Annotated in this window: 89 protein-coding genes, 1 tRNA gene and 2 pseudogenes (2 of these 92 running past the window's edge); 33 read left to right on the top strand and 59 right to left on the bottom strand. The window is 43.5% G+C overall.

The window, feature by feature from the left end; all coding sequences use genetic code 11:
• A protein-coding gene (locus C2M32_RS08560; protein ID WP_105168022.1) for an alanine/glycine:cation symporter family protein crosses the window boundary here: on the top strand, nucleotides 1–1,325 show its 3' portion. 94 nt of this gene lie to the left of the window's left edge; 1,325 of the gene's 1,419 nt are visible here — the last part of the coding sequence; its start codon lies beyond the left edge, outside the window; its stop codon occupies nucleotides 1,323–1,325.
• 126 nt (nucleotides 1,326–1,451) lie between these two features.
• Nucleotides 1,452–1,528, top strand: a tRNA-Pro gene (locus C2M32_RS08555).
• A gap of 441 nt (nucleotides 1,529–1,969) precedes the next feature.
• Here C2M32_RS08555 and C2M32_RS20490 read toward each other — a convergent pair.
• From C2M32_RS20490 to hrpB, 4 genes are all read right to left on the bottom strand, one after another.
• Nucleotides 1,970–2,128 (bottom strand): hypothetical protein, encoded by a 159-nt coding sequence (locus tag C2M32_RS20490; protein WP_158678175.1) that lies wholly within the window; start codon nucleotides 2,126–2,128, stop codon nucleotides 1,970–1,972.
• Nucleotides 2,129–2,432: 304 nt separating this feature from the next.
• Nucleotides 2,433–5,204: a PKD domain-containing protein gene (locus C2M32_RS08550; RefSeq protein ID WP_199886136.1), complete on the bottom strand. Its 2,772-nt coding sequence runs from the start codon at nucleotides 5,202–5,204 to the stop codon at nucleotides 2,433–2,435.
• Nucleotides 5,205–5,538: 334 nt separating this feature from the next.
• Entirely contained in the window at nucleotides 5,539–6,696 is a 1,158-nt protein-coding gene (locus C2M32_RS08540) for a hypothetical protein (protein ID WP_158678173.1), read from the bottom strand.
• A gap of 189 nt (nucleotides 6,697–6,885) precedes the next feature.
• The gene (gene hrpB / locus C2M32_RS08535) at nucleotides 6,886–9,312 is read right to left on the bottom strand and encodes an ATP-dependent helicase HrpB (protein ID WP_105168019.1); all 2,427 of its coding nucleotides are present in this window, start codon (nucleotides 9,310–9,312) and stop codon (nucleotides 6,886–6,888) included.
• A gap of 345 nt (nucleotides 9,313–9,657) precedes the next feature.
• On the opposite strand from hrpB, the gene C2M32_RS08530 reads away from it, so the two are divergent.
• A complete protein-coding gene (locus C2M32_RS08530; protein ID WP_105168018.1) occupies nucleotides 9,658–11,001 on the top strand; it encodes an ABC transporter permease in 1,344 nt (447 codons plus the stop codon).
• A gap of 8 nt (nucleotides 11,002–11,009) precedes the next feature.
• Nucleotides 11,010–12,224 carry an ABC transporter permease gene (locus C2M32_RS08525; protein WP_105168017.1) on the top strand — a complete coding sequence of 405 codons (1,215 nt, stop codon included), beginning with the start codon at nucleotides 11,010–11,012 and terminating at the stop codon, nucleotides 12,222–12,224.
• Between the two features lie 110 nt (nucleotides 12,225–12,334).
• On the opposite strand, the gene C2M32_RS08520 is transcribed toward C2M32_RS08525, so the two are convergent.
• From C2M32_RS08520 to C2M32_RS08505, 4 genes are all read right to left on the bottom strand, one after another.
• Nucleotides 12,335–13,348 (bottom strand): fibrinogen-like YCDxxxxGGGW domain-containing protein, encoded by a 1,014-nt coding sequence (locus C2M32_RS08520; protein WP_158678172.1) that lies wholly within the window; start codon nucleotides 13,346–13,348, stop codon nucleotides 12,335–12,337.
• Between the two features lie 280 nt (nucleotides 13,349–13,628).
• Nucleotides 13,629–16,259, bottom strand: coding sequence for a methionine synthase (metH, locus tag C2M32_RS08515; RefSeq protein ID WP_105168015.1), 2,631 nt, complete (start codon nucleotides 16,257–16,259; stop codon nucleotides 13,629–13,631).
• A gap of 9 nt (nucleotides 16,260–16,268) precedes the next feature.
• Nucleotides 16,269–17,324 carry a homocysteine S-methyltransferase family protein gene (locus tag C2M32_RS08510; protein WP_105168014.1) on the bottom strand — a complete coding sequence of 352 codons (1,056 nt, stop codon included), beginning with the start codon at nucleotides 17,322–17,324 and terminating at the stop codon, nucleotides 16,269–16,271.
• Nucleotides 17,314–18,261 (bottom strand): homoserine O-succinyltransferase, encoded by a 948-nt coding sequence (locus C2M32_RS08505; protein WP_105168013.1) that lies wholly within the window; start codon nucleotides 18,259–18,261, stop codon nucleotides 17,314–17,316. The genes C2M32_RS08510 and C2M32_RS08505 overlap by 11 nt, the downstream gene beginning before the upstream one ends.
• A 178-nt stretch (nucleotides 18,262–18,439) precedes the next feature.
• Here C2M32_RS08505 and C2M32_RS08500 point away from each other — a divergent pair, with 178 nt between their 5' ends.
• Entirely contained in the window at nucleotides 18,440–18,760 is a 321-nt protein-coding gene (locus C2M32_RS08500) for a cupin domain-containing protein (protein WP_105168040.1), read from the top strand.
• A gap of 9 nt (nucleotides 18,761–18,769) precedes the next feature.
• On the opposite strand, the gene C2M32_RS08495 is transcribed toward C2M32_RS08500, so the two are convergent.
• The gene (locus C2M32_RS08495; RefSeq protein ID WP_105168012.1) at nucleotides 18,770–19,162 is read right to left on the bottom strand and encodes a hypothetical protein; all 393 of its coding nucleotides are present in this window, start codon (nucleotides 19,160–19,162) and stop codon (nucleotides 18,770–18,772) included.
• A gap of 162 nt (nucleotides 19,163–19,324) precedes the next feature.
• Between C2M32_RS08495 and C2M32_RS08490 the strand changes: the two genes are divergently transcribed.
• Entirely contained in the window at nucleotides 19,325–20,176 is an 852-nt protein-coding gene (locus C2M32_RS08490) for a hypothetical protein (protein WP_105168011.1), read from the top strand.
• A gap of 59 nt (nucleotides 20,177–20,235) precedes the next feature.
• Here the strand turns inward: C2M32_RS08490 and rluB are convergent, their stop codons facing one another.
• The 5 genes from rluB to rnm are packed head-to-tail and all read right to left on the bottom strand — an operon-like array spanning nucleotide 20,236 to nucleotide 24,013.
• Nucleotides 20,236–21,096 (bottom strand): 23S rRNA pseudouridine(2605) synthase RluB, encoded by an 861-nt coding sequence (gene rluB, locus C2M32_RS08485; protein WP_105168010.1) that lies wholly within the window; start codon nucleotides 21,094–21,096, stop codon nucleotides 20,236–20,238.
• Nucleotides 21,096–21,683, bottom strand: a complete 588-nt coding sequence (scpB, locus tag C2M32_RS08480; protein WP_105168009.1) for an SMC-Scp complex subunit ScpB — start codon at nucleotides 21,681–21,683, stop codon at nucleotides 21,096–21,098. Before scpB ends, rluB begins: the two co-directional genes overlap by 1 nt.
• A 50-nt stretch (nucleotides 21,684–21,733) precedes the next feature.
• Entirely contained in the window at nucleotides 21,734–22,543 is an 810-nt protein-coding gene (locus C2M32_RS08475) for a segregation and condensation protein A (protein WP_442792702.1), read from the bottom strand.
• Complete coding sequence (locus tag C2M32_RS08470) at nucleotides 22,543–23,163, bottom strand: L-threonylcarbamoyladenylate synthase (protein WP_105168007.1); 621 nt, start codon at nucleotides 23,161–23,163, stop codon at nucleotides 22,543–22,545. Before C2M32_RS08470 ends, C2M32_RS08475 begins: the two co-directional genes overlap by 1 nt.
• Before the next feature lies 1 nt (nucleotide 23,164).
• Nucleotides 23,165–24,013 carry an RNase RNM gene (gene rnm, locus C2M32_RS08465; RefSeq protein ID WP_105168006.1) on the bottom strand — a complete coding sequence of 283 codons (849 nt, stop codon included), beginning with the start codon at nucleotides 24,011–24,013 and terminating at the stop codon, nucleotides 23,165–23,167.
• A 429-nt stretch (nucleotides 24,014–24,442) separates the two neighbouring features.
• Between rnm and C2M32_RS08460 the strand changes: the two genes are divergently transcribed.
• The 6 genes and pseudogenes from C2M32_RS08460 to trpA all read left to right on the top strand — a co-directional run bounded on the left by C2M32_RS08460 (nucleotide 24,443) and on the right by trpA (nucleotide 30,976).
• Nucleotides 24,443–26,023 (top strand): anthranilate synthase component 1, encoded by a 1,581-nt coding sequence (locus tag C2M32_RS08460; protein WP_105168005.1) that lies wholly within the window; start codon nucleotides 24,443–24,445, stop codon nucleotides 26,021–26,023.
• A complete protein-coding gene (locus C2M32_RS08455) occupies nucleotides 26,013–26,603 on the top strand; it encodes an aminodeoxychorismate/anthranilate synthase component II (protein WP_105168004.1) in 591 nt (196 codons plus the stop codon). Before C2M32_RS08460 ends, C2M32_RS08455 begins: the two co-directional genes overlap by 11 nt.
• A gap of 8 nt (nucleotides 26,604–26,611) precedes the next feature.
• The gene (gene trpD, locus C2M32_RS08450; RefSeq protein ID WP_105168003.1) at nucleotides 26,612–27,619 is read left to right on the top strand and encodes an anthranilate phosphoribosyltransferase; all 1,008 of its coding nucleotides are present in this window, start codon (nucleotides 26,612–26,614) and stop codon (nucleotides 27,617–27,619) included.
• A pseudogene (gene trpCF, locus C2M32_RS08445) lies at nucleotides 27,612–28,978 on the top strand (bifunctional indole-3-glycerol-phosphate synthase TrpC/phosphoribosylanthranilate isomerase TrpF). Before trpD ends, trpCF begins: the two are co-directional and overlap by 8 nt.
• A gap of 7 nt (nucleotides 28,979–28,985) precedes the next feature.
• Nucleotides 28,986–30,170 (top strand): tryptophan synthase subunit beta, encoded by a 1,185-nt coding sequence (gene trpB / locus C2M32_RS08440; protein WP_105168039.1) that lies wholly within the window; start codon nucleotides 28,986–28,988, stop codon nucleotides 30,168–30,170.
• Complete coding sequence (gene trpA, locus C2M32_RS08435; protein ID WP_105168001.1) at nucleotides 30,170–30,976, top strand: tryptophan synthase subunit alpha; 807 nt, start codon at nucleotides 30,170–30,172, stop codon at nucleotides 30,974–30,976. Before trpB ends, trpA begins: the two co-directional genes overlap by 1 nt.
• Before the next feature lie 7 nt (nucleotides 30,977–30,983).
• Here the strand turns inward: trpA and C2M32_RS08430 are convergent, their stop codons facing one another.
• Nucleotides 30,984–31,256, bottom strand: coding sequence for an HU family DNA-binding protein (locus C2M32_RS08430; RefSeq protein ID WP_105168000.1), 273 nt, complete (start codon nucleotides 31,254–31,256; stop codon nucleotides 30,984–30,986).
• A gap of 156 nt (nucleotides 31,257–31,412) precedes the next feature.
• Here C2M32_RS08430 and C2M32_RS08425 point away from each other — a divergent pair, with 156 nt between their 5' ends.
• On the top strand, nucleotides 31,413–31,997 hold the full coding sequence (locus C2M32_RS08425; RefSeq protein ID WP_105167999.1) for an inner membrane-spanning protein YciB: 585 nt from the start codon (nucleotides 31,413–31,415) through the stop codon (nucleotides 31,995–31,997).
• A 96-nt stretch (nucleotides 31,998–32,093) separates the two neighbouring features.
• A complete protein-coding gene (locus tag C2M32_RS08420; protein ID WP_105168038.1) occupies nucleotides 32,094–32,735 on the top strand; it encodes a CPBP family intramembrane glutamic endopeptidase in 642 nt (213 codons plus the stop codon).
• An 81-nt stretch (nucleotides 32,736–32,816) separates the two neighbouring features.
• Here the strand turns inward: C2M32_RS08420 and C2M32_RS08415 are convergent, their stop codons facing one another.
• Nucleotides 32,817–34,241, bottom strand: coding sequence for a sodium-dependent transporter (locus C2M32_RS08415; protein ID WP_105167998.1), 1,425 nt, complete (start codon nucleotides 34,239–34,241; stop codon nucleotides 32,817–32,819).
• A 172-nt stretch (nucleotides 34,242–34,413) separates the two neighbouring features.
• Here C2M32_RS08415 and C2M32_RS08410 point away from each other — a divergent pair, with 172 nt between their 5' ends.
• The 5 genes from C2M32_RS08410 (at nucleotide 34,414) to C2M32_RS08390 (ending at nucleotide 37,445) form a co-directional block, all read left to right on the top strand.
• A complete protein-coding gene (locus C2M32_RS08410) occupies nucleotides 34,414–34,713 on the top strand; it encodes a YciI family protein (RefSeq protein WP_105167997.1) in 300 nt (99 codons plus the stop codon).
• Nucleotides 34,714–34,791: 78 nt separating this feature from the next.
• Complete coding sequence (locus C2M32_RS21100; protein WP_105167996.1) at nucleotides 34,792–35,037, top strand: PepSY domain-containing protein; 246 nt, start codon at nucleotides 34,792–34,794, stop codon at nucleotides 35,035–35,037.
• Between the two features lie 2 nt (nucleotides 35,038–35,039).
• On the top strand, nucleotides 35,040–35,714 hold the full coding sequence (locus tag C2M32_RS08400; protein WP_105167995.1) for a response regulator transcription factor: 675 nt from the start codon (nucleotides 35,040–35,042) through the stop codon (nucleotides 35,712–35,714).
• Nucleotides 35,708–37,048, top strand: coding sequence for an ATP-binding protein (locus C2M32_RS08395; protein WP_105167994.1), 1,341 nt, complete (start codon nucleotides 35,708–35,710; stop codon nucleotides 37,046–37,048). Before C2M32_RS08400 ends, C2M32_RS08395 begins: the two co-directional genes overlap by 7 nt.
• Nucleotides 37,035–37,445, top strand: coding sequence for a hypothetical protein (locus C2M32_RS08390; RefSeq protein WP_105167993.1), 411 nt, complete (start codon nucleotides 37,035–37,037; stop codon nucleotides 37,443–37,445). The genes C2M32_RS08395 and C2M32_RS08390 overlap by 14 nt, the downstream gene beginning before the upstream one ends.
• A gap of 5 nt (nucleotides 37,446–37,450) precedes the next feature.
• Here C2M32_RS08390 and C2M32_RS08385 read toward each other — a convergent pair whose 3' ends face one another.
• A complete protein-coding gene (locus C2M32_RS08385; protein ID WP_105167992.1) occupies nucleotides 37,451–38,473 on the bottom strand; it encodes an AI-2E family transporter in 1,023 nt (340 codons plus the stop codon).
• A gap of 131 nt (nucleotides 38,474–38,604) precedes the next feature.
• Between C2M32_RS08385 and C2M32_RS08380 the strand changes: the two genes are divergently transcribed.
• Nucleotides 38,605–39,510 (top strand): TIGR01777 family oxidoreductase, encoded by a 906-nt coding sequence (locus C2M32_RS08380; protein ID WP_105167991.1) that lies wholly within the window; start codon nucleotides 38,605–38,607, stop codon nucleotides 39,508–39,510.
• 79 nt (nucleotides 39,511–39,589) lie between these two features.
• Here C2M32_RS08380 and C2M32_RS08375 read toward each other — a convergent pair whose 3' ends face one another.
• Complete coding sequence (locus C2M32_RS08375; RefSeq protein ID WP_105167990.1) at nucleotides 39,590–40,654, bottom strand: hypothetical protein; 1,065 nt, start codon at nucleotides 40,652–40,654, stop codon at nucleotides 39,590–39,592.
• 133 nt (nucleotides 40,655–40,787) lie between these two features.
• Between C2M32_RS08375 and C2M32_RS20485 the strand changes: the two genes are divergently transcribed.
• Entirely contained in the window at nucleotides 40,788–40,937 is a 150-nt protein-coding gene (locus C2M32_RS20485) for a hypothetical protein (RefSeq protein WP_158678171.1), read from the top strand.
• Between the two features lie 26 nt (nucleotides 40,938–40,963).
• Here the strand turns inward: C2M32_RS20485 and C2M32_RS08370 are convergent, their stop codons facing one another.
• Nucleotides 40,964–42,022, bottom strand: a complete 1,059-nt coding sequence (locus C2M32_RS08370) for a hypothetical protein (RefSeq protein WP_105167989.1) — start codon at nucleotides 42,020–42,022, stop codon at nucleotides 40,964–40,966.
• Nucleotides 42,023–42,214: 192 nt separating this feature from the next.
• Nucleotides 42,215–42,643 carry a MarR family winged helix-turn-helix transcriptional regulator gene (locus tag C2M32_RS08365; RefSeq protein WP_105167988.1) on the bottom strand — a complete coding sequence of 143 codons (429 nt, stop codon included), beginning with the start codon at nucleotides 42,641–42,643 and terminating at the stop codon, nucleotides 42,215–42,217.
• Between the two features lie 110 nt (nucleotides 42,644–42,753).
• Between C2M32_RS08365 and C2M32_RS08360 the strand changes: the two genes are divergently transcribed.
• Both C2M32_RS08360 and C2M32_RS08355 read left to right on the top strand, forming a co-directional pair.
• Complete coding sequence (locus C2M32_RS08360) at nucleotides 42,754–43,182, top strand: organic hydroperoxide resistance protein (RefSeq protein WP_105167987.1); 429 nt, start codon at nucleotides 42,754–42,756, stop codon at nucleotides 43,180–43,182.
• A gap of 274 nt (nucleotides 43,183–43,456) precedes the next feature.
• Nucleotides 43,457–45,823 (top strand): TonB-dependent receptor, encoded by a 2,367-nt coding sequence (locus C2M32_RS08355; protein ID WP_105167986.1) that lies wholly within the window; start codon nucleotides 43,457–43,459, stop codon nucleotides 45,821–45,823.
• Between the two features lie 66 nt (nucleotides 45,824–45,889).
• Here the strand turns inward: C2M32_RS08355 and C2M32_RS08350 are convergent, their stop codons facing one another.
• The 6 genes from C2M32_RS08350 to C2M32_RS08325 form a co-directional block, all read right to left on the bottom strand.
• Nucleotides 45,890–48,571 (bottom strand): DUF349 domain-containing protein, encoded by a 2,682-nt coding sequence (locus C2M32_RS08350; protein ID WP_105167985.1) that lies wholly within the window; start codon nucleotides 48,569–48,571, stop codon nucleotides 45,890–45,892.
• Nucleotides 48,561–48,842, bottom strand: a complete 282-nt coding sequence (locus C2M32_RS08345) for a YeaC family protein (RefSeq protein WP_105167984.1) — start codon at nucleotides 48,840–48,842, stop codon at nucleotides 48,561–48,563. The genes C2M32_RS08350 and C2M32_RS08345 overlap by 11 nt, the downstream gene beginning before the upstream one ends.
• Nucleotides 48,843–48,844: 2 nt before the next feature.
• The gene (locus tag C2M32_RS08340; RefSeq protein ID WP_105168037.1) at nucleotides 48,845–49,171 is read right to left on the bottom strand and encodes a hypothetical protein; all 327 of its coding nucleotides are present in this window, start codon (nucleotides 49,169–49,171) and stop codon (nucleotides 48,845–48,847) included.
• Between the two features lie 78 nt (nucleotides 49,172–49,249).
• Nucleotides 49,250–50,980 carry an alanine/glycine:cation symporter family protein gene (locus C2M32_RS08335; protein ID WP_105167983.1) on the bottom strand — a complete coding sequence of 577 codons (1,731 nt, stop codon included), beginning with the start codon at nucleotides 50,978–50,980 and terminating at the stop codon, nucleotides 49,250–49,252.
• Between the two features lie 64 nt (nucleotides 50,981–51,044).
• The gene (locus C2M32_RS08330) at nucleotides 51,045–52,172 is read right to left on the bottom strand and encodes a M14 family metallopeptidase (RefSeq protein ID WP_105167982.1); all 1,128 of its coding nucleotides are present in this window, start codon (nucleotides 52,170–52,172) and stop codon (nucleotides 51,045–51,047) included.
• 160 nt (nucleotides 52,173–52,332) lie between these two features.
• Entirely contained in the window at nucleotides 52,333–53,778 is a 1,446-nt protein-coding gene (locus C2M32_RS08325) for a glyceraldehyde-3-phosphate dehydrogenase (protein ID WP_105167981.1), read from the bottom strand.
• A gap of 145 nt (nucleotides 53,779–53,923) precedes the next feature.
• Between C2M32_RS08325 and C2M32_RS08320 the strand changes: the two genes are divergently transcribed.
• Nucleotides 53,924–54,724 (top strand): DUF2989 domain-containing protein, encoded by an 801-nt coding sequence (locus C2M32_RS08320; protein WP_105167980.1) that lies wholly within the window; start codon nucleotides 53,924–53,926, stop codon nucleotides 54,722–54,724.
• A gap of 62 nt (nucleotides 54,725–54,786) precedes the next feature.
• Here C2M32_RS08320 and C2M32_RS08315 read toward each other — a convergent pair whose 3' ends face one another.
• The 5 genes from C2M32_RS08315 to C2M32_RS08300 all read right to left on the bottom strand — a co-directional run bounded on the left by C2M32_RS08315 (nucleotide 54,787) and on the right by C2M32_RS08300 (nucleotide 61,104).
• The gene (locus tag C2M32_RS08315; protein ID WP_105167979.1) at nucleotides 54,787–55,371 is read right to left on the bottom strand and encodes an MlaC/ttg2D family ABC transporter substrate-binding protein; all 585 of its coding nucleotides are present in this window, start codon (nucleotides 55,369–55,371) and stop codon (nucleotides 54,787–54,789) included.
• 277 nt (nucleotides 55,372–55,648) lie between these two features.
• Nucleotides 55,649–56,659, bottom strand: a complete 1,011-nt coding sequence (locus tag C2M32_RS08310) for a zinc-binding dehydrogenase (protein WP_105167978.1) — start codon at nucleotides 56,657–56,659, stop codon at nucleotides 55,649–55,651.
• A 90-nt stretch (nucleotides 56,660–56,749) separates the two neighbouring features.
• Nucleotides 56,750–59,917: an efflux RND transporter permease subunit gene (locus C2M32_RS08305; protein ID WP_105167977.1), complete on the bottom strand. Its 3,168-nt coding sequence runs from the start codon at nucleotides 59,915–59,917 to the stop codon at nucleotides 56,750–56,752.
• Nucleotides 59,918–59,920: 3 nt separating this feature from the next.
• On the bottom strand, nucleotides 59,921–60,388 hold the full coding sequence (locus C2M32_RS21000; RefSeq protein WP_267894522.1) for an efflux RND transporter periplasmic adaptor subunit: 468 nt from the start codon (nucleotides 60,386–60,388) through the stop codon (nucleotides 59,921–59,923).
• On the bottom strand, nucleotides 60,271–61,104 hold the full coding sequence (locus C2M32_RS08300) for an efflux RND transporter periplasmic adaptor subunit (protein ID WP_267894521.1): 834 nt from the start codon (nucleotides 61,102–61,104) through the stop codon (nucleotides 60,271–60,273). Before C2M32_RS08300 ends, C2M32_RS21000 begins: the two co-directional genes overlap by 118 nt.
• 120 nt (nucleotides 61,105–61,224) lie before the next feature.
• Here C2M32_RS08300 and C2M32_RS08295 point away from each other — a divergent pair, with 120 nt between their 5' ends.
• Nucleotides 61,225–62,196, top strand: a complete 972-nt coding sequence (locus C2M32_RS08295) for a LysR family transcriptional regulator (RefSeq protein ID WP_105167976.1) — start codon at nucleotides 61,225–61,227, stop codon at nucleotides 62,194–62,196.
• Nucleotides 62,197–62,212: 16 nt separating this feature from the next.
• On the opposite strand, the gene C2M32_RS08290 is transcribed toward C2M32_RS08295, so the two are convergent.
• From C2M32_RS08290 to glk, 4 genes are all read right to left on the bottom strand, one after another.
• Nucleotides 62,213–63,817 (bottom strand): putative bifunctional diguanylate cyclase/phosphodiesterase, encoded by a 1,605-nt coding sequence (locus C2M32_RS08290; protein WP_234401257.1) that lies wholly within the window; start codon nucleotides 63,815–63,817, stop codon nucleotides 62,213–62,215.
• A gap of 244 nt (nucleotides 63,818–64,061) precedes the next feature.
• Nucleotides 64,062–64,301, bottom strand: a complete 240-nt coding sequence (locus C2M32_RS08285; RefSeq protein WP_105167975.1) for a YdcH family protein — start codon at nucleotides 64,299–64,301, stop codon at nucleotides 64,062–64,064.
• Nucleotides 64,302–64,473: 172 nt separating this feature from the next.
• Nucleotides 64,474–65,487: a LacI family DNA-binding transcriptional regulator gene (locus C2M32_RS08280; protein ID WP_105167974.1), complete on the bottom strand. Its 1,014-nt coding sequence runs from the start codon at nucleotides 65,485–65,487 to the stop codon at nucleotides 64,474–64,476.
• 21 nt (nucleotides 65,488–65,508) lie between these two features.
• A complete protein-coding gene (gene glk / locus C2M32_RS08275; protein ID WP_105167973.1) occupies nucleotides 65,509–66,507 on the bottom strand; it encodes a glucokinase in 999 nt (332 codons plus the stop codon).
• Nucleotides 66,508–66,804: 297 nt separating this feature from the next.
• Between glk and C2M32_RS08270 the strand changes: the two genes are divergently transcribed.
• The gene (locus tag C2M32_RS08270) at nucleotides 66,805–67,824 is read left to right on the top strand and encodes a LacI family DNA-binding transcriptional regulator (protein ID WP_105167972.1); all 1,020 of its coding nucleotides are present in this window, start codon (nucleotides 66,805–66,807) and stop codon (nucleotides 67,822–67,824) included.
• 94 nt (nucleotides 67,825–67,918) lie between these two features.
• On the opposite strand, the gene C2M32_RS08265 is transcribed toward C2M32_RS08270, so the two are convergent.
• The 7 genes from C2M32_RS08265 to C2M32_RS08235 form a co-directional block, all read right to left on the bottom strand.
• Nucleotides 67,919–69,316 carry a pre-peptidase C-terminal domain-containing protein gene (locus C2M32_RS08265; protein WP_105167971.1) on the bottom strand — a complete coding sequence of 466 codons (1,398 nt, stop codon included), beginning with the start codon at nucleotides 69,314–69,316 and terminating at the stop codon, nucleotides 67,919–67,921.
• Between the two features lie 492 nt (nucleotides 69,317–69,808).
• Complete coding sequence (vioE, locus tag C2M32_RS08260) at nucleotides 69,809–70,414, bottom strand: violacein biosynthesis enzyme VioE (RefSeq protein ID WP_105167970.1); 606 nt, start codon at nucleotides 70,412–70,414, stop codon at nucleotides 69,809–69,811.
• Nucleotides 70,415–70,425: 11 nt separating this feature from the next.
• Nucleotides 70,426–71,550 (bottom strand): tryptophan hydroxylase, encoded by a 1,125-nt coding sequence (locus C2M32_RS08255; RefSeq protein ID WP_105167969.1) that lies wholly within the window; start codon nucleotides 71,548–71,550, stop codon nucleotides 70,426–70,428.
• The gene (locus C2M32_RS08250) at nucleotides 71,550–72,839 is read right to left on the bottom strand and encodes an FAD-dependent oxidoreductase (protein WP_105167968.1); all 1,290 of its coding nucleotides are present in this window, start codon (nucleotides 72,837–72,839) and stop codon (nucleotides 71,550–71,552) included. The genes C2M32_RS08255 and C2M32_RS08250 overlap by 1 nt, the downstream gene beginning before the upstream one ends.
• 4 nt (nucleotides 72,840–72,843) lie before the next feature.
• Complete coding sequence (vioB, locus tag C2M32_RS08245) at nucleotides 72,844–75,879, bottom strand: iminophenyl-pyruvate dimer synthase VioB (RefSeq protein WP_105167967.1); 3,036 nt, start codon at nucleotides 75,877–75,879, stop codon at nucleotides 72,844–72,846.
• Between the two features lie 53 nt (nucleotides 75,880–75,932).
• Nucleotides 75,933–77,225 carry a flavin monoamine oxidase family protein gene (locus tag C2M32_RS08240; RefSeq protein ID WP_105167966.1) on the bottom strand — a complete coding sequence of 431 codons (1,293 nt, stop codon included), beginning with the start codon at nucleotides 77,223–77,225 and terminating at the stop codon, nucleotides 75,933–75,935.
• Nucleotides 77,226–77,747: 522 nt separating this feature from the next.
• Nucleotides 77,748–79,163 carry an MATE family efflux transporter gene (locus tag C2M32_RS08235; protein ID WP_105167965.1) on the bottom strand — a complete coding sequence of 472 codons (1,416 nt, stop codon included), beginning with the start codon at nucleotides 79,161–79,163 and terminating at the stop codon, nucleotides 77,748–77,750.
• A gap of 223 nt (nucleotides 79,164–79,386) precedes the next feature.
• Between C2M32_RS08235 and C2M32_RS08230 the strand changes: the two genes are divergently transcribed.
• The gene (locus C2M32_RS08230; RefSeq protein ID WP_105167964.1) at nucleotides 79,387–79,836 is read left to right on the top strand and encodes a YtoQ family protein; all 450 of its coding nucleotides are present in this window, start codon (nucleotides 79,387–79,389) and stop codon (nucleotides 79,834–79,836) included.
• 77 nt (nucleotides 79,837–79,913) lie between these two features.
• Here C2M32_RS08230 and C2M32_RS08225 read toward each other — a convergent pair whose 3' ends face one another.
• From C2M32_RS08225 to C2M32_RS08200, 6 genes are all read right to left on the bottom strand, one after another.
• Entirely contained in the window at nucleotides 79,914–82,337 is a 2,424-nt protein-coding gene (locus C2M32_RS08225) for a glycoside hydrolase family 15 protein (protein ID WP_105167963.1), read from the bottom strand.
• Nucleotides 82,338–82,346: 9 nt separating this feature from the next.
• Complete coding sequence (locus C2M32_RS08220; protein ID WP_105167962.1) at nucleotides 82,347–83,840, bottom strand: MFS transporter; 1,494 nt, start codon at nucleotides 83,838–83,840, stop codon at nucleotides 82,347–82,349.
• A 2-nt stretch (nucleotides 83,841–83,842) separates the two neighbouring features.
• On the bottom strand, nucleotides 83,843–85,732 hold the full coding sequence (locus C2M32_RS08215) for an alpha-amylase family glycosyl hydrolase (RefSeq protein ID WP_105167961.1): 1,890 nt from the start codon (nucleotides 85,730–85,732) through the stop codon (nucleotides 83,843–83,845).
• A 109-nt stretch (nucleotides 85,733–85,841) separates the two neighbouring features.
• Entirely contained in the window at nucleotides 85,842–87,647 is a 1,806-nt protein-coding gene (locus C2M32_RS08210) for a glycoside hydrolase family 13 protein (RefSeq protein ID WP_442792701.1), read from the bottom strand.
• A gap of 54 nt (nucleotides 87,648–87,701) precedes the next feature.
• Nucleotides 87,702–89,195 carry a tryptophan halogenase family protein gene (locus C2M32_RS08205; protein WP_105167959.1) on the bottom strand — a complete coding sequence of 498 codons (1,494 nt, stop codon included), beginning with the start codon at nucleotides 89,193–89,195 and terminating at the stop codon, nucleotides 87,702–87,704.
• Nucleotides 89,196–89,274: 79 nt separating this feature from the next.
• Nucleotides 89,275–92,097 (bottom strand): TonB-dependent receptor, encoded by a 2,823-nt coding sequence (locus C2M32_RS08200; RefSeq protein ID WP_105167958.1) that lies wholly within the window; start codon nucleotides 92,095–92,097, stop codon nucleotides 89,275–89,277.
• Between the two features lie 655 nt (nucleotides 92,098–92,752).
• Between C2M32_RS08200 and C2M32_RS08195 the strand changes: the two are divergent.
• Nucleotides 92,753–94,371: pseudogene (locus tag C2M32_RS08195) on the top strand (alpha-glucosidase family protein).
• An 18-nt stretch (nucleotides 94,372–94,389) separates the two neighbouring features.
• Here C2M32_RS08195 and C2M32_RS08190 read toward each other — a convergent pair.
• The 7 genes from C2M32_RS08190 to C2M32_RS08160 all read right to left on the bottom strand — a co-directional run bounded on the left by C2M32_RS08190 (nucleotide 94,390) and on the right by C2M32_RS08160 (nucleotide 103,028).
• Complete coding sequence (locus tag C2M32_RS08190; RefSeq protein ID WP_105167957.1) at nucleotides 94,390–96,003, bottom strand: EAL domain-containing protein; 1,614 nt, start codon at nucleotides 96,001–96,003, stop codon at nucleotides 94,390–94,392.
• A gap of 130 nt (nucleotides 96,004–96,133) precedes the next feature.
• A complete protein-coding gene (gene ihfA / locus C2M32_RS08185; RefSeq protein ID WP_010362644.1) occupies nucleotides 96,134–96,433 on the bottom strand; it encodes an integration host factor subunit alpha in 300 nt (99 codons plus the stop codon).
• Between the two features lie 2 nt (nucleotides 96,434–96,435).
• A complete protein-coding gene (pheT, locus tag C2M32_RS08180; RefSeq protein ID WP_105167956.1) occupies nucleotides 96,436–98,823 on the bottom strand; it encodes a phenylalanine--tRNA ligase subunit beta in 2,388 nt (795 codons plus the stop codon).
• A 16-nt stretch (nucleotides 98,824–98,839) separates the two neighbouring features.
• Entirely contained in the window at nucleotides 98,840–99,820 is a 981-nt protein-coding gene (gene pheS / locus C2M32_RS08175; RefSeq protein ID WP_105167955.1) for a phenylalanine--tRNA ligase subunit alpha, read from the bottom strand.
• Between the two features lie 181 nt (nucleotides 99,821–100,001).
• Nucleotides 100,002–100,712 carry a DnaA inactivator Hda gene (hda, locus tag C2M32_RS08170; RefSeq protein WP_105167954.1) on the bottom strand — a complete coding sequence of 237 codons (711 nt, stop codon included), beginning with the start codon at nucleotides 100,710–100,712 and terminating at the stop codon, nucleotides 100,002–100,004.
• Nucleotides 100,709–101,764: a DUF2066 domain-containing protein gene (locus C2M32_RS08165; RefSeq protein ID WP_105167953.1), complete on the bottom strand. Its 1,056-nt coding sequence runs from the start codon at nucleotides 101,762–101,764 to the stop codon at nucleotides 100,709–100,711. The genes hda and C2M32_RS08165 overlap by 4 nt, the downstream gene beginning before the upstream one ends.
• A 79-nt stretch (nucleotides 101,765–101,843) precedes the next feature.
• The gene (locus tag C2M32_RS08160; protein ID WP_105167952.1) at nucleotides 101,844–103,028 is read right to left on the bottom strand and encodes a GGDEF domain-containing protein; all 1,185 of its coding nucleotides are present in this window, start codon (nucleotides 103,026–103,028) and stop codon (nucleotides 101,844–101,846) included.
• 178 nt (nucleotides 103,029–103,206) lie between these two features.
• Between C2M32_RS08160 and C2M32_RS08155 the strand changes: the two genes are divergently transcribed.
• The 4 genes from C2M32_RS08155 (at nucleotide 103,207) to gloA (ending at nucleotide 107,862) form a co-directional block, all read left to right on the top strand.
• The gene (locus C2M32_RS08155) at nucleotides 103,207–104,709 is read left to right on the top strand and encodes an ethylbenzene dehydrogenase-related protein (protein WP_234401256.1); all 1,503 of its coding nucleotides are present in this window, start codon (nucleotides 103,207–103,209) and stop codon (nucleotides 104,707–104,709) included.
• Complete coding sequence (locus C2M32_RS08150) at nucleotides 104,706–105,374, top strand: Lcl C-terminal domain-containing protein (RefSeq protein WP_105167951.1); 669 nt, start codon at nucleotides 104,706–104,708, stop codon at nucleotides 105,372–105,374. The genes C2M32_RS08155 and C2M32_RS08150 overlap by 4 nt, the downstream gene beginning before the upstream one ends.
• 15 nt (nucleotides 105,375–105,389) lie before the next feature.
• Nucleotides 105,390–107,351 carry a pre-peptidase C-terminal domain-containing protein gene (locus C2M32_RS08145; protein ID WP_105167950.1) on the top strand — a complete coding sequence of 654 codons (1,962 nt, stop codon included), beginning with the start codon at nucleotides 105,390–105,392 and terminating at the stop codon, nucleotides 107,349–107,351.
• Nucleotides 107,352–107,421: 70 nt separating this feature from the next.
• Entirely contained in the window at nucleotides 107,422–107,862 is a 441-nt protein-coding gene (gene gloA / locus C2M32_RS08140; RefSeq protein WP_105167949.1) for a lactoylglutathione lyase, read from the top strand.
• 34 nt (nucleotides 107,863–107,896) lie between these two features.
• On the opposite strand, the gene C2M32_RS08135 is transcribed toward gloA, so the two are convergent.
• The 4 genes from C2M32_RS08135 to cysB form a co-directional block, all read right to left on the bottom strand.
• A complete protein-coding gene (locus C2M32_RS08135; protein WP_105167948.1) occupies nucleotides 107,897–108,637 on the bottom strand; it encodes a substrate-binding periplasmic protein in 741 nt (246 codons plus the stop codon).
• Between the two features lie 213 nt (nucleotides 108,638–108,850).
• Entirely contained in the window at nucleotides 108,851–111,649 is a 2,799-nt protein-coding gene (locus tag C2M32_RS08130) for a collagenase (RefSeq protein ID WP_199886134.1), read from the bottom strand.
• Nucleotides 111,650–111,892: 243 nt separating this feature from the next.
• Nucleotides 111,893–113,359, bottom strand: a complete 1,467-nt coding sequence (locus C2M32_RS08125; protein ID WP_105167946.1) for an amidohydrolase family protein — start codon at nucleotides 113,357–113,359, stop codon at nucleotides 111,893–111,895.
• A 126-nt stretch (nucleotides 113,360–113,485) separates the two neighbouring features.
• Complete coding sequence (gene cysB / locus C2M32_RS08120) at nucleotides 113,486–114,463, bottom strand: HTH-type transcriptional regulator CysB (RefSeq protein WP_105167945.1); 978 nt, start codon at nucleotides 114,461–114,463, stop codon at nucleotides 113,486–113,488.
• Nucleotides 114,464–114,751: 288 nt separating this feature from the next.
• Here cysB and C2M32_RS08115 point away from each other — a divergent pair, with 288 nt between their 5' ends.
• Nucleotides 114,752–115,343: the 5' portion of a hypothetical protein gene (locus C2M32_RS08115; protein WP_105167944.1), read on the top strand. 170 nt of this gene lie beyond the right edge of the window; 592 of the gene's 762 nt are visible here — the first part of the coding sequence; the start codon lies at nucleotides 114,752–114,754; its stop codon lies off the right edge, out of view.

Below are 115,343 nucleotides of genomic sequence, written 5' to 3'. Positions count from 1 at the left end.
TGGGCTTTATTCAATTTCGACAATTCCCTTATATGGTTAAAGTGATGGCAAATAGCCGCAGTGGCGCCGATGATGGGATCTCTTCTTTCCAGGCATTTTGTACATCACTGGCCGCCCGTGTCGGTACGGGCAACATGGCAGGTGTTGCGGTTGCACTTTATTTAGGTGGCGCAGGTGCAATTTTCTGGATGTGGCTTATCGCTTTAATTGGCATGGCCACTAGCTTCGCCGAAAGTACCCTCGCTCAACTTTACAAAACTAAAGATGAAGATGGTAACTATCGAGGTGGTCCTGCTTATTATATGGAATATGGTTTGGGTAAACGCTGGATGGGCGTTTTGTTCTCGCTATGTTTGATCTTAGCTTTCGGTTTAGTGTTTAACGCCGTACAGGCCAACTCAATTACCGCCGCGTTTGAAGTTGCCTTTGATGTACCAAAATATGTTATGGCTGGTGTTTTAGTTGTTGGCTCCGCCTTTATTATTTTTGGGGGCTTGAAGACTATCTCTCGCTTTGCGGAACTAGTAGTACCATTTATGGCGCTCGCTTATCTGCTTGTTGCTATCTATATAAGTGCCATTAACTACGATTTGCTTCCAGATGTATTTATGCAAATCATCTATAGCGCATTTGGTATAGAGCAAGCAGGTGCAGGTGCCATTGGCTACGCAGTGATGCAGGCCATGATCCAAGGTATTAAGAGAGGCCTGTTTTCAAATGAAGCGGGAATGGGTAGTGCTGCCAATGCCGCAGCAACCGCCACACCTAACCCTAACCACCCTGCTTCACAAGGCTATGTGCAAATGCTCGGTGTATTCGTAGATACCGTGGTGATCTGTTCTGCTACAGCCGCTCTTATTCTCTTATCAAATCAGCTGGTGCCAGAATCCGGCGTAACAGGCATAGCACTAACCCAAGCTGCATTGGTTGAGCATGTGGGTGAATGGGGCGCGACCTTTATTGCCATCGCCATCCTGTTCTTTGCGTTTACCTCTATCGTGGCAAACTACTCATATGCCGAAACCAACTTGATGTTCTTAGAACACAATCATAAGCACGGCATGTTGGTTTTCCGTTTATGTGTGCTGGGAATGGTGATGTTTGGTTCAGTCGGTGAGCTAGGTGTTATCTGGACCATGGCCGATGTGTCTATGGGCTTGATGGCAATCGTGAACGTGGTTGCACTGTTTATGCTCTCAGGCTCGGTTATCTGGCTATATAAAGATTACAACCAACAACTTAAATCTGGCAAAACCCCTGTGTTTGATGCAAACCAACATCCTGAGATTAAAAAGACCCTGCCAGAAGGCATTTGGTTTAAGTAATCTAGGCAATACAAAGTGTGACTGCTTGTTTAGCAGGCAGTTACACTCTAACAAGCTCATTTAATGTCCAAACAAACCAACTACTTATTGCCTTTCAAAAAAATATCCGTATAGTTACACCCAAGTCGGCATATAGCGCAGCTTGGTAGCGCACTGTCATGGGGTGTCAGGGGTCGCAGGTTCAAATCCTGCTATGCCGACCAGCTTTTCCTTACCCTATTCAATAAGTTATATCAATTACTCGTCCTGTTTTTCGTCCTTAATTTCTGCAATAATTTACGTTGTATCGTACTATATTTATCTAAAGTTATTTTCCCTTTTCATGCACCTAAAGGTGCTGTGATAGAGTCATCGGATCGCATTACAGATTTGATTACGAAACAACAAAGAGAAGTTGATGCTTCAATTCGGTACTTCCAAGGTTCAAGTCCAGTATTGATTACAATTGAATGTAGGCATAGGAAGATCACTTTTAGCCAGAAAGAAAGTGGTTATCTCAGAGACGGAAACAAATCACTGTCACCGAGCTATGTGGGTGGTGATGCAATATCCACAGCCAATAACAACAAGCCAAGGGAGCTGCTTCAATCTACAAGGTGAATGTACACCTTGGCATCACCTATTTGTCTTGCTAGAGATTTACTCTAGCAAACATATGCTGTTGGGCAATATGCAGCGCCTGTGTGGCAAGCACCATAATCTTTGCTGTAAGCGAAAGTACCGCCAGCGATTTCTTTGGTTTGTTTTGCATTTAAGTTTTTGTCTGTGCTTAGCGCTTTTAATTTTACTTTTTTAAGTTTCATGTTGTTTCCTGTTGTTAATTATTGAAATAAGTATTTGCATAGTGATAAACGCGTGATTATTCAACAACGTTCATCAATTAAACACTGTGTTTAAATTAGCAACAGAACTCAAGACCATTTGCTTGAATATTTTTCTACTCTTTTTAGCCTGTTGTTTTTTAAGTTATTTATTATATTGAAATTTTGTCATGCGTATCTAAAATGACAGCGCTAGACATATTTAACGAGAAATATTTGTCATTGCGCCATTGTGAGGAAGAAGTAATACAGCTTCACCATCATTAAGATGAAGCTGTACCTAGATTTACCAACACTGATAAGGTAAGGAGATATTTATACCTGAGTTTAACGCTTTTAGTTCATCGATTTGCTCACAGTTTACACGGTTATTGCCGATCAAATTAAGCGTACTTAGTTGTTTTAAAGAATATAGCGCACTGATATCTGATACATCACTATTTTCTAAATTCAACTCTTGTAGACGTGTATTCGAGGCCAATGCAGCAAAATTCACCAATCGCGTATTTGAGAAATTAATAAGGTTTACTTTGCTTGGAATCTTTAACTGCTCAACATTAACCGACATTCCTTCATCCGTATCGACGACCATAAAATTAATCAAGTTTTCATGTAATTGTGAGTTAGTTACGGCAGTGCTTAATGGCTGCTTTATGAAAACGGTCTCTAACGTGGTAAGGCTCGCCAAAACATCATCACTTAATATATTCATGTGGACATTAGACATACTAAGAATCGTTAACCCTGTCAGCTGTTCTAACCCTGCTAAGGATTGAATATCACCCTCGCAATCAATAATACCAACTCTTGTTCGCTCACTGCGGATGCTTTTTATCACACATGCTTTTAGCACGGGATCTGGAATTAAATTGGGCTCTACCGCATCTTGCCAACAACTTTCATACTCCATACTAACCCTTATAGGAGACAACTTATCCACATCGTCACAACTCGCCTTAACAGAGCTCAAGCTTAATCTGTCGAGGCTACTCATATCAATCAGACTGTCTAGGTCAAGATAGTACTTAAACTGTCGCAGATAGAGGTTTTCTAACAAAGTCAAGTTTGCTATTGGACTCATATCATAAGCGTTAGAGAACTCCACTTTCAGATCGGTGAGTGATGTCAGCTTACCGACCTGTTCAAAATCTTCTATCGCTTGCAAATTATTTAGGTGTAACGCCTGTAATTGCGGTAACTGTTCCAAATAATCCAAATTTGTTAAAGATTCCAGTCCAGACAATGAAACACTCTTTAAGTTGCTATTTACACTTAAATTTTCAAGTGTGGTTAACATCTTATAATCAGATAGATTTAACGATTCAAGCTTAGGCAACGAAGCAATATCAGGAAACCCTGCGCTAGCGCTCGCTCTAATGTTAAGCTCTTTTAGATTAGGTAATACAAGCTGTTCACCATGGTATTGACCACCTAACAAGGTTAGTTTTTCTAGCTGCGTATGGCCTGCTAATTGCGCAATTAAGTTACTTGGAGAACGCATAGAAACGGTTAAGTTTTTCAAATTTGATAGATTTGCTATCATTTTTGCAACTTCTTCACTCTCATCTATACCCCGCACATTCAAATTTTCCACACTCCTTGGGAGCGTATCCAGCCATACATGATTATGGAAACGGCTCCACCCTGTTAGATTTAAGTTCACAAGGCTTGTCAATGCAGACAACTCTGGTAACTCGACGGAGTTTGACTCTGTTTTAATAGCTAACGTCTCAAGCCCTGTAAGGCTGCTCAGTTTTTCAACATTAAGTAGGCCTAACTCACTGAGTGACAACTCTTTTAGCGATGGTGAAATTAGCCAATTAAAATCAAAGTCTTCATAATCATGCTCTGAAATAGTGAGCGCAGTCAATGTATCGAGCTGTGAAATAAACGATAAATCATCAATATTTGTTTCATTCAAAGTTAACCTTTCGAGCTGTGGCAGCTTACCTATCTCTTCGCCAACATATACACCAAAATCTTGTAGTTCTAATCGCTTCAACTTGCTCATATTCTCTAAAAAAGCGGTCGTACGCATTACCGAATACCTTGCTCTTTTGAGTATTAATGACTCAAGGTTTACCATTTGCAACAAAGTGCCCTTCATGCTGTAAATGCCAACGTTTTCAAGGTACAAGTCTTTCATATTGGCTACATCAATAGGAGATAGATCAATCCGTGAGCTGTAGGACGATGTGGAGTTATCCGTGATACTTAAAGACTCAAGCTCAGTCAGGCCAGTAAAGTCTAGTTTGGAAACAATGCTCTTGTGTGGCGTGGTTAGAACAAATTCCTTGAGCCCAGTCAACTGTTCTAATACATTATTAAAACTGCTCATTTCTACAGGAAAAGCTTCATCGAGGTGCAGCACCTCGAGTTGTGATAGTTCATTTAGACCGGTTACACTTTCAAGCGCTGCATTTTTAATAACTAAACGTTTTAAATTAGAGAGCGCAGAAATACCTTCCAGAGTTTTGATTCGATAGCCCTCGCATTCAAGTGTTTGTGTTTGTATATCTCCCGATTGCGCTGCAAAGCACCTTGCAAGTTCAGTATCAGCGAAGTTTATCTCTGAGCCATTCTCTTGGGCAGCAACACTAATACGAACACTTGACGACGTTATAGCACCGTTATTGTCCGTTACTTGCAGTTCAAAAGTCAGTATTGTTTCTTCACTTACAATAGGCGCTGTAAAACGCAAGGTCGTGCTACTTAAGTCTTGCACTGTAACAGTGACACCTGATGTCTGAGACCATGAGTAACTCACTATGCTCCCATCATCACTCACTTGTGGTTCAATTACTACATCAGCACCTGATACCACAGATACATCAGCCATCTCACCAATCACTGGGCTTTCATTATCGGGTTCGGGCTCGGGCGAAGGCTCAGGCTCAGGCTCGGGCGAAGGTTCAGGCTCGGGCGAAGGTTCAGGCTCGGGCGAAGGTTCAGGCTCGGGCGAAGGTTCAGGCTCGGGCGAAGGTTCAGGCTCAGGTGCAGGCTCTGGTGGCTGAGTCACTTCAGAGCCACCATTTGATGAGTTTTGTTCAGAATTCACGGGAGGGGTATCGCTTCCTCCTCCCCCACAGCCTAGTATTATCATGCTTAGTAGAACGGGTATGACAACCTTAGCCCCGAAAGTATTCAACATTGTATTTTCTTCCTAAATTTACACAGGTCCTAATTTAGGTATAATAACAAAGCAAGAGTAGAAGTTGCACTTTATTTCACAATTGTCACTAAACAATGCACTTATGGTGCTGTATGGCATATTTAAATTTTTTCATCATTTTTCAGGTGTTTTAATACCTTAATTCGCACTCTTAACTAATTAGTTATCGGAGCCACTTCACTATTATCCAGCTTATTTCATGGATAGAACATACCAAACCCTATGTGTCCTTTTTATGCCTTTCTTCATATTCTTGTTTAAAGAATTCAATCAAACCATCGAACAGTAAGTCTTTAATCGTCTCGTCATACTCTATTTCATAAGACACTATTTGCGGCAACCCAGACAAAAAGAACTCATCGATTCCGCCATACATCGCTGCATGCTGAGCATCTTCGAAATCAGGGTAGGTATCAATAGCGCTATCCACCAAGGTTCTCGTCGCATCATCCATATGTTCTGCAACAAACTCAACTGGATTATTGGTGAGTTTGTCACGAGCATTGCTCCAAACTTCCGACTCAGAGTCGTCACCACTCGATGTGGCATCAAGCGCTTTATACCCAGACTGTGAATCTATTTGCAAACCGATTGGTTGGTCTTTTCGATGCTGCTTTTCATCATTGGATAGGTCACCCACCGATTTTGCTGGTTCTTGATTGGGCTTTAATCCATACGCTGAAGTATTCCCAACGGCAGCACCTTGTCCATCAGTTGCCTCTCTGATTTTAGGACTACCCAGATCTGAGGTGATATTTGCTGTATAAGCGGTAGCCCCCACCTTACTCGTGTCGGTCACATCATTCCACGGGCTGACCGTGGCATGAAATGTCGCTTTGGCGTTGCTCGCATTAGCGCTGGTATAATTGGTAGACCCTGATACAGAAACAGAGTACTTCACAGCGGTGTTATGTTTCCAAAGCGCATTTTTTACATAGTTCTCAGAGGTTGATAGGTGTTTACCATTGGCACCTTTTGAGATGGGATATAGGTTGTTATCAAGCGCCGTGCCGCCCAAGTTATCATTCAGTAGATGCCCCTTCACCGACATAGGCCCTTTCGCCTGCGGATAAACACTTTTGATCCACGCCATCAAGCCATCTTGCGAAGCATTAACACTGGCGCTTTGCCCCCTAACTGGGTCGGCGGGGTCAAGCCATGCATTCATGGTGTGACCAACGGTCACGGTCTGTGCGTTATTTGCAGGCCCATAAGTACAAGATTGACCGATATTCTCAATCACAGTTTTGCGTTGCATTGGCTGCTGATTTGCAGCCGCTTGTAATAATGTATTACCCGCAGAAGAGGTGGCTCGGTTATCTTCTAGATATCGGCCCTTGCTCGCTGATTTTGACTGCGCACCGGCTCGTTGTAACATAGCTTGCGGCCGTGCTTGCTTATTTGTGAGTATCAAGTCCTTGAACCTCTATAAAATGGCGACCATCTCTACTTGAAGAGAAAAACCCTTAACTTCTGGCGCACCGTAATATGAATACGTAATTAAACTATCACGAGATAAAAACAGCGCAAAGTTTAAACTACCACCCCTTAAATTTATTCACTACCGCTACATTCTACTTTTTACTTTGTTCGTTGCGTGTGCTGTTGCTGGATCATCGGGCCAAAAGTGCTTGGGATAGCGCCCTTTCATCTCTTTTTGTACATCTTTATAGCTGGTTTGCCAAAAATGAGCCAGATCCTGAGTCAGCTGTAGTGGTCTGTGGGCTGGAGACAACAGCTCCATCAATAGCGGTAACTTACCATTGCACAAAACAGGAGTGGCTAATAGGCCATATACCTCTTGCATCCTAACCGATAACTTAGCGGGTCCCTGTAATGGGTATTCAATTTTAATATTTGAGCCGCTGGGCACTTGAATGCGCTTAGGTAAAATTTCATCAAGCCGTTGTTGTTGACTCCAATCCAGTAGACCTTTCACGGCGGTCATCAAATCAAGCTTCTTTAACTCAGCCAGCTTTTTCACGTTGCCTAAATATGGTGCCAGCCAATCGTCGATACGCAGTAACAATGCTGCTTCGTCTAACTGTTCAAACTCCTGAGGATAAAAGCGCTGTGCCAACGTCATGCGATTAAGTAACGGTTGTACTTGCTGATATTCATTAAACAACGCCAAACCGTGCTTAGCGACTAGATTCAACCAAGCTTGAGTTCTGGCCTCAACATCGAGCGCTTTAGAGCTTGGCTTAGACTCGATTACCAATGCCCCTAGCTGCACTCGCTGTTCGTGCAAAAAGCGTTCTGACTTTTCATCAAACTCACATATGTCTTTTTCTACAAACAGGTGTGGAAGTGACGCTTGTAGTAGTGATAGGTTAAGCTCCGTGGCGCTAAAGATGCGCTGTCCTTTGTGTCCACCGAGCGACGCAATGGCGATATAGTCGCAATCCAACCAATGGGTTTCATGCGCATTCACGCCTGCCCCATTGGCTAACACAAAACCTTGTCCTCGACGTTTCGCCAACCTATCTGGAAACGCCAGTGCCACAAGTAAGCTCAAATATTCACAGTGAAGCGTTGCGCGCTCGCTGACTTTTAAACGTTTTAGCCAAGGTTTTAACGCTTGAGTAAATGACTTTTGTGGCCTTTCAAACTGACTTTGCAGCGCAACTCTCAGCTCGGGCGAAACTGCAACTCGACTCTCCAGCAAGGCGACTAAATAACAGGCCAAATGACTGATACCGAGCTTACTTGGCTCTAGTTTCATTGCTTTTAAAAGCATATGAGCAAGACGCGGCTCTGTACCAAATTGGTGCATCTTACGGCCAAGCTCCGTCACCTTACCCAGCTCATCAACCGCTTCAAGCATGTTAAGTAACTGGCTTGCCTGTTGTAATGCACCCGATGATGGCACATCTAACAAAGGTAATTGCTCAACCTCTGAGCCCCAAATCTTAGCTTCAAGAACAAGACCTGCAATATCTGAGCTTAAAATTTCTGGCACATCGTGTTTGTCTCTACGCTCAAACTGCTCCTGTGAGCCAAGTCGATAAACCACACCCGGCTCTATCCTGCCAGCACGCCCTGCCCTTTGCACCGCTGATGAACGTGAGATTGAAACCGTCACTAATTCAGTTACACCGGTTTTTAAATTAAATTGTGCCGCTCGGCGTTTGCCACTATCGACCACAATACGAATTCCTTCAATGGTCAGCGAGGTCTCGGCCACATTGGTCGTGAGCACTACTTTGCGCTGTCCTTGTTTTGGAGGTGCAATTGCGGCTTGCTGTGTGGCTTTATCTTGTTCACCAAACAAGGTAACAACATGGGTATCAGAAGCCACTTTTCCTGCAAGGTTTTGGTATAAAAAGTTAATTTCTTTTTTCCCCGGTAAAAACACCAAGGCACTACCAGATTGCTGTTGCAAAGCATTTAAGACCAAAGCTGGCATGGCTTCTAGCCATTTTGATTCATCACGTAAGGGATGATAAACCTCGTTTACTGGATAACTGCGGCCATCGGATGCCACCACAGGACAATCCAAAAAGGCTTGATAACGCTCACTGTCTAAAGTAGCTGACATTACCAGAATTTTAAGATCGTCTCGAAATGCAGCCTGCGTTTCTAAAGCAAACGCCAGTGCGGTATCCGCTGCCAATGAACGCTCGTGAAACTCATCAAAAATGAGCAAATCTATCCCAGTCAATTCAGGATCTGATTGTAGCATTTTTGTTAAAACGCCTTCTGTAACGATTTCCAGCCTTGTATGCTCAGATACCGCAACTTCGTTACGAATTTTCAGGCCAATACTGTGACCTAGCGCTTCGTTTTGTTGGTGTGCCAAAAACTGTGCAATACTACGCGCCGCTAGACGTCTAGGCTCTAACATCACGATCCGCTTAAAGTGGTTATTTTTCACTAAATTAAGCGGCAACCAAGTCGATTTACCTGCCCCAGGAGGCGCCTGAAGTAACACGGTATTATGTTGCTGAAACTGAGCAACTAACTGATCAAAAACGGCTTCAATAGGTAACACAACAACACTCGATCCAAACTTTTTATTAATGTTAACATGTAACGCAAGGCAGACGTAACCAAGACTCTTTCAAGCTGAACAATAATCGCTCACCTAACTTGCTATCTTTAAAGAAAAATATTATTTTTTCATAAAAATTTCTGTATAAATAAATAAATTCCACATTTAGATTAACTTTTGGTTATTTTTTTGTAAAAATAAGACATCGGATAGATACCAATATCCAAAAAAAAGGAACTTTGACTACTTTTAAGGAAAAAGTGATGAGTATCAAGCCTTCAAACTACTTACACAGTACAACGTACCAATGCTCATGCCATGTTTTTCTGAGTGTTAAGGAGCATCATGGTTAATTACTATCTCAAACTAGCATGGATTAGCATACGCAAAACTCCTATGCTAAGCGCTCTCATGGTGCTTATTATCGCGATAGGAATAGCCATCACAATGATCACATTCACTGTGAGCTACATGATGTCAAAACATCCGATCCCAGAAAAAGCCGATACACTGCAACTGGTTTATTTAAGTAGCTGGTTCTCTGAGCAACCCTATAGTGAACATCTCGGAAAAGAAGAAGCCCCTCACCGCATCACTTATCGCGATGCAGTAAACTTAACCGCAGCCAATGAGCGTAGTGATTTGATTAAAGCACAAACCCTTATCGCTGATCATAAAGCGCTGATCCGCACGCCATCACAAGCAAAGTCGGAAGGCAAAATGCAATATATGTATGCAACGACTAACGATTTTTTCGACATGTTCAATGTACCATTTTTATTTGGCGCTCCATGGTTAGACAGTGTTGACGGAAATGGCGAATTTAATGTGGTGATCAGCAAAAAGCTCAACGATAAGCTCTTCTATGGCGAAAACTCCGTAGGCAAGCAAATACTGATGGACCAGCACACGCTAACAATTTCGGGCGTGTTAGACGATTGGAACCCAACACCTAAATACTTTTTCTATTCTTCTTCAGCATTTGAGAAACCCCTTGATGTGTACATCCCAATACAAACAAAAATCAATCATGAGTTGTATTTAAGCAGTAGTTTTTCAATGTATTGTGGCGTTACTCCTGAAAACCCTAGCTTCAAAACTATTTTAGACTCTGAATGTGTGTGGATCTTTTTATGGGTAGAACTGAACAACGCCAGTGACAGGCAAGCATATACTAACTTTTTACACGACTATGATGCTCAGCAAAAACAACTTGGCAGGTTCCCCAGAGATTTACCCAGTTATACCCGAACTGTTGAAGAATACCTGGTAAGCGAAGAGGTTGTGCCTGATAACAGCAAGATTGCCGTTTGGTTAGCATCAGCCTTTCTCATTGTGTGTTTGCTCAACTGCATGAGCTTGATGATAAATAAGTTTTACAATAAAAAAGGTGAAATCGGATTACGTAGAGCAGTCGGTGCCAGTAAGCAAGATATCGCCATACAATTTGGCTATGAAACAGTGTTAATTGGTCTGCTTGGAGGCTTATTAGGCTTGTTAATGGCACAACTTGGATTAAAAGCTGCGCAAAGTGTTTTTCACTTTATCAACGACAGCGTCATGCAAATGAATGCCACACTTGTCATCGTCACTATCATCTTGGCTGTGTTATCTAGTTGCTTGTTTGGGCTTTGGCCTATTTATCGAGCAATACAAGTACAACCTTCCAGCCAACTAAAGAGTTTGTAGGAGTGATCATGAATGACATTATGCCTATTTTGAAGTCTCTTTATCAGCGTAAAACTGCCACATTATTGCTGATTTTACAGATCTCCATCACCCTTACGATTCTCGTCAACACCATTTTTATGTTGATACAAAAGTGGGACAATATAAACACCAACACGGGTTTAGAAGAAAAACATACCTTTTCATTTACCACCAATATTCAAGGTGACAGAAGCGAAATTGCTAACTTGATAAAGCAAGATCTTTCAAGGATCAATCAACTAGACGCGGTTCAAATCGCATCTAATGTTTCTGACATTCCTTATACATCTTGGGGTTCAACCACGCAAATCGGTTTGCCTCCCACTCCAGAGGATGTGTTGCTAAGAGCCGGTTATTATGAAGGTGATTATAACTCGTTAGAGGCGATGGGGCTAAAGCTTGTTGCTGGTGAGTGGTTTAAGCCTAGTGATATTTTTTACTATGAAAGCGCAAAATCAGACGACCATAGTATGCCAAAGCTCGTAATTTCTAAAGCTCTTGCGCAAAAGCTATACCCCGATGACTGGCGACAAGCGTTAGGCAGCACACTGTATTCAGGAATGGATGCCTGTAACGTCGTAGGTATTGTTGATAAATTGCCAAGTGCTTGGAATTGGTGGAAGAACAATTGGTACACGGTATTAAGTAGTGGTAATTATATCGACTCAGAACCTATTTATATGGTCAGAGCACGTCCCGGTATGCGCGAACAAGCCATGGAGCAGGTAACCGAACTATTGCTACAAACTCCTGGCAGATGGCTGGATAATATGGCCACGTTTGAGCAAACACGTAACAAAAGCCATCAAGGCGATTTCGCTATGGTGGTCACGCTAATTGTGTTAGTAGCTATCTTAAGCACTGTCACCGCTTTTGGTATTTTTGGGCAAATGCGCTACACCATCATTACCCGTAAGAAACAGATTGGTACTCGACGAGCACTCGGTGCTAGTCGGTTACAAATACTGCGTTACTTTATGCTAGAGAGCTTTATTATCACCAGTATGGGTATCATCATCGGAGTACTACTTTCACTTATTTGCAATACCTATTTGATGGTTTTGTTCGAACTACCGCCCATACCTAGTGATTATTTGCTTACGGGCGCACTCGCTATGTGGGGCATTGGACAACTGGCCACGCTACAACCTGTTTATCAAGCGAGTTTAGTCTCCCCCGCCATTGTGACTCGCATGGGCTAATCATCAGTTTTAGCCAGCTTGCTGTTATTCATAAAAAAAGCGTGCATAGCACGCTTTTCAAAAATAAAACTTAGTCTTTGTGCTACTCTATATTACGCATGAAGCTGTCTCTAGCGCATCCAAAGTAGTGCCCATCTCGTGGCATTCGGAAGTAAGCCCAGGCAAAGTGATGAACCCACCTTACTCGACTGGTAAGTGCCAAGTGCAGCCCAGCAATAACTACCATTAACGTCGGCTTGCCATCCAACAAAGGTATTTGGATTAGCTGAGTTAAGGTATTCTGGCTTAGTACACCCCTCGACCGAAGTATTTACGTCATTAAGGACAGTACGACAAGTAGGAATATCGGTACGCTGTGGCATTGCTTCAACCTTATCAGCGTATGCCCATGAACTTCTGATGTGTTCAAGTTCCAGCGTAGGCATATTGGTTCCATACACTGACTTTCCGTCCGCACATTGAGCTTGTGAACAAGCAACTTGCTCTCTGGCGTCTGCGAAGTAACTTAAACTCCCCCTAAACATCCACAGTTGTGCTGGGTCTATAGGAGTTGTAGCCGGTTCTGTACCATAATCAGAAATGCGAGCTATGCCACCAGCTCGGCTCTTCGGGTAGCTCCCCACTAAGGTCCAGCCACCACCATCGGTGGTCATATCGCAATAGACCTGTAGCGTTTCGTTGTTGTCGGTCATTATGTTATATAAGCCGTCACCTGAGCTTTGACCTGCCTGTAAAATCTCTCGGCATGTATAAAAAGAGGACTGCTGATTCGCGCCTATTTGCCAGTCACCTTTTTCTCCTTGGCTGGAATACCATGTTCCCTGAAAGCCAGTGCCGCTAGCGCTACCCGTAAAGTATTTAACGGTATTGAGAGTGGACTCTGTAATTTGAAAGTGGATGAGTTGCTGAGCATGATTGACGTTACCTGATAGCACCTCTGTTTGATTGTAAGCGACAAAGTGGCTGTTTTGTCCCTTAAAATCATATTCAATACTCTGCTCGTTTGTGACTTGTCCGTCTGAGGTAGTGTCAAAAATAAGCGTGTGTGGTGCATTCAATTCTACCTGTGCGAAAGTGGTAAAGCTGGCAGCCAATAGTGCTGCATAAATTCCATTTAGTTTCATAATTTTTATCTTCATTGTTGTAAATTGTCTAGGTGTATACCTTTTGAGAAATTGCGTAATACGCTAGACGAATATAACCGAAAGCCCTCCTATTAGAAAGATTTGAAAAAGTGTCGCTTTAGTCACAACACCCTATGTGATTTGGTTTACTGTATTTGCTTTTTAGCTTCCCAACCATCGTGACGCGCTGCGCGATAATGATTACCTATTTACTAGCGAACTAAAGAAGCGCTTGAGAGCAAGCGCTTTTTTAAAGGTTTAATTACAACTTTTAGAACGGCTACGCCTCGTAGCCAAGGTTTGGTGACAACCAACGCTCAGCCTCAGCCAGCGTCATTCCTGTGCGTCTTGCATAGTCTTCTACTTGGTCTTTTTGAATACTTGCCACTGCGTAGTACTTCGAATCCGGATGAGAGAAATACCAACCAGAAACCGCAGCGCCCGGCCACATAGCATACGAGCTTGTTAATTTCATACCGATACGCTGCTCAGTATTGAGTAGTTGCCAGATTTTCTTTTTCTCTGTGTGTTCCGGACAAGCAGGATAACCAGGTGCAGGACGAATACCCTGATAGTTCTCACGGATCAGCTCATCGTTACTCAAAGACTCATCAGGTGCATATCCCCAATAGTGTTTGCGCACTTGCTCATGCAGGTATTCAGCGAACGCCTCTGCTAATCTGTCAGCGACCGCTTTTACCATGATTTTGTTGTAATCGTCATGTTTAGCATCAAACGCTTCTGCCAGTTCGTCTTCTTCCAAACCACCAGTCACCGCAAACGCGCCAAAGTAATCGGCAGTCCCTTTAGGCGCAATATAATCCGCTAAGCAATAATTTGGAAAGTCTGTCTTTTCTGTCTGTTGACGCAAATGACAAGACAAAGCTAACACTTCGGTGCGCGTTTCATCGGTGTAAATTTCGATGTCATCTCCCACTCTGTTTGCGGGAAACAACCCAATGACACCCTGTGGTTTTAACGCACCTGAACGCTCAAACTCATCCAACATCGCATTAGCATCTGTGAATAAGCTTTGCGCCTGCTCACCCACTATTTCGTCATGCAAAATTCTCGGGTATTTGCCTGCAAGTGACCAAGTCATAAAAAATGGCGTCCAGTCAATGTATTGTCTGAGCGTTTTGATACTCACATCGGTGAATTCCGTAACGCCTAACTTTTTAGGCACCGGTGGGGTGTAATTATCCCAATCAATCTTAATTGCGTTGTCACGAGCACGTTGTAAAGTGACTGGCTTCGAACGAGGCTTTTTACGTGCCTGCTGCTCCCTAACTTTGACATACTCTTCTTTTGTTTTCGCCAAAAAGTCTGTTTTTTGTGACTTGCTCAACAGATTCGAGACCACTCCCACCGCACGACTAGCGTTATTAACGTACACCACCCCTTTGTCATATTGAGGCTCTATCTTTACCGCTGTATGCGCTTTGGATGTGGTTGCTCCGCCGATAAGCAGTGGTAACTCAAAGCCGCGCCGTTTCATTTCCTTGGCCACGTGTACCATTTCATCTAGTGAGGGTGTGATCAAACCAGACAAACCTATCACATCGGCTTTTTCATCAATGGCCGTTTGCAAGATCTTTTCCGCCGGCACCATGACCCCAAGGTCAACCACTTCGTAGTTATTACATTGTAGTACCACGCCAACAATGTTTTTACCGATGTCATGTACGTCGCCTTTCACCGTTGCCATGATGATCTTGCCGTTGGTTTCACCTTCTTGTTTCTCTTGTTCAATGAAAGGGTCAAGATAAGCAACAGCCCGCTTCATAACTCGAGCCGATTTAACAACCTGAGGCAAGAACATTTTACCCGCACCAAACAAGTCACCGACCACATTCATGCCGTCCATCAACGGTCCTTCAATGACTTCGATGGGTTTGGCCATGCCTGCTCGACACTCTTCGGTGTCTTCTTCAATAAACTCGGTGATCCCCTTAACCAGCGCATGCTCTAAACGCTTTGCAACAGGCCAAGCGCGCCATTCCAAATCTTCAACTTTCGCAGCCTGCGCCATACCTGAGTATTTTGGCGCAAGTTCAACTAACCGTTCGCCCGCTTGAGGGTCTTTGTTTAGAATAACATCTTCCACCGCATCTCTGAGTTCTTTAGGGATATCATCATACACCGCGAGCTGACCGGCGTTGACGATACCCATATCCATACCCGCTTGTATTGCGTGATAAAGGAAAACCGAGTGAATTGCTTCACGCACTGGATTGTTACCACGGAATGAGAACGATACGTTTGACACACCACCAGACACCTTACAGTGTGGCAGTTCAGCTTTAATGCGTCGCGTACCTTCTATGAACTCTACCGCGTAGTTATCATGCTCTTCTATCCCCGTTGCCACGGCAAAAATATTGGGATCAAAGATAATGTCTTCGGGCGGAAAACCAATTTGATCAACCAAGATGCGATAAGACCGTTCGCAAATTTCAAACTTACGTTTTGCTGTTTCCGCTTGACCTACTTCATCAAATGCCATCACCACTGCCGCAGCACCAAAGCGCTTGATAATTTTTGCTTGGCTAATAAACGGCTCTTCTCCTTCTTTTAAGGAGATTGAGTTTACAATGGCCTTACCTTGAATACATTTTAGGCCTGCTTCAATGACTTCCCATTTCGATGAATCCACCATGATGGGCACACGAGAAATATCTGGTTCAGACGCTATCAGGTTAAGAAACTTCACCATGGCCGCTTTTGAGTCCAACATCGCTTCGTCCATGTTGATATCAATCACTTGCGCCCCGTTCTCCACTTGCTCACGGGCAACATCCAAGGCTTTCTCGTATTCTTCCTCTAAGATCAGGCGCTTAAAACGCGCAGAGCCAGTCACATTGGTGCGTTCACCAACGTTAGTAAAAGTGGCTGTAGATTGTTGCGTCATAAGTACTTCCTAATTCAAATTACAAGCTTCTAAACCAGCTAAGCGCATACGCACTTCAAGCTCAGGTAAAGGTCGTGGTGCAACCTGTGCGAGACCATCGGCAAATGCTTTAATATGCTCAGGAGTCGTCCCACAGCAACCGCCAACAATATTGATCAAGCCTTCTTTACCCCAATCAATAATTTCTTTCGCCATTTCAGGAGCTTCTAAATCATATTCACCGAACTCATTGGGTAAACCCGCATTGGGATGCACTGACGTAAATGTTTCGCACACCCTTGATAATTCAACAACATACTGGCGCAATAGATCCGGTCCCAACGCACAGTTTAGGCCGATTGATAGCGGTTTGATATGACGAATTGAATTGTAAAACGCTTCTGTGGTTTGCCCTGACAAAGTACGCCCTGAGGCATCCGTAATGGTGCCAGAGATCATGACAGGCAGAGTAACCCCGCAGCGCTCAAACGCTTCTTCAACCGCAAATGACGCTGCTTTTGCATTGAGCGTATCAAAGATTGTTTCGATGAGAATTAAATCAACTCCCCCTTCAATCAGCGCAAGCGTTGACTCAATATAGGCTTCAACTAACTGATCAAAAGTAATGTTGCGATAACCAGGGTCATTTACATCTGGTGAAATAGAACATGTTTTTGACGTAGGGCCGAGAACACCTGCAACATAACGCGGCTTATCCGGATTTTGCGCCGTAAATTCATCACATAATCGACGAGCCAGCTGCGCCGACACTAGGTTGATTTCTTTACTGACACTGGCCATGTCATAGTCTTCCATGGAAATAGTGGTGGCGTTAAAGGTATTGGTTTCAATAATATCTGCACCTGCTTCTAAAAACTGACGATGTATTTGTTCAATCACCTCAGGCTTAGTAATGCTGAGTAAGTCGTTATTGCCTTTAACAAGCACATGCCAATCTTTGAATCGCTCACCTCGATAGTCTTGTTCTTGTAACTTAAAGTCTTGGATCATAGTGCCCATCGCACCATCCAAAATTAAAATACGTTGTTTTAATGCCTCGGTTAAGGCTGCGCGTTTATTCGGCATAGTTGTTAGTCCTTACATCTTGGCTAACGAGGTTAATATCATAAGGTGTTGTTTGGTAAACGTAGTAATTCAGCCAATTGGAGAATAACAAAAAGGCGTGACTTTGCCATGTTTTCGACGGTTTTTGTGACGCATCATCGTTAGGGAAATAGTTCTCAGGTTTTGGAGCATCAGCATTTTTCTCCAGATCTCTTTGATATTCCTTAAGCAAAGTATCCGCATCATATTCAGGATGGCCGGTAATATACACCTGACTACCCGATACGTTCTTGATTAAATACGCCCCCACAGTTGGAGAACCCGCGAGCATCACTAAATCGTTCTTCTGTGCAATTTGTTCTGGGCTGATGTGTCCATAACGAGAATGTGGAACCAAAAATTCGTCGTCAAATCCACGGGTCAACGCACCATGATCAAAATAGCAGCGATGCTTAAACACACCACTTAATTTTTCAGCTCTGATCTCACGTTTTAATCCATGGTGATGGAACAGCCCAGCGTGTGCTGCCCAACACGAAAACAAAGTAGACGTAACGTGGTGCTCTGCCCAGTCAAAAAACTGCTGCAGCTCTTGCCAATAAATCACGTCATCATATTCTAAGTGGGCCAGTGGCGCACCGGTGATGATTAAAGCATCATAGTTTTGATCCTTCACATCTGAAAAATATCTATAAAACATATCTAAATGTTGCTCTGAACTATCAGATGTTCGATGAGTATCTAAACGTAGTAAGTCTACATTTACCTGCAATGGAGTATTGGCCAGCAAGCGGATGAATTGCACCTCTGTTTCCACCTTGTTTGGCATTAAGTTTAATATCGCCAAACGCATAGGACGGATCTCTTGGGTTTGTGCACGACTTTTTGGCATCACGAACACATTCTCTTGACGCAAACGTACAATAGCGGGCAATTCGTCTTTTACTGTAATTGGCATACTTAACTCCCAAGTGTAGATTTAGCTGACATTATGAATGGAATTAGAAAAATATCAACCTCTAGATGTATAGACGTCCAAATATTTTTTACAATGATCTCACGCCTAATCACCACTTTAAAAGCACCCCACATGCAGGTATGGTATCGAGCTGTAATATAAGCTTGAGAACAACATGATGTTGCAAAATTTACTGGCTAACTTGCCACAAGATACTAACCAAGAACATTTTGAAGATTTACTGTCAGCCAAGCATCTGCGTATAGAGAGAATTGTCTCTTACGGGCAAACATCACCCGACTCATTTTGGTATGATCAAGATGAGCATGAATGGGTTATGGTTTTGGCAGGTTGTGGCACGGTCGAGTTTATAGATGGCGAAAAGCATGTTTTAAAATGCGGCGACTTTTTAAATATACCTGCTCACACGAAGCACCGCGTAAGCCACACAGCCCCCTCTGAGGCGACTGTCTGGCTCGCTGTTTTTTATCACAACTAAGAGGTACGCTTACACTTGCGCTTCTAGAAATTCCATGGCGGTTTGCTCACGATGATCAATTTTACCGTCTGCAGCACACACTTTTTGCACAATTTTAAGTGCCAACTCTCGCATCGGTTGGTCGATGATAAATTTCATTCTGTGTTGTATAAATGCTTCTACGTCGTCGCTCTTTACCGCGTGTACACACTTTCCAACCATATCTGAAATGTAGTTATCAAGGCTTACGGCGGAGTTCCAATTTAACGTTGCAGCCCACTGTCGTACCACATGTAGTTCAGAATCAGATACGCTCCCGTCAACAGCCACGAACAACAGTGCTAAGTCCAGTAAAGATTCCTTTTGTAATTGCTCGACGCAAATGCCACTGTCAAAGTGATTGAGTAATTGTTCAAATTTCATAAGTCCTTGCTCCTTGAAGTCAATAACCGAGGTACATAATCACTTCATGACCATCGCGCTCTCTTTACCATATTAGACAAAAATCAAAATGTCACATTAAAAACTCTCATCATCCCCCGCTGAACTACACTAAAGATGGGTGTTATTGATTTTGGAGGTGCCATGCGGGGTTTATGCGCCTTACTTTTTATATTGCAAATCAACGTTGTGCGAGCGGTAACGATCCCAATCACCATCGAGGAAGATATTTATAATTATGCGCAAATTATTTTGGCTGATGAGTCCATTGAGACTATCAATGATTTTAGCCACCCTCTGTGTCAAAGGGATATCGTTGAGTTTGTGCTGTTACAAAGAGCACTAAAATTGGGCGGATTAGAACTCAATTTTAAGTTCGAGCTCGGTAATTATGATGCCCGAAATGTTAAACTATTGGTTGATGGACTACTGCTGGTCAGTTTCGATACCCTCTGGTATCAGCAAGCCCAGCAACATATTGAGCGGTTATATATTTCCGATGCAATCATTCGCAAAGGGGAGTATTTTGCTGGTCTATATGCTTCCCCCAAAAACGTCACCAACATAAAGAACAAAATTGCGGCAAACTTATCTCAAGTGTCTGTGATCTCGAGCCGTTCATGGCATACCGACTGGATCACGTTGTCCGCTTTGCGCCCAAAACAATTACATGAGGAGTCCGATTGGATAGTCATGGCCAAAATGGTGAGCCGAGGATGGGTTGATACCATGTTGGTATCTTTCAACAATACTATGCCCTTTGAGTACCGTGGCATAGATTATCGAATTATTGCGATTGACGGTATCAAGGTGCCACTCCAAGACAGTCGGCATTTTGTGGTATCACGCCTGCACCCGCTCGGAGAAGCTACCTTTAAAGCGCTTCAAGCTGGTATTAAGCAATTACGCGCTTCAGGCTTTATTGAGCAATCTTATAAACAATGTGGTTTCTTTAGCCCCCATATCGACGCCTGGCGAGCATTAACGCCACAATAAAAAAACCTCACTAAAATGGTGAGGCTTTTTATTATATAATATCTATTAAATTCAGATTTTTAGCGTTTTTTGGGCTTTTGCACACGCTGATTATGTTTTTTAACGGCTTTACGGATCTGGTTGATCTTGGCACGCTTATCTTTACGCTTTTCCGGCATGACTGAAAGCTTAGTCTCAGTTTCATTGCGAAGCTTCACTGACTTGCGCAGATAGTTTACATCTTCAAGTTTAAGCTCTTCCCAGCCACCTTGCGGCAACCGTTTGTTCAGCTCCAACTTCCCGTAACGAATACGAATAAGACGTGACACTTCAACGTCTTGAGATTGCCACAAACGACGTACTTCACGGTTACGACCTTCGGTCAAGGTGACGTTAAACCATTTGTTAATGCCTTCCCCACCCATAGGCTTAATTTTCAAAAATTTGGCAGGACCATCTTCCAGTTCAACACCCTTGGTTAGGTTCCGTAATGTTTCATTGGTTACTTCACCAAACACACGAGCTGAATATTCTCTCTCTACTTCATATTTTGGGTGCATCAGACGGTTAGCCAGTTCACCGTCGTTGGTGAACAATAACAGTCCTGAGGTATTGATATCCAAACGACCAATAGCAATCCAACGATCGCCATCCAAACGTGGCAAACGGTCAAATACTGTGCGACGACCTTCAGGGTCTTTTCGTGTACACAACTCACCCTCTGGTTTGTGATACATGATCACGCGACATATTCTGTCTTCTTTTTGCTCGATTTTTACTATGTGTCCGTCTACACGGATCACCGCGTTTTCTTCAACACGATCGCCTAATTTTGCGACCTTACCGTCAACACTTACACGGTTGGAGTCAATGTATTTTTCCATTTCGCGGCGTGAACCCACACCAGCACGGGCCAATACTTTTTGTAACTTTTCACTCATTAAGATGGTTCTCTCACAGAAGGATCGTTCAACATCTGATCAATTTTAACACTGTGCTGCTCAGGTAATTTGGGCAACATATTAAGACCAGACAAAGAAAAATAATCTAAAAATTGCTTTGTGGTGGCGTACAGTGCGGGTTTACCCGGCACTTCTTTATAACCCACCACCTTTATCCATTCACGCTCTTGTAAGCTCTTGATAATATTTGAACTTACAGTCACGCCTCGCACTTGCTCTATCTCACCTCGGGTAATAGGTTGTCGATATGCAATCAATGCCAGCGTTTCCAACGTAGCTCTGGAATATTTTGGGGCTTTTTCTTGCCATAAGTTGCTTAGCCACGGACTTAAGCTTGAACATGCTTGAAACCTAAATCCAGTTGCAACTTCAACAAGGCGAATACCACGCGTTTGATAGTGTTCAGAAATACTGTCTAATGCTTGATCTATTCTAGCATTAGACACTGATATATCTTGTAATACAGTTTCTTTTAGGCGCTTCTTTGACAACGGTTTGTCCGCAACAAAAATTGCTGCTTCTATCAGCTCAATTAGTTGCTCATCGCTAATTCGACGCGTTGCCATACACTTGCAGCCTTACCAACACATAAACGTCTATTATGACAGAGGTTGCGCTACTCTTGTAGCTGCAAACTCAAATAAATTTGGCTATCCGGCTCAACTTGTAAACACGTTATGAGTTGCTCTTTAATCAATTCGAGCATTGCAATAAAGGTAACAACCACACCACTGCGTCCTTCATCTATCGTAAAAAAGGCGTTAAATACACAGGGGCCATTATGCTCAGACAAGTGCTGTAAAATATGACTCATTCGCTCTCTAGTCGATAGCGCTTCTGCACTAATGTGATGATGTTCAAAAGTTTTTGCTCTAGCCATAACGTCTCCCAAGGCAAGCAATAGCTCTTTGAGCGCAATGTCAGGAAACAGCGTTTCGGGTTCGGCGGACTCATCAACCAAGGCATGTGCAGTAAAAATATCACGCCCAACACGCGGGATCACATCGAGGTTCTCGGCTGCTTGCTTGAACTGTTCGTATTCTTGCAAGCGCCTAACCAATTCAGCCCTTGGGTCTTCCTCTTCTTCTAACTCTTCATGGACAGGCAACAACATACGGGATTTAATCTGTGCCAACAGCGCAGCCATCACCAGATATTCGCCTGCCAATTCAAGTTGAAGATCTTTCATCAGTTCCACATACGCAACGTACTGCTCTGTGATGCTGAGAATAGGCAGTTGAAGAATATCTAGTTTGTGACGTTTTATGAGGTACAACAACAAGTCCAGCGGCCCCTCGAAGGTTTCTAAAATGACCTCCAGCGCGTCTGGTGGAATATAAAGATCTTCAGGCTTATCAACCACCGCCTCGCCGTTTAAAAACGCCAGCGGTAGTTTTTGTTGTTGAGGAACATCATTCACTACAATTACTCAAATGGTGAGGTATCACCACATCCTACACGTAAAATTTCTACTTCATCTTCAGATAAATCGATTACGGTGGTTGCTTGCTCAATTAAAAAACCGCCATGGATAATCAAATCTACTTGTTTTTCCAGTCGCATTCTAATTTCATCTGGGTCTGACTCAGTAAACTGCTCATCGGGTAAAATTAATGAGCATGACATCAATGGCTCTCCCAACTCGGCCAATAATGCAGTGGTAATCGGATGATCTGTCACACGAATACCTATGGTCTTCTTTTTGTCGTTCAGTAGTCGCTTCGGAACTTCTTTAGTACCTTTAAAAATAAATGTGTATGGCCCAGGTGTATTATTTTTAATCAAGCGAAACATTTGATTATCAACGCGAGCGTAGGTCGCCAGTTCTGATAGATCTCTACACATCAAGGTGAAATTATGGTGCTTTTCTATGCCTCGAATACGTTCAATGCGCTCTTTGGCTTGTTTGTTACCAATATTACAACCAATCGCGTAACCTGAGTCCGTTGGATAGACCACGACGCCACCCTGCATTATGATTTCAGCAGCCTGTTTAATGAGCCTAGCTTGTGGATTCTCGGGATGAATATGAAAAAATTGGCTCATGCTAACACTCCTCGTTTGCTTGCCAAAACTGCCAAACCCCTTGGCAATCTTTTGGTAAGTATAGGTTTTTTCCTAAATCTAACCAAGGCATTGGATAATGGAAGTCGGAACCTTGGCTGGCGAGCAAGTTAAATTCACTACTCAACTGCCCCAAAAACTGTCGTTCTGAGGGAGCCTGTTGGGGCTGTGCCACTTCCATCGCTTGTCCCCCACTGAGACTAAATTCGCTCAACAACTTGCGTAGCCACTTGTTTGACATTTGATAACGCGCCGGATGAGCCAATACGCTCACTCCGCCCGCGGCTTTGATTGCAGCGACAGCAGTTGCCATGTCACACCACTCACTAGGTACGTAGCCGGTTTTGTTGCGCGCTAAAAACTTTTTAAAAACGCCTTGAATATTTTTCGCGACACCACGTTCAACCAACGCGGCAGCAAAATGTGCACGAGTGATTTCAGCCTCGCCGGCTAGCTCTTTAGCGCGGTCAAAAATGCCCTCATAACCTCTTTTTTCTAGTCGCCGGCCTATTTCTTCTGCCCTCGCCTGACGTTTAGCTTGTTGTGTTGCAAGCAGCTTAATCAAATCAGGGTGGTTAATATCAACCGCAAGCCCAACAATATGGATCTCAAAGCTCTCCCATTTTGTGGAAATTTCCACCCCAGCTACTAGCTCCAATGAAAGCGAGTTTTGCGTTATATATTGCTGCGCAGGCAAGATTGCTGCAGTAGTGTCATGGTCAGTAATAGCCAGTACATCAACGCCTTTTTCTGTTGCGCGCTCAAGCAATTCGGCCACGCTTAAACGACCATCAGAAAAAGTGGTGTGGCTATGTAAATCGTATTTTATCAATTTAACTCTTTATCAAATTTGTTACTTTCGAGGCGACAGTATACCACTGTTGTTTGTGTCGTTTCTGTGAAATTTATTGTTTTTGCTGGTACAGGGGTTGACAGAATATGAAGCAGTACGGTTTACTGTACCCACTAAAGACAAATAAGCAATGAAATCTAAAACCATGATTACAACAACAAACAAAAACATTTGGTGGTGGCACTCGTAAAAGCGGGTGATTCGTTGTGTCTTAACGAAAATATCAACCCGCTTAATGTAAGCGGGTTTTTTTATATCTAATTTTCGGAGAAAACTATGTTCAACAATGCAAAAACAACTATTTGGTGGTGGTGCCTGGCTTAGCGGGACGGCATTGTTGCAACTTTTTTAACGACCCCGCTAAGCCTAAACAGCTAGTGGGGTTTTTTATTTAAAGGGGAATGAGGTTTGATATTTAGTCACATAACGACCACACCAGGTGAAGTGACCAGTATACGGCAAAGGCGGGACTATATAAGTAGCCCCCTGTCTTTGTACGCGGCACTGGGAAAGAAAAATTCACTGTTGTTGGAATCGGCAGAAATAGATTCAAAAGATAATGTAAAAAGCATTATTCTTGCGGATGCGGCGCTGCGTATTGAATGTATGGGCAAGCAAGTTGTTGTTAGAGCACTGTCTAATAACGGTCAGCAACTACTGAGCTTCTTACAAGCGCAAGTCGCTAACTGTGAGACGACCTTACATGACGATACGCTGACATTAACATATCAAAGTCTAGACGAGGAACTAGACGAATTTAGTAAGTTAAAAGCGGACAACGCATTCAGCGCCTTGCGTACCTGTATTAACAGTATCAAGCGAAATTCTGAAACGCCCCTGTCGGTGTTTTTGGGTGGGGTGTTTGCTTATGATATGGTTGCTAATTTTGAACAGCTTCAAGATGTGCCAAATGGAGAAAATACCTGCCCCGATTATGTGTTCTATCTGGCAGAAACTTTGGTGCTTATTGATCATCAAGCGCAAACCACTGAGCTAATTGGTAATGTGTTTAATGGCCCAGATGTTCACGCAAACTGCTTCGAAGTCGGTAAACAACTTGAACAACTAAACGCGCGCTGTGATGCGTTAACTCCGTACTTTGCCGCGCCAAATGAAGGCCAAGCGGATGTTCACGTTAATATTGATGACGAAACATTTTGTGAACAGGTGTCTCGACTCAAACATAACATTGTTGATGGTGATATTTTTCAGGTGGTTCCTTCACGCACCTTTTCACTCCCATGTGCGCAACCACTGGCGGCATATCAGCAACTCAAGCAGCAGAATCCAAGTCCTTACATGTTTTACATGCATGACCAAGATTTTGTGTTGTTTGGTGCATCTCCAGAATCTGCGCTGAAGTATTGTATTGATAGTAATCAGGTGGAGGTATATCCAATTGCGGGCACGCGAGCACGCGGTAAGTTTGCCGATGGCCGTATTAATCCTGATCTCGACAGCCGCATTGAACTAGACCTTAGAAACGATAAAAAAGAACGTGCAGAGCACTTAATGCTGGTCGATTTGGCTCGCAATGACATTGCTCGGATCAGTGTCGCAGGCACACGCCATGCTAAAGAGTTATTAAAGGTTGACCGTTATTCGCAGGTGATGCACCTAGTATCTCGCGTAGTAGGTCAACTGAAGCCTGACTTGGATGCATTACACGCCTATCAAGCATGTATGAATATGGGCACTTTAGTAGGAGCACCGAAGGTGAAGGCCGCACAACTTATTCGCGATGTTGAGCAAAAGCGCCGTGGTAGTTATGGCGGTGCGGTTGGCTATTTAACAGGTGATGGCGCGATGGACTCATGTATCGTGATCCGCTCAGCCTTTGTCAAAAATGGGGTTGCCTATGTTCAGGCCGGTGCGGGAGTTGTGTATGACTCAATTCCACAAGCGGAAGCCAATGAAACACGTGCCAAAGCTCAAGCTGTGATCAAAGCGGTGCAATCAACTTATCAGGGAGCGACCAATGCACACTAACGCGAAAGTCTACTTTTTAGATAATTTTGATTCGTTTAGTTACAACTTAGTCGATGAGCTCACACTCCTTGGTATGGACCTTGTGGTATATCGTAATCATCTCAGTGCACAGCGTATATTTGACAAAATGCTGCAAGAGCAACAACCCGTTATTCTAGTGCTCTCTCCAGGTCCTGGTAATCCAGCGCAAGCTGGTTGTTTATTGGAGCTTATCGCACTGTGCAAAGGCAAATTCCCTATGTTGGGTATTTGTTTAGGCCAACAGGCTTTGACCCAGAGCTATGGCGGTGAAGTGGGACATGCAGGAGAGACCGTACATGGTAAGGCCTCTATAATTGATGCGCTACCCCACCCCGTCTTTGCGGGACTTGGTACGCAATTTCCAGTAGCACGTTACCATTCACTGATGGCGACCTATGTGCCCGACTGCTTAGAAGTTATCGCAAAGTATCAAGATATTCCCATGGCGATATATCACAGTGAAGATAAGGTTTTGGGTTATCAGTTTCACCCTGAATCAATTTTAACCCCGGATGGTGCCCGCTTGTTACAGCAAAGCATCGCATACTTAACACGGTAGGATTTACTATGGATAGCATCAACAAGTTAATTGCACAGCAGTCACTGGATTTTGTACAAAGTAGTGCACTGTTTGATAGCATCATGCACGGCCAACTCAGTGAGATTGAACTAACCGCTGTATTGATCGCGTTAAAAATTAAAGGCGAAAGCGCACAAGAAATCGCTGGGGCGGCAAATGCAATGCGAAGTAATGCGAAACCCTTTAATAGCAACGGATTACGTTGTGTAGATAGCTGTGGCACAGGAGGCGATGGCGCCAATACCATCAACGTTAGCACCACAGCAGCGATTGTTGCCGCCGCATGTGGGCTCAATGTGGTAAAACATGGTAACCGTAGCGTTTCTAGTAAATCTGGCTCAGCTGATTTACTGAAAACATTAGGGATTAATCTAGATATGAGCAGCGACGTTGCCAGTGATTGCCTTGTCAAAACTGGTTTCACTTTTTTGTTCGCCCCCAATTACCATCAAGGGACTAAACATGCGATGCCCGTGCGAACAGCGCTAAAAACTCGCACGATTTTCAACATCCTTGGTCCTTTGGCAAATCCTGCGGCCCCCCAAACGCAACTGCTTGGCGTCTACGACCCAGCTCTTTGTACACCAATGGCTGAGACCCTAAAAACATTGGGGACTGAACGCGCAATGGTAGTACACGGCGCAGGCACAGATGAAATCGCTTTGCATGGCGAAACTCAGGTCACCGAGCTTAATCAAGGTGAGTTGACACACTACACCCTCAGTGCACAAGACTTCGGCCTTGAAAACTATTCGCTTGCAGACATAGCGGGTGATACGCCAGAGTATAACGCCAAAGCCAGTTTGAATATTTTAAAAGGCAAAGGCAAAGATGCCCACAACGCTGCAATTGCGGCTAATGTGGCTGCACTTTTGGTGATGGAACAAAAAGCCGCGAGCTTTAAAGAAGCCACTGCACATGTACTTGAAGTACTGGCATCTGGCAGCGCATACGAAAAGCTCACACATATTGTTGAGGTAAGTAATCATGGCTAACGTACTGGAAAAAATTGTGCCGATAAGCGTGTGGAACTCCAACAAAGAAAAGCCACATTGCCATTGGATACTTTTATAAACAAGGTGGAGCCAACACAGCGGGACTTTTACGCAGCACTGGCAAAATCAGGCACGCAATTTATTCTAGAGTGCAAGAAAGCTTCGCCATCAAAAGGGCTGATCCGGTCACATTTTGACCTTGATGAAATAACTTCTGTATACAAACGTTACGCCAGCTGTATCAGCGTGCTTACTGATGAAAAGTACTTCCAAGGCAGTTTTGATTATTTGAGTTATGTGCGTCAAAGAGTCGATCAACCACTGATCTGCAAAGATTTCTTTATCGATGAATATCAGGTTTATCTCGCGCGTCTGCATGGTGGCGATGCCATTTTACTCATGTTATCTGTACTGGATGACGCCCAGTATACGGCCTTAGCAAAAATAGCCGAATCACTTAACATGGCGGTGTTAACTGAGGTGAGTAACGAACAGGAAGTAGCGCGAGCACTAGCGCTTGAAGCGAAAATTATCGGTATCAACAACCGTAACCTGAGGGACTTGAGCACTGATTTGGCGACTACTGAGCACCTACGAAAGCTTATTCCACAAGACAAAGTTGTCATCTCTGAATCCGGCATTTACACCCATCAAGATGTTAAACGGTTAGCGCCGCTGTGTGATGGCTTTTTGGTTGGCAGCTCCTTAATGGCAGAGCAAAATTTAGAAGCTGCATGTCGCAAATTGATCCTCGGAGAGAACAAAGTGTGCGGTTTGACTCGTTGTCAGGATGCACAAGCAGCCTATCAAGCAGGGGCTCTTTACGGTGGACTTATCTTTTATCCAAAATCTCCAAGATACGTAGATTTAGATTGCGCCAAAGCAGTGATCGATAGCGCGCCACTTCATTACGTGGGCGTGTTCGTAAACGCCGACATTGAACAGGTCGTGGAATATGTACAGATTCTAAAACTCAGTGCAGTACAATTACACGGCCAAGAAGACGAGAATTATATAGCCACATTGCGCAGCCAATTGCCTATCACCTGCCAAATATGGAAAGCACAAGGTGTTCAGGATGTGCTACCCAGCCCAATACAAGGTGTCGATAAACACTTGTATGACACGAAAACCCAAGAGGGTTTCGGTGGTACAGGCTTACAATTTGACTGGCAATTGTTAAGTTCTCAAGTTGCCAACAACTTTATGCTTGCCGGAGGCATAAACCCCGATAATGTGCTTGCCGCAACCAAGTTGGGCGCGCAAGGGGTCGATTTAAACTCTGGGGTGGAACAAAGCCCAGGTAAAAAATGTCAGCAAAAACTAAACAACGCTTTTTCAAACATTAGGAATTATTGAGGTGGAAATGAACAACGCAGCTTATTTTGGTGACTTTGGAGGCATGTTTGTCCCAGAGTTACTCGTCCCAGCGCTCAAACAGCTTGAGCAAGAATTTAACAAAGCCCAGCAGGATCCTGAGTTTTTGAGAGAATTTCAGCAGTTGCTCAATGAATATGCAGGGCGTCCTACACCATTAACCTTGACGCGTAATTTAGTGAATAACCCCAAAGTTAAGCTTTATCTAAAGCGTGAAGACCTACTACACGGTGGTGCCCATAAAACCAATCAGGTACTGGGTCAGGCTCTGCTTACAAAACGCATGGGTAAAAATGAAGTTATCGCGGAGACCGGCGCTGGCCAACATGGTGTAGCCACGGCTCTGGCTTGTGCCTTACTGGGACTAAAATGTCGAGTTTACATGGGTGCAAAAGATGTGGAGCGTCAACAACCTAACGTGTTTAGAATGCGTTTAATGGGCGCCGAAGTGATCCCAGTTACAGCGGGCTCTGGTACACTCAAAGATGCGGTAAACGAAGCGATGCGCGATTGGTCTGCCAACTATAAAACTGCGCACTACTTGCTCGGTACCGCCGCTGGGCCTCACCCATTCCCGACCGTTGTTCGTGAGTTCCAAAAAATGATTGGTGAAGAGGCGAAGCAACAAATACTCGAAGCAGAAGGACGCTTACCGGATGTGGTAATGGCCTGTGTGGGTGGTGGTTCAAACGCGATTGGTATGTTTAGTGACTTTATTGAAGAACATGATGTTAAGCTGATCGGTATCGAACCTGCAGGCAAGGGGCTTGATACAGCAGAGCACGGTGCGGCTTTGTGTAAAGGCACCAAAGGGATCTTACATGGCGCGTATACCTATATTATGCAAAATAGTGATGGTCAAATTGAAGAGTCACACTCAGTATCTGCTGGACTAGATTATCCTGCCGTTGGTCCTCAACATGCTTATTTACACGAGACGGGCCGTGCGGAGTATGTCGCCATCACTGACACCGAGGCATTAGAAGCGTTTCAATCATTGGCAAAACATGAAGGGATTATTCCTGCGCTCGAATCAAGTCACGCTTTGGCATATGCGTTGAAATATGCTGAACAACAGACGCAAGAGACAATCATCGTGGTTAATTTAAGTGGTCGTGGCGACAAAGATTTAGCCCACGTACATCAAGTTTTAAGTGAGCGAGGAGAACTGTAATGAGTCGCTATGCACAAATGTTTAGTACCCTAGCGGAGAACAATCAAGGGGCTTTCGTGCCATTCGTCACGATTGGCGACCCTAACAAAGCGCTCAGCGTTGAAATCATTAAACGTCTTATTGATGGTGGTGCTGATGCGCTAGAGTTGGGGATCCCTTTCTCTGATCCTATTGCTGACGGTCCCGTTATCCAATCGGCCAATATTCGTGCTTTGGCAGATAATACCAATACTGAAGATTGCTTTGAGATCATAAAGCAAGTCCGTCAATACAACAGCGATATTCCGATTGGACTGCTACTGTACTCAAATCTCATCTTTGCTAAAGGTATTGAAGCATTTTACCGTCAAGCCAAAGAAGCCGGTGTGGATTCAATTTTAGTAGCCGATGTTCCGCTGATTGAGTCAAAACCGTTTCGAAGAGCCGCACAAAACGTGGGAATAGAACCCATTTTTATTGCTACCCCAAATGCCGATGATGATACGCTCAGAGAGTGTGCAAGCTATGGACGAGGCTATACTTATCTGCTTTCTCGCTCGGGTGTAACAGGCACTGAAACCAGCGCTCAAATGCCTGCTGATTCAATGATCACAAAACTTATTGAATATCATGCAGCACCCACCCTACTGGGCTTTGGTATTTCAACACCAGAGCATGTAAAAGCCGCACTTGACTCTGGCGCAGCTGGCGCTATTTCTGGCTCCGCTGTGGTTAAGATAATTGAGAAAAATATTGATGAGCCCAACCAACTGCTCGAAGAAATACAATCCTTTGTCTCACAGATGAAAGCTGCAACTATACGCTAAAGGTTGCCTAAGCTAAGGCGTCTTTCAGCGCCTTAGCTGCTTTAAACTGAACTTTATTCGCCCCCTCAATGGTGATAGCCTCACCCGTTTGAGGATTGCGACCCGCCTTTGCTGGATGATAACTCAAGGCAAACGTGCCAAGTCCAGAAATTGGCATTTGATCACCTTCTGACAGACGTTTTTGAATAATAGTTAAAAGGCTGTTTAGTGCAGCTTGACTATCCTTTTTGCTCAACTCGCTATTTGCAGACATCGCTGTGATCAATTCAGATTTATTCATTACTACTCACTTTCTGGATTGTCTAATTATGCAACAATATCGCTGCATATTCATAAAAAGCGCAGAGGCTAAGGAGTTAGCTGACAAATGTCAATCTTGAACTTCCCTTCGGAACTTGGTAAAACCAAGACACTGTAAATAAAAAGGTAACCTTAAATGGCTACATTGCTTGAATATCTTCCTCTAATTTTATTTTTTGCCGTTTATAAATTTGTCGATATCTATTGGGCTACGGGAGTGTTAATCGTCACTTCTGTTATTCAGTTAGCTTATCATTACTTTCAAAGTGGCCATATTGCGACCCGACACTGGGTATTTTTTGCCATTGCCTTGGTGCTAGGTGGCATGACAATTCTATTTCAAGACGAACAATTCATCATGTGGAAGGCCACAGTGATTTATGCAATTTTAGCTTTGTCATTATTGGTGTCTCGGTATGTATTCAAAAAGAATCTGGTAGAAAAGGCATTGATAGGTTTACTTAAATCGGTTAGCGAAAAGGAATCTGGAAACAATACAGACACTCCCATTATGATCCCGCAATCTATTTATGAACAACTCAATCTGATGTGGATGCTGTTACTGGCATTTATTTCGGCACTCAATTTGTATGTGGCTTACAACTTTTCGCTTGATACTTGGGTTAACTTTAAAGTATTCGGACTGATGGGTATTACTTTCGTCGCTATATTACTGACGATGATGCGTATTTATAAATACTTGCCTGAAGACAACAGTTAACGCTGACGATAACAACCACATTTTCTAATTAATGTAACTTTTGAGGACATTTTTGCTGCTATAGTTTTTGTAAAACGTAGCAAAGCGAGAATGTCCTTGAACGCAAGTCAATACCGCTGGTGTGAACTGTTCTTAATCTTCTTTTGTTTGCCAACTTTGGCATACGTATTTCGTGATTATCTGGCCAACTGGTTGTTTCCGGCGCTTATCATCTTGATGATAATATGCAGCTTTTTACTTTTGAATGACCCACATTTCAAACGCTTTAGGCTCACCAGTTTAGGGCAATTCTCGACCATCAAACGGCGTCTATTTACCACTTTTCTCAGTGGCGCACTGTTTTCAGCGATGCTCTATGGTTTGTTTAATCAAGACAATTGGTTTGCTTTCCCCCTTAATTCCACCACTCAATGGTTGTACTTGCTGGTTGCTTACCCTTTATTGTCGGTGCTCCCACAGGAGCTCATATTCAGGAGCTACTTCTTCCATCGCTACAAACGCATTCTGCCAAAAAAAAGCTCACGCATCATACTCAGTGCAGCTGTGTTTGCACTGGCCCATAGCGTCTACGATAACTGGATTGCTATCGCTTTATCATTCGCAGGAGGTTTACTGTTTTCATACACTTATGCCCATAGTCGCTCCCTGATGGTATGCGTTCTTGAGCACAGTTTATGGGGGTTATGGATATTTACTCTTGGATTGGGTCAGTATTTAGACTCTGGGATCACCTTTTAACAGTCACAGCATTCATTACTTTGATAAATGTATAGATACAAAAAAGCCGGGGCATCCCCGGCTGTTTTAAAACCAATACGTTTAGAATCCAAACAAACTAACTGCAAAAAACTTCGTCGCGACAGTATTTGCAAAAATCACCAACAATATTACCGGTATGAAAGTGGACAATGAGAAGTTAACGTACTTTTCCACAAAACTACCTGTGTAGCCTTCACAGCCCTGCGCAAGCTCAGCAGATAGGTTGGCCTTCTTCCAGCGATAAATCACAAATAGGCAGACCATGAGGCCATTGAGTGGCAAAATCGTATCATAGAATACATCGTAGACTAGATCGAACATACTCTTATCAGCGCCACCATAGCTTACAAACTTGGTCAGCTCATCTACCATTCCAAATGACATAGTACAAAGCACGGTTAACAGGCCTGTTGATACTGCCAAAATAAGCAAGGCCATCTTACGACTAACGCACTTTTCTTCCATCAATGCGGATGTTGGTACTTCAACAATGGAGACCAAAGAGGTTATTGCCGCAAAAAATACCAATAAGAAGAATATAAAAGCAACGATAGACGCTCCCACATAACCAATATCCGTTTGCAGTGCTAATAAGATCTTTGGTAGAAACTCAAATATCATAGATACGGATGACTCTGATAACTCATCCGTATTGGTTGCAGGGTTAAAACTGAAAATGGCAGGTAACACCATCAGGCCTGCTATAAACGCAACCAATGAATCCGTAATCGCCACCATCTTCGCTCCTCCAACAATATCATCTTTCTTGGAGATGTAGGATGCATAAGTCATCAAAATACCCATACCTAAAGACAGCGAAAAGAAAGCTTGAGATAACGCGCCGTTAAGCACGCTGGCGTTCATTTTTGAGAAATCAGGCACGATGTAATAGCGTACACCCGCCATGGCATTATCAAGCGTCAACACATAGGCAACTAGTCCCACCAACAAGACAAACAGGGTTGGCATCAAAAACTTAGCGGCTTTTTCAATCCCTTCTCTTACACCACCGACGAGAATCAAATTAACAATGACACCTACCAATAGCATGTACCAAAACACACTGGATTGATTAATAAATTGTCCAAAATGGCTAGGGTTCGCCAGTGCATCAAGGTTACCCATCGCCGTTTGCGCCAAATAGCCAAAAATCCATACCGTGATCACCATGTAGAACACCGCAATCATAAAGGGCGTTAATACAGATAATGCCCCAGCAATAGACCAGCGCTTGTCGCCACCAGAGAGTGCTTTATATGCACCATACGGGTCTTTTTGTGCCTTACGGCCCATGGCCATTTCAGCCATCATCACTGGTAAACAAATAAATGCAACAAACAAGGCATAAACTAATAGAAAGGCGCCACCGCCATTTTTTGTCGCTGACACAGGAAAACCGACTAGGTTACCAATACCAACCGCTGATCCTGCGGCCGCTAAGATAAAACCCAGTCGAGAGCTAAAATGCTCACGATTTGAACTCATGCGGAAAACCTTATTATTATTTTTTAGAATATCCGAGCGACTCTACCAGCCTTGACGTGCGGTTTTCAAGTGTAAAAGGACAAAGGAGCAGACAAATACCCCTAGGCATTTACATTACAGAGCAAAGCAGACTAATATAAGCGTTTATTTAATTCACCTTAGATTCGCTGTTATGCTGTATATGATTTACTCGACAGACGTTGAAAACTCTCTGGAAAAACGTCTCGCTACTCGACCGGCACACCTTGCTCGCCTAACCGAGCTTAAAGAACAAAACCGCTTGTTTGCAGCAGGCCCATTACCTGCGATTGACAGTGAGGAACCTGGTCAAGCTGGTTTTACTGGTTCATTGGTGATTGCTGAATTTGCCTCTTTAGCGGATGCGCAAGCGTGGGCCAACGCAGATCCATACATCGCTGCGGGCGTATATGCACATAGTGTTGTAAAGCCATACAAAAAAGTACTGCCCTAGTTCAGTTTTGGTTAATTACGCCTAGCGTAGACTGGGCGTCAATTGTTAAGCAACCCAAACCCCGTGGAGCTTAGTAGAATGCGATTGTCAGTTTGTTCCCTGCTTTTTATCTGCCTTACATGCACGCAAGTATTTGGTCAAACTCCAAAGAGTGAGCCAATTAGTAAGAAACAAGCCGTCGAGCTTGCCTTAGCGGAATTTCGAGGCAGAACACTAAAGATTACTGAACAAAGTGACGATTACATAGTCAGAATCTTACAAAATGATGGCCGTGTAGTAGATATCCGTGTTGATAAAAAAACTGGGACAGTCAAGAAGGATTAAAAATGCGAATTTTAGTAATCGAAGATGATATACAGTTGGCTGAAAACCTCCGTTCGGCGCTTGAAAAAGAAAAATATAGTATAGATTTATGTCACGACGGCGAGTCGGGTCTATTCCACTTAACTGAATACCCGCTAGATATGGCAGTGATCGATCTAGGCTTACCAAAAATAGACGGTATAGAAATTATCAGACGTGCCAGAGCTGCGGGTATTAAAATTCCAATTTTAATTTTAACCGCTCGTGACCGCTGGCAAGATAAAGTTGAAGGCCTTGATGCCGGTGCTGATGACTATTTAACTAAACCTTTTCATGTTGAAGAGCTAATCGCACGCTGTAATGCGTTGATCCGCAGAAGTGCTGGACAAGCTAATCCAGAAATTTGTATCGGACCCATTAAAATTCACACCCGTTCACAACAAGTATGGGTAAATGAACAAGAGCTTTCTTTAACGGCTTACGAATATAAAGTACTTGAGTACATGATGGTTAACCCGCAAAAAGTGATCTCTAAATCAGAGTTAACCGAACACATTTACGATCAAGACTTCGATCTAGATTCTAACGTCATCGAAGTGTTTGTGTTGCGATTGCGCAAAAAACTTGACCCAGACGGCGTACTCAACCCAGTTGAAACTCTTCGCGGTAGAGGATACAGGTTTAAAACTCAGTGGTAAAACCAGCACAAATCTCCCTAAAAATAAGACAAGGTTTTATCCTTGTCTTTGTGCTTGTAATCGCCCTACCAGCACTCTTTTTCTCCATTGGTCGTGCGTACCATGCTTCTTTGGTCGATGCGACAGAAAAAACACTCGAAGCCCATCTGTACTCTCTTATTTCGGAAGTTGAGTTCTTAGAAGATGGCATTGAAATGCCACGTACCATTCTTGCACCAGAATTGAATAGAATAAACTCAGATACCTTTGCTCTGATTTACCAAGGACAAAGCCTAGTCTGGTATTCTGAGTCCGCAGTTAATCTCTCCATCTCGCCAATATTTGATGACTCTGAAGCTGGCGCGGCTGAATTTAAGCTCGTTGAATATGGTGAACAAAAATATTGGCAACTGAGCTTAACGGTCATTCTGGGTAATGCTGATTACTCTCAGCATGCCAGATTCATTTTGCTAAAAGATAACAAAGCGTTGCTCGAACTGATGTCGGGGTTTAGAACTACCCTTATCAATTGGATGCTCGTCATGGGCGTGATTATCGCAGCTCTGATGGCCGTTGGTTTCATCTGGAACGCAAGACCACTACAAAGATTAGACAAAGAAATAAAAGCTATTGAAGCAGGTCAAATTGAAAAAATCACAGGGATCTATCCAAAAGAATTATTAATCATCAAGTCAGACTTAAATCTACTGCTAGATTCTCAACGCCGACAAAAAGAACGTTACAGAGCCTCACTCAGTGATTTGGCGCATGCACTAAAAACGCCTCTGGCTGTATTGAAGTCCAGTAAATTAGCGGATGATGAGGATGCTCAGGAACAATTAGACCGCATTAATGCCATGATAGAACATCAGCTCAAACGCGCGGCAACTGGTGCATCTGACACATGGAAAAAACAAACGCTGATAAAACCAGTACTCGACTCAATTTTAAATGCGATGAAAAAGGTCTATCATGATAAAGACATCACTTTTAATTCGCAGTGCGGTGAAAAAATCGCCTTTTTGGGTGACAAAACAGATTTAATGGAGATATTGGGCAATATTATCGACAACGCATGTAAAGCATGTAAGACACGTGTAGAGATTTGTGTGCGCTTTGATAAAAACCAAACCCTTGCACTAGAAATAGAAGATGATGGTCCCGGTATACCAGAGCACCAACGCTCTGAGTTACTAAAAAGGGGTAGCCGTTTAGATACGTACGAAGCTGGCCACGGAGTCGGGATGGCGATTGTATCTGACTTAGTTAATTCTTACCACGGTACGATGGAGATAGGAAGCTCTAAGTTTTCAGGTGCGAGGTTTTTAATTGAATTCAATTATGAGAAAAATTAGCTCGGCGATATTGTGTCTATCTCCACTAATTGTCAATGCAAACCCAACAGACGTCTCCTTAACTGACTGCTCGACGCTTGAGAGCTACCACCCTATTGACTCTAAAGTATACATTCAGTGCCTAGACAGCAACTTAGATATGTTGCGTAGATACCAACAAAGTTGGATCAATAAACTACTGCACGACATAGAAATCATACAAGAGCAAACGGGCAACACACAATTGATGCCCATCATCAAAAGAGCGGTAGTTTATCAAGAGCAATATATGGAAGACACCTGTAAATGGCGTTATCTATATACCCTACCAAATTCTATTAAGGCATCCATTGTGCACAAAAAATGTAGCATCCGAATGCTACGTCGACACATTGAAGATTTACAGGTACCTTACTAAGGTGCTCACTGCTCCGTGCTACCAAGCAGTGTTGATAGCCAGTGTCCGTCTTCGCTGTTTTCTAACGCGATTTTTACCACCATGGTAAGTGGGACTGAAAGTAGCATACCAACGGTACCGAGTAACCAGCCCCAGAAAATCAAAGATAGAAACACGACGAGCGCTGACAGCCCCAATCCCCGTCCCATATACTTAGGTTCGACAATATTACCCATTACAGTATTTATCGTGACATACCCTACTGCAACCACACCTGCAATAAGTGGTCCTTGTGTTATCAAAGCCAGTAAAACAGCCGGTATTGCCGCAATAATAGAGCCAATATTGGGAATATAATTGAGTAAAAAAGCAACTACCCCCCACAAAATGAAATAGTCTATATTCAATAACCACAACATCAGTGACGCACATATACCTGTTGCTAACGACACGAGAGTTTTTATTGCCAAATAAGAATTAATAGACTCCAAAAAGCGATCTATTTGCTTTAACTTCATTTCGGGGTCATCTAGTGCAAGGTGGACCTTGTTGGCAATCATTGGTGCTTCAAACAACATAAATACCACGGTTAGAATAATCAAAAACACATTCGCCATTACCCCACCTAACCCCGTCAGCATTGACGAGGCCATATCGATCATTTTTCCGGGATCGAATAAAGCGATAATTTGCTGTTTGTCTATCAAAATATTGTGTTTAGCCGCGGTATCAACCAACCAGATAAATTTGCTTTGTAGTTGCTCTCGATAACTTGGCAACTGCTGAGAAAAGTCATTTACTGATTGTCCGACCAACCCCGCTATGCTGGTCCCGATAGCTAACACCAAAGCAATCACAAGAATAATAGCGAGCCCTTTGGGAATATGAAAACGCGCAAAAAACTTCAATAATGGGTTACAAATAATGGCGATAAAAGCAGCGAGTATAAAAGGCACTACAATATCGCTGGCTAATTTAATACCCGCAAGCACGATAACCAATGACGCTAAAACAACGAGACTCTTATTTATTCCTGATAATGAAGACACTTGGCTTCCTTAGTATTTTTTTCAAAGTGTAATGGAAACGAGCATAAAATAAAACGTTCTGATCTTTATTCAGTATTTACCGTAAATTACCTACACTAATGATATAGATAAAGATTTAGAGCATCGCGTTTATGAATATATTGATCACTGGCGCAACCGGTTTAATCGGCGATCAGCTGTGTCGGTTTTTATACAATAAGCATCAAGTCAGCGTGCTAACCCGAAATATAGTCAAAGCTCAGCAGCAATTTAGAAGCCGTGTGACCTGTGTAGATACCTTAGGACATATCGATTTTGACAATATTGACGCCGTAATTAATCTTGCGGGTGAGCCAATCGCAGATAAACGTTGGAGCGCAAAACAAAAGCGCGCCATTTGTGAAAGCAGATTAGATATCACAGAACAATTAGTTAATAAAATAGCTGCAGCTGACACCCCTCCTCATACTTTAATTTCTGGTAGTGCGGTTGGGTTTTATGGGCGACAAGCTAACGATGCAATCATTGATGAATCCTGCCAAAACCCACATCCAGAATTTAGTCATCAACTTTGTAAGCAATGGGAGGAGCTTGCTTTGAAAGCCCAAAGCGAGCAAACCAGAGTCTGTATTTTGCGCACTGGCATTGTACTAAGCCAACATGGCGGAGCACTAAAGAAAATGCTGCCTGCTTTCAAGTTTGGATTAGGCGGACCACTTGCCAGCGGAGAGCAAATGATGTCTTGGATCCACATTGATGACATGGTACACATCATCTTGTATTTGCTTAAACACCGCGAGCTCAGTGGTATCTTTAATGTCACCGCGCCTTCACCTGTTAGCAATCTGGAATTTACCAAAGCACTGGGGCAGGTTTTACACCGGCCTACCCTATTTAAAATGCCCGAAAAAGCTTTGCGACTGATGTTTGGTGAAATGGCTGAGCTACTCATCTACGGGCAGGCCGTAGTACCTAAACGAGTGCTGAAATCCGGTTATCACTTTAGATTTAGTGATATCAACGACGCATTCACAAGTTTATTGGTCAGAGATAGATAGTACCGTCTAGAAGGCTGCTTGCTATATCGAATAAAAACGACGAGCATTTGCTAGCCCGTCGTTTTTATGGTCGGGGATACTATGGAAGTACGTTATTGATGAGCTGCGACACACCTAGCGTCTCTGAATCTTTCACGTAGCGATAATGCTTTTTAAAGACCCAAAAACCGGTGCTCTTATCATAGGTTTGAAAACCAATATTGTTACCAGCTACACCAATGTTGTTTTGTGCAATGGTCACCTTGCCATGGTGTCCAGCCTCTCGAATAGTGCCATGAGTGTATCCATCCGCCATGATCAACGGATAATGGTAGGGCATAAAGCCACTCACTGCGTCATCTTGCGCTGTCAACTGGCCATCCATCGCGATTTGTTGTGAGCAGCTACCAAATTTAGCCGCTTTGCTGGCACCACATGCAGAGTGAGAAGCTACCACGCCATCATCACTACCTTTTAGAAATGGACTCGTCACACCATAGTAATCACTTGAGTTGGCAACAAAACGCAAACGCGGCGCACGGCTTGACGGCTGAGGAGCAATTTTACGCGCATTATTTACTTTTAAATCGTGCAAAATACCCAGCGCATTCACTGTTGTGCTACCTAACCACAATTTAATTGCTTGCTCTACAAGTGGATCCCAAAAATGTCCACCCATTAAAGCACTCACCGCAGTATCAGCTAACTCACTTCCTCCACCCGCACCTGCAATATCAAATGTAGCGACGATATTCAGTGGCTGTAAACCTGCATTTTCAAGCCAATTTGCCTGATTATCAATAATGTAGCGCGCCACTAAATCACCTGTTGAGTGCGTCAACAAGACACATCCCGGTTCACAAAGGTTTGATTGCGAAAACTGCTTTAGTTTGGGCCACAACCAATCAGTAGCAATTTTTCCTTCTAACCGCTCATACGATGGCCAATCTATGCGCTCATCCGCTTTATTGCCCCAGAACGATGTCCAATATGACTGGCCATCACTGACTACATTCGTACCATTGGGGTTTAGGAGTTGACCCGGTTGAAAACCGTGGATCAAGATAGTTTTATATTCGTTACTGTGTGCTGCAAAACTGCTCAGTACACACAACATAAAAGCGGCGAAAGCCTTTATGCTCAACTTGCTGCATTTGTTGTTCATGTAAACTCCTGAGTATTTATTTTATTTTTTATGGTTTATGAACTCAGACATCAGACCTCGTATCACTGAGTCATTCCAGTATGTTTAACAAAAACTCAAATTTCAACATTAAATTTACAAAAGTGATATTTAAATGAACGATAAAGACGGTATTGATAAATTAATAGCAAAGAAATCAACTGAGTATGTAGATTATGAGACAGTGAATTTTGCAGAAAAAATGCCTAAAACCACCTTAAATGGCGGTTTTAGGAGGATTAATACGCTTTTTATCGGTTTTTAATCGGCAATTAGATAAGCCTGTGACTGCTACAATTGTCCTTCACTCGCAAGGTGACGTAAAAACTCTAGACTTTGTTGTTCTTGAGAAGACGCTTGATAAGGAAGCTGTTGTAAGCTATCGAATGCAAAATCTTTGATTTCAAAAGTTTTAATGTCACTACTGCCGTAACTAGCGGGCTCCGAAGGACTGGGTGACATACGCTCCACGACAAAACCAGACAGCTGCATATTTGACATATTTGCTCTAAGTACTGACCAATGTGCCTTTAGCGTCATGCTTTGTGTGCCTTTTGATAACTTCTCTTTACTCACTAGATGCGCCAATGGCTGTCCATCAGCTGTGAATAAGTTAGCTCTTACCCGATATGTGCCAGGATTGCTGACATCTAAAGTAAGCACAATGAACATATTGTCATTTTGTGGGTAAACATCAGATACATCGACGATTTTGGCGCTAGGCTGCATATATTGAAACTGCGCCACTACGGGCACTTTTTTATCTGCTAATTTGGCGTTAGCAACCAATTGCAGAGCGCGAGGAAATTGCTTTTCTCCTTTGAAACGACCTGTAAAAGGGCCATTTTGTAGGGTTGTCGAGGCATACTCCTGCTGCGTATCGATATCAAGCAATTTAAGCTCTACCTCTTTCAAATCCGGGCCTGTTACCTCAACCACAATGTCTTCTGGATACACGTAACGATACTTAGACAACTTAACACTTAGGGGCTTATCACTGCCTTCGACTAAGCTAGTCACAGGGTAAAAATAATTCGGATTGAGCCTATCTTCATCATACTCGGTTAACGGCTGAGAATATGGGGGGTATTTAAGCGCCTGCTCGTATTGAATCGCTACCTGCTGTGCCGCTTCGCTCAGCTGACGGGCAGTTTGTGTTACTTCTGGCTTAACTGATACCTGCGCCTTTGGTTGTGTTGCAGCACTAGGAAATTGCCCAACCATGGGCATGTTCACCGCTTTTTGGGGCTTAACTAAAGGTTTGGTTTCTGTGCCTGATTGTTCATCAGACAAAAACCATACCAGCAGTACACTAAGCAGTCCTGCAACGATTAGATAAGTCTTCTTCATACACAACGCACTCCATTATTAAGGCCATTAAGAAGAAAGATGACGCTTCTTCACCTCTGACCTCTTACCATTAATTGATATTCAGTATGTAAAACTTATGCGTTGTATTCAAATAAAAATTAGAACACCACCTGTGTGTATACGTATGCCATGAATCTCAGGTAATTCTATCCAAAACCCTCTTAAGGTGTTTTACAAGTCAACCAACACCTTATCCAAGAGCTGAGTCAGCTGTTGCAGATCCTCTGTGCTGACATTTGGAAAGCCACAACGAATTTGCTCTGGAATTTGCAGGGCTTGAGATTTAAGTTGCCGCCCTTGCTGGGTTAATGTCACCCACTTTTTACGTTTATCATGCTCATCTCTGACGATGTCCAACAAAGACTTGCCAAGCATCTTCTTCAAGATCAATGTCATTGCCCCACCATCGATGGCTGTTTTCTCTAGGAGACTCGCGATGGTGAGCTTGTCGTGTTCCCACATGGCCATCATCACCACATATTGTGGATAAGTTAAATCAATGGCCTCAAGCAAGGGCCGATAACTTCTTACGATACCATTGGCCGCCATATAAAGGCGATGGCATAGCTGGTTTTCTAGTTTAAGTTGGCTGTCATTCATGGCATTTACCTCTTGAGATATTTTATTTTGTACACAAAGTATTTGCAAATTTGATTTTTACACATATACTTTGCATGCAAACTAATTTTGAAATACACAAGGAGCACACTATGAATACATTACAATCTGTTGCATACAGCGCACATGCCACAGCTACTGGTGGCCGTGAAGGTACAGCAAAATCTAACGACTCACGCCTAGACGTGAAACTTTCAACACCCAAAGGATTAGGCGGTGATGACGGCCCAGGTACCAACCCTGAGCAATTATTCGCGGCAGGTTACGCGGCGTGTTTTATTGGTGCGCTTAAATTTGTTGCAGGGCAAAGCAAAAAATCACTGCCAGCGGATACAAAAATTGACTCGCAAGTGGATATTGGTGCGATAGAGGGTGGTTTTGGTATTGCCGTGAAGCTCGCTGTCACTATCCCCTCAATGCCAAAAGAAGAAGCTCAGCAGCTGGTTGAAAAAGCACATCAGGTATGTCCATATTCGAATGCAACTCGAGGCAACATTGCTGTAGAGCTAACGGTTAACTAACTGACAGGTTATAAACCGAATTTATGCTCTACCTTCAGCGGGTGCTTGTATTTTTCAGGCACCCCAGCTTGCAAGAAAATAAAACCATAAAATATCAACGACTTATATAAGAACTCTGGTCACTAAGCTCCTTTTAACGATCGTAACTCTATAATTAATATGCATTTTCCCACCATATGTAACTAAAAATATAACAAAAGATTATTGTTTGATTAAGGAAACTACCGTAATCTGATCCCCGCAATAATTACCATATTGTTCACAAGGAAAATGTATGAATAATAATAAGTTACTTAAAAGAAGCTTGATCAGTACAGCGATTTTCAGCTCTCTGTTCATGTTACCCACTGTTGCCGCTGCGGATGCAGGCGCGGATGAAAATCAACAATCACTCGAAGTCATCACGGTGACATCTCGTAAAAAGGTTGAGTCAATACTCGAAATTCCAATGAGTGTCTCAGCTGTGTCAGCCGCAGAAATGAGCAACCGCAACTATTTAGATGCCAGCGATATCTACCGCACATTGGCGGGGGCTGCAGCACCGCGAGGCGAGTTGATTCTTCGAGGCCTAAGCGGTGGTAATGACACCACACCAGACACAACCGCTATTTTTACTGATGATATTCCGTACGAATTTACCAACTTAGCAGATATAGAACGAGTTGAAATTTTACGTGGCCCGCAAGGGACGCTCTATGGCTCTAATGCCATTGGTGGTACGGTTCGTGTGATCACCAACAAGCCTCGCCTTGATGAATTCGAACTATTTGGCACCATGCAAGGCTCTGCTGAAAAAGACGTTGATGGCTACGACAGCAGCATGTCCTTGGGTATCAACATTCCTTTAGTTGATAACACCCTAGCCATGCGTGTAAACGGCAATATCACCAACAATATGGGTCCTATGGTCAATAAGGCCACAGGTGTACAAAGAGAAAGTAAAACCAGCTTCTTGCGTACTCAACTACTATGGCAACCTATGGAAGGCACCACCATCAATTTTGCCTATGTAAGAGACGAACGTAATCCTCAAGGCACCACGCTCGGTGATACCTCAAAGCCTGGTGGATATTTTAGCTTAGATTATAAAGATGACCCCGATGCCAAGTACGGCTATACAGTCTCTCATACATGGAACGAGTGTAATCCTGATTGGGGACGTGTGCGTTGTGTACAAGGCAGCGAGTTTATCACTGGTGCAATTGATAAATACTCTGTTTATAACACCTTTGATTATTGGGAAGAAGAGCAAACAGACCTGTTCTCTATCGCCATCAATGTCGATAACATCGCGGATGTTGCCTCGCTGAGTTACACCGGTTCTTATCGTGATTATGAGACCCATTCCCTAGATGATTGGTCACGTCTTGATGCCTCAGATATGTTTAAAACATGGATCATTAATCATGACGAATATGAGCGCACAACCCATGAAGTTAGATTGCAAAACCTCGACGCTAATAGCCCACTGAGCTGGACGGTTGGCTTCTTCTACGATAAAACTGAAGAACCCAATACCCCTGACTACCAATGGCAATACCTAGAGCTTGGCGATAAAGTTGCAGCTGCAGCCCAGTACTGGTGGGATGTAGATGCTCGCCAAATGGGTATCGATAAATTTGGCGACCCGGCAAAAATCTGGAACCTAAGACGTTACAGCGCATGGGAAGAAGAACAAGCCCTGTTTGCTGATGTGAGCTACACCTTCCAAACCCAAGACTTGGGTGAGTTTGAAATTAACGCCGGTGTGCGTCGTTTCGACCTTGAAGACTACAGCCACACTGAAACAGAAGGTGTATGGTCAGAAAACGTAACACTGACTGCAGGCCAAGAAGATGGTAACCGTTACAAGTTAAGTGCATCTTGGCGCCCTGAAAAGCATTACTCAGTTTATGCCCTCTACTCAGAAGGTTATCGCCCTGGTGGTAACAATGGCCCATTGGCACAAGCTTGTGTTAATGACCCTAAAGCCGGTAACCGTAAAGATAGATACACTTCTGATGCGATTGATAACTATGAGTTAGGTGTCAAAGCTTCTTTATTTGATGGCCGCTTCAGCTTCAGCTCTGCGGTATATCATATTGATTGGACAGATATCAAAACCGACATCTATATGGACACATGTGGCTTTAGTTACACAGCCAATGCAGGTGCTGCTCAGTCACGTGGTCTTGAATTTGAATCTACAGCAAGTTTGACTGATGACCTGTCACTTATCGTCAACGCGTCTTACACTAAGTCAGAGCTCACTGAAGACAATGCTTCAATCGGTGGAAGTAAAGGTGATGAAATGGCACTGGTTCCTAAGTACAACGCCTATATCGCTCTAGATCAAGAGTTCGAATTTAGGGGTCGTCCAGCGTTTATTCGCGCAGATGTAAGTGCTTATGGCAAGTACAAAACTCACTTCAATACAAAAGATGGCGACAATGTACCTGCATACCAAGTGTTCAACTTGTCTGCTCGATATGAAGTAAATGACAACGTCAAACTCAGTTTACACCTCAATAATGTTTTCAATAAAGAAGCAATTAAGTATCAAAGTGATCGCAGTCGAACTGACAGTACGACAGCACAAAAATACATTGAGTTCTTGCAAGGCAGAACATTGGCAGTGCGTTTAGATTATATTTTCTTCTAAGCAAAGCACGGTTATAGACATAAAAAAATCCGATGCTAGCATCGGATTTTTTATATTCGTTTGTATTTATTTTTTCAATACACTAAGTAGCCTATCACTATCAAGCTCAGCTTGCGCCACACTCAGGTAGTGCGCTAAACAAGCGTCAAAACTGATTTCTTCGCCTTGCAGCTTGGCATCTAGCATTGCAACTTGTTCGACCATACGCTGTGCTTTCATTTCTTGTGGAGAGTCAATGTCCACCAAAATTTCCAAGCGAAGCATAAGCTGCGCAGGAGTTAACTGCGTAGTGCCTTTGGTTTGCAGCCAAGTGGCAGGTAGCGGTTCACCAGCCTCGATTGCGCTGATAAGGTCAACATATTTTTGCTTGTCTTGTTTGGCTTGCAATTGCTGTTGTAGCTGGGCGATTTTGTCTAACAACGCCGCTTTTAATTTTCGCAAACTCGGTACTAAGTCCAGAGCTGCGACTTCTGCCGCCAACTGAGTTAGTTGCTCAACGGACTCAGACTCATGTAATTTAGAAGCATAAGCATCCAACTGTGCTTGCTGCTCAACTTCATACTCTGATTGCTGTTGCTTTTGTAACTCAAATTGCTCGCTGCGTTTGGCGAAAACCGCATCATTATGCTCTCTAAACGTTTGCCAAAGCGTGTGTTCCTGCTTAGAGCCTGCGAAGCCAATATTTTGCCATTGCTTTTGCAACGCTTTTAACTGGTCACACGCCGCTGCCAGATCTTCAGATTCTAATTGCTGCTGTGCCTGTTCGACCAGTTTTTGCTTAAGCGCCGCGTTTGCTTGATGATAAGACTTCAAACGTTCATTCACTGAGCTGTAGACAGTGCGATATTCGCCGTTAAGTGCTTTATATACCGAACCATCTACGCTACCTGCGGTACGCCATTGTTTCGCTAAACGATTGAATTGGCTTTCAAATTGGCGCCAGTCAAAATCTTCAGCGTCAGTGGATTGTTCCTCAAGTGCTTTCATTTGCTCAATGATCTGCACACGCGCTTGCTTGGCCTCTTCTCGCTGTTGCTCTTGCTGTGCAAAGAACTCACGACATGGCGCAAACAACTGTTCAATCTTTTCATCAAACTGCTGCGCTTGTGCTTTCTCTTCTTCTGTATCTACACGACCCAGTTCATTCCAACGAATGCGCAACAATTTAACTTCTTCTGCTCGCTTTTTCGGGTCAACTTCTGCTTGCGTCAGCATCTCGTCAAGTTGGGTCAGTAATTCAGCGCGCTTGGGTGTTGCTGCATACTTTTGCCAATCGCGGACCTCTTGCAAAGCCTCATTTAAGCTAGTGTATAGCTTTTCGATACTCTGTTGATTATGGGCAGTCAACTGCTGATAATGCTCTAAAAAGCCATTAAATACCCCAAAGGCCACATTAAAACGCCCTTGTTCAATCAAACGCTGTACGTCTTTACCTTTGCGTTTGGCTTGTTTTAACTGATTTTGTTGCTCATCAAGCAACGGCGCAATGCCTTGCTTGAACTGCTTGCTTAAAGCCTGTAGTTGCGCTGACGCTTGGCTTTGCAAGCCCTCAGGAAGTTGGCGTAAAATGGTTTTACACTCACCATACGCTGCTTTTTGTGCAGCAAGAGTTTCATCCAACTTTTGTTTGTCATCAGTAGGCTTAATGGCCTCCAACGTCGACAAGGCGGCTTGTATTTGCTTGCTTGCGGTAATTAGTTCAGGGATCTGAGTCAATTGCTGAGCAAAGTTTTCCACTCGCTTGCGCTGGACAACTAATTGCTGACAATCGGCAAACTGGCTCTGAGCAAGCATATTGCTAATTTGCTTCAATTGCTCGTTTAATGCTTGGCCTTGCTGCTCATCTAACTCATTAATCGCTTTAGCAAGCTGTTGCTCGAACGTATCAATCGCAGCGGTGCTTGTGCTGATCTCATTGGCTTTGGTTTGTTCTGCTAACAGCTCTGCTTGCTGTGCTTCAAATTCCGCTTTTTGCTTTTCAATATGCAGCTCAAGCTTCTTACTGATGCTAGTAAACTTCTGATCAACTGATTTGATAGCCTCTTCATCTAGCCATTTGAGCTCAATCTCTTGCCACTCATTTAGCAGTGCTTTTGCTTGCTCATCAATTTGCTGATAATCAAACTTGTCGCGTAACGCGTTCAACTTGGCCAACACCATTCTGGTTTGCTGCTCAACCTGTTGCGGCATTTCTTTAGCAAGTCTTTGCTGCTCGATACGTTGCTCTATGGCTTCTTTAGCTTCGCCCTGCGCACTCTTTAAAACGGTTTTATCTAATTGATACTGCTCTGTCAAAGGTAGTAACGCTACTTGTAGAGCTTCACTTCCCTCTTTGAAGGCACGTTCGATAAGCTTCGCGTTTGCTAAGCGTTTCAGTAGCTTGACGCGAAATTGTATTTCTTCTTCTGAAAAAGCCAATTTTTCTAACAGCTTGGTTGGCGCATACTTGTCGATATACTCGCTGCGAATGTCATCACTAAGCTCGCCACTTCGGTTCAGCACTGCGCTAGAAATCTGCTGCTCAGCCAACTCTTTTAAGTTCTGGTCCTGCTTGTACGCTTGCCACCACAACACCAGATCATTAACCTTGTGCAGTGCTTTTTTGCGGATCTCTGTTGAGCTGTCTTGCAAGGCTAAGGTTTGTAAAACCTCTGCGTCTTTCCCTGTATCTAATTTATCAACTGCCGCCAAACGTACCGCAGCTTTTGGGTGCTTCCATTTAGGCGTAAAAAGGTGTTTAAAGATCATGTTCACTGAACCTAGCTATTTCATTTTGGGTTTTAAATTCTTGTTGTAACTCACGTTTTGATTTTTGAACCATTTCGCCACGCTCATTAATAGTAAATTGTTCGTTACTTTTAGCTACTTTAGCCTGATATAGCATTACTAACTGCACTGTTTGAGCTCTTTGCGCTTCACTCAACGGCGTGCCATCTGGCCACTTACCAGTTGATGCACCATATTGGAGACGTTCGTACACCTCGGGCGTTAAGCTTTTTACTATACTGTCAATATTCATCGCTACTTTTTCTTTTTCAAACAAATCAACACAACTCGGTTAACCAAGTACCACACGCAGCCAATCGCAATAGCCCCTTGCGCGGCCATCATTTGTAATGAATCAGGCTCAGGTTGACGCCAGTACATGTACAAGAAGCCACCAAGGAATAAAATCAGTGCCAAAAACGAATGATTCATAAACTTCTGTTGTTTATTAATACGTTTTTTTATCGCAAGTCGTTCAATCTGCTCATCGGTCAGCTCGCCCAATTGTATTTGGCAATGCGGGCATACCTTACTTTTATTTGAAATGGATTTGCTGCAACCAGGACATTGTACAATCGCCATAAATAACTCTCCAAATGCTACAAAAAAAGCGCCCATCGTGGGCGCCATTTTACTTGTTTTCTAATCGAATGTCTTTGCTCAATTCGACTCGTTTACACGCATGTTGCTTTTATCGTCACTTTTTTGGTCACTAGATGCTGCTTCTTTGTGTTCACGATTAAATTTCTGCCAATAATCATCAACCGAGTCTTTCATTTCTTTGCGCAGCAAGAAAATACCAAACAAGTTTGGCAAGGTCATAACCACGATAGCCACCGCTGCTAATTTCCATACCAAGGTAGTATCAGCAAATGACGCCCAGAAAAAGCCTGCCACATAAAATACACGATACGGCATCACCGAGCGACTACCTAGTAAATAAATCATGGCTCTGTCACCGTAATATGACCAAGCAATCGCCGTTGAAAATGCAAACATCAGTAAGCCGATTGATACGATATACTGGCCATTGTCGCCAAAGAAACCACGGGTGAACGCTTTGGTTGTCAGTTCAGCCGAGTGCACCAACGATTTACCACGAATGCTGATACTGTCATCAACCAATTTACCATCGTTCACTTCTACTGTACCGGTGTAAACATGGCGCTCTGTTATACCAAAACGAATGCTTTCACCAATTGAGCGCGAGTGAATAATAGTAAAGTCATCACTTGTCGCCTTGCCCTGCACCACTTCAATATTACCAGTATACGGCTGTACTGAATGGTTTTTACCACCATTAAGATATTGATACAGTTCCTGACGTTGCTGTTCATTATCTTCACTGTACTGACCTTGTAATATGGTCATCGACGAACGCTCGAACTGGGTATCAAATTTTTCAGACCACACGCCTGAAGACAAAATCACTAAACCCGTTAGCGTACAAATGATAATGGTATCAATGAACGGCTCTAAAATAGATACCATCCCTTCTGAAACCGGTTCATCAGCCTTGGCTGATGCGTGTGCGATGGGTGCTGAACCTTGGCCCGCTTCATTTGAGAATAAACCTCGGTTTACACCTCGGTTAAAGGCGTAAGCAAATGAAGCACCTAAGAAGCCTCCCGCTGCTGCTGAGCCAGAGAATGCATTTGTGAACACCGCAGCAAATGACGGAGCAATGTTTTCAATGTTATATAAAATAACCGCTAATGCGCCGACGATATAAATAGCCGCCATAATAGGCACTATACGTGACGTGATAGCTGCGATACGTTTGATCCCACCCAGTATAACCAGTGCTAACAATACTGACAGTACGCCACCTGTATGCCAAGGTTCAATACCAAATGTTGCTTCCATACCTTGCGCGATGTTGTTGATCTGCGGCAAGCTTCCTGTACCAAACGAACTGATCACGGTTGCGATGGCAAATAATATCGCTAACCATTTCATGTTTAAGCGACGGTCCATGTAGTACATTGGACCACCAGCCATGGTGCCATCATCGGTTTTAACACGATATTTATGAGATAAAGTTACCTCTACAAACTTGGTTGTCATACCGAAGAATGCAGTCATCCACATCCAAAACAACGCGGCTGGGCCACCAATAGAGATAGCCAACGCCACACCACCTATGTTACCCGTACCCACAGTACCCGACAAAGCCGTTGCAAGTGCCTGAAAGTGAGTGGTATCCCCTTCATGCCCTTTTTTATCAAACTTACCTGTCACCACTTTACAGGCATGTTTAAAGTAACGAACTTGTGGGAACTTGAGGTAAATTGTAAAGAATAAACCTACCCCTAAAAGTACATATGGGAACCAAACTGATCCCCCTAAAATGCTATCTAGAAAATCTAGAAACTGTCCAAATGCATCCACGACTCATCCTCTTGTTGTTATACGTAAAAAGCAACCGAACAACGGTTGCTTTTTGAATTGATTATTATCTTAATTTATCTACCACACTTACAATCGCTGCAAGTGTGTCTTGTCCAAACTGGTAAGAACGTCTGTCTGACCAACCATAATGTGGGTCCGGCAAGTTTGCGTTGTCCTTAAATGGCATTTCGATGGTGTAAGCTAACACTTTAAATGCCTCACCCACAGCGCAAGAAGCAACCGTTAGATTAGCCTCACCCGGTGCGTCTTTATCATAGCCGAATTCATCTTGAAACTCAGGCGTGATTGTTAACAAGGCAGCTTTGAAGGTATCTTCAAGCTCTTTGATACGTCCATCATAACTTGGGATCCCTTCACCACCTGCGACAAAGTTATACGGTAGCGCTTCATCACCGTGAATATCTAGATACATATCAACGCCTGTTTCGTGCATCTTATTTAGCACATGAAAAACCTCAGGTGATTTTTCTAAGCTAGGCGTCTGCCACTCACGGTTTAGGTTAACACCCGCAGCATTGGTACGCAGATGACCTCGAACACTGCCATCTGGGTTCATGTTAGGCACGATATGGAACACAGCTTTTGACAACAATGCAGCTGCATGTGGGTCTTCATCATCTAATAGCTTGTGCAACAACCCTTCAACAAACCATTCAGCCATTGTCTCACCAGGATGTTGACGCGCAGTGATCCAGATTTGCTTTTTACCCGGCTCAGGTTCACCCACCGTCAGTAGACTGATGTCGCGACCATCTAGCGTCTCACCGAGTGTTTCAATGGTGCAAATGTCATGACTTTGCGCCCAATATAATAAATCCAAATGGCGCTCATAACTATATGGTGTGAAGTAAGCAAAGTAGGTATGTGCAAATTCAGGTTCGAAATCAATGATTAAACGACCATCTTCATAATGACTTGGTACTCTAAACCATGTTTGGCGATCGTAGGATGCTACTGCGTGATAATCATCCCACCCTTCTGGGTAAGCTGACTTTTCAAGACCATTGATATGCAGTTTATGACCTAAAAATGGTGTGCTTTCTAAACGAAAATGGAACCATTGAAAAAAATCTGATTCATTGTCTTTATTAATTTCCAACTGAATATCAAGAGGCTCGCTAGCTGCTAGCACCTTGATATTACCACTGTCAAAATTACTGGTGATCTTCATCATGTACCTTATTTTTTACCCCGCTCATTTTGAACGGGAGAACTTCACTGTTAATTCTTGTTAGCTGACTGTAACGTAATGAGCCCAAGAGTATCACAGCCTGCTACGTTCAAAAACTAAAAAAGCCAGCAAATGCTGGCTTTTTAGGACTATCAATGTATTAGCGAGGCAAACTTGGGAATGATACTTCCGCCATATCACGCATAACACGTACTACCTGACAGCTATAACCAAATTCGTTATCGTACCAAACGTAAAGAACTACGCGGTCACCATCAACGATTGTGGCTTGTGAATCTACCACACCAGCATAACGACTACCAACTAAGTCAGTAGATACGATTTCTGTTGAAGCAGTGTAATCGATTTGATCACGTAACTCAGAGTAAAGCGAAGTGTCGCGTAAAAACTCGTTTAGCTCTTCACGATCAGTTGCAGTTTCAAGGTTTAAGTTAATGATTGCCATCGAAACATTTGGTGTCGGTACACGAATAGCATTACCAGTTAGCTTACCCGCAAGTTCCGGAAGTGCCTTAGCAACAGCTTTGGCAGCACCTGTTGAGGTAATAACCATGTTCAATGCGGCACTACGACCACGACGCTCCGCTTTGTGGTAGTTATCAATCAAGTTTTGGTCATTCGTGTAAGAGTGAACAGTTTCAACGTGGCCATTCTTAATGCCAAACTTATCATTGATTGCTTTAAGAACTGGGGTGATAGCGTTAGTCGTACAGCTTGCTGCTGATACTATCTTATCTTCGCTCTTAATGTCCTGATTGTTTACGCCATAAACGACGTTTTTGATGTCGCCTTTAGCAGGAGCAGTTAATAGTACTTTAGCAGCACCCGTCGATTTAAGGTGAAGACCAAGTCCGTCTTCATCTTTCCAGATACCTGTATTATCAACGATTAGTGCGTTTTCAATACCGTACTTAGTGTAATCCACTTCATCTGGAGAATTTGAGTAGATCACCTGAATGTAGTTACCGTTAGCTTTAATCGCGCTTTTCTCATGGTCTACAGTAATTGAACCATTGAAAGGACCGTGGATAGAATCACGACGCAATAGGCTTGCACGTTTTTCTAAATCACCGTCACGGCCGCCACGTACAACGATGGCGCGCAAGCGTAAATCAGCGTGAGAGCCGCCACGTTCAATAAGTAGGCGCGCTAATAAACGACCAATACGGCCAAAACCATAAAGAACAACATCGCGAGGCTTTTGGTTATCGCCTTTGTTGATTAGCTCAGCAAGCTCGGCGTTAAGATATTCTTCGATTGAACGGCCTTCGCCAGCATTTTTATAGATGTAACCGTATGCTAGTTTACCTAAATCAATGCGTGCCGGTGCTAAATCCATTTTGCTGATAGCTTCTAGGAACGGGAAACTTTCGCGCAAGCGCAGTTTACGTTCTTCAAAACGCGCAACAGTTTTATGTGCTTTGATCACGTCGATGGTGCTTGTGTTTACCAATGGACGGCCGTAAACCGCAATTTCAATACCAGAGTTACGATATAAACGACCAATGATTGGTTGCATATTTTCTGCGTAATCTTGGCGCTCTTGCCAGCTATTTTGATATTCTTGCTCGTGAGATAAGGTCATTTTTTCTGCCTAATAAACAATTTTTTTGAACGGATAGCCCTATCGGGCACCCGTATTCTAATTTAAACTGCCATGATTCTCCACTGTTACTCATCAATTCATTGGGCTAGAATACTCTTAATAAATGACGAAAAGAGGAAATCTCATGGCATTAAGACAATCTATTGTCTTGTCTGTATTGCTATTAGCAGGCTGTGATAACCCAATTACGCTAAGTCGGGTTTGCGACGAAACGCCAGGATTTTGTAGTGACTTAAACACAGATAGTCATTGTAGAGAAGAACGTGCAGAAGTAATTGTTGCCCGTTACCATGAATATAAAAAGCCTACCGACGAAAATAAATACCAGTTACTAAAATTATTCGAAGACTATGATCGATGCGTGTCTATCGCCGCCAAAATTGAACACATTAAACTCAAAGAAAAAACCACATCACGGGTTAATGGCCATTTGACAAGTCTAAAAGAGATTAACCGTATTTTTAAAGAAACGCTCGACACAACTCACCCAGGATTGCTCTATTATCATTGGTCACGCAATGCCAACAGAGCGGCGTTGAATAAATTACTCAATATGCAAGAGCAAAACGTCGTTAAAAACGACCCTGAAATACAGCTATTCCTAGCGACGTTTTACGCCAAAATTGACGACGATAAAACCGTAGACCTGTTATATCGTGTATTGGAATTAAACAAAAAAGGTCAACAACCAGCACCTGAAGTGTACGAAACGCTCACCAGCATTTTCTATAAACAGGAAAAATATAAGCACGCGTATACCTTTGCCAAGGTCGCCAAGCTATCTGGTTTTGACAGTGTCGACATTATTCCAATTGAGCATCACATCACTAGCCTTGGCAAATCGCTCGATCCGTTGAATGATTTGGCTCAAAAAACCTACAACAGCATACAAGAAGGCACGTTTGTATCGCCACGAGAGTTTTAAAAAAAAGAGCAGCGATTGCTGCTCTTAAACTTTTAACTTTAAAAGTCGGAAAGTTAAAACTGTTAAACCTTGTTTTTAAGCTCTTTGGTTACTTGAGCCAAACCCACCTCAGAAATACGTGAAATAATCTCTTTTTGCTTGGCACTGAGCAATGAAATTCCCTCTGCAACCATATCGTAGACTTTCCAACTACCGTCTTTGGACTGCCTGAATTTGAAGTGCATGTCGATATCTGGTCCTGATGTTTCTTTAATCACCACTTTTACGGTCGCAAATTCAGTATCGCCACCAAGCGGCAACTCTTCGAAACGCACTTCTTGACCTTTGTATTGCAACAAAGCATTGGCGTATGTGGTGACTAAATAGCTGTCAACAGCGTCGATGAACTCAACAGCATCAGCACGTTGCAAGCCCTTTATGTGTTTACCCAGCAATTTAAAAGACACAAACTTCACATCTATATGTGGCATTAAGCGACTACGCACGATGTTTTTCATCACATCGGGTTGTGCTTTACCATCTTTATTGACCGCTTTAATGTCGGTAAATAACTCGTCACCTACTTTGGTAATTAATTGATATGGCGTGTCTGATGCAAAGCTAACGGCTGAAAATAGCATTGCCAATACAATGATTAATCTGTTCATGAGTAAACGTCCTAAGTGTTTATATAGCGATATGTTACGCAAACATTTCATGCATAAAAAGATGCAAATAAGCACATATTTGATGCCGATATTGCACCAATAGCTGTCCATTTATTGCTGTAGTTCACACGCACAAATGTTTCGCAGGCATTATAACCAATGCTTGAGGGAACAAATGTTAGGATTTGTAAGGAGTATTGAAAAAGTGTGGCGAAAGCCTAAGCAGACAAATGATTTATATGCTCAAGCCATTACAAGAAGTGTGTTTAAAACTAAATTACGCGACTTTGATGCTCATAAAGGTGCCCAAAGCGTGCTGCTTTTGCCGCAACGCTTGCGTTATGGCACCACTTTCAAAGGCAACAAGCTCATGTTTAGATAAACGCAGGCTTTCTTGCTGAAGATTTTCCATCAAAATATTGCCTAAAAATGACATCCGCTGCTGCGCACAAATACTCTTTGCCAGCCAAGCCCCAGGCAAAGACACAACACCAATATTTGGCGCTTTTTTAAATAACAACGCATCGTCAAGCTGAGATAAACCAGAAATACAACTGATGCGACCGCAAAATTGCAACAGTGACAATAGCTCATTGGTGTGTTTGCCTGTGCTATCGATCACACCTTGTACACCGTCATAGCCATATTGACGCTGGATCAAATCCGCTAGATTTTCATCTTGCTCACCAAACACTGCATCGGCACCAAGCTCTTTTAACTGCTCTTGATATCCATCTGGGCAGCTAGCAAACACCATTAGCCCTTGTTGTTTAGCAAATTGAATCGCCAACTGACCGGTGCAGGTATGACCTGACTCTATAAACACTGAATCACCTTCATCCAGTTGCAATTTCAATAAAGCGATTAACGCAGTCATGCCAGGCGTTGGCAAACATGCTGCAACGATAGGATCCACATTTTCAGGAACCACAGCCAAAGCATAGTTAGCCACAGCAACATATTCACTCATCACCCCTTGGGTACTGATGTCATTGTGCCACATCACACGCGTTCCAACGCCTGGATGCATTCCTTTGGGTGCATCGACCACAGTGCCAACCGCGTCAAAGCCAAATACCCGTGGATACTGCCAACAGGGTGTCCCCTGTAGAGCGAACTTCTCATCTAGGCTACCTAACCCTACGTACTCAACCTTCACTAATACTTGCTGCTCTGTGCGAACAGGCGTGCTCAACTGAGCCTGTTGTAGGCGAAAGTGCACACCGGGCTCCGCTAGTTGGATTGCGTTCATAGTTTCAGGAATTGTTGTCACGCGATTCTCATTCATTTCTTTGCTGAAGGCTTATTAGCTGTATGTAATGTTCTAATAACCGTTTTAATTATTAGAACATTCATTGTGGTATAGCTCAACTATAAGTTAATCATGTGTCAAAATCTTTGCGGGCTCTGATACATTTTTCGCTTTTTTGCTGCTGACCAACATATAAAATACCGGTGTAAATAGCAATCCAAACAGCGTTACGCCCAACATACCAAAAAACACCGCCACGCCCATTGCATGACGCATTTCAGCACCTGCACCAGAAGCCAGCACCAATGGAATAACCCCAGCGGTGAACGCTATCGAAGTCATTAAAATTGGCCTTAAACGCAATCTACATGCAGTGATGATTGCCTGTAACGCGGTTTGTCCCGAATCATTTTGTTCTTTCGCAAATTCCACCATTAGGATGGCATTCTTACAGGCCAGTGCTACCAACACTATCAAAGCAATTTGTGTGAATATGTTGTTGTCACCCCCTATCCACCAAACCCCAAGTAATGCAGAGAAAATTGTCATCGGCACTATCAGAATAATTGCCAGAGGTAATCTTAAGCTTTCGTACTGTGCCGCCAGCACCATAAATACCAGCAGTACTACCAACGGGAAAATATATACCATGGTGTTACCCGCCAATATTTGCTGATAAGTCACATCGGTCCACTCAAACGCCATGCCATTTGGCAGATGCTTTGCGAGTATCGCTTCCATTGCCTGCTGCGCTTGATCTGAACTATAGCCCGGCGCTGGACTGCCGTTTAGTTCCGCACTTGGATAGCCATTATAGTGCATCACCCTGTCTGGACCAGTGGTCGGTGTGGCTGTTAATACTGAACCCAGCGGCACCATATCTCCTCGCACATTACGCACTTTAAGCGCCAATATCTGCTCTGGGTCTAAACGGCTTTGCGCTTGTGCTTGGGCTGTAACTTGATAGGTGCGACCAAACAAGTTGAAGTCATTCACGTACAACGATCCCATATACACTTGTAATGCGTTGAATACTTCAGACAGTGGGATCCCCTGTAACAAGGCCTGCTCTCTGTCGATATCTATATCCATTTGCGGAACCTGAATTCTAAAGCTAGAGAACATGCCCGTCAGTGCAGGGTCTTTTCGCGCTTCGTTGGTCACGGTCTGTAGTGTATTAAACAGTGCTTCAAACCCCTTATTGCCACGGTCTTCGATTTGCAACTTAAACCCACCAGTGGTACCCAAACCTTGTATTGGCGGAGGCGGAAAGACAGCCACAAAGGCCTCGTCAATAGCCGTAAAGCGCTTATTCAGTTCCATCGCAATCGCCATCGCAGATAAACTCGGGTCATTGCGATTTTCAAAGCTTTCCAGCGGTGTAAATACGATTGCAGAATTGGGACTATTGGTAAAGCCATTGACCGATAATCCTGGGAAAGAAACGGTATTTGCGATACCCGGCACTTGCAACGCAATTTGCTCCATTTTTCGCGTTACAGCTTCCGTTCTATCAAGACTTGCCGCATCTGGTAATTGTGCAATGGCGACTAAGTACTGCTTATCCTGAGCTGGGATAAATCCACCTGGCACAGCATCAAACAGCTTAACCGTTGAACCCAAAAGCGCGATGTACAACACCATCACCACAGCGGACAGTCTGATTAGCTTTTTAACCAGCTTTTCATATCCTTCACTGCTCTTATCGAAAAAACGATTGAATGGCGTAAATACCCAACGACCCAGCACCTTGTCCAACACGCGTGTTAATCCATCAGGCTTGCTACCATGGGGTTTTAGCAACAGGGCTGAGAGCGCGGGGGATAATGTCAGTGAGTTAATCGCCGAAATAATGGTTGAAATAGTGATCGTAAGCGCAAACTGCTTATAAAATTGTCCTGACAGCCCCGTGATAAATGCTGTTGGGATGAACACCGCACACAGTACAAGTGCAATCGCGATGATCGGCCCCGTTACTTCGGTCATTGCCAGCTTAGTAGCTTCCACTGGCGTTAATCCATTCGCGATATTTCGTTCAACGTTCTCAACAACAACAATGGCATCATCAACCACAATACCAATCGCTAACACTAAGCCAAACAACGATAAGGTATTGATAGACACTCCCAGCCATTGCATCACTGCGAAAGTACCGACCAAGGATACAGGTACGGCTATCAATGGGATAATTGAAGCACGCCACGTTTGTAAGAAAAGAATGACCACTAGAACCACTAGCACAATGGCTTCAAGCAAAGTGGTGATAACCGCGTCAATTGACCCACGTACGAATACAGTTGGATCGTACACGATGTCATATTCAACGCCTTCAGGAAACGACTCGCTCAAGCGCACCATGGTCTGGCGAACTTGATCCGATAACTCAATTGCATTTGAACCTGGGCGCTGGAAGATAGGCATTGCAAGCGCTGGCTGGCCATCTAATAGAGCTCTTAGTGAATAATGATCCTGCCCGAGCTCTATCCTTGCCACATCTTTAAGCCTTGTTAGCGCACCCTGCTCACCTACTTTGATCACCACCTGTTCAAACTCTTCTATGCTGCCAAGGCGGCCACGTACATTTAGCAGAACCTGAAACTCAGACTCATTGGCCGCAGGCTGAGCTCCTAAACTACCCGCTGCCACTTGTTGGTTTTGCTCCCGTAATGCCGTAACAACATCCATAGCCGTCAATTGGTTCGCAGCCAGCGCATCTGGGTTAAGCCACACTCTCATTGCATACTTGCCACCACCAAAAAGCTGTACATCCCCCACACCGGGTAGACGTGCAATCTCATCTTTGACGTATAAATCTGCGTAATTCGATAAGTAGGTTGTATCGTGGCTGTTGGTCGGCGAATACAGGTGTACCACCATGGTCAAATCTGGCGAGGCTTTCTCCGCAACAACCCCTAACCGTTGAACCTCTTGGGGTAAACGAGGCAAAGCACTATTCACACGGTTTTGTACTTGCACTTGTGCTCTGTCCAAGTCTGTACCCAACGCAAATGTAACCGTCAACGTCATGCGTCCATCGCTGGTCGCCTGAGAAAACATGTAAAGCATATTTTCTGTGCCATTGATCTCTTGCTCAAGAGGTGTTGCTACCGTCTCGGCGATAACGGTCGGGTTAGCACCCGGATAGTTTGCGGACACCACTACAGTCGGAGGTACAACTTCCGGATACTCACTCACTGGCAATTGAAACAAGCTCAAAGCACCAGCAATAAAAATGACCAAAGACAGCATGGCGGCAAAAATGGGTCGCTTGATAAAAAAGTGAGAAAAAGACATGCCTTATTCTCCTCGCTCAGCCACGAGTAGTGACGGTTGGCTAAGTGCATCCATAACTAACAATGATTTGTCGGGTTCAACCTCAACCATTTGCGGAGCGATCGGCATTCCTGGTCCAACTCTGGCGGGACCATTAACCGCAATTTTATCCCCCGGTTTTAAGCCTGTAACAATTGCACGCATTACACCGTAACGTTCACCGAGCGTAACGGGACGGTACTGCAACACATTGTTTTCATCCGTTACCAACACAAAGCGATTTTTCAGATCCGTACCGATGGCTTTCTCTGGCACCAACACCTGTTGTTGAACATCATCAGCGGCAATACGCACGCGAACAAACGCGCCAGGTTTTAATTGTTCCGTTGCCTCAAAGACCGCTCGTACACGCAGTGTCCCTGTCTCACGGTTAATATGATTATCAACAAAATCAACGACTCCACCATGCTCGAACCCTTGCTCACCAAGCATTTGCATCCTACCTGAGTCTGCTTGTTGCCACGTAATTGATTAAACTGTTTGTGCCAAGTGCGCTCGTTAATATCAAAATACGCATAAACAAAATCATTTGACACCAAATGCGTTAACACACTCGTGCCCGCCTGTACCGTGTTGCCTGTAGTCATCTCTGCACGAGATACGATACCATTGATAGGCGCTTTTACTTCGCTGTAAGTTAAGTCTAACTTCGCTGCGTCGAGCTTAGCCTGTGTTGCCATAACATTAGCCCGATGCTGATCTAGTAAAGAGCGGCGTTGCTCCACTTCCTCTTGTGAAATTGATTTGGTTTTCAATAGTCGTGCTGCTCTTTTTACATCACGCTCTGCTTGAGATAATTGTGCTTTTGCACTGGCTAGCAAAGCATCTAACTCAGCGACTTTAACCATGAAAGGACGTTTATCTAACGTGAATAGCACGTCACCTTCACTGACTTGCTGCCCCTCTTTGAAGTTAACCGCAGCGATGTTCCCTGATACACGCGGCCTTAACTGTACAAATTCAACAGCTTCTAAGCGGCTAGTATAAGTAAACCAAGGTTGTACTGGGTATGCTTTTACAGCAGTAACATCAATTGGTTGTTTAAATGCCTGAACGCTTTGCGCAGGGGCTTCAGCATGTGATTCACTACATCCTGTTAAATAGGCTAAGCAGCCTAGAATCGCTATCGTCACGAGTGATTTTTTCATGGTTTTATCTCCTAATACTGATTGCACACAGTGTATAGATCAGAAAAGAGCCAAAAAAGCATCGTTTTTTAAATTATTTAATGCCAAAATGGCACCAATAGTAATTTAGAGGCCCTGATTATGGACACAAGTACACGCTTATTAATGTTTTTAGATGTTGTGGAAAGAGGCTCGTTTGCTAAAGCTGCACAAAATAGAAACATTGACCGTTCAGTTATTTCTAAACAAATCAGTAAGCTAGAAGATGATCTCAGTGTAAGACTGTTAAACCGTACCACCCGCTCGTTTTCTCTAACGGCTGCAGGCGCAGAAATGGTCAAAAAGGCACAGCAACTTAGAAAGCTGCTCAGCGAAACTCAGTTACTTGCGGAGAATTACCATACCGAACCTAAGGGACTGTTAAAAATTACCAGTTCAACAATTATAGGTCGGCGCTACGTGCAACCGGTAGTGAACGAATTTCAAAAGCGCTTTCCTCAGGTTGAGGTGGAATTGCGCCTTGAAGATAGACTCGTAGACGTGGTCGGTGAAGGTTATGATCTGGCTTTTCGCGTTGGAGAACCCAAAGACTCCACACTCATTGCCCGTAAAATTGCCCGAAATCGGCTTATAATTTTAGCCACCTCACAGTTTATTGAAACTTATGGTGAGCCACAATCCATGCAAGAACTCGCCAATTTGCCCGCAGCAAGTTATGCCAGTGATGGTCTCAAGGTAACTGGAGTCAACTATTTAGACGACAATAATGAACCACAAGAAATTCCGATCAAAAGTGTCTTTCGCAGTAATGATGGTGAGTTGCTTATGATGAAAGTGCTATCTGATACGGCGTTTTGCACCGTGCCCGCTTTTTTGGTCGATCAGGAAATTATCAACGGCCAACTCGTACCTTTACTTACCCATGTCAAACTGACAGATTACTCAGCTTTGTATGCCGTTTATCCACATCGTGACTTACCTGTCAGAACACGGTTGTTCTTTGATGCTATGCGTGAGTATATCGGCAAAGACGTCCCTATTTGGGAAAACAACATACCTGATTTTGACAAACTATATGGCTTCAAAGCCCCTGTAAAAGCACCGCTTTTTTAGCGGTGCCGGTACTTAATTAGTATTTTTTTAATACGCTTTTCACCAAGCCATTTGATTTGATCCACTTTGTACACTCTTCTAATGGTAACGCCTCGCAAATGTTAAAGCCCTGCAAATAATCACAATCAAGGCTAGTGAGATAGCTTGCCACTTTGTCATGATTAACACCTTCTGCCACCACACTGCATTTCAGGCGTTTAGCCATAAACATAATTGTTTCAACAATGACCTGCGACTTGTCATCTTTCATACATGTTTCAATGAACGAACGATCGATTTTTATTTGTGATACGGGTAAATCTTTTAATAGCTTAAATGAGGAGAAACCAGTACCAAAATCGTCTATGCTGACCGCGAAACCCATATCAATCAGCACTTCTATCAAAGCCTGTGTTTGTGCCAAATCAGCAACCATCATACTTTCTGTTAGCTCAAAGGTGATGTGTTTGGCTGCAACTTGGTTATCACTAAGCAAACTTGCTAACAAATTGATCAACTCTTTATTCAAAAAATCATGGCTAGATAAATTAATGTGTACAACCAAATGTTTATCGCACGCCAGTAATGTCGGAAGGTCTGAAATTACTCTTTGAATTACAAATAGACTGAGTTGGCGTATCAGATTACTACTCTCTGCAACCAGCACAAAGTGCTCTGGCATCATCATTGTGCCATTTGCTTGCGGCCAGCGCGCTAGCGCCTCTACACCATGTACTTCGGTGCTTTTGGCGTTGACCATAGGTTGATAAAATACTTTCAATGTATGATGCGCAAACGCCTCTTTAAGGCCAACAGAAATATGAAACTCTTGATCACATCCCTTGTGTAACACTTCATCAAATATCACCAAAGACTGGCGTGAACGCTTGGCACTGTACATGGCAATATCAGCCTCGCGTAACAAAGAGGTGCAGTCACTTTGCTGATCACCTCGATATACACTCACACCCGCGCTGTAGTGTACGTCAACCGCTACATCTTCAACCTGTAATGGCTGCTCCAACGCCTTTATTAGCGCATTGTTCTGCGCATAAATCGTTCTTTCTGCAATACCATCGATAAGTATTACAAACTCATCGCCCCCCATGCGAAAAAGTGCGCTATCTGGTGACAAAGCCTCAACCAACCTCTGTGACAAAGCAATCAGCACTTTATCTCCAAATAAATGCCCTACCGAGTCATTAATCTGCTTAAAGTTATTTAAATCAACCAACATGACAGCAAAAGCATGGCCTTGTGAAATCTTTAGATCAATGGAATTGACGCAGTGTTCTCGGTTATTTAACTTCGTTAGGAAGTCTGTTTGCGCGTGAAAACGCTCATCTTCAACGAGCTTTGCTAATGTTTGCAGGCTTTGATGAGCCATATGATTGATTATTAATACAAATATGGAACCAAAAAACAAGATACTCGCTAAACCCACATTGAGTAGTTCAACATGCTCTTGCTCTAATAAGTAAGCGCTAAACGCGCTATAGCCCAGTATAAAAAATACAATTAGCCCAAAGAGCACACGCCAACCAAATTGGCGAGAAATCTGACATATTTTGTATGCCCAGTGCAGAGATAGGCACAGCCCAACAACTCCAGCGATAACAAGAATGAGCGCTAACGATCCCACATATGTACACCATCATATAAGCAATGATTAGAAGTATAGTGGAAAATATTACACTCGGATTGCTAACTACCAAGAGGCGCATCAACGATGCTGAATTTTGAGCCGTTTATCCTGTTTACACCGCACTTTGTAGCTCAAGAACGGAATAGAATTCTTGGCCTGATGAAGCGAAAGCTTCTAGGCCCACCCTGCCAACAACTGGTTGGATTACTTAATGCTGGCAGGTTGAGTAAGCGTCTGTTATTTATGCGCATTTTAGGATGCGGTACAACTGATCTTTTAAATATAAACGCTGTTTTTTTAAAGACTCCAAATACTCATCCGAGGTATTTTCTAGCCCTTCTTCGATGCGAATAACCTCATGATCTACATTGTGATAATCATCAAATAGCCGAGCGAAGTGGCGATCTTTCATTTTTAGCTCATGAATTTTGTCTTTAAACTCTGGTAACTCTTTAGCTAGACTATGGCGCTCAATATTCATTGTTCAATTCCTATTTGTTGTTATGTAACTTACCATTGGCTGGTAGCTTTACAGTACGCCTGAGCAACCCATTGAACCTTGATCTAACACAAGGTTACGTGGCTATTATCATAAAAAAAGCCCTGCATTATGCAGGGCTTTTGGGCAAGTATAATAATTGAAATCGGATACTTTACTTATGTTGCGCTGTTGACTCTCGAGTAATGAGTTTTGCTTCAAGCGTTGCCTGATACACCGGCGTTTGCTCATCACCTATTTGCAAAATCAATTGCTCTACCGCTTGACGTGTCATCTCTTCTACCGGTTGTGCAATGGTGGTCAATCCAGGCCAAATATGACGGGCAATTGGCGCGTTATCAAAACCTGCTATAGAGATATCTTGGGGTACTTTTAGTTGCCTTTGTGTCGCCAATTTTAATACCGCTGCTGCCATGTAATCGTTTGAAGCAAATACAGCGCTTGGCCTAGGCTCTAGATCCAATATCGCCTTCGCACTATCAGCCCCCGAGTGATAACTAAAGTTACCCTCTGCAACTAGTTTTGGATTAAAGGCGATATTGTGCTCCGCTAGGGCGCGCTGATAGCCTGAAAAACGCTGTTCGGTTGCACTGTGATCAGGGTGACCTTTGATAAAAGCAATATTGCTATGGCCCAGTTTGATCAAATGCTCAGTAATTTCATACGCCCCCTGCTCGTCGTTACTGCGTACCGAGATTGATTCAGCATCATCAATAGCCGACGCCACACGGGCAAAATGTATTTTCTTTTTCTTTAAAAAGTCGATCAATTCTTGTGAGTCTGAAAAAGGCGGTGTTAGAACCATACCATCGAGTCTTGACGTGGTTAGCAAGTGCTCGATATTTGCGATAAGTTCCTCACCACGTAGCTCGCATGGATGAATTAGCAAGTTGTAGTGATGTTTATGGCAAGCTTCCAACGCGCCACTTTGTACCCGTGTAATGTAACTTTTACTTGGGTTATCGTACAGGCAACCAATAATAAAGCTGCGATTTCTAGCCAAACCGCGAGCAATCGGATTTGGCGTATAGTCCAGCTCTTTAAATACTTTTAATACTTTCTCACGCGTTGCGGGACTAACGTTTGGTTCATTGTTAAGTACTCTGGAAACCGTCTTTTTGGATACGCCAGCGTAGGTTGCAACACTATTAATGGTTACTTTCTTCATGCAATTATTCCAGGCCCCTTGCTATGCGCGACGCTCATGCAAACATGCCGCGGCACCAATAAGAGGAATATTGTCTTGTACTACTAAAGTCACCGGGATTTGTCCAACGTACTGCGACATTAACCCTTTCTCAGTGAACCGTTCAATAAATCGACTCGATAATAAGCGATCTGTCATGCGAGGTAAAATACCACCACCAATGTACACTCCACCGAGCGCACCAAATGTCAGGGCTAGATCACCCGCTACACTCCCCATCCAGTCACAAAAGTGCGTCAAAGTTGCATCACACACATCACATTCCGGCGCCAGTTGGCTAATTTGCGAGGCGTTCAAATCCATTGGAGTATGCCCTTTTACTTCGGCCATGGCTCGATATAGGCGCGCGATGCCAGGACCTGAGAACACGCTTTCGATTGAAACATGTTGTAAGTTGGAACGCAGAGCATGTAATAATTGTCTGTCTAGGGCTGTCACTGGTGCCAAGTTGATATGTCCAGCTTCGCAACTCATCACCGCACTGCCATTAATGTCACGTGCCAAGCATGCCGCACCAAACCCCGTACCTGGCCCCATCACGGCAATGTTTGCATCTGGTTCAGGCTGGCCAGATTTAATGATTAGGTTTTGCTTTGTATCCAAATACGGCGCTGCATAGGCAAAAGCAGCAAAGTCATTGATTACTGCTAGCTCATCAAACTGCATTTGAGTTTTGAGTTCTGCAATGCCGAAATGCCAGCCAAGATTCGTTAAGTAAACCTGTTGCGATTTAATTGGACCGGCGACCGCAAGACACGCTCTTTTAGGTCTATCTATCGGTAATTGGCTAAGAAAGCGGTGTAAAGCAGCTTCAAAAGACTGAAACTCTGCACTTGGATAAGTGATTTGATGTTGTATTTCGAATTGACGAGTTTGTTGGCAATAATGCGTGACGATAGCAAATCTTGCGTTCGTTCCACCAATATCGGCAACGACAATCGGATCAAAATCTTGATGTTGGTAACTTGTTGTCTGGGTCATGTTGTTTTCTCTTTTGTCATTGCGCGATACGCGCTTATTTTTATGCACCAAGCCCAGGTTGCTAGTGCAAGTATTTCTATTGGTCATTCAGTTAATTTTGCACGCTAACTGACGTAAAAAAGTGCTGCCCACACTTGTTGGGCAGCCAATACGTTTTGACAACAAAATGATAAAACACCCACATTATGACACCGGTGTCAGATAGTGGCAATAAAAAATTTAGGATTATGGCGAAATTGGTTGAAATATTTGTTCAGATCCTGACAATAACTGAGTTAACTACTGTTGAGTATAAAAATGAAGCATAAAGGTAAAGCAACATCTTTTGATATTGCCCACTACGCTGGTGTGTCGCAGTCTACGGTTTCGCGTGCGCTGAGAAATAGCCCCTTAGTCAATGAAGAAACTCGACGCAAAGTGCACGAAGTTGCCGCAAAACTGAACTACAAAGTAGACAAAAATGCCAGCAACTTACGTACCCAGCAAAGTAGTACTTTAGCGCTGTTGCTGTTTGAAGACCCAACCACTGACGAGTCACAAATCAACCCTTTCTTTTTAAGTATGCTAGGCAGTATTACACGTGCCTGCTCGAAAGAAGGGTATGACTTATTGGTATCTTTTCAATCAAGCAGTCAAGATTGGCGCGCCGATTATGAAGATAGTCATCGCGCCGATGGTATTATTTTATTAGGCTATGGCGATTACTTGGACTACCAATCACGTTTACAACAACTGTTGGAGCAAGACACTAAATTTGTCTGTTGGGGCGCTAAGGTTGATGGTAGGCCCGACTTGACAGTCAGCTGTGATAACTATGGTGGTGGCCAACTGGCCGCACAGCACTTAATTGACCAAAAACGTACTGATTGCGCTTTTATTGGTGATGCATCTCATCATAGCCCTGAGTTTTTCGCTCGCTATCAAGGCTTTAAAGACACGTTTCAAGCCAAAGGTATTCAATTAAATGAACGTAAAATCGCCAATGCTATCTCCACAGAAGATTCTGGCTATCACGCAACAAAATCTTTGATTGCAAATAATGTTCACTTTAATGCACTGTTTGCAGCCAGTGATTTAATAGCCATTGGGGCTATCCGTGCGCTGCAAGAAGCGGGTATTGCGGTTCCCAATGATGTGCGTGTGGTAGGGTTTGATAATATTCCCGCGGCAAGTTATGTGTCTCCAGCACTTACGACCGTGCAACAAAACACCACATTAGCAGGGCAAATGCTGGTCTCGAATCTACTCAGTCTGATCCGTGGTGAAACCGTAGAGTCTACGTTATTACCACCTAATCTAATCGTCCGAAATACCTAAAAATTTTAAGTCAGCTGTATAAAAGCGCACAATGCTATACTTTCGTAATAGATTGAATTGTGCGCTTTAACGTCAAAAGTTATACGTATTGAGCCTAGTAAGGGTTAGTTGGCTGGTAAAAGTTACTCAAGTTACCGTCAATTGACAGCATCAGCTCGGCACCCGTATGCGCATGACTATAGACATTATAGCTATCGCCACTTTGCAACTTCACTCTTAAAATATCCTGATATTCAACGGCCTGCCCACATGCCAACGCCACTCGCTGGGTTTGCGCAGTCTCTTTTAGAATGTACACCGCAGCACTGCCATCTACGACCCCATTACCATCAGCGGTAATAAAAATTGAAGTCGCTTCATCAGCCGCAATATTGAAATGACCATTACTATGTCTTGCAAGTGATACCGCCGCGCGACCCATTCTGTCTCGCTCAGCAAAGTGTGTGTCGGTCAAAGCATTATTTAGCATTGGAATGGAAACAAAATGACTACTAAAGTTTAGTGTCTCATGACAATAATCAGTGACGACTTCACTTGAAACCGCACCTAGCACTGCGTCTGGATCATAGATACTGTCAGCCATCAATGCCATGCCTGCCGAGGTACCACCAACAACGCCGCCTTTATCAAAAACGTGCTGAACTGCGGTTTGTACTGCCGTCCCCTGCCATTGATTGAGATAATCGGATTGATCCCCTCCTGCAAACCAGACAAATTCAGCACTGCGAATAGCCCATTCAACGTAAGGGTCATTTGCTTTGCTAACTGAGTCTACAATCAGGGTTTCGACCGAATCAGCTCCCATAAGTGTGAGCAGATAATCGTTATAAGCATTGGTGCCTGATGTACGTAAGACCACCACATCTGCACCACTGCCAACATGGGGGGTTACCCGTTGACTAAACGCACTATCGACATCTGTTCCACCACCCATTAACAAGGCTGCACCATTACCTGAATTGAGTGCATTACACGCATCCGCGCTGTTACCTGCTAGATAAGCTTTAAGCGCACCGGGTTTGGATGGTCGTTCCCCATAACTGCAACTACCACTCGGTGGTGGAGGCGGTGTATTGCTTTGGTCAAAACGCACATTGAGATCATACCAGCCTGAGCCGCTATAACGCGTTAACTTAACGTAATAAGTCCCCGTGGTTGTTGCAATATAACTTCCTGACTCAGGAACCTGACTGGTTTCTTTGCTAGCGACGGCTGGACCCGTTTGCTGGTATAGAAACCAGTCAAAATCATCACCACTGCTGTGATCGAGTGAAATGTCAATGGCACCCGCTTGCGTCACTTCAAAAGAAAACCAGTCTGTATCGTTTCTCGACAGCTCCCCACTGACCAATGTATTGCTACAGAGCCCGCTATTGGCACTGCTTTCTGTATTGTTTGATTCAATTTCATTGGTTAGACATGCATAGCTGTTAATGCTCGCAAGCAAACAGGCTGCTAGTGATGCAGATAGAATGTTCGTGTTGTTTTTCATAAGAATTTACCTGAATTTTAATAGTTATAGTTATTCCTGCCGCAACGAAAATGTGGGCATAGTTAGGCTTTAAAATTCAGGTGGGGTTATTCGTCGAACCACTCGCTTAAGTGATAGTCAACCGAACATTCATGCAGATCACTAGGGCGTACTACGATTACTGTAAACATATACGTCTCCTAAATGATTGTTGAGTAAATTAAGATTAAGCAGATGTTAATACCTGCTCAAAAAATATGGCATGCAAAAATAAACATTTCAATATTTATTATCAAATATCTTAATATATTTACAAAAAACATCTTACTGGAAGGTAGAGGAATGATAGGGTAACGCGTTGATGTATTTACTTACTTTAAAAAAAACCACAAGTTAAAATTGCAAAAAATACAACTTAAAAATTTCATCCTGTGTCAGTACAATATTAGTTTTCATGACCAACCATGTCAGTTTACATGGTTGGCATGCCTCATTCTCAGTGCCAACAACCGTCTATTCGAGCGATTTTAGTTTGACCACATCAAACGTGCTAGCTGGTATGGTTAGCGTGTTAAAATTCGGAAAGTCCCGAACCGATGCATGAACACTTGGGTCCCCCGTAACCATTCTCAATAACTGATTGGTGCCTGCTACAAAGTAGTACGTTGCTGGGCCTTTGCCATGCGGTCGCTCGAAAGTCCACGCTTCTGCGGATTGACCCAATACATCGTGTATTCCCGCAAATTGGGCATCACACTGTAGCAACACATCCTGAGTTAAAATGAGTTCATGACATGCATCCACTTCATCATCAAGTACCGACTCAACAAACTCACTGGGCATGTTGGTGTGTGCTCTGGTGTATGCGACTTTCGCCTTGAAAGATTCTCGGCTGCTAGGATACATGACTTCCGACATCCATAAGCGATGACCCTTTTGCGCTTCACTCCAAGGGTTAAATAGACCATCAATGCGACACACGTTGTTCTCATAGTCAAACCAGCAATAACCAGAAGTGATATCATCCTCACTCAACATAGGTTGCCAGTAAGATATGTAACTGCTGCTCCAGTTGTCGGGTAGTTTTGGTGGTACTTTATCCAATTTATTCAGTTCCATAATGACACCTACTAGCGCTGAAGCGCATATTTAAGCGCCTCTTGTAATGCTTCAGGAAGTGCGGGTAATGACGCTCGCCTTTGAGCAAACGCTTGGGCAATTTCAGGGGTCGTCAGATGCATGTTGTCTTCTGCACTTTCAAACCAAAGCCGGCTAATTTCAGCATGCTGACTAAACAACTTCATAACAGGCATCACACGCTCATTAAAGTCTTCCAATGCCATATCAATGTTGTGGCTGTGCTGATGTACTGACTTAACTAACAATTGTGCGCCGACTACCGCCATGGTGGTACCATGACCGATAGAAAAGTGGCCAGACTGTAAGGCATCGCCTAACAAAACAATATTACCATCGTAGGCTTTTTCATGGCTTAAGGTCATAAACTGACGCCATTTCAAACCGGGCTGTGCTATGACTGGCTGTGCATCAAGCTCTCTACTAAACACTCCAGCGATGAATGCTTCGCCCTGCTCAGGTGACATTTCATCTAAACCGGATTTTTGATATGTCTGTTCACTACATTCAACAACAAAAGTACTCATATTGCTCGAATACTTGTAAGAATGGGCAACAAACACACCACTGGAATGAGCTTTAAAAATGAGGTTCATTTCATCAAATAGCTGAGGTGTGCCATACCACATGTAACGGTTTTTACCGAAATCAATCTCAGGTTTGAGCGCTTCGCGATAGAAATGTGTGGTGTGACTAATGCCGTTAGATACCACCACAAGATCATATTGGTCGCAGGCCAACTGCGCTTCATCTAACACTGGTTGCTCGTACTCAATGGGAATATCGAGGCTTTCACAAAGCGCTCTAAGCGCTTTGATCATAGATTTTCGCTCTGCACCACACAAGGTGACGCCTGTGCTTTTCATTGCACTGTCGTTGTGGTGTGTCAGTTTAAACGTCTCTAAATACTGCGCATCTAGCGCTTCATGATCCAACAAATAAGATAATGGATTGGCTGGATGATGAGGCGCTCTACCTGGTAAAACCACCCCCCATCCTACACTCTCTTCTTGGTTATTCTTTTCGATGATACGAATATTCCACTGCGGATTCAGTTTTTTGATTTGGCTCGCAAACATCAATCCGGCAGGGCCTGCACCGATCACTAAAATGTTCATTAATTCATTCTCCCTATTTTGTACCAAACATTTTGTTTTTGTTGAACGTTTCTAAGCTCGCTGTATGCCATAGAGGTAAAGTACAGCTTTTCGGCCATATCTGGCGGGTAGAGCCCGGGAAACTTTTTATTCATGTATCGAGCGAAGCGCGCGCGCATGAAAAAGACTGGGTTAGAGCAAGAAAGCACTTCATAGTTAGCGCGAGCCATATCTTGCATCGCATCCGCTTCTTTCTTACGCAGCAGGGTAAACTTTGGCAATATCTCATCTTGGTCGCCATCGTATTGTGCAAATAACTGATCTAAAACATATGCATCTTCGAGTGCCATATTCATGCCTTGGCCTAGAAATGGCGCGGTTGCATGCGCTGAATCACCGATCAGTACAGCCTTATTCTTATAATGGAAAGTAGACGAGCGAACATTAATTAAATCGTTGCTCGGTTTTTCCATAAATTGTTCAAACAAAGACTGACGAATCTCATCTGGAACCATTCGATAGTATTGTTCAAAGAAAGCACGCATCGCAGTTTGATCTTTACTATGTAAACTCACCTGACCTGTGTATGGCAAACACACAGCAAAGCTAATGCTTCCATCTGGAATAGTTGCCGCCCTGCCTGCAAACTCGCCCCCTGAGTCCATTCCAAAGAAGTACAGTAAATCAGTACGTAAACCAACCTTCGACGCATCTGGGATCACCAAGGTTTTATAGCCGTGTTTGAAAAATGATTGATGAAACTCAAAGCGACGACAATGCGTTTGCATCGCATCACGTACACATGAACGTGCGCCATCAGCGGCAATAATCAAGTCTCCTTTATGAGTGGTAAATTGACCCGAGTCGTCTTGAGTTAAAATGCTGGCATTGTCTAAATCCACCTCAATACAACGCTGATGATAGTGGTAATGTACATCAGCTAGATGTGCGTACTTATTTAATAACACCTGAAATGCACTACGGCTCAGTGATAACGGCTTTAACTCACCCAGTGGTGGCAATTCCCTGACCTTGGCTTGACCGTTAACAAAAAATGCCATCCCCGACACTTGTACGCCACAAGCTTGCAACTCTTCAAGTGGGATCCCCGCAGCTACAACCGCCTCAATACCGCGCACGGTCATACTCACGCCAATAGCCCTAGAGCTGACTTGGTCAATGTAGTCTGCTTGACTGTCTATCGGGTTACCTCTTTTTTCAATAATATGCACTTCATAGCCGCGTCTGGCGAGATAGATGGCGGTCAAACCACCTGCCAAACCGCCGCCCACGATGATTATTTTTTTCATTGTATTAGCCTTCCCTTGAAAGATTTCCTGCTGCGAGATCTGCCATTTGTTGTTGGAAAAACTCCAGCAGTTCTATTTGCGTGTCAGGTGTTTGAATAAGATCTAAATTTCTTGCCATATCAGCCAAAGTTGCACAGCGCTGCGACAATTGGGCACATCCTTGCGCATAGTCCTCAGCCACCGATGATTCAACGGCTCTAGGGACAGGTGGTCCAGCATTGCGTCCCTCAATCCCCGAAGGTAAGGTCATCAAATGCACTGATAGTGGACGTAGAATGCCCGTCATTAGGTCAATCGCAGCATTCATTAAACGAGAGCGCCGTAAACTCCCCCGTGGTGTTTGCGCAAAATGGTGCATCATGATTTGAAACATCAACTCATGACATTCTTGGTAAAATCTCATAAGTGATTGCGCTTGTGGGTTAGTAACAAGGTTGCAGCCAACTCTGGCTTCAAAAACTGGATTTTTGAGCACGGGATATGCGCTCTCAAAAGGTATATCTTGCTGATTAAGTGCCTTGGAGATCTGACGAAGCCGATTAAAATGACTGAGTTCAAATTGCTCGGTTTGCTCACACACCCCCTCTCCCTGTTCGGTCACAAATTGAATCGCGAACAGTGCTGTTTCACGATTGTAGACCTCAAACTGATAGCCCGGATAATTGCGATTGACCACTTCATTTAAAAACAAATGATGCTCGCCACCAGAGCTTACACTTCCCTCGGGGTATAGGTCAGGCAGTTCTTCAAAGGCCTGCTTTATGTCAGCATAGAAATCTGCAATTGAGCGGCCGATAGTAGGAATAAAGGTAGGCCACTCAAAACGCACAAACTTGGCTATCATCTGCGCACTAAAAGGCTCAAATGAGAAGTCGGTATCCAAGCCAAATTTACGGTGTGCCTGCTCCGCTAGCACTGGCGTACCTGCATAAAATGGCTCACCCAGAGACATCAACAAGTTATTAACCACCAGATAGTGGATCATTTCTTCATGGGCTATTTCCAGAAGAACGCCGCGCCAACCACTGTTATGCCTTCTATCCGCGCTGCCATTTACCAACGCTAATTGCTCGCTAGTCCAGCGTCCAGCTTTAACGAATTGCTCCCCTGCCGCGTAAGTTGGCAGCGAATAGGCGCTGTATAGATATTGCAACATGATAGACAATTCGAGATCGACTGCATCCCTTAGCGCTTGAATAAGCTGTGCTTTACTTTTGATTTTGCCTGCTACGGCTAATTCAGTGTTACATGGCGGCAAAGACTTAGGTATGGCTGAGTTTTCAACATTGCCGAGATATTTTAAAAACAAATAGGATTGTGCCAAAGACATCTCGCGAGTACTTGGCATGTAATAGCTCTTGTGCTTGTTATTCGGATCGCACATTTGCCACATTAGACGAGCATATGTTTCACATTTACATTTATCCGCCATGCTAAATACTTTGTCAGCCATAAATGGGTATATAAACTCGTAGTAAGCCATGACATTTTCATACAAGAAATCATAGTCAACCTGTTCATCGGGAACATCCAACAATGCCCAATCGTCACTGAGTACCCGCACTTGTAACGGACTATGTTGTTCACCTAAAAAGATCTGTCCACTCCCTGCGGACAAGGCTTCAATGAGAAACTGACCACGACCATTCTCAGCGGTTTCAACATACGGAGCACATGATATGAGTTGTGTCGTACAATTGTGACTCGCCAACTTATTGATAGCGCGAGGCGTGCCTCTGAAATAACTGTAAACCTCTACAAGCTGGTTACTTTTCTGATTCGATTTAGGATTTGGAGACTCCATATAAGTAATATGTTGCTCCCCTTGCACGTACCAATCTATTTCATGCCAGCTATGCTTGTCACTCACGAGCTTTAGGGACTGGTTAGCCAAGTCTGAAGCATTCAACTCGATAGGAATGTCGATGATGCCAGCGGTCTTGAGACTCTGGTTATAAAGTGCCTCTGGAATCATCGCTAGGGTTTGACCCTCTTTGCTCTGGAGTTGCAAATCCCCAAGTGACACTTTGTCTGCCAACTTCGGGGGCAAACCCGAGTCGACTGGCAAAGCTTCTAAGTATCCCTGATGGCCAACACTGATTGCCATATTCAAGCTTAACCCATGTTGCGATACCTGAAGCGCAATATTTGAGAAATGTTCGTGGTTTTCAGGTTGCAATATCCTACCTGCGGGACAGGTGGCCATTTCGTGCTCACGCCACAATCCAATACTGCCATGCAGGTCGCAAAACACCGCCATATTTGGCTGGCTTGGTGGCGATAGATTACTCACACAATATTGAACAATCAGTCCTTTAACATCTGGCTCCGCCAGTGCCAATTTGAGGTGCTCTAAAAACTCAGATTCTAAATTCAACTGATTGATAATAAAATCTTTTGAGTCTTTACTTACCGTGAATTGAAACAGCCGAGCCGCTGCAAGGTCTGCTGCAAACCCATGCGGTTGAGGCTGTTCAATGTAACCTGGATTTAGCCAGCGCACCCCGTGAGTACAATCAATATCAGCGGAAAATACATGCGCCGTATTAGCTTCGCTATTTGGTGCGCTAATGGTGAGTTGCCCCGCATAAATCAGCGCTGAGTCTGGCCGAGTGGGGTCATTATCAACCCAACGAGCGCGATTAAATGAAGTCCGCAAGTATTCATTATAATGCCCCCATAGATTCAAAGTACCGCCTAAAAGGGGATCCTGTTGTAGGCATTCTCCAGGGCGAATTTGCAATGCGGTAATTTCTGTATCATGCCATGAAAAATGATTGTTCCCCGACATGTTGTAACCACATGCCAGACTAAACTGCCCATTTTCATCCGCCATTCCTTGGGCATTAAGTTTAGGTCCCAGTGACTGTAAATATTCATGATAGGCCTTTGGGGACATTTTAATATCTACAGCTTGGCCTTTATGTAATACTGTGTTGGTGGCTATCTCCAAGGTGTTGTGAACATTGCGATTAGCCGTTGGCACATTAACTCTAGCAACACCTTTAAAATGTATCCGTGGTAAATCTAAAACACTCATTTATATTCCACTTCTTGTTATTACTTTGATATTAAATTGAGATTTTCTTACCATCATGTGAACGCCACCGCTGCTTCATGTGTGCGAAGCTGTGAACTTTGCTTACTGATGATGGCCTCTGCGGTATGTCTGCCAGCCAAAACTCCCCCCTCCATCCAGCCGCAGTGATGTGTGTAAGCATCTGAAAGAGAAATAACGCTATCATCGCCTAATGTCAGATAGAAAGGATGTTCAGGGCAGCACTCCTTTGAAAACTCAACGCCATGAGTCCAGAATTTATAGGTATGGGAATGCGCAACGGGAATAGACTCAGCTGACTGATGCAACGCATCTGCAATGAAGTTTCTAACGGCTTGTAGATAATGCTGCTCGCCTTGGCTGACCATATCTTGCCAGTAAAGTGCATTTTCACCATCCGTGTAAAAGAACACATACTTGCTGTCTTTAAAGTACAACTTACGAATTGGGTTACGGGTAATTACGACATGATCAGTCAACCCTAACTCTTGCCACCACGGATCTAAATAAAAGAAAAACCCTTTAAACAAAGGGCTTGATCCATAACTATAATTGGTCCATCGTGTAGGAAACTCATTATCTAACAACTGCATTCTTGAAGGAGGCAGCGTCACTATTTTATAGCCCTTAGAGAGGGTTTGACGTTGCCCTTGCTGATCTTCAAGGATCAGATTATGACAATCAAGGCTATGTTCTATCGCTACCAATTCTTGATTAAAATGAAAGTTCACACCAAGTAGTAAAGCTTGCTCATATAGTGCCTGAGTTAACGCTGAAAAGCCTTCTTTTAAGTTGTACCATTGGTAGCCAACATTCTCAGAAAACCCTTGCGTCTCGGGGTGCTTTTCAATGATATCGTACGCAATTGAAGGTGAAATAATAGGCAGCGAAAGAGAGTCATAGCCTAACGCCATAATCACATCTAGTGCTTTGCTTTTTCCCAAATAGGTAGATAAAAAGTGACTAAAGGAATCATTCCTATGCTCATCAATAAGGGGCTTTAAATTATCAAGCAATTGCTTTAGCTCTTTTTGAATAGGCTGCGACGTTTTTAACTGCGTGAATGGAAATGTTTCATACTCAAGATTGAGTGTTTTAACTAACTCATAAACATTTAAATGTATTTGAGAACAAAACCTGCCAGCGCCCAGATCAAGGAATTGATCATTTATGAAGGTGGTATGTGCTCGTCCGCCTACTCTTGATTTTTGTTCATAAACATTAATCGACCAGCCTTTGCAAGTTTGTGAGCGAGCCAGCGTCAGCGCGCACATGATACCTGAAATACCAGCTCCAACAATAGAAACTGAGTGTTCAATATTAGACATCGTTATATTCCTTGATGATCCTGAGCCATAATTCGTTAAGTTTTCATAGTATTTACTGCTTCTACATCTATGTGTTTTGTTCCAATTATTACCAAACCAAGTAATCTAGTACCTTGGTCGGGGAATAAAGTTACGGCTTTAATGTTTCAGAAATCTTAAGGTTTTATATACACAGTAAGTCTGCATTGAATAATGCCCACTAATTATTGATAAATGACGTTTATTGACAGACTTAAAGCAACTTTAACGCAACAATGGCGATTAATTGCGATAAACAAGCATTTAAAATATATAACCGGATGAATAAGCTAATTATTTTTAAAGTGACAAATAAATGTGCAATAGTTTATTTATGAATATATAAAGCCATGCAAGAAAGGAAAAACAAGGACAATAAATTGAATATCTATAACAGGAACAAATGGTTGGTGTACATTATTAAGGGCTGCCTTTGCTGAACATCAGCATCACCATAAAGTTAGATTCGGCAATACTGAGTCCATTTATTTGCAACTAATATTTTTATATGAATTTTTTATGTTCTAGTGGTAAATCTTCGCGATGCGTCAAATACTGTAAAGTTATCAGTGAAAAGCTCAAGGCGAACACCCCACCAACAACATCAGCAATAGGAAACGCGAACCAGAGGTCTTCCTTAGCAAAATACGTAGGCAATAGATACATGAGCGGGAACAGTAAAATATAGTTTCTAGCAGCATCCAAAAATGTCGCTGGTAATGCACGGCCCATACCTTGGAATAGCCCACTAGACATCATGCAAAACCCTGCGGTAATAAAACCTGCAAAACACACTTTAGCGATATCTAAACCTTGCGCTATGACTTGAGTGTCATTGGTAAACAGCCTAATGAGTAGGTCGGCATTGAAGCACAACAGCCAAGTGACCATTAGCCCCCATAGTGTACTGGCTGAAATAGCCACTAGATAAGCACTACGCACTCGTTGATATTGGCCCGCACCATAGTTAAAACCTGACAACGTTTGTAACGCTATCATCATCCCTATAATCGGCAAGAATAAAAACATATAACAACGAACCAAAATACCGTGAGCCGCAATAATAGTATCAGGCTGCTCACTAAAAAATGTGGAAATAGAATATACCGTAGCCGCTAAGGTCAATGAAAAACCACCATGAGACATCAACACCGGCAGCCCTAAACTGAGAATTCTAAAATGTACTTTAATGGAGCTAAATAAATACTCCCTGTTAAAGCCGACCTCACTCTCCCCACTTTTCTGCAATTTAATGCCAAGCAGCAAAGCCACAAAAATAGCGATAATAGTGGCCCAAGCAGCACCAGACACTCCCCAACCGAAACCAAATATAAATACGGCATCAAGAATAATATTTAAAATTGATGCACTGGATAAAACTTGCATCATTGCCTTTGGATTGCCAGACGCTCGAAATCCTTCCGTTATCTGATTGCTGACAAAACCAATTATCCAAAATAGTACTATTGGCGTGATATAGTCGGTCGCATTTACTCTAAGGTGTTGTGGCACTTTCAAAAAATCAAATATCGCCGCTAAATTAAAATATATGAGTAAGCATAAAATAACTGCAATTGTTATCGCCAATGAAAATGACGCACTGAATACCGTATCAGCATCTTTTTGCCGTTTCGCACCTAAATAGCGAGAAACCAATGAAGCCATGCCGCTTCCAAGCATAGTGCTGATGGCTATCAATAGCATTTGGATAGGAAACACGGCAGAGACGGCTGCCATCGCGTGACTACCAATCCCCTTTGAAATGAAAATAGCATCAACAAAACTGTACAGACCATTGATAACCATGCCAAGCGTGGTGGGAATGGCAATCAGCAAAAATTGCTTGGTGATATTGCTTGTGAGTAAGGGCGTGTCCGCGTGGTCTAATTCAGCATCAACACTTGATGACTGTATGCTCATAATTATCCTTAAATTTAGATATGGCTAAAGCGAGGAAGTGTAAAGATGAAATGTTACCAATGTTAAACCGACACCAAGTTTATTGATTTTGAGCACATATAAATGCCGATAAGCATTTCACTCAGCGTTTTATACTGATTAGCGCCTTTATTTTGATAATCGCGATAAGCACGTTACCCTGTTCACTCAAAAAGCCAATTACATCATCATTATGGAGGTAAGCGTGACATTTAAAGTATACCTAAGTGGAGAAATTCATACCGACTGGCGCGAGCAGATTATCGAGGGCAGTAAAGCAGCCAATCTGGATATCAAATTTTCATCTGCGGTAACCGTCCATGAAGCGAGTGATGCTGCGGGTGATTGCCTTGGTGAAGAAGTGAATGGGTTCTGGCGCGATCATAAGTCAGCCAAAGTCAACGCAATCCGCACCAAAACACTCATTGAACAATGCGATTTAGCTGTGATCCGTTTTGGTGAGCAATATAAACAGTGGAATGCTGCTTTTGATGCGGGCTATTGTGCTGCACTGAACAAACCCTATATCACACTTCACAGCGAAGCATTGATACATCCATTAAAAGAAGTCGATGGTTCAGCCCAAGCTTGGGCAACGACTCCTGAGCAAGTCGTTGAAATATTGACATATCTATTATCCGACCAACTCAGTTAACATGACAGTATAAAAATCATCAAAAAAATAGCAGGCCAAGACCTGCTATTTTTAAGGTTATTCTACTACGTGTGTTGCTATTTAAGCTTTTGTTCTACCACAGGATAGTGATCCCACACTTGCTTATCAGCAAGCGAGCGAACCAACTTGACGTATTCAGCATGCGTCCAAGCAAGTGGCGTTGCTGAGTTTGTGCCTTCACCAAATGCATACCCCTTAGGGTTTACACCAACGTTATCCCATACTTGCTCTGGCAACATCATGCCCTCGTTAGCAAACAGTTCCATGCCTTTTACGTAGGTTTGCTTAATGTTCTGCACTTTTTGCGCCGACAAACTGTTACTCAATGAGGCCGCAGCAATTTCGTAGTGTCCTCGCTCACCAGTGAAGAACGGCCATACTCGACCACGCTGTCCCGGTGTATTTTGTCCCCCTTCGGCATAATTGCTACCCGTTACTTCATCTTCACCATAGCCATCGTTACCATAACGACGGTACCCAGGGAAGCTGCCCTCTACGCCATCAAAGGTAAAGCTGTATTTAACACGCAAGTTGTCGACCATGCTTTCATCTTCATACTCTGGCAATGTCGCCAAAATACTTGGCGCATCAGCGGCGCGCACACCGTAGCGAACCAACTCTAAGAAACCCCCATCGATAATGGCTTTCTTATTCATCCCTTCTCGGCCATTATTGCTGTTTATTTTACTATTGCTGTTTGGATCAGAATCTTGACCAATCCTGATGAAATAGCGTCCGTCACTCGCTTGGCTCTGAGCTTGCTCTTTGAGCACCCCTTCACTGGTGAACATTAATGCTTCAACTTGCTTATCATATTGTTGAGCCACTTCCAGATATCGTTCAGCAGCGGCAACATCACCGCTATGCTTCGCTATTTCAGATGCCGTTACCAAACCTGAGATCACCGCCGCGGTCGTCGACGGCGAATAACCATTTTGCTCTTCCCAACGCTCCTGCTGCGTGCTTGGCGGGGTAATTTGAGTATCATTCCAAAGGATCTTAGCCTTGCCGCCGTGTACTAAAAAATCAGCCGCTGGTTTAAGCATTTTGGTATACCAATAAGTAAGCTCTTGCTCGCTCAGCACCTCAGCCTGATAAAGTTTCCACGCCAACATAATCGGCATTGCGGTTTGATCTAGTTGTACGCCAACCCATTCAAGCTCGCCGTCTACGTGGGTTTTTTGTAAAAACCACCCTGTATCGCCTTTGTTACCAGGGGTGCTGTCTTTCACTTGCACTTTTTCTAAATACTCAAACGCAGTTTTGGCTGTGTGAACATCACCCATTGCCATAAACGCCATCGCAACTTGATAGAAATCTCGCACCCATACCGCTTTGTATCCAGTTGAGCCTTCTACCGCTGATACGGTATCGCCCCATGGATTTGATAGCGAAGCAATTAATGCCCCTGCATAGGTTTTGTCTTCTTGCGCTTTAAGCACCATAGCACTGGTATGCAGTAATTTACCTTGATCCGCACTAAATTGCGTTAACCGCTGTAACGGCGTTAGCTGTGAAAGATAAGTTTCCCAGCCTCCGTTATAGGCATCTAGTACTGCCTGATAGCCTTTGTCTAGGGTCTGCTTAGCTTGCTTAGCACTTTGCGCCTGTGACTTGCCAAAACTCAATACAAAATCAAACTGTGCAGAGTGATTAACTTCACCTAGTTTGCCCAATAAGCTAACGTTACCAGCAGTTTCACCGGTTGAAGTGTATGATTGAGCCAGTTTTTGTTGCTCCATCAGTGATGTCAAATTATCACTTTTTCCTGTGAAGCCGACCGATGCCTGAGCAAAACCACCTTTTGCTTGCATGGTGAGATAATTGTCACCTTCATTAGCAACCAAACCATTGGCCGTAACGTTTGCAAAGTCATTCACACCATTGTTGTTAATGTATGGATTTGCTGACACATATGCCTGCAATGGTGATTTTATAGAGCTGTTGATTTGCGAGCGTACAAACAGGCTTTGTCCGTCAGGGTCTGTGAAAACATGCTTTTCTAGTACGAAGCGACCTAGCTTGTCTTTACTGGTGATCTTGTATGCTAAAGACAGCGGTCGGCCCGCAGAGTCTTTATGCAAATAATCAACACTGATATCTAGAGCATCAACATCACTTTCTTTAACGCTAAAAGCCTTACCCTCATCATCAGTACCCGTGATCACCATTTGTAAGTCTTTTAACTGTGCTTGATGAATTAGTCCAAACATAGTCTCGGTGATCATGCCCTTAGCGATTGAAAACCAAACCTTTGATACTTCGCCAGTATGCGCCTGATTGCTGTATTGACCCTCTTTGTACGCCTCATAGGAGGTGCCAATGCCTGTCTTTCCAGAATAAGCCCAAAATGGTTTTTCTCCAGGGGCACCCGGTGCAATCGTATCTACTTCTGTTTGACTGTTGTAAGTCGTATTTCCACAACCGACAAGACCCGCAGTCAGTAAAGCAATCGTGAGTTTATTTATCGTTTTTCTCATTTCGTTCCCCTAGGCAGAATGTGTTTTCACACGCAACACAGATACAGCGGCAAAAATAAATGACACGCCCCCTATCACTAACGCGTAGATAGGTTGATTATCAAAAAGGTGTCTTAGAATAAGCCCTAAAATGCTGGCGGCTAGTAGCTGAGGTATGACAATAAAGAAATTAAAAATTCCCATGAACACCCCCATCTTATTGCTTGGCAATGAGTTACTCAGCATCGCGTAAGGCAAGGACAAAATTGATGCCCAAGCAAACCCAACGCCTATCATAGGCAGCCACAAAAGTTGCGGCTGTTGAATAAACATGAAGCTTATCAAAGCCCCAGCGCCCAGTAGTAAATTGATACAGTGTGCCCAAGCTAGCCCCACCCGCTTTACTATCACTGGAATAGCAATTGCTGCAAGAGCAGCAAAGCCGTTATAGGCAGCAAATAACACCCCAACCCAATCGGCTCCATCATTGTAAGCTTTGCTGGTGACATCCGTTGTTGCATAGTGAAAACTGGTTACCGCCGATGTGGTGTAAATCCACATAGCAAACAATGAGAACCAACTGAAAAACTGTACAACCGCCAGTTGCTGCATGGTTTTTGGCATAGTAAACACGTCATAAACCACCTGATAGAAACCGCCACTCACACGCTGTTTGTTCTGTAGAAAACCTGCTATGAGTTGCACCAAAGCAAAGCTCAGTAATAGCGCGGCTAGCAAATACAGTTCTTTTTCCAATTCCAACGCCACTACACAGCCCAGTAAACCGCCGCCAAGTAACGCAAATACCAGTGCGCCTTTGGCAAAGTTAATCACTTTAAGCGACGCATTGTCTAAAGGTAGCTCGCTGTTATCACTATCAAACTTGGCTAGTTGTGTTGGGCTGTACTCTTTGGTTTTAATGACGGTCCACGTTACTGCCACAAATAAAATGGCACCACCGAAATAGAATGCATATTTTACCGATTCAGGGATTTGTCCTTCACTGGCAGTGTTACTAATACCAAACCAATTGGTCATCATCCAAGGTAATGCAGAGGCAACAACCGCCCCGACTCCGATGAAAAAGCTCTGCATCGAGTAGCCAGTAGCTCGCTGCTTTTCATTCAGGTTATCACCAACCAACGCGCGAAAAGGTTCCATGGTCACATTGATAGAGGCGTCCATGATCCACAATACACCCGCAGCTATCCAAAGCGTTGGCGAGTTCGGCATAATAAATAACGACAGTGTTGTTAAAATAGCACCATATAAAAAGAAAGGTCGACGACGCCCTAAACGTCCCCAAGTTTTATCACTCCAGTACCCCACAATGGGTTGTACTATCAAGCCGGTTAACGGAGCAGCGACCCAAAGAATGGGAATATCGTCTACGGATGCCCCTAATGTCTGAAAAATACGACTTACGTTGCCATTTTGCAGCGCAAAACCAAATTGAATGCCCAGAAAACCAAAGCACATATTCCAGATTTGCCAAAAGCTTAAGTTCGGTTTTTGTTGTTGCATGGCTAATCCTCAAGTAAATAAACCACACTTGCGCGTGGAGCTAAAGTAATCATAATTTGACCATCTTGTACCGTTTGCACTGGATGGTTTTCTAATAAATCACGAACAACGGTGTTGGCATTTTGCTGCCAATCATTAGGCAATCGTAAACTGAACGTATGCGATTGATTTGCATCAAAGTTGCTGGCAACAACAATCTTCTGTGCCGCATAATGACGTGCAAACGCCATTATGCGTTGTTGTGCACTGTGATCATCACTTTCAACGACCACTGGCAGTAAATCTCCTGCGACCACAACTGGTAAGGTGCTGAGCGACATGAGTTTTACATAATAGGCGCGTAACGCGCGCTGCGATTGCGTCAACTGGCCACCATCAAACTTTCCGCCGTTCATCCATGCCTGATGAGCAGGTACACCAATATAGTCAAAAATGCTGGTGCGACTAGGCTTACCAAACCCCGCCTCTTCCGAGCCATCCTCACCAACCGTTTGCCCAAAATACAACATGGTTGGTGCTTTGCTGATCAGATGCGACACCACCATTGCGGGTTTACCCATCCGCGCATCACCAGCAAATTCAGCACTGGCAATACGTTGTTCGTCATGGTTCTCTAAAAAGTGCAGCATGTGCTTTGAGATATCTTGCACACTTTGATGTGCCGCTAATACATCCTTCGCGTGACCGGTTTGTTGCATGAGCGCTTTCAAGCTGTCGTAAAAGCCAACTTTGTCGTAGAGATAATCCATTTTCCCTTGCTGGATATAGTCGCGATACAGAGCGGGGTTATACACTTCAGCGAGAATAAATGCTTCTGGATTTTTCATTTTGATTGAGGCGTTTAGAAAGCTCCAAAACTCTACCGGCACCATTTCCGCCATATCGTAGCGAAAGCCATCAACCCCTCGATTTAACCAGTAATAGGCTATATCACGAAATTTGTACCAACTATCAGGTAGGTCTTGTTGCTGCCAAAATTCATAATGGGCCTGAATATCGCGTTGTGCGTAATCCTCAGGTAGGCGCTCAAAGTCATAGCTTCCATCAGGTTTTACCCCATAATTAACTTTAACAGTTTCGTACCAATCATTAATGTCAGGCTGAGCGGCGCGTGCGCCGTTGCCTGTCCATTTCGCAGGCGATTCATGAAATTGACCGTCACTTTTAGGGTGAGCTTCTCCCCCCAAAGGCTGGTAATCTGGCGAGGTGGGCACCTTGAAATCTTCACCCACCACATAGTAGAAGTTGTTATCCCGAGCATATGCTTTTGACGTGTCATCGTTTTCGCCAAAGTCTTTTACGCCTTCAGGGGCCGACATTGATTGATAGTTACGGGCTACATGATTAGGCACAATATCAATGATCACCTTCATACCAGCTTGGTGAGTGCGTTCTATCAATGCATCAAATTCTGCCGGACGTTGACTTGGGTCTATCGCCAAATCAGGATTAACATTGTAATAGTCTTTAACAGCATACGGTGATCCCGCACGACCTTTGACCACATCAGGATCATCAGCAGCAATGCCAAATTTACTATGATCGGTCACCAATGCGTGATGTAGTACACCTGTGTACCAAATGTGGGTTGTCCCGAGCGCCTTGATTTCTTGTAGCGCCTTGGGGGTAAAGTCAGCAAACTTACCCACGCCATTTTGCTCAACTGTGCCCCAAGGCACATTCGCGGTTTGCTGATTACCAAATAAACGCGTGAATACTTGGTACACAACAGGCTTACTCAATGCTGCTTGAGGGCTTAAATGCTCATGTTGGTGGCTCGTCTGAGCATTTTTTTGTGGCTCAGAGCACCCCAGTATCAACACACTGCACGCGGCACTTAATACCGAGTATCTTAGCTTGTTGAGTACAGCCTTAGATTTTAGATTTCTCATTACACTTGTTGTCGCTTGTTGTTGTCATAATGTGGCTTATTGCAGTCTACCTTGGCTTACAACCGAGGTTGAACCTTCTGCATACGTATTCACCATAAGGATTCATATTCTAGTCACGCTCTAGCAGTAACACTCTTGCAGCCATTGTCGGTATTTCTAGACTTGTCGACACATCCACCTGTGCATTATTCAGTAAATCCCTCGCTGTTTTTGCACCTTGTAGTACTTCTTGATAACGCATCATGCTGACGGTTGTTGGCGTTTGGTTCTTATTGAGTAACACCAAAATATGCTGTGTTTTATCCTGTCGAACATAGCTGTATATGCCATCATAAGGGCTAAAATGCACCAGTTCACCACCGCTCAGTGCTGGGTATGCTTTTCTTATCTTAGCCAAAGTTCGTACATGCTCTTGCATTGCTTGTTGCGCTTTGCTCAGTCCCTTTGCTGATACCGCATCTTGCTTGTGGCCTTGAAACCCTCCAGGAAAATCAATTCGAATATCACCATGATCGTGTGAACCGGTGTTATCAAGCAACACTTCGGTGCCATAGTAAATCTGAGGAATACCACGAGTGGTTAGCAGTAAGGTCATCGCCAGTTGTGTTTTTTCTACATCTTGGCCTAACTCAGTAAATACCCGACTCATGTCATGGTTATCCAAAAATATCAGTAAATTGTGAGTGTCTGGATAGAGAAAATCATTGGCGATGGATTGATACACCCTCACCCAGCCTGTGTTCCAACTTTCCTCTTCATTGAGAGCCTTAACAAGCGCCTCTTGTAACGAGAAATCCATCACACTGGGCAAATGTGAGGTGTAACCATCTTGATTGACTTTGCCACGCTGCCAGTATGAAACGATAGCTGGATTAGTGCTCCATTCCTCACCAACAATATTGAAGTTGGGATATTCGTCCATTACGCGCTCGGTCCACTTGGCCAAAAAAGCTTTATCTGAATAAGAGTAGGTATCCACCCGAATGCCACTTAAGTTGGCATATTCCACCCACCAAATAGCATTTTGTATTAGGTAGGTCGCCAGTAGTGGCTGACGCTGATTGAGATCTGGCATACTTGGCACAAACCAGCCATCGTTAAACTGCTTTTTGTCGAACTCACTCGCATGAGGGTCTTGAATGGTTTGTCTGGCATGGCTCGTACCACTAAACTCACCCTCAAAGTTAAGCCAATCCTTGGTCGGCTTATCCTTTACCCACCAATGGTTTAAGCCACTGTGGTTAAGTACCATATCCATGATCACACCAATTCCGCGACTGGCAGCCGCTTGAGTGAACTCAAGGTATTGCTCATTACTCCCCATCCGAGGGTCGATTTTATAAAAGTCAGTCAGTGCGTAACCATGATAAGAATATTCGCGCATGTTGTTTTCACGCACAGGAGTTAACCACAACTGTGTAAACCCCATTTCTTTGATGTAATCTAGGCGCGCAATGATCCCTTGTAAATCCCCCCCGTGACGCCCGCCTTTAAAATCGGGTCTAGCCTGTTCATACAGACCTGCAACGCTATCGTTAGTGGCGTCGCCATTTGCGAATCTGTCGGGATTGATGAGGTAAATGATATCTTTACTAGAGAACCCCCGACGCGCGGCGCTGTGAGGTTGACGTGCGATGAGTGGATAACTGAGTACATCTGTGCTGTGTTGATAACTTACATCGAATATTAATTTACCCGCTCGTGCACGTTCATCAATGTGTAAATTAATAAAGGCGTAGTTGTTGCTGTCACCATGCTCGACCCCTAACAGTTTCACCCCTTTGTAAGGGCGTAGGCTGACCTTGGCACTGGCAACATTGGCCTGCCTGATCATAATTTGTAAATATGGGTGGTGCATTCCCACCCACCAGTTTTGTGGTTCAACTTGGTAGGCTTTTAATGCTTCATGACGCATCAAGCTACACAGGGCAAACAGGAAATATAAAACGGTTAAATAAGCTTTCATCGATTAATTGTCCGCCAAAAATTGCGTGTGTGTGGGCATGGCTGCCACAGTCTGCTCGATTAAGGTTCTGAGACTACTGAATAACTCTTGTCTTTGTTGGTCGGTCAGTGCATGCAATAACGGGTGTAGCTGTTTTGGTCTGAGCCCCTGACCAATAAACACTTGCTGCCACGCCACCTCAGCGAATAACTCATCATCTTCACGAAGTAACTTACCCGTTTCTTTGAACAGCGCTATCTTTTGCTGCAAACTGGCTGGGATCTCCATGTTTTGGCACTGACGCCAAAAGTCTGAATCATTACGTTCATTGAGCTTGTAATGTAAAATGATAAAGTCTCGAATACGCTCAAACTCAGTCTTCGATTGCTGGTTATACAAGGCGACTTGACTGGCTTCGATGCCATGATGAGGAAATAACTTAACCAATCGCACAATGGCGGTTTGAATTAGGTGAATACTCGTCGATTCAAGGGGTTCCAAAAATCCACTCGACAGTCCTATCGCCACCACATTTTTATGCCAAGGCGTAAGTCGTCGCCCAGTTCTAAAACGAATTAATTTAGGCTCAGCTAAAGCTTTACCCGGTAAATTACCAAGTAGCTTTTCTTTGGCTTGCTCATCACTCATGTGTTTACTGGCATAAACTAAACCATTGCCAATACGATGCTGCAACGGAATTTGCCACTGCCAGCCAGCCTCGTGGGCAATTGAGCGGGTATAGGGCGCAATGTCTGAGCTCGCATGCTCACAGGGAACCGCTAAAGCGCTGTCACACGGTAACCAATGCGACCAATCCTCAAACCCGCTGTTCAACGCCTGGTCTATCAGTAGAGCATGCATGCCGGTGCAATCAATAAACAAATCACCCTGTACTTGTTGAATGTTATTCAGTTCAAGTGCCGTAATATTGCCCGATGTTTCATCTTTAATGACACGCCTAACCGTTCCTTGAATATGACCCACCCCCAGTTTTTTCGCGTGGTGAGCCAGAAACTTGGCGTATAACCCCGCATCAAAGTGATAAGCATAAGAAATACCCGGTAGCTTAGTGCCCGGAATCGCATTGAGCTTGGAAAATTTGTGGTGCTTTGCCGCTTGATAATTTAAAGAGTAATCCCAAAAATCTCCAGCTATGCCCTGCTGCTGGGCATACAGCCAATGATTATGAAATTCACAAAATGGAAAGTCCTTACCGATGGCACCAAATGCATGCATATAGCTGCTGTCTTTCGCACCCCAACCCTCAAATTGAATACCAAGCTTGATGGTCGCTTTTGTTTCCTTGATAAACTCAGCTTCATTGATACCCATCGCACTGTTAAAAGGCTGCAAAGGTGGAATGGTTGCTTCACCAACGCCAACGGTACTGATATCCGCTGACTCTAACACCGTTATGTTGATAAGATTCCCCATGACTTTGGCTAAAAAAGATGCACTTAACCAACCAGCGGTTCCCCCTCCAACAATGACAACGTTTTTTATCTGTTGTGTAGACATAACACATCCTCACCATAGCTTGATACAAAAAAGCCCTTGTGGTTGAGACAAGGGCTTTGCTTTACTCGCGTGTCAGCGATTAAAACTTATAGCTTAAACCTAACATGTAAGTGCGACCATAATCTTGGTAGTCACGAACTTGTAGTGCGTTATCACCAGAAAGCGCTGTAAACGGTTCTTCTGTGATGTTTTGAATTTGGAAGCTTACTGACAAGCCATCCAACTGCTCAAAGCCACCTTCACCAAAGTCATAACCAAACTGTGCGTCCCAAATAGTTTCGCCTAAAATATCTACTTGAACAGTTTTAAAACCAAGTCCGTATACATCACCTTTAAACTCACTACGCTTACGCATACTTGTACGCGCTTGGAAGCCGTAGTTCTCGTAATAGAATGTTAAGCTTTGAATCCGGTCAGATAAGCCCGGTAATTCATACTCATTACCATTAGGATCTTCGATATCTGACTTAACTCCAGTGTGGCTAGCGATAATACCAAAGCCTTCAAGAGAGTCGTGGAAGATATTAAACGGTAATGCAACCGACAGTTCATAACCCCACAGGTCACCGCCACCGCCATTGACTTTACCTTTACCAGAACCACCAGCGTTAGGCGGAACTTCACCAGATACAGGGTCAACAACACCTGTCATGTCAATTTCGTAAGTTCCGTCAAAAATCCACTCTTTTAGTTCTTTGTGGAACAACGCAACAGAGAAGTAACCTTCAGCACTGAAGTAGTTTTCATACGTTAAGTCAAAACCAATTGCTTCTTTTGGCTCAAGTGTTGGATTACCACCTGATACTTCCCAGTTATTGCCATTTTCATCAGGGCGCTGGTTGTATTTAGCACTGATTGACGCGTTCATCTCATCAAGGCGAGGACGAGAAATCGTTTTCGCAGCACCAAAACGTACCGTTTGCATTTCGTCAATTGCCACTGACAAGTTCAAGCTTGGTAACAAGTGTGAGTAATCATGCTCAACGTGCGTTGGTGTTGTAACTACTTTACCATCAACGGTGTCGAACGCATTACCTTTACCAGTTTGCTCAGTTTTTACGTAGCGTAAACCTGCATTACCAGTCACTGGGAAACCTGCGATTTCAGCATTAATGTTTGCTTGTACAAAAGCAGCTGTCACTTGCTCTTCAACTGTCCATGACATCGTTGCGTGGCTTGGGTTAGTTAAGCTTTCAGCCAACAAATCGAACTGTCCATCAGCAACCATTGCACGCGAATCATAGGCAATCATGTTACCCATACCAATGAAATCTAGGTTTGCTGTACCAAGGCGGTATTGCTCTGGAACACTCAACATACCTGGGTTGTCAGGGTAAGAGAAACCCGCTACCGTCATGAAGTAACCTTCCGACATTTTAGACTTTTCTCGGTCACGGTATGACAAGCCGAACTCCACGCTGCTCACGAATTCATTGTCTAGCGCTTGTTTTGCTGCAAGTTTCAGTGCATTGAGTTCATCTTCAATGGTCGGGGCGTTAATGAAGCCATCTTGTAGCTGATTTTCATATGGGTGATATTCATATTCACCCTCAGCATTTTCTGAGCCCACAACACCATACTTTTCGTTCAGTGCCGAACTCCAACCCCAAGACAATGGGCCGCCAATTTTAATTAAGTCATAGTCACTGTAATCCAACTCATGACTAAACTGTGCACCCGTGTTACCACCAGAGAAAGCATACCCTAGGTTATCAGCTGCACCTCGGTCATTACCACGCCCAGTGCCAGAGTAGCTCTCTAAACTCCAAATTCTCTTCTCAACGCTAGAATGACTAGCATCAAATTCCAACGTTAAAGATTCATTCACGTTGTATTTGGTATTGAAACCGAATGCACTTAACTCGGCTTCACGGTCTTCGTAGTCGTTACGGACCACAACACGTTGCCCTTGCGTGACAGCACTCGTTACAAAGCCTGTTGCTTCGTCTACTGTTGCTGTTTCACCAGAGATTGCACCTTGACCCCACGCAAATGGAATTTCAATACCACGTAGAATCTTTTCATCTTTGAAGTCAACGTATAGCGCATCGAAAACCATTGATAGGTTATCACTTGGTGCAGCCTCAAATACGAACATCACAGAATCACGCTCAAGCGTTGAAGAGCGTACAAATGGCTTAGCACCACCTAAGATTGAGTATTGCTTACCATCGGCTTCAAATTCAGGGTAACCCCACGCGTTCCAACGTTTTTCTTGGTTTGGCGATGTCATGGTCGTCAGCGCCAGCGCGACACCAATTGTGTCATCAGCAAATTTGTCTACATAAGAGAAAGTACCACGCAGACCTGCATCTTCACCGTCTGGGTTCAACTTATCAAAACTGGTTTTTTCATACATGGTATTTAGTTGGAAAACACGCTCATCAACACTCAGTGGTTTGATAGTTTGCATGTCAATCACACCAGCAATACCTTCCGCTTCTAGGTTCGCACTCGGTGTTTTATAAACCGTAACGCCGCTCATTACCTCTGAAGGATATAAGTCAAATTCAACACCACGGTTATCAGAGATTGAAACTTGCTCACGACCATTAAAGGTGGTGGCACTTTCATCCTCACCAAAACCACGTACGCTTACTTTGCTGGCACGGCCATCAAGACGTTGTGCAGTTAACCCTGGTAAGCGAGCAATTGACTCAGCGATTGAAGAATCAGGTAATTTACCTATGTCTTCCGCAGAAATTGATTCAACGACTTCAGAAGAAAAGCGCTTCGTGTTGATTGATTCAACAACACTGGCACGAAAACCTTTAACTTCTATCACTTCTACTTTTTGATCTTCTTGTGCTTTTGCAGTTTCTTCAACTGCATACGCAGAATGTGAAACAACACCTGCACTCATCAGTGCCAGTGTAAACATACTTGGTTTGAACATAGACATAGTGTTTTATCCCAATTACCCAATTTATACCGAACCATCTTTTTTCTTTTCTGCCTGCTTGGATAACAAGCGCATCGATGTTCAGCTACTTTTGTTGTCAGGATGCATATTAGCGCTGAGCTAATTTTATAAACAACTTTATGCATACGTATTCAAACTATAGTCAACTTCACTAAGTTTACATTTATTTCACACGAAACAAGATTAACATTATGTTTTAAAAGACATTAATATATTTGAAAGATAAATTTTCTGATCACAAATATATAGCGCTTTTTTGCTGCAAACTTAACCTGATTTCTTTTTTTTGTCATAAAAAAGTAATAGCATTAGTGTGTGTTATCTATTCCCCTTTCCACAATGATAAATTGGTCTTACCATTTCAGGCCACTCTATCAACCCTCATTCTTTGATAAAAGCAGCCAACCTACCCGATTAAGACATAATTGGTAAACTTTTCTTACAGCAACCATCTTAACTTTTCCACGTTCAATTTTTGCCTCCAATTTCGGTATTTATGATGCATACGTATGCAACCTTTTTACAGTATTTGGGCGATAACGTATGCTTTTTGCCATTAATGCCCTTGTGTTGGTTCGATTTACAAAACTTCCTTCATAAATGGCAGTATTGAGCAGAAACTTGGAGAATATACATGGCTCAACAGCAATGGTGGAAAGGTGCGGTTATCTATCAGATCTACCCTCGCAGTTTTCAAGATACAAATGGCGATGGTATTGGCGATTTGCCAGGGATCATAAATCGATTAGATTATATAAAGTCACTTGGCGTAGATGCTATCTGGATCTCACCGTTCTTTAAGTCTCCTATGAAAGACTTTGGCTATGATATTAGCGACTATCGCGATATTGACCCTATGTTTGGCAATCTGGATGATTTTGATACTTTAATAGCACAAGCACACCAGCGCGACATTAAGATAATTATTGATCAGGTACTTAGCCACACGTCTAATGAGCACCAATGGTTTATTGAAAGCCGTGAAAATACTCACAACGATAAGGCTGATTGGTATGTTTGGGCCGACGCCAAGCCAATGGCAGCGCACCAAATAACTGGCTATCTATCTTTGGTGGCACAGCTTGGCAGTGGGAACCAAGACGTTGTCAGTATTACTTACACAACTTTTTAACTGAACAGCCTGATTTGAACTTTCACAACCCAGACGTGCGTAAAGCCGTTTTGGATAATGTAGAGTTTTGGCTGAAAAAAGGCGTTGATGGCTTTCGGTTGGATGCGATCAATTTCTGTTATCACGATGCACAATTGCGTGATAACCCTGCAAAACCTAAAGAACTTCGTCAAGGACGTGGCTTTAGTGAAGATAACCCTTACGCGTTTCAATACCATTACTACAACAATACACAGCCGGAAAATCTGTCATTTATGCAAGAGATCCGTAGCTTGTTAGACCGCTATCCCGGCACCGTGAGCTTAGGTGAGATCTCATCAGAAGATTCACTACAAACCATGGCAGAATACACCGCTGACGGTGATAAGTTGCATATGGGTTATAGTTTTGAATTACTCACCAAAGACTACAGCGCACAGTATATTCGTGAGACAGTGAGTACCCTAGAGTCCGTAATGACGCAAGGCTGGCCATGCTGGGCGTTTAGCAACCATGACGTGGAACGCGTTGCCAGTCGCTGGAATCCAACAGGTAATACCGACCCTAAACAAGTCAGTATGTTAACAGCTCTGCTTGGTTCACTGCGTGGCAGTGTATGTATGTATCAAGGTGAAGAGTTAGGTTTAGGTGAAGCACAGGTTGCGTTTGAGGACCTACAAGACCCATATGGCATAACCTTTTGGCCCAACTTTAAAGGTCGTGATGGCTGCAGGACACCGATGCCATGGCAGTTAGAGCAACCCTATGCTGGATTTAGCACACAGGCTGCTTGGCTACCCGTTGAACAGCAACATCAAGCGCTTGCGGTTGATGTTCAGCTACAAGCAGAAGATTCCGTGTTAAAACGCTTTCAACATTTTATGGCTTGGCGCAAAACAATGCCCGCCTTACAATATGGTGACATTGAGTTTATTGACACACCTGAGCCAATCTTGGCTTTTTATCGCCACTATGAGCAGCAGCGTATATTGTGCATATTTAACCTAAGCGGCGAACCGCAAACCTTGAAATTAGGTGACGAGATCCGCTCTGAACACACCGAGTTGCAGCATCACAACTGCACGCTTGATGCGGGTACCCTAACCATGCCTAGCTATGGCTGCTACTTTGCTGCGCTATAATTGCTAAAACCATCACAATTAAGCGTATAAAGGGAGTGTTGATGACTCCCTTTTTACCATCGCAATCAACGCTTCAATAGCCAATGCTTTAGCGTACAACCAACCCTGATGTACTTCCACTCCCTGCTTGAGTAAATAGTCTGCCTGATAAGCTGTTTCAACACCCTCTGCTATCAACTTTTTATTCAGTTTGGTTGCCATCTCTATCACCGCATTAAGGACCGGAGATTGCAAGTTATCTAGTCCAATAGAAGCCACAAAGCTTTGATCTATTTTTAATAAATCAATTGGAAAGCTCTGTAAATATTGCAAGCCACTATACCCTGTTCCGAAGTCATCAACAGCTACTTCAATGCCCTGCACAACTAGCTGCTCTAGCGTGTGTTTAACTTGCGCCTGAGATAGTACATCTCGCTCGGTTAGCTCTATTGTTAATGAACGAATATGCTGCTTCGCCTGCTCCAAAGTGGCTAAGTAAGCAGCGCAACTCAATAACTGACCATTGACATTAAATGAGACCTTAAGCTGTGGGTTCAACGCCAGCAACGGGGCCAGTTCCTCAACTGCATTGTTTACTTGAGCAATGGAAATTTCAACGATTGCACCACTTCTTTCGGCTTCTGGAATAAAATAAGCAGGTCCCAACTCACCTTCACTTGGATGTTGCCAGCGAATAAGCACTTCTACACCGACCATTTTTTGCGTTTTTGCATCTATAAGCGGCTGATAAACATTGAATAGCTGACGCTGAGCGATCGCGTGTTTCAATTGGAATTTCAAACTCAATTGCCGTTTTTCAATGAAGTAAAGAAGATAGCTAAGCAACCCCCAAACAGCCACGTATACAACCAAGAGCACGATAAAACGAGTTGATTGGATAGTCAAAATTGGACTGCTATTGCTTGAAGCAACCACGGAAAGCCTAGAAAGAGAGTCAAGAGGCTTGGCAAACAGGTATTTACTGTTCCCATCATCAAACTTACCATGTGCCTGTAACGGATGCCCAATAGGAAATAGTGATTGATGCAGCGGTAAACTATAGTGGCCCTGTAATAAAATAGGCACCCCTGTTTCACTGTCCACCAGAGCAATAAAATCGAGTTGTGAATATTGCTTTAAATCAAGCGTATGGCGCAGCCAATCGCTCGGTAACAGTACATTGACTTCATAGCCATCTTGTCTCGTTCTAGCCAATACAAAGGCTGACATTTCCATATATTCACTGATGATTGGGCCATGGTAACGAAGCCCATCGCTTTTTACGGGCTCAGTTGTCTGAATGGGCGGATTAAGCACACCATAGGTGTTACACAACAATTGGCCTTTTTGGTTAACAATGCCAATCTCACTCATTGCAGGGTTTTTAAATACCTGTTGCCTTAGACGAAACAATGTTTCTTGCGGACAAGTAACATCAAGCGATTCCGCCTGACGCAAAAATGTATCGATTTCTTTAAGTTGAGTATTCAGTTCGAAGTGAACCTTTTGGGCAATACTTTGAATATGCAACTGCTCGGCATCTCGATGCTGTATGTAAAATACACCGAGCAATATTCCAAACACAATACTGCAAGCCAACCAAGCAAACACAATATTTTTTAACTGCTTTGCAATAAAACGTGCCCTTGGCATGATTCAAACCTCAGCCTGCCATATATGAAAGGTGACAGTTTAGTGAAGGTTTATGACTTTTTTATGACAAAACAAAAGGCCTCGAGCGTGAACTCAAGGCCTTAGGAATAGCTTCAACTTTTAAAAAATATCAACTTTCTTTACTAGTACCAACTTCGACGCGAGTCTTCAGTTTTTGGCCTGGACGGAAAGTTACTACGCGACGCGCAGAGATTGGAATGTCTTCACCTGTTTTAGGGTTTCGACCCGGTCTCTCTTTTTTGTCACGGAGATCAAAGTTACCAAATCCAGAGAGCTTAACCTGCTCTCCTTTTTCAAGCGCTGAGCGGATTTCTTCAAAAAACGCTTCAACTAAGTCTTTGGCATCCTTTTTATTTATCCCCAATTTTTCAAATAGGTGTTCAGCTATGTCGGCTTTAGTAAGCGCCATATCTAGTCCCTCAACGATGCATTAAATTGTTTGGCCAGTTCGGCCACCACGTTGTCTACAACTTGATTGATGTCTTTCTCTTCGAGTGTTCTATCAACCGCTTGTAGTGTAAGAGCAATCGCCAAACTCTTAAAATCTGGCTCAATACCTTTGCCCTTATACACATCGAATAAGTTTAGGTCAACTAATTGATTTCCGCCAACTTTCTCAATGCTATCTAAAATATCGCCTATTTTTACATCATCTGCAACTAAAATAGCGATATCTCTTCGATTTGATGGAAATTTAGACACACTTACTGCTTCTGGCAACTTACGTGTACTCAATGCATCCACTTCAACTTCAAACACATAGGCCGTGCTATTCAAACCTAGAGACTTTTGTAATTGTGGATGAATAGCGCCAATAAAGCCAACTTTTGTATCATCAAAATAAATTGCCGCAGACTGACCTGGGTGCAACCCATCACACGGCTCAGCTTTGAAGCTAAAACGCGCGCTATCATTAGTCAACGCAAGTAGGGCTTCAACGTCCCCTTTAACATCGAAAAAGTCTGCTGGACGCGATGCGACTGACCAGTGCTCATTGTGGGTATTACCATAAACAATACCACCTAAAACAGCAACTTGGGCAACACCGTTCTCCGCTGACTCATCTTTTAAGAATTTAAGACCATGCTCAAATAAACGAATACGTGATTGCTGGCGGTTTTGGTTGTACACCACGGCATTAATTAACCCTGTCATCAAGCTTACACGCATCGCTGACATTTCCACGGAAATTGGGTGCGGCAGTATCAATGCGTCCGATTCTGGGTGTAATAACTTTTGCGCTTTGGGCTCTACGAAACTATAAGTGATAGCTTCTTGGTAACCACGTGCAACCAGTTCGTTGCGCATACGTGATACCGACACATCAGCCTCATTGTGGTTCGTCATCTTTAAGGCAGCCTTTGGCGCAACATTTGGAATATTGTTGTAACCAAAAACACGTGCAACTTCTTCAATCAGATCTTCTTCGATACTGATATCAAAACGATAACTAGGCACTTGAGCCTGCCACATATCTTCTGCAAAGCTCACACTCAGACCAAGGCGCGTAAGAATATCGGTTACTTTGGCGTCTTCAATATGATAACCGATCACTTTATCTAGACGAGCACGGCGTAAAGTCACTGACTTTTCTTTAGGTAAATCAGCTTCTGATACTGCTTCAACAACAGGACCTGCCTGACCACCAACGATTTCTAAGAGTAATGCTGTCGCACGCTCCATCGCATCACGCTGCAGCTTGTAGTCAACACCACGCTCATAGCGGTGAGATGCATCAGTGTGCAAACCATAGCTACGTGCTTGACCAGCAATTGCCAAAGGCGCGAAAAATGCGCTTTCAAGAAGAATGTCTTGAGTGTTTGATGTAACACCCGACGCTTCACCACCAAAAATCCCAGCCATTGCGAGTGCTTTTTTGTCATCGGCAATTAATAATGTGGTCGGATTGAGCTTCGCAGTGTTTCCGTCAAGTAGTACTAATTCCTCTCCTTCATTGGCGTTACGTACCTTAATGCCACCTTCAATCGCATTCAAATCAAATGCATGCATTGGGTGACCCAGCTCAAGCAACACATAGTTGGTTACGTCAACAACTGGGTCTATTGAACGTACGCCTGAGCGACGTAACTTTTCAACCATCCAAAGTGGTGTGGTTGCGTCAAGGTTAATACCTTTGATGATACGACCTAAATAGCGCGGACATGAAGCACTGTTAACCAGTTCAATACTGATTTTATCGTCAATTGTCGGCTGCACTGCTGTGATTTCTACAGGAGTAACATCAAGAGAGTTAAGTACCCCTACTTCACGTGCTAAGCCTTTGATACCTAAACAGTCACTGCGGTTAGCAGTCAGATCAACATCAATCGTTACATCGTCTAACGAAAAATATTCACGGATACATTGACCAATTGGCGCATCACTCGGTAGCTCCAAAATACCGTCAGAGCTTTCAGCCATACCAAGCTCTTCAAACGCACATAGCATTCCGTGCGAAGGTTGACCGCGTAGCTTAGCCTTTTTAATTTTAAAGTCACCTGGCAGTACTGCACCAACTTTGGCTACTGCGACTTTAAGTCCGGTTCGACAGTTTGCTGCACCACAAACGATATCCAGCAATTCATCTTCGCCAACATTCACTTTGGTAACACGCAATTTGTCTGCATCTGGGTGTTGACCACACTCAACCACTTCACCGATTACCACGCCAGAGAAGTCACCTGCTACGGCATCTAATCCATCTACTTCTAAACCTGCCATAGATAGCTGTTCAGATAGAGTCTCAGTATCAATGGCTGGATTAACCCACTCGCGTAACCACTTTTCACTAAATTTCATATTGTTAACTTCGCTCTTATCTGAATTGGTTTAGGAATTTTAAATCGTTTTCGAAAAATGCACGTAAGTCGTTTACGCCGTAACGCAGCATGGTTAAACGCTCAACGCCCATACCAAAAGCAAAACCTGTATACTTTTGTGGGTCAATACCAACAGAACGCAGCACATTTGGGTGCACCATGCCACAACCAAGTACTTCTAACCATTTTCCATTTTTGCCCTTCACATCAACTTCAGCTGAAGGCTCTGTAAACGGGAAGTAAGATGGACGGAAGCGAATTTCCATATCTTCTTCAAAGAAGTTACGTAAAAAGTCGTGCAAAATACCTTTGAGTTCAGTAAAGCTCACATCGGTATCAACCATCAAACCTTCCACCTGATGGAACATAGGCGTGTGAGTTTGATCGTAATCATTGCGGTATACACGACCTGGAGAAATAATACGCAACGGTGGCTGCTGCGTTTCCATCGTACGGATTTGTACACCACTGGTTTGAGTACGCAATACTAATTTAGGATTGAAGTAAAATGTATCGTGATCGGCACGTGCTGGGTGATGTTCAGGAATATTTAGCGCGTCAAAGTTATGAAAATCATCTTCAACTTCTGGACCAGATTTAACAGCAAACCCTAGTTCACCAAAGAATGATTCGATGCGCTCTATTGTGCGTGTTACTGGATGCACACCACCAATTGGCATATTGCGGCCAGGCAAAGTTACATCTATTGTTTCTGCCGCCAACTTTTTCTCAAGCGCCTGCTGAGTCAACTGCTCGCGCTTTTCATTTATTGCATCTTGCACCTGAGTTTTAGCCTGATTGATAACGGCTCCGGCTTCTTTTCGCTCTTCTGGTGCGAGTGTGCCCAGTGTTTTTAGTAATCCTGTGATCTCACCTTTTTTACCAAGGTAATTAACTCGGACATCCTCAAGGTGCGCAATTTCGCGGGCTACCGATACGGCTTCTAACGCTTGCGCTAAAATATTCTCTAAGTTCATTCTATACCTGATCTTTATGGAGGTAATTTGCTGTTGTATTAATCGCGTATGATAACTGAAAGCAAGGACTAGATTCTAGCCCTAACTAGGGTTCAGTTTACTATTGTGGGTGAATATTTGTAAAAACTTGCACCTTTAGGGTAAATCTAAGAGAAATTCACCCACTTTACCTGCAAATTCATCATAATCGCAGCGTGGTTTTAATAAAAGGAATGGTCAGCTTTCGTTGGGCTGCCATTGATGCGTGGTCAAGTTTGTCTAGCACATCTAGCAGCGCACGCATGTCACGGCTCAACCTAGTAAGTAAAAAACGCGCACATTCGTCACTCAGTTCTAGGCCTCGCATGTTTGCTCGTTTAACCAGCGCTTCGGCTTTATCATCATCGCTCATGGAGCGAATCTGAAATGTCGTCCCCCATGCCAAGCGAGATTCTAGATCAGGAAGGTTAATATTCAACATGTTAGGCAATAGATCTGCGGTCACAACCAAACACTTACGAGGCTCATTGAATCGATTAAAAAAGTTAAACAGGGCTTTTTCCCAATGTTCAATGCCTGCGACTAAATGCACGTCATCGATACACACAACGTCCAGCGATTCCAAGCCATCTAAGACCGCTGGGCCAAAATCTATTACTTCTCTTAAACTCAGTAGAATCGTTGATAACCCCATTTCCTGAGCATGAATACACGTTGCATAGAGCAAATGTGATTTGCCTGAGTCGGCCAAACCGCATAAGTAAGTATATTGAAAGCTTTTGTCTAAATTACTTAATGACGCCTTTAGATGATTTACCTCTAAAGACTGAGCGCCACCAAAGTAAGACTCAAACGTTTCATCATCCGGAAGCGTAACTGGCAACGCCATTTGCATGGGTTCGTTGTTCATCACTGGCCTACCCAGCTGTAGCGTAAATTCGAAGCATTTGCGATTTGATAAAACGCGTGGGGATCAACATAGATGCTAAATGCTTGCTCTAGATTTAAAGATTTAACAAGATCTTCTAACGTGGAACTATGTTTTATCTCAAATCTCACCAGATCTGCTGAACGATAAATTACATCCACATCAACCACGGTACTTAAACTTGCCAACTGTCTTTTTGCCAACTCTATTGACGCAAATGTTTTCAAATTATCGACCAATAAAGAAGTCGTTTGGGTCGCCAAAGTAACATTAGGGTCTATGGCATAGTTTTTTGCTAACGCCGATGAAAAGTCGTTCACCATCCTGATGAGTATCTGTTGCTTATCGCCCACCAATTTATTCACTTCAAACATATCTGCATCGGTGTAGCGCCACTCTAACTGCCAGCTACTACTATTGCGCTGCTGGAACATGCGTGCAGTAATAGCACGTTCCGCATTGTATCTTTGCGATGCCAGCTCTACTGGTTCGGAGAAATTACCCCAAACTTCCGCAACACTTACTTTGGCTAGATCATCAAGATCTAGCAGTGGCACGATGACAGGCACTCCCCACTCTGAAGCGGTATCATAAATTAAGCGTTCTAGCTGTGGGTAACTATCTTGCGTTACGAATTCGCGCCGAAAATTGTCTTCAATAGCAAGCCAAATCGCGATCAGTGGTCTACGGTTTCCCCAAAGTGGTAACTGAGCATCCCGAACTAACTCCTCAACTCTTGTTGGCTCAAACTTCACACGGATTTTGACTGTGCCATCTTCGGCGTCTAAATACTCATATTTGAGCATATAGTCAGAAATAGAACGCATTGCTTGTTTAATTAGCTCAGAATCTCCGCCCTCATGACGGCCCGTGAGTTTTTTTATCACGTTGTATAACGCTTTTTTGCTGGCTTCGACGCGTGTATCGCGGCTTTTGTCGGTGACATAAAGCTCGCTTTGATATAAATCTGTCACCTCTACTGCGTTACCATGAAATGACCACAACCAACAAAAAATAAATAGTATTCTCAATACCATAACTTAAGCTACAGGAAATCTTTATGGTTTGATCCTAAAGCAAAGCCCGACTAAAGCAAAGTCTTAAAACCGTTTGACTCTACTTTGACACCGAAAAAGAGATTTGCTTTTTGCCATTATTCTTTGCCTGATAAAGTGCATCATCCGCTTGATGTAAAATTGCCTCAGCGCTGAAAGGCTGAGCATAATTCCCCGTTACGCCAATACTGCAACCACATTGAACTCGGTTATTTTCACTTATCTCAACTGGCATACAGACCGTCTGAAGGAGTCTTTCACAAACTTGCTGCAATACCCCAAAATGAAGTGGCTCAGTCATCAACACCACAAACTCATCACCACCAAGGCGAGAAACCAAATCGTAACTTCTAACTTCTGCTAGCAATCTTTTCGCTACGGTTTGTAGGACGATATCACCCGCTTTATGACCATAATTGTCATTGATCGGTTTAAAATCATCTAAATCAATATACAACACATAGATTTCTAAGTTAGAGCGCTGTGATTTGGCGGCTAGCCTAGATAACTCTTTAAACAGATATTTTCTATTTGCCAAACCCGTTAAGTTATCGTGTAACGATTCATATTCTAATTGCTGCTGCAACTGCTCACGCTTAGTCACTTCCAAGCGAACTTCTTCCAAACTCTGTTGTAACTCTTGGGTGCGAGCCTGCACTCGCTCTTCTAGCTCTCTTTGATAAATTTGCAACGCTTCATTTGCTTCGAGTAAAGCGCGTTGATTATTAAACGCATCTAAAGCAGAGGAGATAACGTGGCTAATGGTAAAAAGTACGTCGACAATCACACCTGAATATTCATGCTCATTACGATAAGATTGTATGATGAATGCGCCAAGATAAGAGCTACGATTCAGTAATGGAAAGCATAACCATTGTTTGGGCATAGAGCCCAATACCTGTAATTCGCCGGAGTTTATTAGTTGCTGTATGTCTTGCTCAGTAAAGTTACAAATTTTACGCTGACTTATGGCATAACCTGTCAGCGTTTGTTCAACCACATTCAGGTCGATGTCTTCTAAATCTTCGGCCCTAACATCATCCATCACATCATGAAAATACGGAAAGTGTAACGTGCCTTCGCGACCGAACAACACAACATAAAAATTATCCGCGTAGGTGACTTTTTGTAATATACAATGAATATCCAGCAAGAAGCGCTGTATCGAATCACTCGTATTCAAACAAGCAACGATATCTGTCATGCTGTCAATAACGCTGTCATTCGCTATTTTTGACACAGGCATCGCCCTCTCTAGTGAAGATAAAACGCGTACATCTGATTATGTTGAGTATAGGATAGGATCTCGCTTTAGCTAAAAACTCTCTAAAAATACTTTGATAATTAATAGATTGTCATCAGCCCTTCACACAACGTAAATAAACTGTAATATAAATTTACATTTATTTTACCAGTGATATTTCGTGCGACGTTCAATTTTTATTCTTTTACATACCGCTGCTATATTTGCAATTACGCTAAGTTTGCTTTCGGGCTTTCGTATTGCAACTTTGACCAAGCCCTACTTATTAACCATTGCAGCCCTGCTCCCCTCTGGCCAAGTCCACAATTTACACTTGCTATCTGCAAGTCTGCTGTTATCCCTGAGTGTGTATTATTTGTATTTTAGAATGAGCATCGGTCGCGTAACATCACAAAGCCGCTATCATCGTGTGGTTACATGGTTGGGGCATGTCAGCCTAACCATTTGTTTAATAAGTGGCTTATTAAATTATTTTGATTTAACTCCCGAACACATTGTATCGCTACATTATTACAGCGCAGTAGCCATTGTCGCCTACTTATTGCTACATAGTTGGGTGTACATAATGCAATTTGGTTGCAAAGCCTTTAAGAAAATTCTGCTGATGAGCAGCAAACATGTGCCTTATAAGTTGCTTGCGGCATTAAGCCTTTGTACAGGAGTACTATTTTTCTTCATTAATTCGCTAACACACACATTAAATATCACCCCCATTTCGACCCAAGTGCTAATGGAAATCGACGGTTTAGCCAATGAGCCCCAATGGCAAAATGCACATACATTCATCATTGATACTGCCAACGGCGCTAACTTTGCTAACGGCCATACTCAAGTACAGATAAAAGCACTGAGCAATCAACACGAGACGTTTTTTTTATTTCGCTGGGCAGATCCAACCAAAAGTTTGCAGCACTTACCTCTAACAAAAACATCACAAGGTTGGAAGGTGAAAGAAAACGGCTTCTATCTATTTGATGAGCAAAGTTATTATGAAGATAAATTTGCAGTGATGCTTTCAAACAGCTGTGATATTGGAGCTGATGGCACCAGTCACTTGGGCAAAAAGCCATTTGCGGATAAACCGGCTAACTGGCACGGTAAAGGTTATCATGCCAGCTTAGATGGAAAAGTACGCGACCTATGGCATTGGAAAGCCGTGCGAACCAACGATATGGTGCTAGCCGATGACAACTATATTGGCCCTCTAGCCGAACCTCTAAGTGGTCAGCGACGCTACAAAGCCGGCTATCAAACAGATGGTAAAGAGAGCGGCGCTTACGTCATGAATTGGCAGTGGTATTCACCCAGTTCTATCACCCCAAAAAGGTTGCCCACCCACAGTGGCAACGATGATAAACCGGTTCTGCCTTGGTTTGGCTCGCAGCCCTACCACCAATCAAAGGACATCTACCCTATTGGTACACACTTAAGCTCGGTGCTCTACCGCTCCAACCGGTTCGAAGGCGACCGCGCTGACGTACGAGCCAAAGGCCATTGGCATGATGGCTTTTGGACCTTGGAGTTAGTCAGACAAAATCAAACCCAGTCTAAATATGATGTGGCCCTCAATAACGATACCTGTATCTGGGTTTCGGCTTTCGATAGCAGCCAAATCGCTCACACTCGCCACCAACGGGCCATCAAACTTAGGTATTCTCTGTGATTAAAAGATTTCTTATTTCAGTGCTTATCGTTGCCGTTGCGGGTGTTTATGTCATTTTCAGCGATACGATCATTGAGCCCATTGCACATCCTAGGTATACAAAAATAACAGCACAAGGCAAAGCACTTTCTCCTTGGCAAGGTCCATGGGCTTGTGTGTTGGACCACCAGCACAATCTATTGTGGGAGGTGAAAACTGATGATGAATCAATTCATGATGGCTACTGGACATACTCTTGGTATGACCACGGCTTAGGAAAAGCAAATTTTGGTGACTGCTACTTTGAAGACGCGCGCTGCGACACCCAAGATCTTATCCGTCATACCAATCAACAAGCGCTTTGTGGCCAAAATAACTGGCGACTGCCAACAGAGTATGAATTGGCCAGTTTGATACAGCCGCCCAAACGCCCCGGTCAACCTTACATTGCCTATGACTACTTTGCACATATTAAAAAAGGTGACTACTGGACAAGCAAGGCAAAAGTCAAATTACAGCAACAATTTGCGCATCTTAAGCAAGGTGCCAAAGCGGTGAATTTCCATAGTGGTGAAGTTGTTTCTTTGCCCTATAGAAACGCCGCATTTGTTATCTTAGTGAGCGATATCACTGGGACTTACTCTCACACGCAGCTAAGCAGTCGCGACACTTCAACTACACAATAATATAGGATCTAGGAAATGAGCACACGTATCGTGAGCCTTGCTGTCGGTTTAACCCTTACCGCCAGCGCCCATGCGGGAAGTCAATACCATCGACTTATCTGGGATCACAGCCCATCATCACAAGCGACCATTGGATTCACACCATCTGGGGGCAGTAATCACCATGTAAAATATGGCACATCAACGGATGAACAAAGCTGGAGCGTGCAGCCTGTAAATGCATCCCACACTTTTGATGGTTCGCTAGAAAGTCAGTTTGTTACATTGAAAAATCTCAGCGCAAATACCGCTGTTTACTATCGAGTATGTGACAGTCAGGGCTGTTCTGAACCGCTATGGTTTAAAACTGCACCAGCAGATAACCAGCCTTTTACGGCCATCGCAGGCGGAGATACCCGCACTGGCTGGACGACACGTCGCCAAGGCAATCAGCTTATCGCAAAAATTCGCCCACTATTCATCATGCATGGTGGCGACTATACCAATGCCAACTCCGTATCAGAAATGAAAGAATATTTGCAAGATTGGCAGTTAACCTTCTCAGATGATGTTATCGACGGTATAAGCTACCGACGTATTTACCCATTTGTGGCAACACATGGTAATCATGAAGATGACAACTACAAAACCCTCTGTCAGGTATTCGGTGTTGACTATAACCAAGATGGCGAATGTACCAGTTCAGATACTTATGGTGCTTTCAATGTAGGCACTTTGCTTCGTGTTTACACATTAAATAGTCAGTACAAAAATAGCGGTTGGTCTAGCTATGCCACGGCTATGAACAACTGGTTAACACAAGATCTTAGCAGCAACGGGGATACGACTAAATGGCGTAGCGCGCAATACCATAAACCTATGTATCCTCACTATTCCGGTAAATCTGACAACACCATTTTACACACGTGGTGGGCCGATGCTTTCTATAACCATGCCATGAACCTTGTGGTTGAATCTGATACCCATATCAATAAACTCACCCAAGCATTGCAGCCCACCAGCAACGGCTTTAACGCAACAACATCAGGCGGCACTGTCTATGTGGGTGAAGGAAGTTGGGGAGCGCCTGCTCGCTCAGCCAATGACCCTAAGTCTTGGACAATTGATTTGGCAAGTATTCAACAATTTAAAGTGCTATCTGTCAGCTCAGACAATTTATTGGTACGCACCGCGCAATTTGATGCATCAGCCGACACTCTAACGCTTGAGCAGCGTGCCGCCGCTCCCCTTGCTCTACCGGCAAATGTTAATTGGTGGCAAGCAAATGAAATTGGTGAGGTGCTCACGCTCAAACAAGCAGCCAACAAGTTAAGTGTGATCGACAATGGCACAGGCCCAGTTGAGCCACCCGAAGCCATAGCACTGCAAAATGGTGAAGCATTGAGCGGACTAAGTGCGGCAAAAGACAGTGAAACACACTACGTGCTAGAAGTTCCCCAAAATGCCACAAACTTATCATTTAGCACCTCTGGCGGCTCTGGGGATGCGGACATGTATGTTAAGTTTTCCCAACTGGCAACACAGCAAAACTATGACTGTCGCCCCTATGAAAATGGCAATACTGAAAACTGCGCTATCAGTAACATTCAATCTGGCAAATACTATGTGATGTTGCACGCCTATCAAGCCTATTCTGACCTGAGTCTAATCGCAAATTTCAATATTGGAACTACACCGGGTACACAGCAACAGTGGCCAGATCAAAGTGCTAGCAAAGGAGAATGGCTGTACTACACCTTTGAAGTGCCAGCTGGTAGCAGCAACCTAACAGTACAGACAAGCGGAGGTTCTGGTGATGCTGACCTATATGTAAGATTTGCTCAGCAACCCACTACGTCAAGTTATGAATGTCGTCCGTATGAAGATGGTAATGCAGAACTTTGTACTATTACTAACCCTCAAGCTGGCGTATGGCACTTAGGTTTAAGAGCATACCGAAGCTTTTCAGCCGTGTTATTAAGCGCGCAAGCCCAGTAGTTAACTTTGCCCCTTGTTATTTGCGCAAATGACCATAAGTCTATAGCTCATTTGATACAAGGGGCAATACATGGATTTTTTACATACCATGGTGCGTGTTAAAGACCTAGACGCATCACTGAACTTTTACTGTGATCTGTTGGGCTTGGTTGAAGTCAAGCGATATGATAGTGAACAAGGAAGGTTCTCGTTGATTTTTTTGGCTGCACCAGGCCAGTTAGAGGAAGCTAAAACTTCTCTTAAACCAACCATCGAACTGACCTATAACTGGGACCCTGAAGAATACACCGGTGGCAGAAACTTTGGCCATCTAGCATTTGCAGTTGATGATATTTACGCCAGTTGCCAAAAGTTACGTCAAGCTGGTGTCGTGATCAACCGTCCTCCTCGTTGTGGACACATGGCCTTTGTCAGATCGCCTGACGGTATTTCTATTGAATTGTTGCAAAAAGGTAAAGCCTTAGAGCCGCAAGAACCTTGGGCCTCAATGGAGAACACGGGTACTTGGTAAGCAAGATATGCAGCTAAGCGGCTCACTTGCCTGCTTAGCTTTTTATGTGTGAAAGCGAATCGGTCACATGATAGCGCATCAACATCTGCTTGAGCTCTTGTTTAAATTTACTCTTTTGCAGTACCCCGTTAATGAGTTCAATGAGATGGCTCATATCTTTTGGAGCCAATAGCGAGCGGGTGTAAGATTCATGGGGCTGCTCCGAGAGGTGTATTTCACTGTCCCAATGTTTATTCATCGCCAGTAAATAGTTCATGGTGGATTTGCTAATAACCGCAATTTCAAGACGTTGCTTTACGACCATTTCCAACAACTGTAATTCAGTGCTTGTTTCTAGCTGATCTGCTTTACCTATTTTTACCGCAGGTGCGACCTGAAAGTAATGATAGCCGCGAACGCCGCCAATGGTTTTACCATACAAAGACGCCTGACCTGCAAACTCAAACGGTGCTTTTATATTCGATACGAACTCGTCCCTGTCGGTCATAAATGGCTCAGACCAAGCAAATTTCTTCTGTTGTCGGTCTCTAAACCAGACCGGATTTACGCCAATAATTAAACCATCAAGTGTGCTTTGCTCGATATCTCGGTTAAGGCGCTTGCGAGGCATAAATTCTATTTTAAAAACATGCTCCGACTGATATTGATTCAAAAGCAACGCGAAATCAAAATACAAACCTTGCTCCTGCTCCACATCGATAATATAAGGCGCTTTAAGGTGGTACGCATAAATTGTGACGACTTGCTTGGCCGCTACCAAGCCACTTGAACTCATCAAGCCACCCAGAAAAACGAGACTTATCAATCTTTTAAGTAGAGAAAATGTGTTGATATGCTTACTCAATTATTTTCGTTTACATTCCTATAGTGTTAACTAGTGATTTACGCTTTGCAACCAGAATTGTGACTCCGTGCGACAATTGCAACAAAAAAGGCGGCTTAGAGGGGCCGCCTTTGAGTTAGCTTATCACAAGTATCTAATCGTCGATTAGTTACATCCACCTTCGTTATATGTCACTTTTAAAGATGCAGCTTGGCTGTCGCCAGATATTTTCAAATAGCCCCAATATTGAGTTTGTGCACTAACGTTAATGCACTCTGCATTACCTAGATTATCCGAGACAGCATCCACGTTGCTACCATCCGGCCAGCCTGCATTACTGTACTCTAGCTTTAAGTCACCACTGCCATTGGCCGTTTCAATACGTACCGAATCTTGCCCACTAACATTCTCCAAGCTAAACCACATCACCGCTTGATCACCAAGGCAGAGCAGTTCGCCTGCTTTGGCACGTCCACCGGTCGTTGCAGCTTGTGTTTTACACGCATCAGGTAATGAAGCTATGGGTGCGTCAAAATTAGCAACCAAAGAAACATTGTTGAACGCGTTGTAGCCTCTTACCATGACATAGTATTGACCCTCTTGCGGTGCCGCGAAATCACACTGTTCAGAATTGCCTCCAACATATGGACGACAATCATAGCTGCTTAGTGTAGGTTCACTACCATAACGAACATACAAATCCGCATCTCCACTACCACCTGAAATAGCAATGTTCAGATCGCTGGCGCCTTGTGGCACATTAACCACGAATAACAACTGCTCATTTTGCTCACCATTAATGGTGACAGCTTGACCACGTGTTAGTTGTGGAACCCCTTGTCCTTGTTCAATTTGTGCAGAAGTGCTAGCGCTACCTGACAGGCCTTGTGCATCAGTCACTGTTAATGTCACTGTGTAATTACCCGCGACATCATATGTATGCGTTGGATTCGCCTGCTGACTTTGGTTACCATCACCAAAATCCCACAAGTAGCTTGCAATTTCGCCTTCAGCATCACTGCTGCCATTACTTGAGAACGACACAGATTCGCCCGCAACACCACTGTATGGACCATTGATTTGTGCGCTCGGAGCCGTGTTTAAATCACCGGCCAGATCTTGTGTCCATTGTGTAAACTCTGCATCATAGTTTACTTGCCAGCCATTGAGTAACGACTTATAACCCGACCAGTCACCTACGCGGGTTTTACTTAGCATCTTATTCACTTCATCGTTATGACGCTCAAACATAAAGCGAACAGCCAGATAACCCCAGCGATAAATTCTGTCTTGATCAAACCCATCATAAGTGGTTGCAAACACTTGTTGCAGGTTATAAACAGAGCCATCTTTAATCGTGTCAATTGCATCCTGATTGTCATTCAGGTTTGCAATATATTCGGCCACGCCTTCTGTCCACCACACAATGTCTTCGGTAGGCGCGTTGAAACCGCCATATAAGTCAAAACGTCCATCAAGATAGTGCACATATTCATGTTCTAAATTCCAAACATAATGGTCTGCCTTGGCGTAGCTTGCTTCATACGCGACGAAATTCGCCTGATTATCGGTTTTGCTAGGGTCCCCTTCCAAATACATACCACCATTGTTGGTATCAATTTTAAAAATAGCCTTAGCATACTTTTTGTAGTCACTGCTGCTGTTAAAAATATTTACCTGTAAGAAGGAATTATTGTCATCGGCTACGGGAGTTTGATTGGTCGCTAAACGGGTGTGGAAACGTGTTTCTTCAGCAGCCATGGTATCACACGCTGAAGACAACTGCTGTGCGGTCATTTCTTGCGCACGAATACGAATAGTACTGCTACATTGGTGAATTTGAGACAATACTTGTTGTGTCAATGTGTCTTCAAAGTTACAGATGCCAAACTCGCTACAATCGGCATAATATGAGGCCACATCAGCTGCATTGAGCCATAGTGAATCACCGTATCCGTAGCTCTTATAAGTTGAAAATAATGTTTTCAAGCCATCGGTAACCGCTTGATCAATATTACTTGGACGGTACTGTGTAAGCCGCGCCAATTCACCTGCGGAGTTTGCAATTAAGAATTCCGAGTCTGAGTCCACCATCCAAGTTTTTTGCGTAAACGCAACCAAGGCATTGACCAATGCTGTGTCATTTTTGATTTTAGTGACGTATTCGCTATTCCATTGACCACGGAATAAGATATTAAAGATGCCATTAACAGCATTTCGCATATTGCGGTTGTTGGCGTAGTTTTGATCAAAGCGTGATAACCATTGACGCACAACGTCAATGTACTCGTGCTGTAGCTCTGCACTATCCATGGTCGTTATCACTTCCTGAAGTACTTTGCCATGCTCATCGTTGTTGTCATAAAAGTGGCTATTATTTACAAAGGTGTCGATGGCACTTTTAACATTGGTAGTGACTTGGCTATCAAACGTAACCGCATCATTATAAAACTCCACATAGAAGCCAGCACGAATAAATAAGAACATTGCCTTAAGTTCATCACCCCCAGCACCGGTATAACTGCTTGCTAACGTACGAGCATGATCAGCAATGGTATTCATTTTACTGGTTGTGAAAATCGCTACTTGACTGCTGCTACTTGCAGAGAACAGCTCGTTCACACAATTGCTGCCTTGTAATTTAATCTGTTCAACCAATTGGCTACCAGAAGAATTAGCAAATGCATTGATGTCACAGCTTAGTAACGCATCAGAAGCCTGTGATGTCATAACTTGCTGTAATCTGAGCTGTGGATTAATGCGTGCTACATCGTGTAACTGTGATGCAGCAATGGGCGCTCGATCATTCACTTGCTCATGCTCATGACCATGGTAGATATGCTTAACTGCTTGTTCTGTCTTTGGTTGAGTGAGCGTTGAGGCGCGATGTTCCGCCGCATTTACACTCAGGTTGAGGCTCATTCCTAGCACGGGTAGAGCTAACGCTAATTTATTAAGTTTCATAATGTACCTTTGTATGTTGTGTATCCAAACCCATCAAACTCGATAACGGGCTTTTAATTATTAACACCAAATACACAATGTATACAATATATTTTATATAACTTTAATGAATAACCACATAAATTTATATGTATACCACAACAGCCGATCCACAGTAATAGTTTGAAAGTATTGATAATTTATATTTTTAGGCGGGATTTATTGAGCGAAATGAAACAAAATAAAATTAATAAATAGCGGAATTTACCGATTAGCGTAACAAGCTATCACTGCTAGTTCTCTAAAATTAGAGCCGTTATCAAGTGGATCAGCAGATAAATGCACAAAATTTGCGGACTCACCCTCTTTTAAGATCCCTAGGTTACACCCCAAGTGTTCGGCTGCCGCCTTGGTAATTGCGTTGAGTGACTGGGGCTTTGATAAACATTGATCTGGCAACAGCACTCTTTCGTTACGTGTGTAACACCCTGGTGCATATTCCATCATGCGACTACACGCTTGTTCTGCGGCACGTAACGGGCTAAGTGGTAAAATTGGAAATCCTGATTGTAAGCACACATTATAGCCCTGCTCCATTAACTGTTGACATGGCTGTAACATTGACTGTCCATGATAACTTTTCACCCAGTCATAACCACAGTAACCCACTTCACCAATATTTATTGCTATTGAACGATTGACTGTGGGTTTCACCTCTTGATGGCGAGCACTTAAACACGCCAAACTATTGAGCTCTTGTAACCAGCTATGTTTTGGCTCGACTAAATTTATCGCACTGTTTGTTTGCTTGTATTGACTGAGCAACTTTCGCGCGAATGGGTGACTATCAATCATGCCAACATGAGTTATCCCCGATGAATGAGCACGCTTTATGATCTCATCAATATGCGAGCACATATTCATTAACTGGCGCTTAAGTTGCTCCTGTGGCAAAGCTTCCACCAACCAAACAAGCTGCTCGTTAATCAGTCCATTCTGGCGGTTGACTAAGTCGTGGAACATCGCTTTAGAAGAAAAAGGATTAGCGGCGTGACATTCTAAATGTGCATAGATTGCATCTAACGCACTGTCATTGATATATGCAATTGCACTGGTTGCGTCCAAAATGGCAACAGGTCTGTCGATAGCAACTTGTTGGAGCAATTGATAGACATCATGCTGACTCGTATGCGCACTTTCATCAAGCAACACACTATACAACCCGTAACCGAGCAGCCAATCTTCGGGCTGTAAACCCTTATCAAGATACAGTAACGCGCGCGCAATATAATTCAGCCCATAATTAGGCATTAGTTTCTGCCAACCACAGTCAAAGCCAAATGGCCCAATATGTGACCACTGCTGTAACAGCGCACTGACGGCTAAATTAATGTTCGGCTCTATAAAACCTGGACATATCACCTGCCCTTCACCTAGATATTGATAACGAGCATCTATATCTAAGCGCTTTAGATATCTCTGAACCTCTAACAAATTCCCCAAAATCACAACTTTACCGTTGCAAATTAACATCGCCTCAACGGTTTCAACAGTAGGGTAAAATTGAGTGTAGATTGTACCTAAGAAGACTTGATTATTTGGCGCTGTACTGGATGGTTGACTAGGCGTAGGCTCAACAACCAAAGAAAACTCAGACAGCTTATCAAGTAAGCTGTCAAAAAAAATATGATTGAGAGAAAATCGAGCGCTCGGCTGAGATAATCCTTTCACAGTATGCATCCAACATGTAACACACACTAAACGTTAGACTAATACCAAAAAACTGCCATTACTGCGTATTACAGCTTGAGAAAAATTCGGTTGCGTACGTCGATTCAGTACGCAACGGGCATAAAGTTACTTAATTGGCAGTGTGATATCTGCAAACAACGCGTCGACATCATCCTGATTACGCAACAAACTCGCCTTTTCAACCAAATCCTTGCTTAAGTGCGGCGCAAAGCGTTCAATAAAGTCATACATATAACCACGTAAAAAGCTGCCTTTTCTAAAGCCAATCTTGGTCGTACTGGCTTCAAACAGGTGACTGGCGTCGATACAGACAAGATCCTTATCCGCAACACTATCGATGGCCATTGATGCAAGTACCCCAACCCCAAGACCTAAACGCACGTATGTTTTTATGACATCAGCATCAGTAGCTGTAAACACAATATGGGGCTCTAATCCATGCGCATTAAACGCTTTATCTAGTTCAGAACGGCCAGTAAAACCAAACACATAGGTAATGAGCGGATATTTCGCCACATCATGCACTGTAAGGTTATGTGCTTTTTGCGCCAGAGGATGATCCTTTGCAACGACGATTGAACGATTCCAATGGTAGCAAGGTAGCATTACTAAATCTGAATACAAGTGAAGTGCCTCTGTGGCAATCGCAAAATCCGCATCGCCCCTAGCCGCCGCATCAGATATCTGTTGCGGAGTACCTTGGTGCATATGAAGAGAAACGGCTGGATACTTCTTCATAAAACCCTGAATAACGCTTGGCAACGCATAACGCGCTTGAGTGTGGGTGGTAGCGATATTTAGCTTGCCTTGATCGGGCAATGTATGCTCGTTGGCCACCGCTTTAATCCCCTCAACCTTTGACAGGATCTCTCGCGCTATATTTATGATTTCATTGCCCGCGTTCGTGACATGGGTTAAATGTTTACCACTGCGGCCAAAAATTTGTACCCCAAGCTCGTCTTCCAGCATTCTAACTTGCTTTGATATGCCAGGTTGAGAAGTATAAAGGCTTTCAGCAGTGGCTGACACATTCAAATTATGGTTTAAAACTTCTACAATATATCTAAGTTGTTGTAATTTCATAGCTTATTTTTTTCTTTTTAGTTTTTACAAGGCAATGAACACGACGCGCTATTTATGGTATATGCTTGAGACAAAGCCAATCTCCCTAAGGCTAGCATAATTACACCTATGGAGATAGCTCTAGACTATCTGTTTGTTTAACAGTTAAAACTCTGTCTTGGTCTATAATGATAAATAGTGATTTTTGAAATATTTTTCATACATCTGAACGGAAAACTGTTCAGAATGCAATTAATTGATGTAAGATAAAAATTCATCTTTTGATTCGTGGTCTAAGAGAAATTTGTTATGTTCGTTTCTATTATTATTATGCTTATTGTTGCACTGATCGTTATTGCGGTCTGGGTCAGCGCCGTACAACAGCATAGAGAAAAACAAGAAGCTGAGCGTAGAAAGGAATTAGCAAAACAGAAGAAAATTATCGAAGAATCTGAAGACATCATCGTTAATAGCTGTAACATTCCTATGTCGGACCTAATCTTACGGGTTCTACAGCGCAGGGTTTATGATGCACTGGCATCCATGGTTGAGCTTTCTCCAACAAATAGAGAATTAAAAAGCCGCCTGACCGAAGCCAAAGAACGCTTAAGTTCTTCTATTGACCCTGAGTCACAAGTTGATTCTTTAAGCTTACCTGATGCTGACAAACAATTGATTGCGCTGGTACAGGGTATTAAGCGTTTACGTCACGTGCTGCGTACAGAGCATTCTAAAGGTAAAGTTGACACACAATTATTCGTTGCCGAAGACAGGCGACTTGAAAAGCTTCAACTGCGGATCAATGTTGAGAGCCAAATTAAGCGTGGGGTTTCAGCCAGAACCGCTAATATGGTCGGCTCAGCACGCCAATACTTTGAAAAGGCTTATGCGACGATTTGCT

The organism is Pseudoalteromonas sp. T1lg23B (assembly GCF_002964665.1).
GTDB lineage: Bacteria > Pseudomonadota > Gammaproteobacteria > Enterobacterales > Alteromonadaceae > Pseudoalteromonas.
Note: the sequence above shows the minus strand (reverse complement) of the source record. Positions and strands in the feature narration are given on the sequence as shown.

Coding starts and splice junctions, on each gene's coding strand:
- C2M32_RS20490 (WP_158678175.1), bottom strand. CDS start 2,128: ATGAAACTTAAAAAAGTAAAATTAAAAGCGCTAAGCACAGACAAAAAC.
- C2M32_RS08540 (WP_158678173.1), bottom strand. CDS start 6,696: ATGTTACAACGAGCCGGTGCGCAGTCAAAATCAGCGAGCAAGGGCCGA.
- C2M32_RS08530 (WP_105168018.1), top strand. CDS start 9,658: ATGGTTAATTACTATCTCAAACTAGCATGGATTAGCATACGCAAAACT.
- C2M32_RS08525 (WP_105168017.1), top strand. CDS start 11,010: ATGAATGACATTATGCCTATTTTGAAGTCTCTTTATCAGCGTAAAACT.
- C2M32_RS08520 (WP_158678172.1), bottom strand. CDS start 13,348: ATGAAACTAAATGGAATTTATGCAGCACTATTGGCTGCCAGCTTTACC.
- metH (WP_105168015.1), bottom strand. CDS start 16,259: ATGACGCAACAATCTACAGCCACTTTTACTAACGTTGGTGAACGCACC.
- C2M32_RS08510 (WP_105168014.1), bottom strand. CDS start 17,324: ATGCCGAATAAACGCGCAGCCTTAACCGAGGCATTAAAACAACGTATT.
- C2M32_RS08505 (WP_105168013.1), bottom strand. CDS start 18,261: ATGCCAATTACAGTAAAAGACGAATTGCCCGCTATTGTACGTTTGCGT.
- C2M32_RS08500 (WP_105168040.1), top strand. CDS start 18,440: ATGTTGCAAAATTTACTGGCTAACTTGCCACAAGATACTAACCAAGAA.
- C2M32_RS08495 (WP_105168012.1), bottom strand. CDS start 19,162: ATGAAATTTGAACAATTACTCAATCACTTTGACAGTGGCATTTGCGTC.
- C2M32_RS08490 (WP_105168011.1), top strand. CDS start 19,325: ATGCGGGGTTTATGCGCCTTACTTTTTATATTGCAAATCAACGTTGTG.
- rluB (WP_105168010.1), bottom strand. CDS start 21,096: ATGAGTGAAAAGTTACAAAAAGTATTGGCCCGTGCTGGTGTGGGTTCA.
- scpB (WP_105168009.1), bottom strand. CDS start 21,683: ATGGCAACGCGTCGAATTAGCGATGAGCAACTAATTGAGCTGATAGAA.
- C2M32_RS08470 (WP_105168007.1), bottom strand. CDS start 23,163: ATGAGCCAATTTTTTCATATTCATCCCGAGAATCCACAAGCTAGGCTC.
- C2M32_RS08455 (WP_105168004.1), top strand. CDS start 26,013: ATGCACACTAACGCGAAAGTCTACTTTTTAGATAATTTTGATTCGTTT.
- trpD (WP_105168003.1), top strand. CDS start 26,612: ATGGATAGCATCAACAAGTTAATTGCACAGCAGTCACTGGATTTTGTA.
- trpB (WP_105168039.1), top strand. CDS start 28,986: ATGAACAACGCAGCTTATTTTGGTGACTTTGGAGGCATGTTTGTCCCA.
- trpA (WP_105168001.1), top strand. CDS start 30,170: ATGAGTCGCTATGCACAAATGTTTAGTACCCTAGCGGAGAACAATCAA.
- C2M32_RS08430 (WP_105168000.1), bottom strand. CDS start 31,256: ATGAATAAATCTGAATTGATCACAGCGATGTCTGCAAATAGCGAGTTG.
- C2M32_RS08425 (WP_105167999.1), top strand. CDS start 31,413: ATGGCTACATTGCTTGAATATCTTCCTCTAATTTTATTTTTTGCCGTT.
- C2M32_RS08415 (WP_105167998.1), bottom strand. CDS start 34,241: ATGAGTTCAAATCGTGAGCATTTTAGCTCTCGACTGGGTTTTATCTTA.
- C2M32_RS08410 (WP_105167997.1), top strand. CDS start 34,414: ATGCTGTATATGATTTACTCGACAGACGTTGAAAACTCTCTGGAAAAA.
- C2M32_RS21100 (WP_105167996.1), top strand. CDS start 34,792: ATGCGATTGTCAGTTTGTTCCCTGCTTTTTATCTGCCTTACATGCACG.
- C2M32_RS08400 (WP_105167995.1), top strand. CDS start 35,040: ATGCGAATTTTAGTAATCGAAGATGATATACAGTTGGCTGAAAACCTC.
- C2M32_RS08390 (WP_105167993.1), top strand. CDS start 37,035: ATGAGAAAAATTAGCTCGGCGATATTGTGTCTATCTCCACTAATTGTC.
- C2M32_RS08380 (WP_105167991.1), top strand. CDS start 38,605: ATGAATATATTGATCACTGGCGCAACCGGTTTAATCGGCGATCAGCTG.
- C2M32_RS08375 (WP_105167990.1), bottom strand. CDS start 40,654: ATGAACAACAAATGCAGCAAGTTGAGCATAAAGGCTTTCGCCGCTTTT.
- C2M32_RS20485 (WP_158678171.1), top strand. CDS start 40,788: ATGAACGATAAAGACGGTATTGATAAATTAATAGCAAAGAAATCAACT.
- C2M32_RS08370 (WP_105167989.1), bottom strand. CDS start 42,022: ATGAAGAAGACTTATCTAATCGTTGCAGGACTGCTTAGTGTACTGCTG.
- C2M32_RS08365 (WP_105167988.1), bottom strand. CDS start 42,643: ATGAATGACAGCCAACTTAAACTAGAAAACCAGCTATGCCATCGCCTT.
- C2M32_RS08360 (WP_105167987.1), top strand. CDS start 42,754: ATGAATACATTACAATCTGTTGCATACAGCGCACATGCCACAGCTACT.
- C2M32_RS08355 (WP_105167986.1), top strand. CDS start 43,457: ATGAATAATAATAAGTTACTTAAAAGAAGCTTGATCAGTACAGCGATT.
- C2M32_RS08350 (WP_105167985.1), bottom strand. CDS start 48,571: ATGATCTTTAAACACCTTTTTACGCCTAAATGGAAGCACCCAAAAGCT.
- C2M32_RS08345 (WP_105167984.1), bottom strand. CDS start 48,842: ATGAATATTGACAGTATAGTAAAAAGCTTAACGCCCGAGGTGTACGAA.
- C2M32_RS08340 (WP_105168037.1), bottom strand. CDS start 49,171: ATGGCGATTGTACAATGTCCTGGTTGCAGCAAATCCATTTCAAATAAA.
- C2M32_RS08330 (WP_105167982.1), bottom strand. CDS start 52,172: ATGAAGATCACCAGTAATTTTGACAGTGGTAATATCAAGGTGCTAGCA.
- C2M32_RS08325 (WP_105167981.1), bottom strand. CDS start 53,778: ATGACCTTATCTCACGAGCAAGAATATCAAAATAGCTGGCAAGAGCGC.
- C2M32_RS08320 (WP_105167980.1), top strand. CDS start 53,924: ATGGCATTAAGACAATCTATTGTCTTGTCTGTATTGCTATTAGCAGGC.
- C2M32_RS08315 (WP_105167979.1), bottom strand. CDS start 55,371: ATGAACAGATTAATCATTGTATTGGCAATGCTATTTTCAGCCGTTAGC.
- C2M32_RS08310 (WP_105167978.1), bottom strand. CDS start 56,659: ATGAATGAGAATCGCGTGACAACAATTCCTGAAACTATGAACGCAATC.
- C2M32_RS08305 (WP_105167977.1), bottom strand. CDS start 59,917: ATGTCTTTTTCTCACTTTTTTATCAAGCGACCCATTTTTGCCGCCATG.
- C2M32_RS21000 (WP_267894522.1), bottom strand. CDS start 60,388: ATGCTTGGTGAGCAAGGGTTCGAGCATGGTGGAGTCGTTGATTTTGTT.
- C2M32_RS08300 (WP_267894521.1), bottom strand. CDS start 61,104: ATGAAAAAATCACTCGTGACGATAGCGATTCTAGGCTGCTTAGCCTAT.
- C2M32_RS08295 (WP_105167976.1), top strand. CDS start 61,225: ATGGACACAAGTACACGCTTATTAATGTTTTTAGATGTTGTGGAAAGA.
- C2M32_RS08285 (WP_105167975.1), bottom strand. CDS start 64,301: ATGAATATTGAGCGCCATAGTCTAGCTAAAGAGTTACCAGAGTTTAAA.
- C2M32_RS08280 (WP_105167974.1), bottom strand. CDS start 65,487: ATGAAGAAAGTAACCATTAATAGTGTTGCAACCTACGCTGGCGTATCC.
- glk (WP_105167973.1), bottom strand. CDS start 66,507: ATGACCCAGACAACAAGTTACCAACATCAAGATTTTGATCCGATTGTC.
- C2M32_RS08270 (WP_105167972.1), top strand. CDS start 66,805: ATGAAGCATAAAGGTAAAGCAACATCTTTTGATATTGCCCACTACGCT.
- C2M32_RS08265 (WP_105167971.1), bottom strand. CDS start 69,316: ATGAAAAACAACACGAACATTCTATCTGCATCACTAGCAGCCTGTTTG.
- vioE (WP_105167970.1), bottom strand. CDS start 70,414: ATGGAACTGAATAAATTGGATAAAGTACCACCAAAACTACCCGACAAC.
- C2M32_RS08255 (WP_105167969.1), bottom strand. CDS start 71,550: ATGAACATTTTAGTGATCGGTGCAGGCCCTGCCGGATTGATGTTTGCG.
- C2M32_RS08250 (WP_105167968.1), bottom strand. CDS start 72,839: ATGAAAAAAATAATCATCGTGGGCGGCGGTTTGGCAGGTGGTTTGACC.
- vioB (WP_105167967.1), bottom strand. CDS start 75,879: ATGAGTGTTTTAGATTTACCACGGATACATTTTAAAGGTGTTGCTAGA.
- C2M32_RS08240 (WP_105167966.1), bottom strand. CDS start 77,225: ATGTCTAATATTGAACACTCAGTTTCTATTGTTGGAGCTGGTATTTCA.
- C2M32_RS08235 (WP_105167965.1), bottom strand. CDS start 79,163: ATGAGCATACAGTCATCAAGTGTTGATGCTGAATTAGACCACGCGGAC.
- C2M32_RS08225 (WP_105167963.1), bottom strand. CDS start 82,337: ATGAGAAAAACGATAAATAAACTCACGATTGCTTTACTGACTGCGGGT.
- C2M32_RS08220 (WP_105167962.1), bottom strand. CDS start 83,840: ATGCAACAACAAAAACCGAACTTAAGCTTTTGGCAAATCTGGAATATG.
- C2M32_RS08215 (WP_105167961.1), bottom strand. CDS start 85,732: ATGAGAAATCTAAAATCTAAGGCTGTACTCAACAAGCTAAGATACTCG.
- C2M32_RS08210 (WP_442792701.1), bottom strand. CDS start 87,647: ATGCGTCATGAAGCATTAAAAGCCTACCAAGTTGAACCACAAAACTGG.
- C2M32_RS08205 (WP_105167959.1), bottom strand. CDS start 89,195: ATGTCTACACAACAGATAAAAAACGTTGTCATTGTTGGAGGGGGAACC.
- C2M32_RS08200 (WP_105167958.1), bottom strand. CDS start 92,097: ATGTCTATGTTCAAACCAAGTATGTTTACACTGGCACTGATGAGTGCA.
- C2M32_RS08190 (WP_105167957.1), bottom strand. CDS start 96,003: ATGCCAAGGGCACGTTTTATTGCAAAGCAGTTAAAAAATATTGTGTTT.
- ihfA (WP_010362644.1), bottom strand. CDS start 96,433: ATGGCGCTTACTAAAGCCGACATAGCTGAACACCTATTTGAAAAATTG.
- pheT (WP_105167956.1), bottom strand. CDS start 98,823: ATGAAATTTAGTGAAAAGTGGTTACGCGAGTGGGTTAATCCAGCCATT.
- pheS (WP_105167955.1), bottom strand. CDS start 99,820: ATGAACTTAGAGAATATTTTAGCGCAAGCGTTAGAAGCCGTATCGGTA.
- C2M32_RS08165 (WP_105167953.1), bottom strand. CDS start 101,764: ATGGTATTGAGAATACTATTTATTTTTTGTTGGTTGTGGTCATTTCAT.
- C2M32_RS08160 (WP_105167952.1), bottom strand. CDS start 103,028: ATGCCTGTGTCAAAAATAGCGAATGACAGCGTTATTGACAGCATGACA.
- C2M32_RS08145 (WP_105167950.1), top strand. CDS start 105,390: ATGAGCACACGTATCGTGAGCCTTGCTGTCGGTTTAACCCTTACCGCC.
- gloA (WP_105167949.1), top strand. CDS start 107,422: ATGGATTTTTTACATACCATGGTGCGTGTTAAAGACCTAGACGCATCA.
- C2M32_RS08135 (WP_105167948.1), bottom strand. CDS start 108,637: ATGAGTTCAAGTGGCTTGGTAGCGGCCAAGCAAGTCGTCACAATTTAT.
- C2M32_RS08130 (WP_199886134.1), bottom strand. CDS start 111,649: ATGAAACTTAATAAATTAGCGTTAGCTCTACCCGTGCTAGGAATGAGC.
- cysB (WP_105167945.1), bottom strand. CDS start 114,463: ATGAAATTACAACAACTTAGATATATTGTAGAAGTTTTAAACCATAAT.